The following is a 114872-nucleotide window of genomic DNA, read 5'->3' as shown; positions in this document are numbered from 1 at the left end:
GCCGCTCGGCCAGGTCGGGGCGGCGTAGTCGGCGACCTCCTGGAAGTCGACCCGGCGGCCGTCGGGTCCGGTGATGCTCGCCCAGCCGTCCTCCGGCGTGGGGGCGTCCCAGTCGAGCAGGCGGGCGTAGAAGGCGCCCAGGGCCATCGGGTCGGGGCAGTCGAGCACGATCGCGCCCAGCGTCGGGACGGTCACGGGTTCCTCCAGTCAGCGGTGGGGCGGGCAGGCGGTGGCCGGTCAGCGGGTGAGGCAGAACGGGTGGCCCGCCGGATCGGCGTAGACCCGGAAGTCGGGGACGTGCGACTCGTCCAGCACCGGCACGCCGAGGCCGAGCAGCCGCTCGTGGCCCGCGTCGAGGTCCGCGACCTGGAAGTCCAGGTGCTGCATCTGCGGGTGCGGGCCCTGCGGCCAGGTCGGGGCGACGTAGTCGGCGACCCGCTGGAAGGCGACGCGGCCGATCGGGGTCTCCATGGTCACCCACTCCCCGCCGTTCTCCTCGCGGGCCTCCACGGGCAGGTCCATCACGCGCCGGTAGAAGTCGGCGAGCGCGACCGGATCGGGGCAGTCGAGCACGGTGGTCAACCGCAGGGCGGTCGGTCCGGGCATCTCATCCTCCGTTCGTAACCACTCAACTGGATTATGGGAGTTATCATCCGTCGCGGCAACCGGTATCGGGCCTACAGTGGTGTCGTGACCACCGACCACGACGTGGAGCTGGTTCTCGATTTCCTCAACACGCTCGACCTCGACCGCGGCGCCGACGTCCTGCACGACCCGCTCGCCTGGTCCGGCTGGCTGGCCGACCGGGCGCTGAGCAGCGGGCCGCTGCCCCTGGTGCGGGCCGTGCGGGCCGGGTTGCGCGCGGCGGTCGGCGGGCCGCCCGCGCCCCCGCCGCCGCCGGTCGACGTGCGGGTCGAGCTGGTTCGGGGCATACCCAGGATGGCCGCCGCCGATGTCACCGGGGCGGTGCTCGCCGCGGCGAGCAGGCTCGCGGTGCTCGACGAGTGGGAACGGTTCAAGATCTGCCCGGCGGACGACTGCCAGTGGGTGTTCTTCGACCGCTCCCGCAACCGCAGCCGGATGTGGTGCTCCATGCGCGTGTGCGGCAACCGGGAGAAGGCGCGGGCCTGGCGGGAACGCGCGAAGGCCCTCGGCCCGGCCTAGCCGATCAGCTGGGCGACGCTGTAGATCACCAGACCGGCCAGCGCGCCGACCACGGTGCCGTTGATCCGGATGAACTGCAGGTCCCGGCCGACCTGCAGCTCGACCTTGCGCGCGGTCTCCTCGCCGTCCCAGCGCCGGACCGTGTCGGTGATCAGCGTGGTGATCTCGTCGCGGTAGTTGAGCACGACGTAGGCCGCCGCGCCCTCCACCCAGCCGTCGGCCTTGGCGCGCAGCGCCTCGTCGCCCGCCAGGCGCTCGCCCAGCGACATCAGCCCGGCCAGGACCCTGGTCCGCAGCTCGCTGTGCGGGTCGTCGGCGGCCTCCAGCAGCAGGCGCTTGGCGGTGGCCCAGATCGAGCCGATGACGGTCTGCACCTCGGGGTGGGCCAGGACCTGCTGCTTGAGCGACTCGGCCTTGCCCATCACCTTGTCGTCGTGCTGCAGGTCGTGGGCGAACTCACCGAGGAAGCGGTCCAGGGCCATCCGCATCGGGTGGTTGAGGTCGTCCTTGACGTTCGCGGTGACCGAGAGCAGCTCGTTGTAGACCTTGTCGGCGACCATCGAGTCGACGAACTTCGGCGACCAGGTCGGGGCCCGCCCCGACACCACGCCGAGGATCTGGTCGTGGTTGTCGCGCACCCAGTCGTGGGCCTGGTCGCAGAGCAGGTCGACCAGCCGGTGGTGGGAGCCGTCGGCGAAGACGCGCTCCAGCACCTTGCCCAGCGGCGGACCCCACGGCGCGTCCATCACCCGCTTGACCACGGCCTGCTCGACCACGGCCTGCACCTCGTCGTCGCGCAGCACGGTGACCAGCGCGCCCGCCGCGGTGGACAGCTCGGCGGTGACCCGCTCGGCGTTCTCCCGCTTGGCCAGCCACCCGCCCAGCTTCACCGACACCCCGACCTTGCGCAGCCGCTCGCGCACGACCTCCTCGGACAGGAAGTTCGCCCCGACGAACTCCCCCAGGCTCTGCCCGAGCTGGTCCTTCTTCGTCGGGATGATCGCGGTGTGCGGGATCGGCAGGCCCAGCGGCCTGCGGAAGAGCGCCGTCACGGCGAACCAGTCGGCGAGCGCGCCGACCATGCCGGCCTCGGCCGCGGCCTTGACGTAGCCCACCCAGCCGGGCGCACCCGCCGACTGCCACAGGGTGGTGGCGACGAAGATCAGCGCGGCGGCGCCGAGGAAGGCCAGCGCGACGCCTTTCATGCGGCGCAGCGCGCGAGCCTTCTCCTGCTCGGCGGGCGCGTCCTTGAGGGCGGTCACGGGCACGGTCGGGTGGTCCACGGCTCCATTCTGCGTGAGAAGGTGGCCCCATGTCGGAGACCCCGCTGGTGCCGCGACTGCGGCCGTTCACCTCGACCATCTTCGCCGAGATGACCGCACTCGCCGTCAAGGCCGGCGCGGTGAACCTCGGCCAGGGCTTTCCGGACACCGACGGACCCGCCGCGATGCTGGAGCGGGCCCGCCAGGCCATCGCCGACGGCGTCAACCAGTACCCGCCGGGCCCCGGGATGCCCGAGCTGCGCGCGGCCATCGCCGCCCGGCGGGCTGGCTTCGGCCAGCGGTTCGACCCCGACACCGAGGTGCTGGTGACGGTCGGGGCCACCGAGGCCATCGCGGCGTCGCTGCTCGCGCTGGTCCAGGCGGGCGACGAGGTGATCGTCTTCGAGCCCTACTACGACTCCTACGCCGCCTCGGTGGCGATGGCCGGGGCGAGGCGGGTGGTGGTGTCGCTGGCCGAGCAGGAGTCGGGCCGCTTCGGCGTCGACGTCGACGCCCTGCGCGCCGCGGTGACCCCGAGGACCAAGGCCGTGCTGGTCAACTCCCCGCACAACCCGACGGGCACCGTCTTCACCCGCGAGGAGCTGGCGGGCATCGCCGCCGTCTGCGCCGAGCACGACCTCATCGCCATCTGCGACGAGGTCTACGAGGACCTGGTCTTCGACGGCCTTGAGCACCTGCCGCTGGGCGCCTTCCCCGGCATGGCCGAGCGGACGCTGACCATCTCCAGCGCGGGCAAGAGCTACAACTGCACCGGCTGGAAGATCGGCTGGGCGTGCGGGCCCGCGCCGCTGGTGGCCGCGGTGCGCGCGGCGAAGCAGTTCATGACCTTCGTCGGCGGCGCGCCCTTCCAGCCCGCCGTCGCGCACGCGCTGTCCCATGAGGACGCCTGGGTGGGAGCGCTCCGAAGCTCCCTTTCGGACAAGCGCCTGCGGCTCTCGGCGGGCCTGGCCGACGCGGGCTTCGCGGTGCGGCGCACCGAAGGCACCTACTTCGTCTGCGCGGACGTGCGGCCGCTGGGCTTCACCGACGGCCTGCAGCTGTGCCGGGAGCTGCCGGAGAAGGCCGGTGTGGCGGGCGTTCCGGTGCAGGTCTTCACCGACAACCCCGACCGGTGGCGCCACCTCGTGCGATTTGCCTTCTGCAAGAAGGACGACGTCATTGACGAAGCGTTGGCTCGGCTGCGCGAACTCCGCTGAGATCTGTCACCCGAACAGGTGAACTCCACCGTCTGTGACCGCATTTCCCGGGGAGTGGGCCGCCGCATCCGTCTTTCCGGGTGGAACCCGCCCGGTTGGGGTGCGGTGAGCCGGCCTCGTGCTGGATAGTGGCGGGGTCGCGGCGCGACCGGCGGGACGGAATGGGGTGAGGCCGGTGGACACCACACGCGGCCGACCTTCCCCCCTGTGGCTGCGCAGGGTCGTGGTCATCGGCGGACTGGCGCTCGGCGCCTGGTTCGCAGGCACCGCGGCGGCGCAGGCCGACACCGGCGGCGAGGACGTCAGCGCCCTCGCCGAGCGGGTCATCGCGCAGGCCGACTCGGGCGAGGACATCAGCACCCTGGTCGACGCCGCCCTCAGCGGCGGGCTCCCGGCCACCACGGCGCGACCCCTCAGCGCCCCGGCCGAATCCCCCGCTGCGACGCCCCCGGCTGCCACGTCCCCGGCTACCACGTCCCCGGCTACCACGTCCCCGGCTGCGACATCCCCCGCCGGGGAGTCCTCGACCGTGGACTCCCCCGCCATCCCCGCACCCGTCCGGCAGCCCGAGGAGACCAGCGCCGCGGAGGGCTCGGCGGACTCCGAGCGCGGCGCCGCCGAGCGGGAGAACACCACCACCCACGGCGGTGTCGACTACGGACCGGGCGAGATCACCGACCCCGAGTGGACGGGCCCGAGCCGGAGCGGCTCCACGGCGAACACCACGCCGCCCGCCGAGCCCGCACCGGCCACCGAGGACGCCGAGCCCGTCGCGCCCCGCGCCCCACCCGCCCCCGCTCCCGCCGCTACCAGCGCCGTCGGCAGCGCCCCGGACACCTCCGCCCCCGTCGCCACCGACCGCACCGCCGAGGCTCCCCGGTCCGTCCGCCCCGCGAAGCCCGCGGACTCCGAGCACCGCACCGAGCCCGCCGAGCGGCCGATCGACCAGCAGCCCGCCCCGGCGCCCGCGCCGAGCGCGCCCGGCTCCGGCTCCGCGGCCGGGTCGGCGCACGACGGCGGCGGCCACGCCCGCGGCGCGCTCGGCGTGCTCGCCACCCGCGCCCACCACGGCCCGCCCTCCGGCGGGTGGCCCATCGCGTTCCCCCAGGTGCACGGCGCCGCCGTCGACGCCGCGGGCACGCCGGCCTCGCGCCCCGACTGACGACTCGTCCGATTAGGACACGTGTGCCCTGAGCCAGGGCCACCCGGCGCTCTCGCGCCGCCCCCGGGGATTCCGCCGAGGACCGCCCCGCGACCCCACCGCCATCGACATCCCGCACCGCCCGGCCGCGCCAAGGCGGGACGCGGGGACTCCGCCCCGATGCCGTGATGCCCCCACGGCATCGGGGCCACCAACCAGGCTCGCCGCCTCTGCCCGCCGGGCGGGGCGGCAGCCGCCCCGGCCCGCGATGCCCCCGCGGCGCCGAGGCAGCCTCGCACCGCCCGCCGCCCGCCGGCGCGACGTGGGGCCGCGCCGGAGGGATGACCTCGGCGGGCAGGGCGAGGACCGGGTGCGCTGGATGGCGTAGACCGCGCCATCCAGCGCACCGTCCGGACCAGCCCGGATTCCCGTCTCTCAGGCGACCGGGACCAGCCCCTCCCCGTCGGAACCGGGCGACCCGCCGACCACCGACGCCACCCGCGAGAGCCTGCGCACCGCCTCGGCCAGTGCGGGTTCGGGCAGCGTGAAGGGCACCCGCAGCCAGCGCTCCAGTCCGCCGTGCACGCTGAACCGCGCGCCGGGGGCCAGCCGCACCCCGACCGTGCGCGCCGCCGCCGCCAGCCGGGAGCTGAACGGGCCCGGCAGCTCGCACCACAGCCCCAGCCCCCCGTCGGGCACCCGGAAGCCCCAGTCCGGGCAGTGCGCGCGCAGTTCGCCGACCAGCAGGTCCCTGCGCTCGGCCAGCTCGGCGCGGCGCTCGGCGATGGCGGGCTCCGGGTCGGCGTAGAGGTGGGCGATGACCAGCTGCTCGACGACCGGCGAGCCGAGGTCGAAGGCGTGCCGGGCGGCGGCGAGCCTGCGCACGACCTCGGCGTCGGCGCGCACCCAGCCGATGCGCAGCCCGCCCCAGTGCGACTTGCCCGCCGACCCGATGGTGATCACCGTGCCCGGCCCGCGCACCGGGGCGAGCCGCGGCGGCGCGGCGCGCAGGTCCAGCTCGGCCAGCGTCTCGTCCACCACCAGCGGCACCCGGGCGCGGGCGGCCAGCGCGGTGAGGTCCGCCCGGCCACCGGCGTCGAGCAGCAGGCCGGTCGGGTTGTGGAAGTCGACCACGAGGTAGGCCAGGCGCGGGCCGGACTGGCGCAGCGCGGCGGCCACACCGTCGAGGTCCCAGCCGTCCTCCAGCAGCGGCACCGGCACCGGGATCGCGTGCGCGGCGGCGATGGCATCGATGGCGTTGGGGTAGGTCGGCTGGTCGACCAGCACGCGGTCGCCGGGGCCGGTGAACGCGCGCAGCACCAGGGCCAGGGCGTGGTGGGCGCCGTTGGTCACCAGGACCTCGTCGGCGGTGGTGGGCAGCCCGCGCGCGGTGTAGCGGGCGGCGAGCCGCTCGCGCAGCAGGTCGAGGCCGTACTCGTGGTAGCCGTGCCCGGCCAGCTCGGCGGCCAGGTCGCCGCGCACGGCGTCGACGGCGTGCGCCACGGCGGGCAGCGCGGCGGGCGCGGCGCGGGCGAGGTCCAGCGGCTGGTCCTGCGGCGGGTCCTGCGGGCGGGGGCGGCCGGGCAGCGCGGTCCAGGTGCCCGCGCCGCGCCGGGAGCGCAGCAGGCCCTCGGCGCGCAGCGCCTCCCAGGCGGTGGCGACCAGGGTGCGGCTGACCCCGAGGGCGGCGGCCAGCTCGCGCTCGGCGGGCAGCGCGGTGCCCGGCGGCAGCCTGCCGTCGAGCACGAGCAGCCGCAGCGCGCTGACCAGCGCGCTCGACGCCGGTCTGCCCGCGGCGTGCCAGGCGCCCAGCAGGCGGACGAGTCGGGGGGCCGCGATCCGGCCGGTCGGCGCGCTCACCAGGCCAATTTACGTGGATTGGCTATCGGAACCAAGGCCAATCGTGGGTGATGATGGGTCCATGGCCGCGCTCAACCTCAGTCCACAGCCCCTGCGCATCGCGCCCGTCCGCCGCATGACCCAGCTCATCGGCGGCCTGGCGCTCTACGGCGCGAGCATCGGCATGCAGATCGAGGCGGCGCTCGGCCTGGCCCCGTGGGACGTGCTGCACGAGGCGCTGCACCTGCGCACCGGCCTCAGCTACGGCACGGTGACCGCGCTGGTGAGCGTGCTGGTCCTGCTGTGCTGGGTGCCACTGCGGCAGCGGCCCGGGGTGGGCACGGTCGCCAACGTCGCCGTCGTCGCCGTGGCCGTCGACCTCAGCCTGTACCTGCTGCCGACGCCGGAGCACCTGGCCGTGCGCGCCGCGCTGCTCACCGCCGGCATCCTCCTCAATGGACTCGCCACGGCCGTCTACATCGGCGTTCGGCTCGGCCCCGGCCCGCGCGACGGGCTGATGACCGGGCTGGCGGCGCGCTCGCGGCACTCGATCAGGGTGGTCCGCACCGGCATCGAGATCGTGGTGCTCGTCACCGGCTGGCTGCTCGGCGGCACCGTCGGCGTCGGCACCGCGGCATACGCGCTGCTCATCGGGCCGCTGGCGCAGGCCTTCCTGCCCGTCGTGGCCTGGCAGCCGCGCGCCCGCGCGGCCGGGGACGATTAAGGTCGGAGGCGTGAACGCCATCGCCTTGCCCCGCTGGGCCCTCGCCGTTCCGCCGTTGGCCGTGCTGGTCCTGGCCTTCGGGTGGGGCAAGACCGACCTCGGACCGTTCCTGCTGCCGCTGGTGTGCCTGGCGCTGGGCGGCGCGGTGGTCGCCGCGGTGCACCACGCCGAGGTCGTGGCGCACCGCGTCGGCGAGCCCTTCGGCACGCTCATCCTCGCCGTCGCGGTCACCGTCATCGAGGTCGCGCTGATCGTGACCCTGATGACCTCCGGCGGCGAGAAGGCCGCCACCCTGGCCCGCGACACCGTCTTCGCCGCCATCATGATCACCTGCAACGGCATCGTCGGCATCGCGCTGCTCGTCGGCGCGCTGCGCCACCGGGTGCAGGACTTCCGCGCCCACGCCTCCGGCAGCGCTTTCGCCGTCGTGCTCGCCCTGGTGACCTTCAGCCTCGTGCTGCCCACCTTCACCACCAGCAGCCCCGGCGCCACCTTCTCCGGCGCGCAGCTCGCGTTCGCGGGCGTCGCCTCGCTGGTCATGTACGGCATCTTCGTGTTCGTGCAGACCGTCCGGCACCGCGACTACTTCCTGCCCAAAGTGGACCGCACGCCCGACGACCACGCCGACGCCCCGGCCACCCGCACCGCGCTGATCAGCCTGGGGCTGCTGCTGGTCTGCCTCGTCGCCGTCGTGGGCCTGGCCAAGACCGTCTCCCCGACCCTGGAACGCGCCGTCGAGGCCGCGGGCGCCCCGCTGTCGCTGGTCGGCGTGCTCATCGCCCTGCTCGTCCTGGCCCCGGAGACCGTCGCCGCCGTCCGCGCGGCCCTGCGCGACCGCCTCCAGGTCAGCCTCAACCTGGCCCTGGGCTCCGCGCTGGCCACCATCGGCCTGACCATCCCGGCCATCGCGGTCGCCTCGATCTGGATCGGCGGTCCGCTGGTGCTGGGCCTCGGCGGCAAGGAGATGGTGCTGCTCGCCCTCACCGGCGCGGTCGGCACGCTCACCCTGGTCTCCGGCCGCGCCACCGTCCTGCAGGGCGCGGTGCACCTGATGGTGTTCAGCTCCTTCCTGTTCCTCGCCGTGACTCCGTGAGCCGGGCGCGCACGTCGGTGTAGCTCACCCCGACCTCGGCCTCGGCTCCGAGGACGAGCAGGGCGAGCAGGATGTGCTCGTCGCCGATGTGCCTGTCGCGCAGGTCCAGCGCTTCGCGCAGGGACCGCTCCAGCACGCGCTTCGCCTCGGCCGTGAACGGGGTGTGAAATCGCCGCCTGCCCCCGGACGGCGCCATCGCGCCGGGTCCGTGCTCGCGCTCGACGGCGGCCACCACGGCGTCGATGTCGATGCCGAGGGCGGCGAGGGCGTCGGCGTCGGCGCGGCCCAGCCCGCCCCTGCGGTGGCGCTCGCGCACCGCCTCGGCGACGGCGTCGCGGTCGACGTCGAGGTCGGCCAGCACGGCCGTGCCCGCACCCGGGCACTCCAGCAGCGCCAGCAGCAGGTGCTCGGGCGCGATCACCCCGACCTCCTCCCCCTTGCCCACGGCCCCGCGCACGACGCCGCGGGCGGAATCGGTGAACCGCTCGAACATCACTGCCTCCCGTACTTCTTGTGCACGGCCTGCTTGCTGACCCCCAGCTCGGCCGCGATCTCCTGCCAGGACCAGCCGTGCGCGCGGGCGCTGCGCACCTGCACGGCCTCCAGGCGTTCCAGCAGCTTGCGCAGGGCGGCGACGGCCCGGAGCCCGGTCATCGGGTCCTTGTCCCCCGCCGCGCCCGCCAATCGGGTCGCTTCGGTCATGGCGTCAACTGTGGTTGACGAACCCCCGTTTGTCAACTCTGGTTGACGGTCGGGATGATCGGCCCATGCCGGAGGTCGGGGTGGCCGAACAGGCCGGGGTGGACGCGGCGGGACGGACGCGCCCGAGCGAGGACGTGGTGGTGGTCCTGCCCTCGGCGGTGATCCTGCTCGACGGCGCCACGTCGGCGGACTGGCCCGCGGGGCCCTACGCGATCGCGCTGGCCGCGCAGCTGGCGGGAAGGCTGACCGCCGCGCCCGAGGTGTCGCTGGTCGAGCACCTGTCCGGGGCGATCCGCGCGGTGGCCCGCCACCACGGCCACACCCCGGGGGCGAGCCCGTCGAGCACGGTGGCCATCGCCCGCTGGGACGAGTCCACAGTGGAAGTCCTGGTGCTCGCCGACAGCCCGGTGGTCGTCTTCCACCCGAACGGGGAGCACACCGTCGTCGCCGACACCCGGCTGCGCGACCTGCGGCCCATCCCGGCCGAGCGGGTGGCGGCGCTGCGCAACAGCGAGGACGGCTTCTGGGTCGCCGAGGCGCTGCCCGCCGCCGCCCGCCGCGCCGTCGTGCGCGACTGGCCCCGCGCCGAGGTCACCGACCTGCTGATGGCCAGCGACGGCGTCTCCTGCGGCGTGGACGAGTACGGGGTGCTGACCTGGCCGTCCGCATTGGACATCGCGGGCACGGCGGGCCCGTTCGCGGTGCTGGACGTCGTCCGCGCCGCCGAGGAGTCCGACCCCGACGGCGAGCGCTGGCCGCGCGGCAAGCGCCACGACGACCAGGCGCTCGCCTGGGTCGACTTCTCCCCCGATCGGACCTGATCAGGAACTGGCGGCAGGCTCGGCCAGTGGCTTGCCGAGCCCGATCCACTCGAAGCCCGCGCGCCGGGCGACGGCCGGGTCGAGCAGGTTGCGGGTGTCGACGACGATCGGCCGGGCGACGGTCTCGGCCAGGCGCTGCCAGTCCAGGGAGCGGAACTCCGGCCACTCGGTGAGGACCACGACCGCCTCGGCGTCCTTGGCCGCCAGGTACGGGTCGTCGGCGACGGTGAGGGTGGACAGGTCGGGGTGCGTCGCCGCCGAGGACAGCGACGGGTCGTAGCCCACCAGGTCGGCGCCCGCCTGGCGCAGCAGCGCGGCCACGGCCAGCGCCGGGGAGTCGCGCAGGTCGTCGGTGCCCGCCTTGAAGGTCAGGCCGAACAGGGCGATCCGCTTGTGCGACAGCGAGCCCGTGCGCTTGCCGGTGACCGCGACGCGCACCTTCTCCACCATGCGCTGGCGCTGGCGGGTGTTGGTGTCGATCGTGGCGCGCAGCAGGCGGAACTCGAAGTCGGCGGCGTCGGCCAGTTGCAGCAGCGCCGAGGTGTCCTTGGGCAGGCAGGAGCCGCCCCACCCCGGTCCGGGCATGAGGAACGCCTGGCCGATGCGCTTGTCGTAGCCCATGCCCTCGGTGACGTCGGTGATGTTGGCCCCGAGGCGGTCGCACAGCTCGGCGACGGCGTTGACGTAGGACAGCTTCATCGCCAGGAAGCAGTTGGCCGCGTACTTGACCAGCTCTGCCGACGGGGCGTCGGTCAGCACGGTCGGGGCGCCCAGGCGCGCGTACAGGGCCGCGACGCGCTCGGCGGCATCCTGCTTGGACCCGCCGACCACGATCCGGTCGGGGTTGAGGAAGTCGTAGACCGCGCTGCCCTCGCGCAGGAACTCCGGGTTGGAGACCACGGCGACGTCCTCGCGGCCCAGCAGCTCCTCGGTGCGCTCGGCGGTGCCGACCGGGACCGTCGACTTGTTGACGATCACGCAGCCTTCCGGCAGCAGCTCGCGGACCTCCTCGACCACCGACTCCACGATGCTCAGGTCGGCGACGCCGCCCACGCCCATCGGCGTCGGCACGCAGAGGAACAGCACCTCAGGGCCGCCGTCGAAGTGCGCCACCGCGCCCGCGGCGCCGAGCACGAAGCTCAGCCGCCCGGCGGCGATGCCCTCGGCGACCAGCTCGGCCAGGCCCGGCTCCAGGATGTCGACCTGCCCGGCCGCCATCCGCGCCAGCTTGTCCGCGTCGACGTCGGCGCACACCACGTCGTGCCCCAGCGAGGCCAGGCACGCCCCGGTCGTCAGCCCCACGTACCCGGTCCCGACAACGGCGATCCGTCGTACGAACACCGCCTACCCCTCTCGCAGTCGCTCGGCGACCCGCTGCGCGGCGAAGGCCCGCAGCGCGTCCTGGTCGCGCAGGTCGACCAGCTGGTTGCCCCAGCGGTCCTTCGGCGCGGCGCCCGCGCCGCCGCGCCGCTCGGCCCGCGGCCACCCGTCCGGGAAGGGACCGGCCGAGGCGAAGCCCAGCAGCTCGTCGTAGACCCCGACGTACGCCTGGGCCTGCGGGCGCCAGTCCAGCACGCGCTCGGCGCGGCGTCGACCCCCCGCGCCCAGCTCGGCGCGGCGGGCGGGGTCGTCGATGAGGTGCAGCACGGCGTCGGCCAGGCCCTCGGTGTCGCCGGGCTCGACGTAGACGGCGCAGTTGCCCGCCGAGACCTCGGTCTCGCGCAGCCGGTAGGCGACCACGGGCAGGGCGTAGGCCATGTACTCCATGGTCTTGTTCATGGTGGAGACGTCGTTGAGCGGGCTCAGCGGGTCCGGGGAGAGCCCGACGCTGGCCGAGGAGAGGTAGCGCGAGATCTGGTCGGGGCCGACCCGGCCGGTGAACTCCACGTAGTCGTCCAGGCCCAGGTCGCGGGACTGGCGCTTGAGGTCCTCCAGGCAGTCGCCGAAGCCCAGCAGCGCGAACCGCACGTCGGTGCGGCCGTGGAAGTGCACGATCCGGTCGGCGACCTCCAGCACGCCGTCGACGCCGTCCTGCGGGCCCATGATGCCCAGGTAGGCGACCAGGTGCTTGCCCCCGCGCAGCGGCGGGTCGCTGACGTAGGCCGGGCGCATCACCGAGGTGTCCGGGCCCGAGCGCACGACGGTGGTGTGCTCGCGCTTGACCCCGCCCCTGGTCACCGCGATGTCCTGATAGGACGTGTTGGTCGAGATGACCCGGTCGGCGGTGCGGAAGGTGCGCCGCTCCAGCCACTTGAGGATGGTGAGCTGCACCTTGCCCGCCACGCCCTTCGGCTCGCCGAAGCGGGAGCGGAAGACCTCGGGGTTGAGGTCGTGGTGGTCGAAGACGAACCGGACCCCGGCGGCCTTCCACGGCAGCGCCAGCGCCCAGTAGGTGTCCGGCGGGTTGCACGCCTGGATCACGTCGAAGCGGGCGCGGCGGCGGACCTTGAGCGACAGCGCCGCCGTGCGCAGCCAGCAGTAGAGGAACTCCCAGGCGTAGCCGAGCGCGCCGTCGGCCTGCTTGGGCGGCTCGTACTTGTAGAGGTGCACGCCCTCGTGGAGGGCGTAGGCCGGGTCGCCGGGGCCCTTGGGGCAGATCACCGACACCTCGTAGCCCGCCGCCGTGAGCGCGCGGCACTCCAACCACACCCGTCGGTCCAGCGGGACCGGAAGATTCTGCACGATGATCAGCACGTGCGGCGCCCGCGTGCGGCTCACGCCCTCGACCTCATCTCCGTAAACAGCAGGGGCTGACACTTCTGGGTCGGCCTCGGGCCGGTTGTTGTTACACACCGTGGTCGTGACGCGATGTGCAGGACGAGGGGTCCGTCGGGGTGGAGGTGTTCGGGGTGTACGTGGCTTCGGCCAGGGTGCCTGGTGGTGTTCCGCCATCTGCCCGCAGCAAGGTTCCGACGACTGTCGTCCTGCTCGGGACAGTGAGCCTCCTCACAGACATCTCCTCGGAGATGGTGACCGCCTTCCTGCCCGTCTACGTGATCTTCAATCTGCAGATGTCCTACCTGCAGCTCGGTCTGCTGGACGGCATCTACACCGGGGCGACGGCGGTGCTGCGCCTGGTCGGCGGGCACGTGTCCGACCGGATCGGCCGACCCAAGGCGGTCGCTACCGCCGGTTACGGCCTCTCCGCGGTGACCAAGCTCGCGTTCCCGCTGGTCGGGGCCTCGGCGGGCGGCCTGGGCGGCGTGCTCGCCGCCGACCGCGCGGGCAAGGGCCTGCGCACCGCCCCCCGCGACGCGCTGATCTCGCTGTCCACGCCCGCCGACCAGCTCGGCTCCGCCTTCGGCGTGCACCGCACGATGGACACCATCGGCGCGCTGATCGGCCCTCTGGTGACCTTCGCCCTGCTGACCTGGGTGACCACCAGCCCCGGCCCGATCTTCATGATCAGCTTCTGCTTCGCCCTGCTCGGCCTCATCGTGCTGGCCTTCTTCGTCCGCGAGCAGGCCAAGCCCGCCGAACAGCGCGTCGCGGTGAAGGTCCGCGACGCCCTCGGCCTGCTGAACAACCGCGGCCTGCGCCGCACGGCCATCGCCGCAGGCCTGCTGGGCCTGGCCACCATCTCCGACGCCTTCGTCTTCGTGGTGCTCCAGCAGGTCTCCGGCGTCAGCCCGACCTGGCTGGCCCTGATGCCCGTCGGCACCGCCCTGACCTTCCTCGCCCTGGCCACCCCCCTGGGCAGGCTCGCCGACCGCGTCGGCCGCTGGCGGATCTTCTTCGCCGGGCACGTCGCCCTGCTCGCGGTGTACGCCCTGCTGCTGGGCCCCTTCGGCGGCCTCGCCCTGGTCATCGCCACCGTGGCCCTGCACGGGGTGTTCTACGCGGCCACCGACGGCGTCCTGATGGCCCACGGCGCCACCCTGGTGCCCGAACACCTGCGCGCCAGCGGCCTGTCGATCGTGCAGACCGGCCAAGCCCTGGCCCGCTTCGCCTCGTCGGTGGGCTTCGGCCTGCTGCTCACCGCCCTGCCGTTCGGCACGGCGGTCCTGATCGCCACCGCGGCGCTCGTCGCGGTGCTGGTGGCCGTGGCTCTGGTCATCCGCCCGGAGGTGGGCTGAGTGCTCGACTGGCTGGGACGGCACCGCATCGCCGTCGGGATCGCGTCGATGGTCATCGTGGTGGCGGCGGCCGCGCTGTACGTGGTGAGCACGGTGCGCTCCGAGCGGGCGTCGGCGGCGGCCCCGGGGGCGGCGGTGGAGACGGGCCTGCGGTTCGTGGACAACGGCGGCGGGCGCAACCTGGTGTCCGAACTGGACCCGGCCGGGGCCCGGACGGCGTCGGATCTGGCCTGCCTGCGGGTGTACACGGCCGCGGGGACGACCGTGTGCCTGCGGATGAGCGTGCCGGGGGCCTACGAGGCGGCGGTGTTCACCGGGTCCGAACTGGTGCGAACGGTGCCGCTGCCGGGGACGCCGAGCCGGGCGCGGGTGTCGGCGTCGGGGCGGATCGTGTCGTGGACGGTGTTCGTGACGGGGGACTCGTACCTGGCGCCCGGGGGGTTCTCGACCCGGACGGGCGTGCTGGACCTGGCTTCGGGGAAGCTGGTGGAGTCGCTTGAGGAGTTCCCGACCGTGGTCATCGAGGGGAAGCCGGACAAGCGGGTCAACGAGAACTTCTGGGGGGTCACCGTCGCCGGGGACGACAACAGCTTCTACGCGACGCTGGCGTCCGGGGAGCAGACGTGGCTGGTCGAGGGGGATCTCAGCGCGCAGACGCTGACCACGGTGCGGGAGGACGCGGAGTGCCCGTCGCTGTCGCCGGATGAGACCCGGGTGGCGTACAAGAAGCGGGCCGGGCGGCTGGGCGGGTGGCGGCTGTTCGTGCTGGACCTGGCTTCCGGGGTGGAGACGGAGGTTCCGGGGTCCGACGGGGTGGACGACCAGGCGGCCTGGCTGGATTCGGAGACGCTGGCCTACGCCAAGGTGCCCAGCGGCGGGGTTCCCACCATCTACGAGTCGGCCGCCGACGGGTCCGGGCAACCGCGTGAGCTGGTCAGAGCGGGGTCATCGCCCTCGCCTCGGGCCTGACGCCGGAGCCGTCGCCCAGAAGCGAGCAGGCGCTTGGTCTGCTCGGCCAAACCGAGCAGCAACTCAGGCAGCTCCACGACAACCTCACCGCAGCGCGAGCACTCATTGATCAATACCTCGCCGAAGTCGCGGGCGGAGCGGCGTCACCCCTCACCGGGGTCGCCTCAACGACAGCGGGTCGTCCGACAGCCTCAGCCAGAACGAAGCTCCCCGCGAACAAGCCGACACCATTCGAGCGGGCTTGCCGCCGCAGGTCCCGACGCCCAAACCCGAAGGCAAGAGGACACATGGCGCGTGGCTGGGCGGTGCGGGCGTCGAAGCGCACATCGTCAGTGGCCGCGACGAGGACGCCGCCGGGGGTTGGTGGAGTTTCTGGACACGGGTGACCTCCGGCCCTCGGAAGGGCAATGCCGTCCAGTCGGGTGCGGACCTGCGTGTACTGGTCCGCCTCGTGCATGGAGGTGGCTCCTGCGGTCAGCTCGGCGTACACAGCCGGCGGAACACCGGGAATGGGGCGATCCCACCACCCGGGTGTCGAGCCGGCGGAGAGTTCGCCCAGCACCCGCTCCCGCTCGGCCACGGGTGGCCGCCACGCGGTGAGCAGGGTGGCCACGTCCTCGATCGACACCGTCCGCAGCCCGCGTTCCGTGCGGCTCAGCTTCGAGCCGCGCCCCCACACGGTATGCGGGCACGCGTGAGTTCCCGGGCCGCCCGGCGGTCGGGCTCGGCGGCGATCGCCACTCGGATCGAGGTGTTCGACCCGCCGGCGATCACCCCGCCCCTGCTGACCCGGCGGTACACGCGCGGACTCGCCGGGGCGGTTCGCGTTGTGCGAGGTCGTGCGGGACGACAGAGGGCGGCCGGGGGATGTGAGCGTGATCGGGTGGGGGCCTCAGGTGGGGCTCGCCGATGACTCGGTGGCGGTGGTCGGCTATCCGGACGACAGTGGCCGGGGGATGCGCGGCGAGTTCCGGTCCGCCGAAGTCGCTGTGCGGGTTCTGGGCGGTCAGGACGATGTCCACCTCGTGTGGGTGGACGCCGGAGACTCCGGGGACACAGCGGACTGATCGCTTCGGTCCGAGGAGACACGCCGACAAGACACGGTGCCCCAAGGGAGGAAAGTCCTCCCCCGGGGCCTCGTGCTTCGCCTAGGGCTGCCGGACAGGCTTGCCCTCGGCGTCGGTGTTGCCCGACCACTGGGTGATGCCGGGGCCGTCGACCAGGACTTCGCCCCAGCCGCCGGTGGTGGGGCCGAACTTGTTGCCGGTGACGATCGCGTTGCTCATCGGGATGCCCATGCGCAGGATGTAGCCGCCGCCGGAGAGGTAGTTGCCGACGATCTCCAGGTTGGCCGCCGCGTGGCCGCTGCTCGGCATGATGAAGACGGCGGCGTTCTGGTGGGTGCCGTCGTAGGCCTTGCCGCCGATGCTGATGTCGATGCGGTTGTAGCGGATCTTGAGGTTCGGGCCGCCGTAGGACTGGATGCCGTCGTTGTGGGTGTTGTTCGGGTAGGTGCCGAACACGCGCAAGTCGTGGATGTGGTTCTGCTCGATGACGCTCTCTCCGCTGCCGTTCTGGATGCCGTCGGGGGCGCCCGAGATGTCGTTGCGGATGAGGGTCATCCTGGCGTCGCCGTGGACGACGCCGTTGCCCCACTTGTCGCCGGGGATCTGGGTGTCCTTGTAGGTGATGGTGCTGTCGCGCACGTCGACGTGGCCGCTGTTGGCCATCAGCGGGGACCAGCTGTTGCGGTTGCCCTCGATGACGGAGTTGCGGATGGTCAGCGTGCCGCGGCCGCTGTACTCCACGCCGCCCTTGACGTACACGCCGTCGAGGGTGACGTCGCCGCCGCCGAAGCGCAGGGCGCCGGAGTTCCACTGGGTGCCGGGCGGGGCCGAGCCGGGGCCGTCGATGACCTTCAGCGAGCCCTTGTCACCGCGGAAGCCGACCGAACCGGGCGCGGGGACCGTGCCGGTGCCGGGCTCGCCGGGGGTGGAGGTGGGCTTGGTGGCGGGCGGTCGTGGGGTGACCGTGCCGGTCGCCGAGGTCGGGGCCGTGACCGAGGTCGGCGGGAGGATGCTGGTCGGCGCCGTTGTCGGCGTGGGAGTGCTCGTGGGAGTGCTGGTCGTCACCACCGGGTCGGGCGGGACGGGCAGATCGGGCGCGGGCTTTCCGGCGAGTGGCTTGCACGCCGCAAGCGCCGCGAGCGCGGCAATGGCGGCCAAGGCGCGAGCCGACCTGCTGGCGGATAATTCCGCGGACATGGGTTCCTTCCGGTTGGCAGTCGTTCGCCCCCGAGGCAGGACTGCTTGCCATCCTGCGGGCCCGGCCGTGGCCGAGCCGTCGGCACTCTATGCACAGCTCCACTTAGATCACAACGAGGTCACGGTGACTCCACCTGGAGTATCAGATTGTGGTCGCCCGCTGTAACCCATCTGGCCCAAACGACGCTGGGTAACAATTCACCCCGAACAGCGATCCCAGAGCGGGGGGCTTCACCGGCATCGGCGCGAGACCGCGCGAGGGGCACCACCGAGAACAGGACGGCGAGGATGCACGCTGCCACGCGCACCGAACTGCGCGACCCGGCCCCGCGCGCCAGCGTCCCCTGGTGGCGCACGGCGACGGCGCTGGCCTGCGTGCTCGGCGCGATCCGGGTCGCCGTGGTCGCCCTCGCCCCGTACCAGCAGGCCGTCGGACTCTTCGACGACGACGCCTTTTACTACTTCGGGGTAGCCAGACATATCGCCGAAGGTGCCGGCTCGACGTTCAACGGGATCGACCCGACGAACGGTTATCACCCTCTGTGGCTACTGACACTCGTTCCGGTGTTCTCGCTCGCAGACAGTCACACCGCACTGGTTGCTGTGACCTTAGTCTCATTCGCAGTGCTTATCGGTGCGGCCCGCCAGATCGACCGTATCGGCGCGCTGACCGCACGCCCGGTGCTCACCCTCGCCTGGGCGACCCCGCTGCTGGTCACCGGGACCGCGGGCCCGTCCTTCTTCTTCTCCGGCATGGAGACGGGCCTGCTCCTGCTTGGCCTGCTCTGGCTGGCCGCCACCTGGCTGGCCTCCGACGGCTTCACCGCCCCCTGGTTCGGCCTCTCGTCCGCCCTCACCACCGGCACCCTGATGGCGCTGACCGTGCTGGCCCGGCTCGACGCGGTCTTCCCGATGGCGCTGCTCGGCCTGCTCGCCCTGCTCAGCTGGCGTCGCAAGCGTTTGCCGTGGGTGCGCCGCGGACTCGCGCTCGCCGCCGTGCCCGCCGCGGCGCTGGCGGTGTACCTGCTGGTCAACCTGGCCCTCTTCGACACCGCGCTGCCCGTGTCCGGCCAGGCCAAGGCGATCGGCGGCGGGCTGAACCCCGGCGTCGTCGGCCAGTTCCTGATCTCCCCCGTCGTCTTCGGCGTGCCGACCCTGCTCGGCGTCGGCGCGCTCGTCGTCGTCACCGCGGCCCTGCTGCGCGCCCAGCCCGGCAGGCTCGGTCTGGGCGCCCAGTTCGGCGGCGTCGTGCTCGCCGGCGGCGTCGCCACGGTCGGTTACTACGCGCTCACCTCGTCGTGGCAGCTGTGGCCCTGGTACTTCTCCGCCGCGCCGCTGGCGATCGCCCTCGCCGGGCCCGCGCTGGCCGCGGGCCGCACCGAGCGGCTGCCGCTGCGCGGACTGACGACCCTCGTGCTGGCCGTGCTGACCGTCGCCGCCGCCGGGCTGACCGCGGCGCGGGCCGCGCGCGGCGGGGTGGAGCGCTCGGCGTTCATCGAGCTGGGCCCGGTCGTCGCCCGGCAGATCGACGCCCTGGCCCCGCTCGGCGCGCCGATCGCGATGGGCGACCGCGCGGGCAGCGTCGGCTACCACCTCGACCGGCCGCTGGTGCACCTGGAAGGCCTGGTCAACTCCGCCGACTACCTGCGGGCGCTGCGCACCGGCACCGCGCCGGACTTCCTCGCCGCCCGCGGCGTCGCCCTCTACGCCCGCGGCGACGCCGCCGAGGGCACACCGCTGCCGTCGCGGCCCGGATGCCGGCAGTTCACCGAGCCGCAGCAGGGGGCGGGTACGAAGTTCCCGGTGGTGGTGTGCGACCGCGACCTCGTGCTGACAACCCCCGTGGGCGACGGCACGTCCTACCGCGTGTGGCTCTACCGACCGGCGCTCCCCGGGTGATCGGGAAGCCCGCTCGTACGACCGAACGGCCCAACGGCCGCCCAGGTTGCACTACATGGAGTAACGGTCGCCCCGGTGGCCGCGATTGGTTAGTCAGGCGCCGCTCGTGGGTTGGGGCACGAAATGGACTTCTGGAAGACACTCCTGGTACTGCTGCGTCGCTGGTACGTCGCGGTGCCGGTGTTCGTCATCACCATCGGTGCGGCAGGCGCGGTCTACATGACGACGCCGATGCTGTACCAGTCGACCGGGCTGCTGGTGCTGACCTCGCCGTCGAGCGGGCCCACCAGCGTCAAGGACCGTGAGACCGGGCAGACGAACCCGCTGCTGGCCTTCGACTCCAGCCTGGCGATCTCGGCCTCCATCGTCATCCAGACGATCAACACCCCCGCGGTGATCAAGGAGCTGGGCGCGGACAAGCCCGAGCACACCTTCGAGCTCACCGGCGGCAACGAGGGCGGGCCGTTCATCAGCGTGACCACGGAGAGCGAGTCCGAGCCGGGTTCGCGCGAGCTGGCCGTGCAGGTGCTCGACCGCGTCCGCGCCGAGCTGACCAAGTACCAGGAGGAGCTGGAGGCGGCCCCGACGACCTTCATCGGCGTCAACCAGATCGTCGCCCCCACCGAGCCCGAGCCCCTGCGCGGCAGCAAGCTGCGCGCCGCGGGCGTGGCGCTGGTCCTGGGCTTCGCGGCCAGCCTGGGCACGGTGTTCGGCCTGGAGAGCTACCAGACCCGCAAGCGCAAGCGCACCGGTGACGACGACGAGGACGAGACCACCCCGGAGCCGGTCGAGCCGGTCCGCCCGGCCGCGTCCGCGCCGCCGCGCCACACCGTCGAGCGCACCCAGCGCATCCGGCCGGTGCAGCCGCCCGCCAACGGCAAGCCCGTCCCCGCCAAGTCGCCGCAGTCCACCGGGCTGAAGTCCACCGGTCCGCAGTCCTCCGGGCAGCAGTCCTCGGGTCAGCAGTCCTCGGGGCAGCAGTCCTCGGGGCCCAAGCCCCCGCCGACCGCCGACCGCAAGGCCCCGCCCCAGCACGAGCCCGCGCCGTCCCCCAAGCCCGGCGCGAACCAGGCGGGCGCCTGGCCCGCCGACGACTACCGCGAGCCGCCGACGCGGATGATGCGCCCGGCCGCGCAGCCGACCAAGACCCCGTCCGACGGCTAACCCCATGACCGCCCCCCGCCCGCCGAAGGCGCGAGCCGACGGCGCGACCCTGGCCTGCGTCTACGCGCTGGTGATGACGGTCATCCCGGCGAGCATGGTGATCAAGGGCCTGCCGATGGCGATCACGCCGGGCATGCTGGTCGGGTTCGTCATGGGCGTGGTCTGGCTGTGCGCGCAGCTGGTCACCACCGTCGGCGCGGCCAAGGGCCGCAACGCCGTCCGCACGGCGCTGTTCCTCTTCGCCCTCTCCCAGCTGGCGACCTACGGCGTGGCGACCTACGGCTACCTGCCCGCCGACGAGCTGGCCGCCGCCGACCGCACCCTGATCACGCTGATGGCGGTGTTCTCCGTCGGCCTCTGCGCCGTCGACGGCGTGCGCGGCCTGGACCGCATCGACCGCGTGCTCAAGACGATGGTGGTGGGCGCGACGTTCATGGCGCTGGTCGGCATCCTGCAGTTCTCCTTCGCCATCGACCTGACCGAGTACCTGACGCCGCCGATCCTCAAGCCCAACGGCGACGTGTCGTTCGTGCTGGAGCGCTCGAACTTCCGGCGGCCCGCGGGCACGGCGGGCCACCCCATCGAGTTCGGCGTGGTGTGCGCGATGGCGGTGCCGGTCGCCCTGCACTACGCGATGCGGGCGCGCGACTTCGGCGGCCCGGACAAGCGCTGGTGGCTGTGCCTGGGCATCCTGGCGCTGGCGTCGCTGCAGTCGCTGTCGCGCTCGGCGGTGCTGGCGCTGGCGATCGCGGCGATGTTCATCATCCCGGCGATGGCCCCGAAGCGGCGGGTGCGGGCGCTGGTGGTGATCGTGCTCTTCCTCGGCGCGACCCGCGTCGTCGTCCCCGGCCTGGTCGGGACCCTCTACAGCCTGTTCACCTCCATCGACGTCGACCCGAGCGCGGAGAGCAGGCGGCGCGCGGTGGTGCGGGCGGGCTCGGAGATCGCCGAGCACCTCATCTGGGGCCGCGGCATGGGCACGTACCTGCCGGAGAAGTACGGCTGGCTGGACAACCAGTACCTGGGCACGCTCGTGCAGAACGGCGTCGTGGGGCTGATAGTGCTGATCGTCCTCTACGGCGCGGGCTGGTACTGCTGCCTGCGCGCCCGGATGCTCACCAAGGACCCGAGGGTCAAGGACCTCGCGGTCACCATCGCCGCCTGCATCGCGGTGCCCGGCATCTCCTCGGCGACCTTCGACCTGCTCGGCTTCGCCGTGGCGACCGGGTTCACCTTCCTGCTCGTGGGTCTGGCCGGGGCGCTCTGGCGGACCGTCCAAGCCGACGCCGCCAACCAGGCGGCCCAACCCAGAACCGAGGTGGCCACGTGAGCGGGCTTGCCGGGGAACAGCCGACGCCGGGGACGGGCCCGGCCGACATCGGCGGCAAGGTCGGGCGCGGCGCGGTGTGGAGCCTGCTCAACACCGTCGTGCTGCGCCTGGGCACGCTGGTGGCGGGCATCGCGCTGGCGCGCATCCTCACCCCGGCCGACTATGGCGTGTTCGCCGTCGCCCTGGTGGCCCTGACGCTGCTGCAGGCGTTCAACGAGCTGGGCGTGTCGCTGGCGCTGGTGCGCTGGGAGCGCGACGTGCGCGAGTTCGCGCCCACCGCCATGACCATCGCGGTGGGGTGCAGCTTCGCGCTCTACGCCGTCGTCTTCTTCGCCGCGCCGGTGTACTGCGAGATGATGGGCAGCCCGGACGCCGTCGGCGTGCTGCGCGTGCTGTGCCTGGCCGTGGTGCTCGACGGCATCGCCGTGGTGCCCGCGACGATCCTCAACCGGGAGTTCCTGCAGCGCACCAGGTTCCTCTGCGACGCCTCCGCGTTCGTCGTGGTGACCTCCCTGACGATCACGCTGGCGCTCTCCGGCTTCGGCCCGATGAGCTTCGCGATCGGCCAGGTCTCGGGCAACGTCGTCTCGGTGGTCTGCTACCTGGCGCTGTGCCCGGTGAAGGTGCGCCCCGGCTGGGACCCGGCCACGGCGCGCGAACTGGTGCGGTTCGGCCTGCCGCTGGCCGCGGCCAGTCTGCTGGTGCTGTCGGTGACCAATGTGGACAAGATCGTCATCGGCGCGCACGTCGACGCGGTCGCGCTCGGGCTGTACCTGATGGCGTTCAACCAGTCCAGCCTGCCGCTGCAGGTGTTCTCCGAGGCCGCCCGGCGGGTGTCGCTGGCCGGGTTCGCCCGGCTGGTCGACGACCGGCCGCGGCTGGAGCAGGCGCTGGCCCGCGGCACCGGGCTGCTGGTGGCCGCCGCGCTGCCGGTGTGCGCGCTGCTGGCCTGCTACGCCTTCCCGATGCTGCACGTGGTCTACGGCGAGCAGTGGACGCCCGCCGCCGTCGCGCTCCAGGTCCTCGCGGCGCTGGGCCTGGTGCGCATCCTGCTGTTCATCGGCTACGACCTGCTCGTCGCGCTCGACGGCAACCGGTCGCTGGTGTGGCTGCAGGGCCTGTGGCTGGCGCTCCTGCTGCCCGCGCTGGTCATCGGCGTGCGCGTCGACGGCATTCGCGGGGCGGCGATCGCGCAGGTGGCCGTCGCCGCGCTGGTCGTGCTGCCGGTGTTCGCCTGGGTGATCACCCGGCGCGGGCTGAGCCTGCGCCCGGCGGTGCTGGCCTGCGCCCGCCCGGTGCTCGGCGGCGCGCTGATCGTGCTGTCCTCCTTCGCCGTGCACGCGGTGTTCGACTCGCCGCTGGCGACGCTGCTCGTCGGCGGGCTCGTCGCCGCGGCCCTCTACCTGCCCGTCGTGTACCCGATGCGCGCCCTGCTCCCCGGCCGGGCCAAGGAAGGAGCCCCAGCATGACCACTCCGAGCGTCGAGCGGTCGGGGGTGTCGGCGCTGGCGCGCAAGGCCCTGCGCGAGCGGTTCGGGCTGTGGCCGATGCACGAGGCCAAGTCCAAGCTGGTGCTCGGCAGGCACGCCGCCGCGCTGCGCCGCTTCGAGGACGCCGAGGTCGCCCGGCTGCGCAGGCCGCTGCCGCCTGCGCTGGTCGCGACCGTGATGCCGACCTACAAGCGGCCCCGGCTGCTGGTGGCGGCGGTGGAGTCGGCGCTGGCCCAGACCGTCACCGACCAGCGGGTGATCGTCGTGGACGACGGCGCGGGCCTGCCCGAGCTGCCCGACGACCCGCGCCTGAGCGCCGTGAGCCTCTCCCGCAACAGCGCCGTCCTCGGCCTGGTCCGCAACGTCGGCATGCGCCTGACCGACTCCCAGTACGTCGCCTTCCTGGACGACGACAACACCTGGCGCCCCGACCACCTGGAGAACGCCCTCACCGCCCTGCGCTCGGGCGCCGACCTGGTCTACTCGGCCGTGGAGCGCCGCCGCGCCGACGGCACCGTCCTCGACGTGCTCAGCGAACCCTTCGACCGCAAGACCTTCGCCGACGCCGACCCCTACGTCGACGCCAACAGCATCGTCCTGCGCCGCGACCCGACCGTGCTGTTCAGCCGCCTGCCCAGGACGAAGACCACCTTCCCCAAGGAGGACTGGGAGTTCGTCTGGCGCGCCGCCAGAACCCGCGTCGTCCACCACACCCCCGAACCGACCGTCCGCTACCTGGTCAACCCGGAGAGCTACTACACCGACTGGTCCTGACGCGGGAACGGCGGCGCGCACCAGGGCGCGGGTGGGAGGACGTCGGGGTGACACCAGATCAGGGCACCCACCCCGCCGCCGCACCCACCCGCGGAGCCGAGCCCGACCACCGGCAACCGACCACCGGCAACCGACCACCGGCAACCGGCAACCGGCAACCGAGGGCCCCCTAAACCCCCGTCCTCGCCCACCGAGCCGCACGGTAGTGCTGCCGAACCCGCCGAGCAGGCGCCGTCAACACCAACGGAGCAAGCGCCCGAGCCCGCCGCACCCCCAGCCTCTGCCGCAACCGCAACGTCTTCCACTCCGGAAGCAGCTCAGCCGCCGGATAAGTCGACCGAGCGAACTCGATCAACTCGTCAATCGGATCAGACGCCGAGTTCCCCTTGTCATACGACCGGCCCGCCCGCCGCAACGCGTCAGCGGCCAACACCCGCCGAACCCGCCGATCAAGATCGTCACGATCCGCGAGGATCCCCTCAGCCCGCTGAACAGTGGAACTGAACGCAGCCAGCCGCTGCTCCAGATCAGCGACCTGAACCGCGTAGTAGGCGCGAGACATGCTAGCCGCGTGCACCCGGTAGTAGGCCTGATCAACACCCTTCAGATAACCCACATCCGCATGCAGCGCGAACCGCATCCACATCTCGATGTCACCGGTGTGCTTCAGCGCGGGATCGTATCCGCCGAGCTTCCGCTGCAACTCGGTCCGCACAACCACCTCGGGAGAGGTGATGCACCCCTCACCGAGGGCGAACCGCCGACGCAGCCAGTCGAATCCGTTGTAGACAGTCCACCCGCGGTCAGCGGTACGCGCCGCGGGCAGCGGATCGGACCCATCCCAGTGCAGAGGCCTGCCGTAGACGAACCCCACCTCGGGATGGGCGTCCATCAGTCGAGCCGCCCGGCCGAGAGCACCCGGCGTGAGGGCGTCGTCGGCGGAGAGCAGGGCGCAGTAGTCCGCCTCGGCCCACTCCAGCAGGCCCTCGTTGTAGGTGGCGATGTGGCCGCGGTTCTCCGGGTGCTCCCACACCGTCACCCGGCTGTCCGCCTCGGCCAGCGCCCGTGCCGCGTCGGCGCTGCCGTCGCCGGACGCGTCGTCGATGACCAGGACCCGGACGTCAACCCCGGGCTGGTCGAGGACGCTGCGCACGGCGGTCGGCAGCACCGACCCGTACTTGTAGCACGGGATGACCACGTCGACGCTGGCCACGAGCACTCCCCCTCGGCGCGAACCGCTAGTTCTCGAAGATGGCGTCGACCCAGTAGTTCGATCCGTTACCGGAACCGGCCGGGAACACACCTCCGCCGCCGTACTGGTAGACGCCGTTGGGCGCCGTCCCGGTCGCGGGAGCGGTCAGCGGACCGTTGACGCGGTCCTCGGTGAAGTACCCGGTCGTGTACCCGTAGCGGCCCGCGGAGGTCCAGAACGACACCACGTAGGCCTGGCCCGCGGTCACCGCGATCGGCGAGCTGAACGTGGCCGTCTGCCAGCCCGACGCCGTCTCCCCGGTGAAGTCGACCGTGCCGAGCAGCGCGCCCGCCGCCGACCAGACGCGGCCGGTGTGGGTGCCCGGGTCGCCCGCCGCCTTGTAGAAGCGCACGCCGGTGACGGTGCCGTCGGTGGCCGGGATGAACCGCATGCCCAGCTCGACCGGGGAGTCGACCGCGAAGTTCGCGGGCGTGTCCGTCGGGCGGAACAGCTGGCACGGGCACGCCCCGACCGACGCGGTGGTGAACGAGAAGGTGTGCGCGGCGGGCATCTGGTTGCCCATCGGGTCACTGGCGCGCGCCGACGCGGTGAGCGTGGCGTTGCCGGGCAGGGCGCTGGTGGAGACGAACGTGGCGCTCTTGTTGTCCGAGGACATCTGCACCGTGCCGGGGATCGTGCTGGCGCCCTGCTTGACCGTGAACTGCAGGGTGGCCGGGTTGACCGCCTCGGAGAAGGCCACCGTCACGCCGGTCCCGGTGGGCACCCCGGTCGCGCCCGAGGCGGGCGTGGTGGAGGTGACCGTCGGCGCGGTGGTGTCCGCGCCCTCGGTGGCGACGACGACGTCGACCCAGTAGTTGTTGTGGTTGAACGTGCTCGACGGGAAACCGCCGCCGTAGACGTACACGCCCTGCCCGCCCGCCGCGGGCGAGGACGGCGCGGTGAGCACACCGCGGCCGGCGCCCTGGGTGGCGAAGTAGCCGGTGTCGACCGAGTAGCGGCCGTTCGGCGCGCGGTAGGAGGCCACGTAGGTCTGTCCCGCGCTGATCTGCACCGGCTCGGCGAAGGTCAGCGTCTGCCAGCCCGTCTCGGTCTCGTTGGTGAACGTGCCGTGCGCGATCCGCTGCCCGGCCGAGGTCCACACCGAGCCGGTGTGGGTGCCGGTGTTGGCGAAGGACTTGTAGAAGCGCACCCCGGTCACCGTGGCGTTGGCGGCGACCGTGAACTTCACGCCCAGCTCCACGTCGCCGCTGTCGTTGGCGTCCACCGTCGCCGGTGTTCGCTGGCCGAACAGGGTGCACGGGCACGGCGCGAGGTTGGTGCCGGTGGTGAACGTCCATGTCCTGGGCTGCGCGAGCGCGTTGCCGAAGCCGTCGGTGGCGTTGAGCGTCACCGAGTGCTGGGTGGTGGTGGCCAGCAGGTCGGTCGGGCTGAAGAGCACCTTCTTGCCGTCGACGCTGACCGTGCCCGCGACCGGGCTGCCGCCCGCCTGCACGGTGAACTGCACACTGCCGGGGTCGACGTCCTCGTTGAAGGTCGCCGTGATGGCGGTGTCCAGATAGGCGCCGGTCGAGTTCGCGGCGGGACTCACCGAGTCGACCACCGGGCGGGTGTTGTCCGCGGTGTCGGTGGTGATGGTGACGTCGACCCAGTAGTTGCCGCCGTTGAAGGAGCTGTCCGGGAAGCCCTGGCCGTAGCGGAACACGCCGTTGCCGCCCGCGACCGAGCTGGACTTGGGGGCCGTCAGCGGCACGATGCCCGCGCCCTTGTCGTTGAAGAAGCCCGGGTTGACCGAGTAGCGGCCGTTCGGCGCGTGGTAGGAGACCACGTACGCCGTGCCGGAGCGGATCTGCACGGGCTGGGGGAAGGTCAGCGTCTGCCAGCCGGAGGCGGTCTCGTTGGTGAAGTTCCCGGTCGCCAGCACCTGGCCGCCCGGCGACCACAGGGTGCCCTTGTGCGTGCCGGTGTTGGCGGCGGCCTTGTAGAACCGCATGCCGGTCACCGTCGCGTTGACCGACGTCGTGAACTTGGTGCCGACCTCGATCGCGGCGTTGTCGCCGCCGTCGACGGTCGACGGGGTGGCGTTGCCGAAGATGCTGCACGGGCACTGCTGCGCGCCGACGGTCAGGTTGATCGTGACCGTGTTGCCCATGGTGGCGCCGTCGTCGGAGGCGCGGACGCGGATCTGCGCCGGTCCCAGCGTCGTCGGTGTCCACGGGAAGTTCCAGGACTCCAGGCCGTTGGCGCGCCGCCAGCTCGTCCCGCCGTCGATGGAGATCTCCACGCCCGCGACCACGCCGCCGCCGACGTCGGCCGCCGTGCCGCTGATGGTGATGGGCGTGCCCGCGGGCACCGTCTGGCCGTTGGACAGGCCGTTGACCGTGACGTTCGGGCCCACCGTGTCGGTGCTCTTGGTCGCCAGGACCAGGCCCGCCATCAGCGTGCGCGGCTGCGCGCCCATGTCGGCGAGCATGTTGACCGTGGCCTGCTGCATCGCCGGGCTCGTCGGCGCGGTCGGCGGGGCGCCGTAGGGGAAGGTGTGGTCGTCGTCGAGGCCCCACGCCCACTGCACGGTGGCCGCGTTGAACACCAGCGCCTTGCTCTCCGGGTCGCGGTACAGCGTGATGTTGTGGGTGGCCGGGCCGCCGCCGTAGATGTGGCCGTGGTCGAGCAGCAGCTGGCCGTCGTCCACGGTGACGGTGGTGTCGGACAGGCGGATCGAGCCCGCGGGGCGGTAGCCGTTGTCCGGGTCGGTGTCCCACTCGTAGCCCAGCGTGCCCGCCGGGAACGTCGTGGTGGTGTTCGAGGTCGCCACCGAGGTGTTGCGCCAGAAGCGGTTGCGCTTGAACGACGCCGGGACCTGCAGCGCGTCGGCGCGGTAGCCGTTGACCATGAACAGCGCGCCGATGAGCTGGTTCTCCGGGCGACCGCCGTCCGAGGGCGGCGAGGAGCGCGGGTCGCGCCAGGTGCCGGTCCACTCCGGGTGCGGGTCGATCTTGGCCCCGCCGGGCGCCTTGGTCTCCTTGTAGCAGGCCATGGTGCGGTAGGCGGTGTTGGAGCCGTCGATGGAGTTCTCGAAGCGGGTCTTCCAGAACCAGGTGTTGCCCGAAGAGAAGAACAGGCTGGTGCCCGCGTCGCGCGCGGCCTCCACGCCGGTCCACTGCGCGGCGTTGGAGTACTCGTCGTGGCCGCTGGACAGGTACACCTTGTGGTTCTTGATCAGGTTCGGGTTCCTGGTGGCGTCGACACCGGAGATGTAGCTCACGTCGTAGCCGTTGCGCTCCAGGAAGCGCACCATCGGGTACTCGGCGTTGAGGTAGTTCGACGTGCCCGCGTTGCGGTAGGGGCGGTTGTAGCTGACCTTGAACGAGCGCCCGTCCGGCGAACCGGAGAAGCCGCCCTCGTACAGGTTGTAGTTGTTGACCCCCGGCCGGTCGCCGTAGGTGTTGTACGCCTGCCAGGTCTGGTCGGAGGTCTGCACGACGATGTCGGAGGTCGAGGAGTCGTTGCGCACGACGAACGGGTACTGGCTGGCGCCGGAGCCGTCGTTGCGGATGAAGTTGGCGACGTAGAAGCCCGAGACCGCCGTCGACGGCACGAACCAGCTCGCCGAGACCGACCAGTTGCCGCAGTCCACCAGGCCGGTGGTGCTCTGGTAGGAGCAGAAGGGCTGGCTCTGCGGCAGCGGCACCGACGGGGCCAGCGTCGCCTGCAGGCGACCGCCGTGGCCCTGGTACCAGCCGAGCCGCACGATGTCGATCTCGTAGTCGGTGCTCGGCGTCTTGATCTTGAAGTCGAGCCGCTGCCCCGGCTGGACGCTGGCCGCGGTCGCGAAGCCCTCGATGTCGCCGTAGTGCGACTCGATGAACCAGCTGTCCCTCGGGGTGCCGGCCTTCGAGTTCTCGCACACGACGGGGTTCGTCGGCGCGTCGCACGGACCCGCCGCGGCCGGTGGGGCGATGAGCACCGGGAGGCCCACCGCGACAAGCACACCCGAGAGGGCGATCCGAATCGCCCTAGCCCGACCAGTCGCCCGGTCCATACGAGCCTCCACGGCTAGTTACCGCTTGTAATCAGCTGCGGACGGCGGAGAACAGGCCGTCACCGCGCCTCGACTAGACATCGTCGGTACATCTCATCCCGTTACCCCCATTGGGGGAAGGGAACTTGGTCCCGGTCCGCGGAATGTCTGACCTGTCGCCATCTGACCGGCTGTCCCGCTGTCAGTCGATGACGTTGAGTAGCCACACTGCCGCTGAGCTGCGGATTCCCGGTGAGTCCTAACCGGACCAACCGTTGGTGAACACCATGTTGCGCGCGCGGCCGGTCACGACCGGACCGCCTCGGCCAGCGCGGTGACCACGCGCTCCTGCTGCTCGGCGGTGATCTCCGGGAACAGCGGCAGCGACAGGATCTCCCCGGCCAGCAGCTCGCTCACCGGAAACGCCCCGGCGCGGTGGCCAAGCCCGGCGAAGGCGCCGGTCAGGTGCACCGGCGTCGGGTAGTGGATGCCCGCGCCGATCCCGGCGGCGTGCAGTTTGCCGAGCACGGTGTCGCGGTCGCGCACGCGCACGACGTACAGGTGCCACACCGGCACGTTGCCCTCGGCCACGACCGGGGTGATCACACCAGGCACATCGGACAGCAGCGAGGTGTAGCGCTCGGCGGCGACGCGGCGCGCGGCGTTCCAGCCGTCGAGGCGGCGCAGCTTCGCCGAGAGCACCACGGCCTGCAGCGTGTCCAGCCTGCTGTTGAAGCCCAGCACCGGGTGTTCGTACTTGCGCGGCGAGCCGTGCGCGCCCAGCAGCCGCACCCGATCGGCGAGGTCGGCGCGCGCGGTGGTGACCGCGCCCGCGTCCCCGTAGGCGCCCAGGTTCTTGCCGGGGTAGAAGCTCGTGGCGGCCACGTCGCCCAGCGAGCCGCACACCGCACCGTGGCGGGTGGCGCCCTGGGACTGGGCGGCGTCCTCGACCACGGCGACGTTCGCGGGCAGCAGGGCGCGCAGCTTCTCGATCGGCGCGGCCTGGCCGTAGAGGTCGACCGGCAGCACCGCGCGGGTGCGGGTGGTGACCGCGGCGGCGGCGGCTTCCGGGTCGATCAGCGCGGTGTCGAGGTCGCAGTCGACCAGCACCGGGGTGGCCCCGGTGCGGGCGACGGCCTCGGCGGTGGCGATGAAGGTGTTGGCGGGCAGCACGCACTCGTCGCCCGCGCCGACGCCGAGCGCGCGCAGCGCCAGCTCCAGCGCGTCGGTGCCGTTGCCCACGCCCACGCAGTGGTCCACGCCCGCGTACGCGGCGTAGGCGGCCTCGAACTCGGCGACCTGCGGCCCGCCGACGAAGGCGGTGCGCGCGAGCACCTGCTGCCAGCCTTCGGCGACCTCGTCGGCGACGGCGGCGTGCTGGGCGGCCAGGTCGACCAGCGGGATGTGGTCGGTCATGTGCTTCTCCTCAAGCGTGCGGCGGGCACACCCGCCCAGGTTTCCCCCGCGGGCACGTCGGTGAGCACCACGGCGCCCATCCCGATGACCGCTTCTTGTCCGATGTGGACGCCCTGGCGCACCAGCGCGCCCGCGCCCAGGTAGGCCGACTCGCCGACGCGCACGCCCCCGGCGAGCGCGACGCGCCCGGCCAGGATCACGCAGTCGCCGACGGCGTCGTCGTGGGTCAGCAGCACGTGCGGCATGGCCACCACGTGCGCGCCGACGCGCTGCGGCGCGGTCACGACCACGCCCGCCAGGACGATCGACCCCTCGCCCAGCTCGACGCCCGCGGCCACCGAGGCGGCCGGGTGCACCAGGGTGGCGTAGCGCTCGCGCGCCAGCCCGAGCCGGGCCACCACCTTCGCCCGCGCGGTCGGCCGCACCGGGCTGGCCACGCACACCAGCACGCCCGCGTCGGGGTGCTCGTGCACCAGCTCCGAGCCGCCGAGCACGCGGACGCCGTCGACGACCTCGCCGTGGCGGGCCGGGTCGTCGTCCAGGAAGCCGAGCACCGGGGCGCCCGCGGCGCGCGCGGCGGCCAGCGCCTCCCGCGCCAGGCCGCCCGCGCCGACCAGGAGCAGACCGCTCACCGGGTCAGCTCCCGGTGCCAGACCTCCAGCGACAGCAGCGTCCACAGCCGGGGCTGCTCGTTGCGGTCCCCGGAGTTGTGCGCGTCGATGAGCCCGCGCACCGCGCCCGCGTCGAGCACGTCGGCGACGAACGACGACGGCCCGGTGAGCAGGTCGGCGGCCATGTCCCGCAGCCCGCCGCGGAACCAGGCGTCCAGCGGCACCTTGAACCCGGACTTGGGCCGGTCCACGATCTCGCCGGGCAGGTACTTCCTGGCGACCTCCTTGACCACCCACTTGGTCACCCCGCCGCGCACCTTCACCGCCGAGGGCAGCGAGAACGCCAGCTCCACGAGCCGGTGGTCGAGGAACGGCGGGCGCAGCTCCAGCGAGGCGGCCATCGACATCCGGTCGCCGCGCTCCAGCAGGTTGTCGGCCAGCCAGGCGTGCGAGTCGGCGTAGAGCATGCGGCGCAGCGCGTCGCCGCGCCCGCGGCGGTAGGCATCCGGCGCCTGCCTGCTCGCCGGGCCGCCGAGCAGCGCCTCGCGCTCGGCGGTGGTGAACGGCGCGAACCAGCCGCGCATGCGCTCGGCGGCCGACGGCTCGGCCAGCGCCCGCACCGCCACCCCCAGGCGCGCCTGGGACGCGGGCAGCGCCCGCTCCAGCCTCGGCAGCGCGAACCCGCGGCCCGGGGCCAGCCCGGCCCAGCGGGTCATGCCCGCGTAGCGGTATTTGGGGTAGCCGCCGAAGAGCTCGTCGCTGCCCTCGCCGGACAGCACGACCTTCACGTCGCGGCGGGCCAGCTCGGCCAGCCGGTGCACGGCGACGTCGGCGGGCTCGGACAGCGGCGCGTCGCGGTGCCAGCTCAGCCTCGCCCACGAGTCGCGGAAGTCCTCGGCGGTGACGGTGACCTCGTGGTGCTCGCTGCCCACGATCCCGGCGACCTTGCGCGCCCAGGCGACCTCGTCCACCCGCTCGTCGCCGAACCCGGCGCTGAAGGTGTGCAGGCCCTCGCCCTGGCGCGCCTTGGCGATCAGCGCGGTGATCAGGCTGGAGTCGATGCCGCCGGAGAGGTAGGCGCCCACCGGGACGTCGGCGACCAGCGCGTCGGCGATGGAGTCGTCCAGCGCCGAGGCCACCAGCCGCACGGCCTGCTCCGGGGTCACCGCGCGGGTGCCGGAGACCGGCAGCGCCCAGTACTGGCGCAGCCGCACCTGCCCGTCGCGGCCCAGCGTGAGCCGGTGGCCCTGCGGCACCTTGCGCACGCCCTCGATGAGCGTGTGCGGGGCCGGGACCGAGCGGTGCGCGAGGTAGTCGTGCAGGCTCTCCAGGTCCACCGACGGCCTGCCGATGAGCGGGAACAGCGCCTTGATCTCCGAGGCGAAGGCGAAGACCTTGTCGTCGCTGTAGTAGTAGAGCGGCAGGATGCCCAGCCGGTCGCGGACCAGGTGCAGCTCCTGGGAGCGGTCGTCGAAGACCGCGTAGGCGAACTGGCCGCGCAGCTTGCGCACCCCGTCGACGCCGTCGCGCAGGTACACCGCCAGCAGCGTCTCGGTGTCCCCCGACGTCGTGAACGGGTAGTCCAGCCCCGAGCGCAGCTCGCGGTAGTTCAGGATCTCCCCGTTGAACGCCAAGTGGACCCCGCCGCCGGACATCGGCTGCCGCGACGCGCCCAGGTCGATGATCGACAGCCGGGTGTGGGCGAAGCCCACCGGCCCGTCCGACCAGGTGCCCGCGTCGTCGGGGCCGCGGTGGTGCAGCGCCTTGGCCATCTCGGCGAGCACGCCGGGGTCGGCGGGCGCGCCGTCGAGCCGCCGGTACCCGGCGATACCGCACATGGCCTACCCCTCCGCCAGGTCCATGAGCTGCCGCGCCCGGGAGTCCCACGACGACGACAGCACCGACGCCCTGCGACCGTCCGGGGTGGACAGGCCGCCGTTGTCCAGCACGTCGCGCACCGCCTTGACGAACGCGTCGTGGCCCTGGGCGATGGTGATGCGGTCGGCATAGTGGCGGACCTCGGGGAAGTCCGTGCTCACCGTCGCCAGCCCCAGCGCCAGGTACTCCTTGAGCTTGATCGGGTTGGCGTGGGTGATCCACTCGTTGTCCAGCCACGGCATGATCGCCACGTCGAAGCCCGAGCCGTAGCCGGGGATCTGCGCGTAGGGCTTGAAGCCCAGCCAGTGGATGTTCGGGTGCTTGGCGAAGCGCTCCATCGAGATCGAGGTGTCGCCGACCAGCACCAGCGACGCCTCCGGGATGTCGGTGGCGATGCGCTCCAGCAGGTCGAAGTCGACCAGGTAGTCGTCGAGGCCGCCGAAGAAGCCGATCCGCGGGCCGGGGATGGCCGCGAGGTCGGCGGGCAGCTCCGCGCGACGCCGGAAGTGCTCCAGGTCCACGCCGTGGTCGAGGAAGAACGCCCGCTCGCCGGTGCGCTCGGCGTCCTCCTCCTGCAGCGACCGGCTGACGTAGAGCACGTGGTCGGCGCCGTCGAGCAGCTTGCCCTCCAGCGCCGCGATCGCGCCCTGGTCGGCCTCGGGGAACGCCGAGTGCCGGTCGGAGCGGTTGAACACCAGCGAGCGGCGCTTCACCGGCTCGACCACGTCCCAGGCGGTGGGGATGGTCGCCACGATCACCGGCGTGCGGATGCCCAGGGCCAGCGACACCGCGCGGACCTGCGCGCGCACCAGCACCGCGTTGAGCCTGCGCAGCGCCGGGCTGCCGTAGAAGGGCAGCGGCAGCGGGGTCATCACGTGGTAGCCGGGCACCTCCGGCAGCGGCCTGCGCACCAGCTTGGCCACGCTCGCGGCCTTGCGGGCGATCCGGCGCAGCACCTGGGTGCTCTTGCCGGGGGTGGGCATGCGCAGCCCGATGCTGTTGACCAGCAGCACCTTGCGGTGCTCGGCGATGCGGGTCATCAGCTGGAAGTCCGAGTGGGCCTGGTTGTGGTACCACCAGTCCTGCGCGGAGAAGCAGATGTAGGCGGGGCCTTCGCCGCTCGGGGAGCCGTCGAGCGGGGCGGGCCAGCGGCCCATCCCCAGCAGGGCGCGCGCGGCCTGCCGGTGCCGCGCCGACCCGCGCGCGGCGCGCAGCCCGCTGTCGGCCATCGCCGCCAGCCACATCCGCGCGGCGGCGGCGCGGCCGAAGCGCTCGCGGTGCAGCCGCACCTTGTTGGTGACCAGCAGCGACCACAGCCGCGCCGAGGTGGTCGACTCGCCGCCGGTGTGCACGGCGACCGCGGCGGGCTCGTAGCCGGTGGCGAAGCCCTTCGCGCCCGCGCGCAGCATGAAGTCGGTCTCCTCGGAGTACAGCAGGTAGCGCTCCTCCAGGCTCCCGACCGCGTCCAGGCACTCCCGCGAGACCAGCCACGCCGCGCCGGTCGCCCAGTCGTGGGTGCCCGCGCGCTCGTAGGCGCGCGGATGGGTCACCGTCTCCCCGAGCAGCCGCCAGCGGCCCGCCCGGTCGCCGCCCAGCACGGCCTCCCCGAGGGTGCGCAGGCTGGTGGGCGCGCGGCGCAGCGAGTGGTGCACGCGCCCGGACTCGTCGGTCAGCTTCGGCGCCGCGATCCCGATCCCACCGCCCAGCCGGGCCCGCAGCGCGGCGACCGAGCCGGGCGCGAGGCGGATGTCGGCGTTGAGGACCAGCACGTCGCAGCCGTGCGCGTGCGCGATGCCCGCGTTGACGCCCGCGCCGAAGCCGTCGTTGCCCGCCCGCCGCACGATCTTGGCGTCCGGGTCGGCGGCGGCGGCCAGCTCGGCGGTGCCGTCGGTGGAGGCGTTGTCGACCACGACGACCCGCGCGTCGAGCCCGTCGAGCGCGGCGGGCAGCGCGGCCAGGCAGTCGGCGATGACCCCGGCGCTGTTGTAGGTGACGACCACGACGGCCACCGGCCTGCTCACGCGCCCACCGCCCCGGCCAGCGCCTCGACCACCAGCTCCTGGTCGTCGTCGGTCAGCTCGTGGTGCAGCGGCAGGATCACCGACCGCAGCGCGACCCGCTCGGTGTGCGGCAGCGGCGGGTGCGGGTGGCCCGCGTAGGCGGGCTCCAGGTGCGCGGCCATGATGCCCCGGCGCGCGGAGACGCCCTTGGCCGACAGCGCGGCCAGCACGTCGGCCAGGCCGGGGGCGTCCTCGGGCAGCGCGACCCAGAAGGACTGGAAGTTCGTCGTGCCGTGCGCCGGGTCGGCGATCGCGCGCAGGCCCAGCGGGGCCAGCAGCCCGTGGTAGCGCGCCGCCAGCGCGCGGCGCTGCGCCACGATGCCGTCCAGGCGCTCCAGCTGCACCAGGCCCATGGCGGCCTGCACGTCGGTCATCCGGTAGTTGAACGCGGTCTCCACATAGGACTCGACCACCGCGCCGCCGGAGGCGTGCCGGTCGGCGGCGGAGACGTTCATGCCGTGCTCGCGCAGCCTGCGCAGCCGCGCGGCCCACTCGGCGTCGTCGGTGGTCACCATCCCGCCCTCGCCGGTGGTGATCAGCTTGCGCGGGTGGAACGACCAGGCGGCCAGCAGCGCGCCCGCGCCGACCGGGCGCCCGTGCAGCGTCGAGCCCGCCGCGCACGCCGCGTCCTCGACCACCGCGACCTCGCCCGCCGCGGCCCGGATCGCCGGGACGTCGGCGGGCACCCCGGCCTGGTGCACGACCATGACGGCCTTGGTGCGCTCGGTGAGCGCGGCCTTGACCGTCTCGGCGGTCAGGTTGCCGGTGAGCGGGTCCACGTCGGCGAAGACCGGGGTGGCCCCGCAGTAGCGGACCGCGTTGGCGGTGGCGATGAACGACAGCGACGGCACCACGACCTCGTCGCCGGGCCCGACGCCCAGCAGGTGCAGGCACAGGTGCAGCCCGGTCGTGCAGCTGGACACCGCGACACCGTGCCCGGCCCCGACGCGGGCGGCGAACGCCTTCTCGAAGGCGGCCACCCTCGGCCCCTGCGCCACCCACCCGGAGCGCACGGCCTCGGCGACCGCCGCCGCCTCGGCCTCGCCGAGCAGCGGCTTCATCACCGGGATGGCCATCAGCCGACCGCCCCCGGGTCGGTGCCCTTGGCCTTCTCCGCGCGCCACCACGCGACCAGGTCGCGCAGCCCGTCGCCCATCTTGATCTCCGGGCGCCAGCCCAGCTCGCGGTCGGCGGCGGAGATGTCGGCCAGGCGGCGGGTGACGCCGTTGACCTTGCGCTCGGGCCCGTGCTCCACGGCGAGGTCGGAGTCCATCGCGCCCAGCAGCGCCTGGGCCAGCCCGAGCAGGCTGGTCTCCTCGCTCGCGGCGATGTTGTAGACGGTGTCGGTCACATCGGCGCGCGCGGCCAGGATGTTGGCCCTGGCGATGTCGTGCACGTGGACGAAGTCCATCGTCTGCGCGCCGTCGCCGAAGATCAGCGGGGACTCGCCGTCGGCGATGCGCTCCATCCAGCGGATCAGCACCTCGGTGTAGAGGCCGTGCACGTCCATGCGCGGGCCGTACACGTTGAAGTAGCGCAGCGCGACGTAGTCCAGGTCCTTCATGGCCTTGAAGCTGCGCAGCATGCCCTCGTTGAACGCCTTGGCGGCGCCGTAGAAGGTGTCGTTGTTGTACGGGTGGTGCCGCTCGGTCGTCGGGAACTCCTCGGCCAGGCCGTAGACCGAGGCCGACGAGGACGCGACGAGCTTCTTCACCCCGTGCTCCGCCGCCGCCTCGATGACGGTGAAGGTGCCGTCGACCAGGCACTCCAGCGCCAGCCTCGGCTCCTCGGCGCACTGGGTGATGCGGATGGCGGCCAGGTGGAAGACCAGGTCCTTGCCCGCGGTCAGCTCGCCGACCAGCGCGCGGTCGTTGATGTCGCCCTCGACCACGCGCAGCCGGTCGCCGCCGGCGGCGAGGGCGTCGGCCAGGTTGGCCCGGCGCCCGCGCACGAAGTTGTCCAGCACGACGACCTCGGCCGCGCCCGCGGCGATGAGGCGGTCGACCACGGCCGACCCGATCGTCCCCGCGCCGCCGGTCACCAGCGCCCGCTGGCCCTCGATCGGCTGTGCGTTGCTCACGCCGACACCTCCGCCGGGTCGGTCACGTCGGCGCCCAGCACCGGCATGAACACCCCGCCCTGGGCCAGCGACGCCGAGGCCGCCTCCAGGATCGAGAGCACCGCCAGGCCGGAGCGGCCGTCGGTCAGCGGCGCGCGGCCCTCGGCGATGGCCCCGTGGAACTCGGCCATCACCGCGCGCAGCGCCTCCTTCTCCGGCAGCGCCGGGGCGACCATGTCGCCGGTGCGGTAGGAGACCAGGGTCGCGGCCTTGGCCTCGGGCCCGATGTCGGCGGCCACCTTGTCGACGCCGCGGTCGTAGAACGCCAGGCGCTGGGCCGGGTTCAGGTCGTCCCACACCACCGTGCGGGCCGAGCCGCCGATCACCATCGTGCGGATCTTGGTCGGGGACAGCCAGTTGACGTGCACGTGGGCCATCACACCGCCGGTGAGCTGCAAAGTCAGGTGCGCCACGCAGGCGCGCCCCGCCCCGATCGGGTCTGATCCGTGCGCGGCGACGGCCAGCGGGGTGATGCCCTCCGGCAGCACCGACAGGAAGATGGACAGGTCGTGCGGGGCCAGGTCCCACAGCACGTCGACGTCCGGCTGCACCAGGCCCAGATTGATGCGCACCGAGTCCAGGTACTGGATGTCGCCGAGCTGCCCGCCGCGGATGACCTCGCGCAGGTGCGCGACCGCGGGGGTGTAGCAGTAGGTGTGGTCCAGCATGAGGGTCAGCCCGCGGCTCTCCGCGGCCTCGACCAGCTCGCGGCCCTCGGCGTAGGTCGCCGCCAGCGGCTTCTCGACCAGGACGTGCTTGCCCGCCTCCAGCGCCGCCATGGCGACCGGCAGGTGCGTCTTGGCCGGGGTCGCGATGGCCACCGCCTGCACGGCCGGGTCGGCGAGCACCTCCTCGAGGGAGTCCGAGACGCGCACCGTCGAGTAGCCGCCCAGCACCCGCCGGGCCCGGTCGGCGTCGAGGTCGCACAGGTACTCAAGCCGGAAGCCGGGCGTGGCCTGGGCGTTGCGGACCAGGTTCGGTCCCCAGTACCCGGCGCCGATCACGGCGAGGCCGATGGTTCCCACGGTGAAATCCCCTTCATGTGAAGATCGGTTAGTACGCGCCCTGGCCGGAGAAGACCGCGCGGAAGGTCTTCCAGAGGATCACCGCGTCCAGCGCGAGCGACCAGTCCTCCACATAGCGCAGGTCGAGCCGGACCGCCTCCTCCCACGGCAGGTCACTGCGACCGCTGACCTGCCACAGGCCGGTCAGGCCGGGCTTGACCAGCAGCCTGCGCCGCACGTCGGGGGCGTAGCGGGCGGTCTCCTCCGGCAGCGGCGGGCGCGGGCCGACCAGCGACATCGTCCCGCCGAGGACGTTGAACAGCTGGGGCAGCTCGTCGATGGAGTACTTGCGCAGGATCGCCCCGACGCGGGTGATGCGCGGGTCGCGGCGCATCTTGAACAGCAGGCCGTGGCCCTCGTTCTGCTCGGCGAGCTGGGCGAGCATCTTGTCGGCGTCGGTCACCATCGTGCGGAACTTGACGATGGTGAACTCGCGGCCGTCCTTGCCCACCCGGCGCTGCTTGTAGAACACCGCGCCCCGGTTGTCGATCTTGATGGCGGCGGCGACGAACAGCATCACCGGCGTGAGCAGGGTCAGCAGCGCGAACGAGCCGACCTTGTCGAAGACGTCCTTCACCACGCGGCGCACCCCGGTGAACGACGGCGCCGAGACCCGCAGCAGCGGCATGCCGAGCACGGCGTCGACGTGCAGGCGCGGGCCCGCGACCTCCATCAGCACCGGCGCGACGACCATCTCCGCGCCGCTGCCCTCCAGGTTCCAGGCGAGCTGCTGCAGGCGCTTGGGCGTCCAGTAGTGGTCCGGGGTGACCGCGACGATCCGGTAGCCGCCCCGGCGGGCGTGCGTGGCCAGGTCGTGCAGCTGCCCGACCACCGGCACGCCCTCCAGCTCGACGTCGTCGCCGAGGCCGTCGCCGCGGCCGTCGGTGGTGCAGACCGCGTCGACGCGCCAGCCGAGGTAGGGGGTGCCGCGGGTGCGGCCGATCAGGTCGCGCAGCGTCTCGGTGCTCCCGGCTGCCATCACCGGCAGCAGGCAGCGCCCCTCGCGCCGGGCCTTGTGCAGCAACTGGCGAAGTGCATATCGCAATGGGAAGACGAGCAGGGCCGTCGCCGGGATGACCACGAACACCCACGGGCGGGCGCGGTCGACGTCGAACAGCAGCCCGCCGAGCGCGAGCACGACGGCCGCGGCGACGAACGCGCGACCGACCCGGCGGAACTCCTCGACCCCGTGACCGAGGACGGTGGAGCTCCACACACGGTTCACCGCGAACGCGGCGAGCATGACGAAGAAGGTGACGAAGGTCACGGGATGCACGAGCGGTTCCCCGGGCCGCGCGTACGCCGTGACGGCGCCCCCCGCGAGCAGCACACCCGCGGCGAGAGCGAGGACGTCGCCGAGCAGAACGCCCGCGCGGTAACGGGGCTCCCACCCCTCGACGGGCGGGAACGAAGGCTCTCCCGCGGGCAGACGGCCGCTGCCAGTCCGAGACCACCGTGCAGGTGGGGCGTCTGGCCAGCTTGCTGGGCGTCTGCGCGGGAACCCAACGTGGTCACGCATTGTGTTTCCCCCGGTTAGGCCGGATTGGGCGTGTGGCGTGCGGAAGGTCCCCGGTGTCTCCGCACTGGGCGAATCGGCTTCTGGGCCAGAGCCCGGCAGCGTCGCCCGATCTCTGGTCGCGCTAGCTGATTCGTTCTCCCGACCAATGCCGTTACACAGAGAGTCAGGAGTCTCACCCCCCGATCGGGGGGCGAGACTTTGCCGACTGATCGAAGTACACGCTGTGTAGCTCTGCTGTTCATCGAACCGTCACGCAGCCCACCATCATGGCTGCTTAGCGTAGTCATAGTGATCACTGTCGACAGTCCATTCCGGACTATCCAGTGGATCACCCTCCGCTACCGGCGTCACACCCAGCGAATGCGTCACACTGCCGTTGGGATAAACGGGTGTCCCGCCACTTGGCCCCATGCGCGTTGCGTCAACCGCAGTTCGCAAATTGCGCCAAATACGCACCCCGAGCAGAAGATGTGATCCACATCACGTCTTGGTATCCACCGGCCGGTTGGGCGCTCTGGGTGACAAATCGGACCCCGAACACAAAACGAGCGGCGCCGCCCGGGGGCTTCGCCGCTCATCGTGGTGGCCAGGGGCGGGGTCGAACCGCCGACCTACCGCTTTTCAGGCGGTCGCTCGTACCAACTGAGCTACCTGGCCAGAAGCTTCGATGCATCACCGAAGCCTTGCGACCCTGACGGGACTCGAACCCGCGACCTTCGCCGTGACAGGGCGACGCGCTAACCAACTGCGCCACAGGGCCTTGCTGTACTGCTGTCTAGCTCACTTCCGTGCTCCCAACGGGATTCGAACCCGCGCTGCCGCCTTGAAAGGGCGGAGTCCTAGGCCGCTAGACGATGGGAGCCGACCTGCTCGTCCGGTGTTCGTTGGGAGCACGCATAGCTTATGACATGCCACCTGCCGGAACAAAACGGGTACCCCCTAAACGTTCTGACCTGCGTGAACGGTGCACTTAGGCCTAGTTCTGACCGCTCGGCGCCGCTCGCCGCCGGGGTCGGCCGTGACCGCTCCCGGGTTCAGCGCTCCCGGGTCCAGTGACGGCCACCGGACCGGCCGCCGCCCGGCCGGGTCCGATGGTCCACGGTCCTTGCCGACAGGCAAGCACCGTCCCTCGCACGCATTACCCACCCGCGCGCCGCGCCAGAGCCGCATTTCCCGGCCGATAGCGCGACGGCGCCGGAGAACCACAAGATCGAAATAGGCCCTGCCGGGCGACCGGTTATCGGCGAACCGGCGGGAGGCCGTCTTCCCCCTCGATCAGCCCGAGCATTTCCAGCAGCTCTCGGCAGTCGTCCGGGTCCTTGGACCCGCAGGCCACGGCCACTCGGGCGCGCTTGACCTGATCGTCGGTGACCCGGGAGCCCTCACCGGAACGGGGTGCGGGCACTCCGCTCGCGAAATTCCCCGACCCGCCCATGCTGTCTTGGCGTAGCAGAAACGAACGAACTTCCAAGGACCCGCTCATCCCGACCTCCCCGGCATTTGTTTGGCGTGAGGCTATGCAAGATCTCGCCCAGGTCACAGCCCCCTGCGGAGTGAACCGGTCCGAGCCCCCGCGTAGCCGTGTGTAACCCGGTCTCCAGTTGACGCCGAGACCGGCCAGTCGTTAACCGGGAACCCCGTCACCCGTTCGGCGGCTAGGTCCGCCGAGCCGGGTCCCCTCGGTCACCCTCTACCCCCAGGGGGTATGATTGCCGTGGTCGGAGCGACCACCCCAGCCGTCGAGAGGGAAGTCCGGTGTCTCAGCAGACCGTCTACACCGTCACCGGGATGACGTGCAGCCACTGCGCCGCGTCCGTGACCGAGGAGCTGACCGAGCTGACCGGGGTCAGCGACGTCGCCGTCGACCTGGCGACCGGGGCGGTCACCGTCACCAGTGCCGCCGAGCTCGACCGCGCACTGGTCGAGGGGGCCGTCAAGGAGGCGGGCTACCAGCTCGCGAGCTGACGTCCCGCAGACCCTCAACACCTGCCGGACAAGGCGAACGACAGGTGAACATTTCTCTCGATTTTTCCCTCGCGGACCCTCCCGGTCAGCGCGTGCACGTGCAACAATCGTCGTGCTGACACACCCCCGGTCAGCGCCTGTGGAGATCCCCTCCGGCCCCCGCGTTCCTCCCCCTGGCGCGGGGGCCTCTCCATGTCCGGAGTCCGACATCACCCGGCTGTGAGCAGTGACGGGCATCACAGCGCCAGCGCTCCCGCAATCGAACCGTTATCGTGTCCCGGTGCCTTTTCCCTCATTCGGCCGTAGCCGGTCGGACCTGAAGCCGGTCGGCGAGTCGACCGGCCGCCACCGCACCCCGGTGCGCGACCAGGCCGACGAGCTGCTGCCCGACGACGAACTGGAGTCGTACCTGGCGGCGCTCGCCCCGGACAGCGACACCGAGACCACCGCGACCGGCAGGCGCTTCGGCACTGCCGAGGTGCACCAGCTGCGGCTGCCCCTGGCCGCCAACGAGAAGCTGCGCGAGCTGGCCGCCTACCGCCACACCTCCCCCATGGCCCTCGCCCAGGAGTGGATCATGCAGCGGCTCGACTGGGAGGCCCGCCAGCAGGAGCACCAGCAGTACCAGATGCAGCGCTGAGGCCGCTTCGGCCCGGACAGCGCGGAGCCCCCTCAGCCGACGGCCGAGGGGGCTCCGCGCGTTCGACGGCCTATTACAGCGGGATCACGTTGGTCGCCTGCGGGCCCTTGGTGCCCTGGCCGACCTCGAACTCCACCCGCTGGTTCTCCTCCAGCGTACGGAAGCCCTTCGACTGAATCTCCGAGTAGTGCACGAACACATCCGCGCCACCGTTGTCCTGCGCGATGAATCCGTAGCCCTTTTCGGCGTTGAACCACTTGACAGTGCCCTGTGCCATAAAACCTGCCTCCATCGCAGGAGCTTGGGATTGCACCGTGCAACCCCGGGCCGCCCTAGAACGGCGCTTCCGCCCCACTTCGACGGAAACCGCCCGCCCTCGCTGTCGTTCCGCGAGCGTGGAAACACGAACACAGAAACCACGGCCAGCAAGCCAAAGAGTATCGGCTGAACCGGTCCCGCTCTACTGCCTTGCGGGCTTTCGACTAGGCCAAGAGAGTGATGTCAATGTGCACTCTCCGAAATGAACAGATGACGAACATGAAAGCCCGCACTGTCCACGAAACGTGACCTGAATCACAGATCACCCCGGCCAACGTGCCGTCCTCCCCCGGCGTCGTACCGGGTGCGTTCGAGGGGATCGGACGGGCAGGGGGAGACCATGACCACGATCAGGCGGTGGGCGGCGGGGGTCGTCGCGGCGCTGGCACTCGGCGGGTGCTCGGCGGGCGCCACCAGCGGCACGGCGGTGCCCGCGGGGGCGGCGGCGCCCGACGCCCCCGCGGTGCTGACGCTGACCCCGGCCGACGGCGCGACCGGGGTCAGCCCGGTCGACCCGATCTCGGTGGCGGTCGCGGGCGGCAGGCTGGAGGCGGTCGCCCTGACCAGCCCGGCGGGCAAGCGCGTCACCGGCACGCCGACCGAGGACGGCGCGGCCTGGACCGTCGCCGAGCCGCTGGGCTTCGGCAAGACCTACACCTGGTCGGGCACCGCGGTCGGCGGCGACGGCGGCCGCGTCCCGGTCTCCGGCGAGTTCACCACCGTCACCCCGACGGGCACCACGCACGCCTCGCTCAACGTCACCGACGACAAGGCCTACGGCGTCGCCATGCCGATCAAGGTCACCTTCGACCCGCCGGTCACCGACCGGGCCGCGGCCGAGCGCAGGCTCGCGGTCGAGACCTCGGTGCCCACCGAGGGCTCCTGGGCCTGGCTCGACGGCGGCGCCGCCGCGCACTGGCGGCCCAAGGAGTACTGGAAGCCGCACACCGAGGTCACCGTCACCGCGGCGGTCTACGGCGTGGACCTCGGCGGCGGCGTCCACGGCGACGAGGACGTCTCGGCGTCGTTCAGCATCGGCCGCAGCCAGATCGTCAAGGCCGTGACGAAGACCCACCGGATGATCGTCATCCGGGACGGCAAGCAGGTCCACGACTTCCCGGCCAGCTACGGCCTGGAATCCGACCGGCGCAGGGTGACCCGCAGCGGGGTGCACGTGGTGATGGAGAAGTACCGGACGAAAGGGATGACGAATCCGACCTTCGGCTACTCCGACGTCCAGGTGCCCTTCGCGGTGCGCATCCACAACAACGGCGAGTTCATCCACGGCTACGCCCCCTCGGTCGCGTCCCAGGGCCGGGAGAACGTCTCGCACGGCTGCATCAACCTCTCGCCCGCCAATGCCGAGACCTACTTCAACTCGGTGCTGACCGGCGACCCGGTGGAGGTGGTCAGCGAGGTCGAGATGGGCGAGTTCGACGACGATTACGGCGACTACTACGACTGGGTCATTCCCTGGGCCGAATGGCAGAAGAAGTCGGCGCTGGTCGGCTGAACGGCGGATGCTCCCGAGTGGAGTTAGGTTCGTCGGGTGGAAACCAAGTCGGGGGACACCGGGTCAGTCGCCAACACGCCGGAGCCGAACCAGAAGGCGGTGCGCAAGGCCGTCGCGGCCTCGGCGATGGGCAACTGCATCGAGTGGTACGACTTCGGCGTCTTCGGGTTCATGCCCGCGGTGCTGGGCGCGGTGTTCTTCGCCGCGGGCTCGACCACCGAGAACGTGCTGGGCACCTTCGCGGTGCTGGCGGTGGCGTTCATCGCCCGGCCCTTCGGCGGGTTCGTCTTCGGACCGCTCGGGGACCGGATCGGTCGGCAGAAGGTCCTGGCCACCACGATCATCCTGATGTCCGGCTCGACGTTCGCGATCGGGCTGTTCCCGTCGTATGAGTCCGTCGGGGTGCTGGCCCCGATCCTGGTCATCCTCGCCCGGCTCATCCAGGGCTTCTCCGCGGGCGGGGAGTACGGCGGCGCGGCGACCTTCATCGCCGAGTACGCCCCGGACAGGCGGCGCGGGTTCCTCGGCAGCTGGCTGGAGTTCGGCACGCTGACCGGGTTCTTCCTCGGCGCGGGCGTGGTCACCACCTGCACCGTCGTGCTCGGCGACGCGGCCATGGTCGAGTGGGGGTGGCGCATCCCGTTCCTCCTCGCGGGCCCGCTCGGCCTGGTCGGGCTCTACCTGCGCACCAAGCTGGAGGACACCCCGCTCTTCCGCGAACTCAGCGCCAAGGAAGAGGTCAGCCGCTCGCCGCTGCGCCTGGTGCTGCGCACCCAGTGGAAGGCGATCCTGCACCTGATCGGCTACGTGGTCCTGCTCAACATCGCCGACTACGTGATGTTGACCTACATGGAGAGCTACCTGACCAACGCGCTCGGGCTCACCGGCCACACCCCGCTGCTGGTGATCATGGCGGTGATCCTCGGCATGATGCTGATCATCACCCCGATCGGCTCGCTGACCGACCGCTACGGCCGCAAACCGTTCCTCTACGCGGCCGCGGCGGGCTTCATCGCGCTGCCGATCCCGGCGTTCCTGCTCATGAACACCGGCGACGTGCTGCTGCTCACCCTCGGCCTGGCCATCATCGGCGTGCTGCTGACCTTCCTGCTGGCCACCATCCCGTCGGTGCTGCCCGCGATGTTCCCCACAGAGGTCCGCTACGGCGCGTTCGCCATCGGGTACAACGTGTCGACCGCCGTCTTCGCCGGGACGGCCCCGTACATCGTGACGAAGCTGGTCGACACCACCGGGGATTCCCTGGTCCCGGCCTACTACCTGATGGGCGCGGCCCTCATCGCGGCCGTCCCGATCTACCTGCTGCCCGAGACCGCGGGCCGCTCGCTGCGCGGCATCGAGTCCAGCACCCGCTCCCGCGTGCCCGCCTGAGCGTGCTTACCCTGCGGTAGTGAACAGCTGGCCCCCGGTCGAGACGACCGTGCCCGACCGCCACCCGGACGCGCCCGCGCCCGACACCGAGCTGCCCGAGCACTACGCCCACTGCTTCGGCTGCGGCGACTCCGTCGAACACGGCCTGCGCCTGCGCGCCACCGCGGGCGAGGGCATGACGGTCCGCTCCCGCTTCACGGTGACCACCGAGCACCAGGGCGCACCCGGCCTGGCCCACGGCGGCCTGCTGGCCTGCGCCTTCGACGAGGCCCTCGGCTCCGCCGTCGGCCACCTGCTGCGGCGCCCGGCCGTCACCGCCAAGCTGGAGACCGACTTCCTGCGCCCGGTCCCGGTCGGCACCACCCTGGTCATCGACGCCCACCTCGACGGCATCGCGGGCCGCAAGGTCTACGTCAGCGCCGAGGGCACCGTCGAGGGCACCACCGCCGTCCGGGCCCGGGCCCTGTTCATCACCGTCGACCTCAAGCACTTCGTCGACCACGGCCGCCCGGAGGACATCCGCCGCGTCGCCGAGAACCCGGCCCTGCTGGGCCGCAGCATCGACGTCAACCCCTGACCTTCATCCACGCTCCGTAGGCTGGGTCCCATGCTGTCCACAGCCGCCGAACCGACAAGGCCGCGGCCATGACCATTTCGATAACCTGGCGGCGGGGGGCCGGATGTTCCTGGTGATCGCCGCGGCGGTCGTCGCCCTGATGCACCTGTACCTGTGGAAGCGTCTGGTCAGCGACACCACCCGCACCGCGAGGACCCGCCGCGTCGGCGCGGTCGCCGTCATCGCCCTGGCCGTCCTCGTCGCCGCCACCCTCACCCTCCCGAGGTGGGTCGGCCCCGACGTGGCCCAGTGGTTCGCCTGGCCCGGCTACCTGTGGTTCGGCGTCCTGTTCTACCTGGTCGTCGTCCTGCTGGTCCTGGAGCTGCCCCGCTTCGCCCTGCGCAAGACGGTGGCCACCGACGAGAGCCGCCGCCTCTTCCTGGCCCGCTCGGCCGCCGTCGTCGCGGGCGCGGCGGCCACCGGCATCGCGGGCACCGGCGTCGTCTCCGCCCTGGGCCCCCCGGAACTCCGCCGCGCCGCCATCCCCCTGCGCAACCTCGACCCGGCCTTCTCCGGCTTCCGCATCGCCGTGGTCAGCGACATCCACCTGGGCCCCCTGCTCGGCCGCTCCCACACCGAGCGCCTGGTCCGCATGATCAACGAAGCCGACGTCGACCTGGTCGCCATGGTCGGCGACCTGGCCGACGGCACCGTCGCCGAACTGGGCCGCGACGCCGAACCCCTGCGCGACCTCGTCTCCCGCGACGGCACCTTCTTCGTCACCGGCAACCACGAGTACTACTCCGGCCACCAACAGTGGATCACCGAACTGGAGCGCCTGGGCCTCAACTACCTGCACAACACCCGCACCAGCCTCACCCGAGGCACGGGCACCCTGGACATCGCCGGCATAACCGACGTCACCGGCGAGTCCTTCGAGGACACCCCCGACCTCAACGCCGCCCTGGCAGGCCGCGACACCACGAACCCGGTGGTCCTCCTCGCCCACCAACCGGTCCAGGTCGAGGAAGCCGCCGAAGCCCGAGTGGACCTCCAGCTCTCCGGCCACACCCACGGCGGCCAGCTCTACCCCTTCCACCACCTGGTGTCCCTGGCCCAACCCGGCGTCTCCGGCCTGTCCAAAGTGGATGACACCTGGCTGTACGTCACCAACGGCGCGGGCTTCTGGGGCCCACCGGTACGGGTGGGCGCCCCGCCCGACATCTCCATCCTCGAACTGAAGCCCCAGCCCTAGGTCAGCGTCCGAGGACGAATGGCGTTCGCCTTGTCCACCAATGCATGCCGCTGCTCAGCCGAGGACGCCAACCGGGCCAGCGCCCGATAGCACCTCTCCAACCCGAACCTCAGCTCCTTCTCCGACAGCTCACACCCCAGAACCTTCCGACCAGGAGGCCCCCCGCCAGGCCGCCCGGCCCGAACCCACCCGTAAGCGGCCTCCAACACCTCAGCCGACAACCGAGCCCGCCGCTCGGCATCCAGCGCCAGCCTCTCCAACCGGGCAGCGGCGTCGTACAGGTCCTGCTCGACCACCCCGTCCCGCCCAGCCTTGATCTTGATAGCCGCCACCTGGGCCGCCACATGGTGGCTGGAGGTCTCCGGCACCATCTCCAACACCTCGATGGCCCCCGCCCGAGCCCCCTGTGCCAGGTACACCCGAGCCAGCCCGAACGCCGCGCTCACGTAGGAGCGATCGGTCCGCCACACCAGCTCATACGTCCGAGCCGCCGCGAACGTGTCCCCCACCAGCTCCGCGCTCACCGCCAGCGCCAGCTTCGGCGCCAACTCCCCCGGAACCGCGTCGTACACCCGGTCGAACGCCTCCCGCGCGGCCTGCGGGGCCCGGCCCGCCAGCGCGATCAGCCCGTGGAACCAGTCCGGCCGCCAGTCGGCGGGGTCGGACACCAGCCTGCGAGCCGAGGCCAGCTCGGCCGACGCCGCCCGCAGGTCGCCCTGCTCGATGCGGGCCTTGACCAGCCGCAGCCGCACCTCGACCGAATCCTGCGGCGCCGCCGTCAGCGCCGCCACGAGTTCGGCGGGCTCGGTGGCGGTGATGCTCGCCAGGGCCGCCGCCGCGTGGTCGCTGGTGTCGACCAGCGGCAGCGGCAGGATCGCGGCGATCTCCTGCGGGTCGGGGACGGGCAGGGCCATCTCGCCCTCGGCGGTGAGGGCGACGCCGAAGCTGCGCGTCTCGACGCTGAAGGCCGTCGACATCCCCGGGCGGGGCTTGCCCGTGCCCAGCGCGATGACCTCGCGCAGGACGCCGGTCAGCTGGTCGGCCATCTCCTCGCAGGAGGCGAAGCGCTTCGCGGGCTCGGTGTGGGTGGCCCGCTTGAGGACGCGGTAGTAGCTGCCGAAGAGCGCGAACAGCGGCTCGACGTCCGGGCCGGGCAGGGTGTGCTTGAAGCGGCTGGTGTAGCCGGCGAACTCGATCGACAGGACCGCCAGCGTGCGGCCGACGGTGTAGATGTCGGAGGCGAAGGACGCGCCTTCCCTCGGCAGCTCGGGGGCGGCGTAGCCCGCGGTGAAGAACAGCGGGCTCTCGTAGTCGTCGGTGCGGCGGACGGCGCCGAGGTCGATCAGCTTCAGCTGCTCGCCGGACTGGATCACGTTGTCGGGCTTGAGGTCGCAGTAGAGCATGTCGACGCTGTGCAGGTAGCCCATCGCGGGCAGGATCTCCAGGCCGTAGGCGATCACCTGCCCGATCGGCAGCGGCTCGGCGCGGCCGACGTCCTTGTGGTGCTGCAGCGCCAACTGCCGCAGCGACTGCCCGCCGACGTACTCCATGACGATGTAGCCGTTGGTGGCCCCGCTGAACGGGTCCGGGTGCTGCACGAAGTTGTAGATCTTGACGACGTTCGGGTGCTCCACCTCGGCGAGGAAGCGCCGCTCGTTGACCGCCGAGGCCATCGACGTCGCGTCCCCGGTGTCGATCATGCCCTTGAGCACGACCCACCGGTCGCTGACGTTGTGGTCCTTGGCCAGGTAGATCCAGCCCAGCCCGCCGTAGGCGATGCAGCCGAGCACCTCGTACTGCCCGGCCACCAGGTCACCCTGGTACAGCCGCGGCCGGAAGTTGAACGCCTGCCCGCACTTCGGACAGCTGCCCTCGGGATCGCCCTTCTCCCCGTCGACCCCGCGGCCGACCTTCTCCCCGCAGTTGGTGCAGTACCGCTTGTTCTCGGCGACGACGGGATCTTCCAGCACCGCACTCGCCGGATCGCGCACCGCGACAACGGGCACATCGACCAGCCCGGCCCCCAGACTCCCCCGCCCCGCCGCCCGCGAGGCGGTCCGCCTGCCGGTGCCCGGGAACGTGCCCGAGCCGGTGCCCTGGCTGTCGGAGCCGGTGTTGGGGGAGTCGTCCTCCGGCTTGGGCGGGACGATGTACTGCGTCACCGTCGTCATGTTGAGCACGCTGGTGGGCAGCGGGAGATCCTCCGCGGGCACCTGCGCCTGCGCCGGCGGGGCCTGCACGAGCGGGGCCTGGCCGAGTGAGGTCTGGCCGGGCTCTGACTGTCCCGGTGCGGATTGCCCGGGTGAGACCTGTCCGGGTGGAGACTGTGCGGGCTGGCCCGAGGACTGCGCGGGCGGGGACTGCTGGGACTGCCCGGGAAACTGCTGGGGCGCGGCGTGCGCGGCCTGGCCCGGAGCCTGCCCGCGCCGCGGGACGGGCTGCGACCCTGGACGCGGCGGCGGCCCCTGGGGACGCTGCGGCGGCCGGGGCAGCGGCTGCGACTGGGTACCGGGCCGCTGCTGCGGTCCGGTACCCGGCTGCGGCTGCGTGCCCCGCCATCCCGGCGGCGGCTGGTGGCGCTGTCCCGGCGCGTGCGTCGGCAACGGCTGCGACTGCGTGCCCCGCCCCGGCGGGTTCTGCCCATACGGGCTCTGCCCCTGCGACGGCTGATGCGCCGACTGCCCCGCCTGCTGTCCAGCCTGCCCCTGCAGCCCGTGCGAGACGTGGCCGTGCTGCCCCGCCCCCTGCCCTCCCGACACCGGCCCGGGCTGGCCCCGCCACGGCTCGCCGTGTCCCTGCGCCCCCTGCACGGCTTGACCTGGCCGACCCGACCCCGGCCCCTGCTGGTGACCTGCCTGCCCCTGCGACGACTGTCCCTGCTGGTGTGCCGACCGCGCCTGCTGCGCGGCCTGCCCTAGCGGCAACTGCCCGGCTTGCCCTTGCCCAGCCTGGCCCTGTCCAGCCTGACCGTGCTCACCCTGACCCGCCTGGTCCGAAGCGTCCTGCCCCTGGGCGTGCTGCCCCCGCGGCGGGGTGGCGGGCGGGGGCTGGCGGCGGTCGTCGGGCTGGTGCTCGGGTGGGGTCCACTGGTTCATCAGTCGCGGTACCTCAGGGTCGGGGGGGTCGCCCGGCCGCCCGCCTGGGCGAGCCACTTCTGCCAGCTCGTCGTCCAGCCGCCGCTGCTGATCGACTTCTCCAGCACGGCGTTGACGAACTTCACCATGTCCTCGTTCTGCTTGGGGATGCCGATGCCGTAGGGCTCCTGGCCGATCGGGTCGCCGACCATCTTCAGGTTCGGGTCCTGGGCGACCATGCCTGCGAGGATGGTGTCGTCGGTGGAGACGCCCTCGACCTGGCCCTGCTGCATCAGCACCAGGCAGTCGGTCCAGTTGTCGACCGCGACCAGCTCCGGCGGCGAGGGCAGCTCGCGCAGGCGGTTGAGCGAGGTCGACCCCTTCGCCGCGCACACCCGTTCGCCGCCGAGCTGGTCGATGCTGGTGATCTCCGAGGCGCGGTCGACCACGAGCCGCTGGGCGGCCACGTAGTAGATCGCCGAGAAGTTGATCTGCTCCCAGCGCTCGCAGGTGGCCGTCATGGTGCGCACGACGACGTCGACCTCCCCGCTCTCCAGCGCCGGGACGCGCTGGGCGGAGGTCAGCACCCGGAACTGGACCTTCTTCGGGTCGCCGAAGATCGCCGCGGCGATCTCGCGGGCGCGGTCGATGTCGAAGCCCTCCAGGGCGTTGGACGTCGGGTCGCGGAAGCCGAACAGGTAGGTGTTCTGGTCGACGCCCGCGATGAGGCGCCCGCGCTGCTGGATCTCGCGCATCGTCGAGCCGTCCGGCATCTGCCCGGCGGCGGGCAACCCGTCCGGGCGCAGGCTGCTGGTCGGGTCGCAGTCGGTGGGCTGGGCGGTGCCCGAGGTGGGCGGCGGGTTGACCTCGACGCCGACCGGCTGGGGGCGGTCGGCCGAGGTGACGGTGGCCAGGTTGATCGGCTCGCCCGCCGCCGAGCAGCCCGCGAGGACTGTCATGGCGGCCAGCGCGGCGGCGATGCGCCTCATCGGTACTCCCGCAGTCGTGCCCGGATGCCCGCGGTCGTGCCGACGCCGGCGATCAGGGCCAGCACGATCACCCCCGGCACCAGGCCGGTCAGGGCGTTCTCCGCGGTCGCGGTCTGGCTGGTGAACTCGGCCCGGCCCGCGTCCAGGGCGGCGATCAGGTTGCGGTCCAGCGAGGCGAAGGCCATGGCGGCGCTGTCCGGGGCGTCGCCGATGGCGAGGGTGACGGCCTCGGAGTACTGGCCGGAGTCGTCCAGCTCGCGGATCTTGCGGTGCGCGGCAACCCAGGCCTCGGCGTCGCGCACCGCGTCGTTGATCGGGCCGGCCAGCTCGGGGGACGCGGTCGCGGCGGCGCGGCTGAGCAGGTTGTCGGGGCCTGCGAGGGTCGGGGCGAGCGCGGCCCACTCCTCCTCGTAGGACTTGCCGTCGCCGCGGGCGACCAGGGTCAGCGTCTCGTCGGCGCGGCACTTGAGCGAGTTGATCCTGGCCTGCACCAGCAGGTCGACCTGCTGGGAGCCGTCGCGCTCGGCGCCGCGCACGTAGGTCGACTCGATCAGCAGCGCCGCGGTGCCCCAGATGAGCGCCAGCGCCACGGCCGCGGTCGCGGCGGCCAGACCGACGTTGATCAGGCGGTTCGTCTTGCGGGTCAGCCACAGCTGGGTGACCACCAGCGCGGCCAGCAGCGCGACGGCGAGCAGCGCGGTGATCCACGGGAAGGACCGCGCGTCCTCCTGCTCGGCGGTCAGCCGCTGGTAGTTGATCTGGTAGAGCTTCTCGGCGGCGGGCAGGATCTGCGAGCGCATCAGCCCGGAGGCCTCGCGCAGGTAGGCCGCGCCCGCCGGGAAGCCCTGGCGGTTGTTGGCCCGCGCGGTCTCGATCAGGCCGGTGTAGACGGGAAGCTGCCGCGACAGCACGTCCACCTGCTGGGCGGCCATCGAGTCCGCGCCGACGTCCGATGACGCCTTGCCGAGCGCGGCCCCGGCCTGGGCGATGTCGAACTCGTAGCGCTCGCGCAGCGCGGCGGGCTCGGCCCCGCCGGAGAGGAAGGCGCTGGCCGCGGTGGCGTCGGCGTCCGAGAGCGAGCGGAAGATCAGCTGCGCGGCGGCGGCCAGCGGCTCGCGGTGGGAGACGAGGTCGGCGAGGGTGTCCTTCTTGGCCTGCAGGGTGATGGCGGCGAAGACCCCGGTGACGACGGTGAGGGCGATCAGGGCGGCGGCGGCGACCGACAGCCTGCCCGGCGTCGTGGTCGCCGTCTGCCGCACCGAGCGCAGCGCGGCCACGCGCGGTCCCCGCGACGGGGCCTCGGTCACCACGGGCGCTCCCACGACTCCCCAGTCAACAGCACGATCACCCGCACGACGCCCGCTTCCCCCTGGCGTTATCCGGCTGTGACACCAGGACTGTGTCACCAGGGCTGTGACACCAGGAACCTTCACCGCTGAACCTAGTGCCTCCCGACCGCTGTGGCCACTGTTCTCGGACACCCTCCGTGACCTGTGGCGCTCGGCGGTCGCCTGGTCGCCCTCTGGCGCGTCATCCTCCCGGGGTGCGACGGTCGAGGGGTGTTCCCGCTGCTGGGATGGCTCGGCGCGGCGGTCTTCCTGACCGTCGGCGCCTACGGCGTCGCCCGCCTCGCCGCCGCGGCGCGCGCACCGCGCTACACCGGCCGACACCGCGCCGTCGACGTCGCCCACGTGCTGATGGGCTCCGGCATGGCGGTCATGGTCTCCCCGGTCGGCGGCCCGCTGCCGATGGCCGCGTGGCAGACGGCGTTCGTGCTGGTGGCCGCCTGGTTCCTCGGCACCTGGGCGCACGAGCGCCGCCACCCCGAACCCCCGATCGGCTGGCACGGGTCAGCCCCGCACCACGCCTTGGGCGCGCTGGCGATGCTGTACATGCTCGTCGCCGTCCCGCACGCGCCGTCGGTGTCGGCGGCGGCGTGGATGCCCGCCCACAGCGGCGAGGCCGCCCTGCCCGCGCTGGGCTGGCTGCTCATCGCCCTGCTGGCCGCGGGTGCGGTCCCGCTCGTCCGCGCGCTCGCCTGCCCCGCGAGCCCCGACCTGCTGCTGTGCCGCCGCCGCGCCGCCTGCGCGCAGCTGGCGATGACCGGGGGCATGGCCGCGATGCTCGTCGGCCTGCTCTGAAAGCCCTTACCGAACCCGTACATTCCCCTGTCCCCGGCTTCATCCCGCCCCGCGAGAGTGGTGATCACCAACCGCAGGAGGGACCCCCTATGCGCACCACCCGTCTGATCACCGTGCTGGCCGTGTCGGCCGGGCTCGTCGTCGCCGCGCCCGCCACCGCGCTCGCGCAGGAGCCGGTCACCGTCACCCTCAGCCCCGAGCAGGTGCAGCGCGTCTGCGAGCAGCGCATCCCGCGGATCGAGCGGCGGGTCGCCAAGGCACGCGAGCGGATCACCGCCGGGCCCGAGGTGCGCGGATCGGTGAAGTGGCTGGAGAAGCGGGCCGAGGCCGAGCGCGCGGCCGGGCGGGAGACCACCGCCGAGGTGCTGGCCGAGAAGGCCGAGCGGCGCGCCGCCCGCGGGCCGCGGCTGGAGGAGATCACCGCGCGGGTCGCGAAGTTCCGCGACGAGCACTGCGCGGCGAAGTGATCCGGCGGGCGGCGGTGCTGCTGGCTGCCGTGCTCGCCTGCGCGGCCTGCGGACCCGGCGACTCCGGCGCGCCCGGGACCGAGTCCGGGCCCGCCGGGGTCGAGGCCGAGCTGGACGGCATCGAGTCCACACTGGACCAGATCGAGGCCGAGCTGGAAGGTGGCTGACGGCGGTACGGTGTCGCCCGTGCCGTCGGTGACCGCTGGGGAGCGTGGGCTGGTGCTGGTCGTCGAGGACGACCGGGCCATCGCCGACCTCGTGACGCTGTACCTGCGCCGGGAGGGCTACGGCGTGCGCGTCGAGGTCGACGGCAGGCAGGCCCTGGCGGCGGTGCGCGAGGCGCGGCCGGTGGCCGTGGTGCTCGACATCGGGCTGCCGGTGCTCGACGGCATCGAGGTGTGCCGCGCGCTGCGCGCCGCCGACGACTGGACGCCGGTGCTGTTCGTGACCGCCCGCGACGACGAGGTCGACCGGGTGCTGGGCCTGGAGCTGGGCGGCGACGACTACCTCACCAAGCCGTTCAGCCCGCGCGAGCTGGTGGCCCGGCTGCGCTCGGTGCTGCGCCGCGCGGGCGGCCCCGCTCCGGCCGAGGCGCTGCGGGTCGGCGGGGTGCGCCTGGAGCCCGCGACCCGCCGCGTGTGGGCGGGCGAGCAGGAGGTCGCGCTGACGCCCACGGAGTTCGACCTGCTCGCGCACCTGATGCGCCGCCCCGGACAGGTGTTCGAGCGCGCCCAGCTGCTCAGCGCCGTCTGGGGGTACGCCGTCGCGGCGGGCACCAGGACCGTCGACGTCCACATCGGCCAGCTGCGGGCCAAGCTCGGCGCGCACCTGCCGATCCGCACGGTGCGCGGCGTCGGCTACGCGGTGGAGCGGCCGTGAGGGCGCCGCGGCCGATCGCGGTGCGGATCACCGGCCTGTGCCTGCTGGTGGCCGGGGTGGTGGCGCTGGTCGGCGGGCTGGTCTCGGCCAAGCTGGTCGCCGACACCGCGCGCGAGGTCACCCGCCAGACCCTCGCCGACCAGGCCGACGTGCTCGCCGCCCAGTGGGACGACAGCGCGCTCGGCCTGCGCAGGGCCGTGGAGATCCTGCGCCGCCAGGGCGTGGAGCCGGTGCTGCTGCGCCGCAACGGCAACGTCGTCGGCGGCGGGCCGCTGGCCAAGCGGGCGGCGCTGGAGGCCGGGCTGACCGACCCGGCGCGCGGCCCGCGGGCCACGATCGAGCTGGACGGGCGGACCCTGCTGGTGGAGGTGCGCCGATCCGGCGGCGCCGCGCTAGCCCTGGTCGGGGACGCGGGCACGGCCAAGGGGATCGGCCGGACGCTGGTCGGCAACATCGCGCTGGCACTGGGCATCGGGCTGCTGCTGGCAGGCGTCGCCGGGCTCGCGCTGGCCCGGCTGGTGGCCCGCCCCCTGATCCGCACCGCCGACGTCGCCAGGGCGATGGGCCGGGGCAGGCGCGACCTGCGCGCGCCCGAGGAGGGCCCGCGCGAGGTGGTGCGGGTGGCGGCGTCGGTCAACGAGCTGGCAGGCGCGCTGGCCGAGACCGAGGAGCGCGAGCGCCGTTTCCTGCTGTCGGTCTCCCACGAGCTGCGCACGCCGCTGACCGCGGTGCGTGGCTTCGCCGAGTCCCTGGCCGACGGCGTCGTCACCGCCCCTGAGGACGTCGTCCGCGCGGCCCGCACGATCGAGTCCGAGGCCGCCCGCCTCAACCGCCTGGTCACCGACCTGCTCGACCTGGCTCGCCTGGGCACCGCCGAGTTCCGCATCGATGCGACCCCGGTCGACCTCGCGACCACCTTCGCCGACGCCGCACAGGTGTGGTCGGCCCGCTGCGCGGAGGTCGGAGTCCCCTTCCACTACGACGCCCCCGGCGCACCCGTCCACCTGGTCACCGACGCGCGCCGGGTGCGCCAGGTGCTGGACGGCCTGCTGGAGAACGCCCTGCGCGCCACCCCGCCCGGGAAACCGATCGTGGTGTCGCTGCGCGATGGCGTCACCTTCAGCGTCCGCGACGGCGGCCCGGGCCTGGCCGATGAGGACTACGCCGTCGCCTTCGAGCCGCACGTGCTGCGCTCGCGCTACGCGGGCCTGCGACCGGGCGGGACCGGCATCGGCCTGGCCCTCGCCGGCGGCTTGGTGGCCGGACTCGGCGGCTCCATCACCGCAGGCGCCGCCCCCGAGGGCGGCGCCATGTTCCAGGTGCACCTGCCCGGTCCGCGGTGACCACCGGGTGAACCCGTTCCGCGCAGCAGGAGGGGGAAGTCCTCTCAGTACCTCGGGTAGTGCACCGGGACGGGCTTGCGGGTCCAGGCGAAGGTCGGGGGCAGCAGGGACAGGATCACCGTGGGCAGGGCCAGGACCAGGCCGATGAGGGTGATCGGGGCGAGGCTGCCGTGGGAGAGGATGAGCGACATCAGCATCAGCGCCAGCACCACAGTCGAGCCCAGCGCGGTCATCACCGGGCCCGCGACCGTGCGGGCGAAGATGAGGATGGCGCCGGTCAGCAGCAGCAGGCCCGCCAGGGGGAAGCCGATGACGCTCACCGCGTAGAACCCGGCGAAGCACGTCTCGCCGCAGCTGCCGACCAGGGGCTCGATCAGCAGGATCGACGGCCACGCCGTGTAGGCCGCCAACAGCAGGGCCAGCGTCGCCGTGGTGATCGCCGCGCCCGCGCTCGGAGGGCGCGGCGGGTGGTGCGGCTGGTGCCATTGGGCCTGCTGGTAGTAGGTCACGGCGGTCATTGTGCACGCGGTGGATGACAGGCGGGCGGGAATCGGCGAGCGGCCCGTGGTGAGGCGACGGGCGGTGTCCGAAAAGGTCTGCGGTGTCGACTATTCGGGTAGCGGGTAGGGGTGCTCGGCGGGGAGAGCCGCGCGGGCGGTGTCGAGGTCGCCCGCCGCGACGGCCGCGCCGATGGTGTGGGCCAAGGGGGTCACGTCGGTCAGGTCCACGATCCACTCGTCGACGTAGCGCGCGACCGCCTCCCCCGACAGTCCGACCTGCAACGACCGGTGCGCCAGGGCTTCGTGCCGCAGACCTCGCTCCGGGTCCCACTGCGTGCGCACGGGCGTGGTGCGCAACGTGCGCCGCCACTCCTCCTGCGGCAGCTCACCCGGGGTGCTGGCACAGGAGTTGGCCAGCGCCCAGGCGAAGCCCTCGCGGGTGATACGCACGGCCAGAACCCGCTCCTGGTCAGGCTTCCGCGCGTAGCCGCTGCGGTACATCATCCACAGGAACGACGGTTTGATCCAGGTCATCCGCTCGCGCTTGAACGGCGGGACGAAGGTGCCCGCCGCGAGGGCGGCGTCGGCGATCGCGGGCGGGTAGGCCTGGTAGACGGTGATGGTGCGCTCGTCGTGCACGGCGCGCACCCGGTACTTCTCCATTCCTCCATGGTGATCCGCCGGGCAAGCGATTACTTGCCCGCCGCCTTGGTGATGGCTGCCTCGATGGCGCCGACGCGGTCGGCCAGCAGGCCCACCGCCCCGACGGCGCGGGTGATCGGGTCGTCGTCGCCGGAGCCGAGGGCCTGGGTGCGCAGGAACGCCGCCTTGACCTGCGCCCAGCGCGCCGCCTGCTCCTGGCTCAGGCGTCCGCGCAGTTCGGCGAGCTTGAGCAGGTTGGACTCCGCGCCCGCGGCCAGCGTCTGCGCCTCGCCGAGGTAGTGGTCGTCGATGACGGCTTCGAGCTCGGCGTCGTTCATCACCGGGACGATGCGCTCGGCGAGCTTGTTCATGTTGCGGTAGGAGCCCTGTAGGCCGAACGGCGGCTCGGTGCGCGCGTCGTCGGTCTGGGCGGCCGAGGCGATGTAGGCCTTGTTGTTGGCCAGCACCACTTCCTGCACCCGCAGCATCTTGCGCAGCACCGACACGATCTGCTCGACCTCGACCCCGGAGTACGGGTGCGCGAGCTGGTCGGCGCGCGCCGACTCGTCCCCGCGCGCCATGCGCACGAACAGCCCGATGTCCGCCCTGTCCCGGGTGGACAGCGGGGCCAGCACCGCGTTCGAGGTCAGCGAGTTCTCGACGTAGGACAGCGCGAACAGCTCCTCGCGCCCGGAGAGCACGTCGCCGAGGTTCCACACGTCGGCGCGGTTGGCCAGCATGTCCGGCACCCGGAAGCGCTGCCCGGCCTCGGTGTAGGGGTTGCCCGCCATGCACACCGCGAACCGCTTGCCGCGCAGGTCGTAGGTGCGCGTGCGGCCGTCCCACACGCCCTCCATCCGGCGCTGCGCGTCGCACAGCGGGATGAACTTCTGCAGCAGTTCGGGGTTGGTGTGCTGGATGTCGTCGAGGTAGAGCAGCACGTTGCTGCCCAGCTCCAGCGCGAAGTTGATCTTCTCGACCTCTTGCCGCGCGGTGGCGTTGGGCGCCTCGGCCGGGTCGACCGAGGTCACCCCGTGGCCCAGCGCGGGCCCGTTGACCTTGACGAACACCAGCCCGAGCCGGTTGGCGACGTACTCCATCAGCGTCGTCTTGCCGTAGCCGGGCGGGGAGATGAGCAGCAGCAGGCCCATCTGGTCGGTGCGCTTGCCCGCGCCGGTGGCGCCGAGCTGCTTGGCCAGGTTGTCGCCGATCAGCGGCAGGTAGACCTCGTCCAGCAGGCGGTTGCGCACGAACGCGCTCATCACCTTCGCCTGGTACTCCTCCAGCCGCAGCCGCCGCTTCTCGCCCTCGACCAGCTCCGTGCGCGCCTTCTGGTAGGCCCGGTAGGCCGGGACCCGCTCGGACCGGAACCGGCCCGTGCGCACCAGGGTCTCGTCCAGGCGCACCGCCATCGCCCGCTCGGCGATGCGCGGGTGCGTGCCCAGCAGCCCGCTGACCTGCTCCGACAGCGCCGCCGACGAGTCGTACCGCGGCACGAGGTCGCCGCACAGTTCGAGGGCGACCGCCTCGGGCACCTCGGCCGACGGCCGCTGGGCCGCGTACGCCTCGTACCAGGCGGCGGCCAGCTGGTGGCGGGTGGCGAAGTCCGGCAGCGCGCGCAGGTCCTCGGCGAAGCGGCGCTCGGCCTCCGCGCCCAGCGAGGCGTGGAAGCGCTCGACCAGCGCACGTGCCCCCGCGCTGGTGACGAACCCCGTCGGCCCGTCCGCCAGCTCCTCGACCAGGTACTCCGCGGCCAGCGCGAAGTCCGCCCCGCCGCCGAGGAAGCCGCGCATCCGCTCGGCCAGCGCCGCGACCAGCTCGCCCAGCGCCGGGGCGCTGCCGAACGCCGTGCGCGCCCGCACCAGCGAGCCCGCGCGCACCGCCCACAGCGCCCGCTCGTCGTCCTCGGCGCCGAAGGTCCAGAACAGCTGGGCGGCGGCGCGCTCGGCGGGCGGGTAGCGCAGCAGCCCGGCCCCGGCGTGCAGGCGCAGCAGCACGTCGAGGATGAGCGCGGCGTCGTGGTCGTGGACGCCGCGCTCGTGGCCCTCGTCGTAGCGGGACTCGGCGGCGGCGCGGACCAGCGCGGGCAGGGTGTCCTCGGCGAGGGCGGCCCGCAGCTCGTCCAGGTCACGGGTGGCCAGCAGCGAGGCGGCCAGGTGCTCGGCGCGGTAGACCTCGGCCGACTCCGAGACCAGCAGCTGGTCCCAGAACTCACGGGTGGCGGCGAAGTCGGCCGAGCGCACCGGGGAGCGGTAGTCGGTGCCGGTCACCGCGAAGGCGAGGCCGTCCTCGTGCGGGACCAGGGTGAGGTCCATCGGCTGGGTGTTGACGGCGAAGGTGTGCTTGCCCAGCCGCAGCGTCTCCCCGCCCTCGCCGTAGAGGTCCTGCCGGTCGCGCAGCGACCGACCGGCCTCCTGGCGGGCGGCCTTGACCTTGCCCTCCAGCTCCTCGGCGCGCACCTGGTCTTCCAGACCGCGCAGCTCCTCGGCGACCGAGCGCAGCTTGGCGATCATCGCATCGCCTGCGAAGTAGGTGTTCACCTCGTCCAGCGAGGACAGGGTGGCGACGCGGCGGCGGACCGAGGCCAGCACCCGCTCGGCCGAGGCGGCCAGCCGGTCGGCGCGGCGGGCGCGCTCGTCCATCAGCGCCTGCTTGCGGGCGGAGAACGCCTCGTAGACGTCGGTGCGCTTGTCGGTCAGCTGGGCGAGGAAGTCGTCGAAATCGGAGAAGCGCGACTCCAGGTTCTCCACCTGGAGCATCAGCCTGCCCAGTTGCTCGTCGCAGCGCGCCGGGGTGTCGGCGACGGCGAGCGCGCCGGTGATGGCCTGCCCGAGCAGCGCGAACTCCGCGGCGAACTCGGCGCGGCCCTCCAGCGCCAGCAGCTCGCCGCGGCGCGAGCGCAGCGTGGCGCGGGCCCGGTTGACCCCGGCCAGCACCTCGCCGACGCGCTCCAGGATCGACGTGCGCACCGTGGCGTCGGCGATCTCCAGCGCGCCGACGACCTCGGTGACGATCTCCAGGCCTTCGGCCTGGGCGGCCAGCTCCCTGGTCACCGGCTCGGCCTCGGCGACGGTGCGCAGCGCGGCGGCCTTCTCGGTCAGCGCCTCGACCTGGGCGGAGTAGGAGGTGAAGGCGTCGGGGCCGCGCAGGAACTCCACGGCCCGCTTGCCCGCCGAGGCCAGCTCCTCGGTGAGGGTGCGCTCCAGCGCGTCGACGGCGGCGGTGTCGACATAGCGCAGGTCGCGCAGCGAGACGACCTTGCCCTGGGCGCGGCGCAGCTCGGCGAGCTGCCCGACCCAGGCGTCGGCGGTCTTGGGCGACTCGCCGCGCACGGTGCGCACCAGCGAGGCCACCGTGTCGCTGGTCCCGCCGAGCGCGGTCGCGGCCTGCGTGGTGAGCGCCTGCACGGTCTCGAACTCGTCGAGCACCTGCTCGGCGGTCGAGCGCATCGCCGACAGCGGCTCGCGCAGGTCGCCCAGCTCGGCGTCGCCGAGCCAGTGGTAGTGGTCGAACACCCGCGCGCACGCGGAGATCAGCGCCTCGTAGACCGGCACCGACGGCGCCATCTCGGCGACCATGCGGGCCACCGACAGCGCGTCGGAGATGCCGCGCACCAGGTCCGGGTTGCCCACGCGCTCCAGCGGGCCCGAACCGACCGGCTGGCGCGCGGCGTAGGTGTCGGACTGGTACGGCGTCTGCCAGACCTGCATCGGGTGCACCCGGGTGGGCTCCTCCGACGTGGCGCGGAAGGCGACCAGGGTGCCGTCGTCGAACAGCGACCAGCCGTGGCAGACCAGCGGCGCGGCGACCTCTTTGCGGATGACGTTGTAGGGCAGCAGCAGGCTGCGCCCGTCGGCGCGGGCGTGGAAGGCGTAGAGCACGTCCTCGCCGTTGGGCGAGCGGATGACGCGCTCGTACTCCAGGTCGGCGACGTCGGTGTCGAACGTCTTGTGCACGCCGGTGGCCAGGTAGTAGCCGCCGGGGAAGATGATCCCCTGGTCCTCGGGCAGCCGCTGGCAGGCCTGCCCGATGCCGTCGAGGCGCACCACCGACTTGGTGTGGGTGTTGAAGACCAGGTGCCGCCAGTCGGTCTCGTTGTAGGGGCGGACCCTGATCAGGATGAGTGAGCCGACCCGCGCGTAGTGCACGTCGGCGTCGGCCAGGCTCTGCAGCTTCTCGGCGACCGGCTCGGAGTAGATCCCCTCGCCGGTCTCGGTGTTGTCCTCGACCTTGACCGTGAGGTCGCCGCCCATGGTCTCGATGAAGACCTGGTCCAGGATCGAGATGTGCGGGAAGCGGCCCAGCACGTGGTCGTCGCGGGTCGTCTCGACCCACTCGAAGTCGTGCGCTGGCGGGAAGACGTGGTCGCGCTCGCCGCGGTTGTCCTCATACGCCAGCGGCTCCAGCGTCCAGCGCAGCACCTTGGCGTCCTCGGTGCGCGGGCCGGTCTGGAACACCGCGAGCACCTTGGCGTCCAGGCGGCGCAGCTGCAGCAGCCGCGTCTCCCGGTAGTAGCGGTACATCTCGCCGAAGTCGCGGGCGAACCCGGCGTCGGCGAGCAGGCCGGGCAGCTCGGCGGACTCGGCCTGCTCGAAGCGGAACGCCTCGCCGTCGCGGGCGAAGCGGTACAGGCCGAACACGTCGGCCACCGCCGTCTCCGGCTTGAGGCCGATGAAGACGTTGTAGCCGAACAGGATCAGCCCGCCGACCTGCACGATGTCGCGCGGCACGCAGTTGTGCTCGGTGCGGATGCGGTCGGTGCCGACCAGCCGCATCTCCGCGCCGCCGAAGACCTCCAGGCGCGCGGCGTTGAGCGCCTCGGCCCGGCGGGCCAGCTCGGCGGACTGCTCGCCGAGCCGGGCCCGCAGGACCTCGTAGGTCCCCGCGTCCAGGGCTGGGGCCTGGGGTGCCTGGGTCGTCTGGGACGCCGTCACCGCGACGCCAGGGCCGCCACGGGCGCGTCGGCCACGCCGAGCCGCTGGGCGTGGCCGAGCAGCTCGCGCAGCTTGCCCGCGTCGCCGCCACCGGAGTTGATCATCTGGAGCAGCAGCGCCGAGACCGACAGGTTCTTCAGGTCGTCGCTGGAGAAGCTGCCCAGAATGCCCTTGATGTCCTCGGTGAAGCTGGCCTGGCCGTTGAGCCACGGCCCGGCCAGGGTCTTGGCGGTGTCGGAGTGGTCCATGAACCCGTCGACGGCCTTGCCCATGCCGACCGCGCCGACGAGCCGGTCGAAGAACATGGTGTCGCCGCCGACGATGTCGATGTCGGCCTTCTCCAGGCCCGCGGCCAGCACCATGGCCTGCGCCTCGGCGACCTGGCGGTGCACGTCGATGCCGCGCAGGCGGACCTCCTTGTCGGCCTCCAGCCGCAGGCGGTACTCCTCGTGGCTGCGGGTGACCTCGTCCATGGCGGCCATGGCCCCGGCCTTCTCGGTGAGGCCCTCGGCCTCGCCCTTGAGCTTCTCCTTGATCGCCTCGGCCTCGACCAGCGCCTTCTCCCTGGCCACGACCGCCTCGGCGCGGCCGACCTTCTCGATGGCGGCGGCGTCGCGCTCGCGGACCTGCACCTTGGCCAGTCCCTCGGCGGCGGCGGTGGCCTGCTCGCCCTCGGCGAGGCGGATCTTGGCGCGGGCGTCCAGCTCGGCGGCCTGCTGGCGGGCCTCGGCGAGCACCAGCTCCTCCTTGGCGCGGTGCTTGGCCGCGGCCTCGGCGGCCTCGGCGGCCTTGATGTCCTTGACCAGGTTCTCCTGGGCTTCGGCCTCGGCCTGGATGATGATCGCCTGGCGCTTGCGCTCGGCCTCCTCGACCGCGCGCAGCCGCTTGATCGTCTCCTCCTGCTCGGCGACGGTCTTGTCCACGGCGATGCGCTCGCGCACGACCTCGGCCACGGCCCGCTTCTCGACCTCGACCTCTTTGTCGGCGGCGATGCGCGACAGCGACGTCTCGCGCTCGCGGGAGATGACCTCCAGCAGTCGGTCCTTCTCGATGCGCTCGCTCTCGATGGCGATGACCCGCTCGCGGTTCTTCTCCGCGACGGCGATCTCGCGCTTCTGGTTCTCGCTCTGGATGCCGAGCGCCTCTTCGGTGCGGATGTGCGCGGTGTGGGACTTGAGCCGCTCCTCGGCCTGCACCTTGGCGGTCTCGGCCTCCTCGCGGGCGCGCATCGTCTCGATCTCGCGCTTCTGCTTGGTCTCGGCGTCGGCCTGGCGGCGCTCCAGTTCGAGGATGGCCTCCCGCGCGTCGACGTTCTGGCGGGTGATCTCCTTCTCCTCGTTGCGCTGGTACTCGTTGGTGCGCACGTGCTCGATCGCCGTCAGCTCGGTGATCTTGCGGATGCCCTGGGCGTCGAGGATGTTCGCCGGGTCCAGCGAGGACATCGGCGTCTGCTCCAGGTAGTCGATCGCCGCGTCCTCCAGGCTGTAGCCGTTGAGGTCGGTGCCGATGACGCGGATGATCTGGTCGCGGAACTCGTCGCGCTTGGTGTAGAGGTCGACGAAGTCCAGGTGCTTGCCGACGGTCTTGAGCGCCTCGGAGAACTTGGCGTTGAACAGCGCCTGCAGCGTGGTCTCGTCGCTGGCCCGCTGGGTGCCGATGGCCTGGGCGACCTTGATGACGTCCTCGGTGGTCTTGTTGACCCGCACGAAGAACGTGATCCGGATGTCGGCGCGGATGTTGTCGCGGCAGATCAGGCCCTCGTGGCCGGCGCGGTGGATCTCGATGGTCTTGACCGAGATGTCCATCAGCTCGGCCTTGTGCAGCACGGGCAGCACGACCGCGCCGGTGAAGGTCACATCGACCCGGCGGATCTTGGAGACGATCAGCGCCTTGCCCTGCTCGACCTTGCGGAACAGGCGGCTCACCACGAAGAGACCGACGATGGCCAGCAGCAGGATGACGGCGACGAGGATGCCGAACCCGGTGGAGATCACTTCCATGCTCAGTCCCTTGTGGAGAGGTCGACCGGGGAGATCCAGAAGAACTCGCCCGCGGTGTCGTAGTCGTAGATGACGGCGGTGCGCCCGGCCGAGAGCGGGTCGTCGCCCGCCTGCCGGACCTGCACGATGGCCGACGACCCGTCGGCGGAGGTGACCTCGGCTTGCCCGAAGGTCGCGTCGACGCGCTGCGTGCGCACCACGCACACCAGGCCGACGAAGTCGTGGCGGGAGGCGACCGGCGCGTCCGGCATCACCTTCCGCAGCGGGATGAGGATGAGCCGCGTGAGCAGCAACCCGATCACGACGGCGATGGCGAGACCGACGATCCCGCCGACCACGACGATCGTCGGGTCCAGTCCATCGAGCATGACGGTGACCACCAGGGAGGCGAACCAGGAGAAGGCGATGGTGAGCGAACCCGCGACCGTGGCGGGCACCCCGCCGAACCCCAGCGCGTCGACCGGCTCGATCGCGTCCATGTCGGACACTCCGAACAGGACGAGCAGCCAGAACAGGACCACCACGACGAGGGCGAAGGTCAACACGACAACGGGAAAGCTCAACGCCGTGTCGACGAATTCGCCCATCCGCGTCCCTTCCCGCCCGTGTTGAGCCGGACGATACGGGACCGGAGTCCGCGCCGTGGCCGGTTTGGTGAAACTTCACTCACAGTCCGGTCACGACCACCAAACGCCCTCAGCCGAACACCTGGTGCAGCCGAAGCAGCCCCGCCACCGCGTTCGCACTGCGCACCTCGCCTCCGGCCACGAGCCCCGGCACCCGCCCCAACGCCACCCACTCCCGCCGAGTCGACTCGAACCCGTCCACGGGCTCACCGATGTGCTCGGCACCTTCGGCCCAGAAGATGTGGTGCAGGGAGTCCGACAGTCCGTTGGCGGGCTCCACGGTCATCAACTCCCGCAGCCTCCCCGCCCGCCACCCCGTCTCCTCCTCGAACTCCCGCGCGGCGGCCTCGACAGCGGACTCCCCGTCCTCCACGACTCCTGCGGGCAACTCCCAGCCCCAGGTACCGGTGATGAACCGGTGCCGCCAAAGCAGCAGGACCTCCCGCCGCTCGTTCACCGCCGCGGTCAGCGCCACCGGCCGCTGCCGGATGACATAGTGGTCGAGGCGTCGCCCGTCGGGCAGTTCCACATCAGCGAGATTCACCCGGAACCACGGATTCTCGTAGACGAACTCCTCGCCACGGTTCTTCCACTCCACCGAGCCGACCTTCTCCCCTCGCCACTCCGCACGCGTCGCCGGCACCCATCGGCATCACTCCCCCTCAGGCGAGGTGCGCTCCAGATCGTCCAGCAGCGGCGCCACCCGGAACGCGATCTGCTCGGTCATCGCCACCGCCGTCGTGCTCCGGATCACCCCCCGGCACGCCAGCACCCCGTTGATCACCTCGTGCAGGTGCCGCGTGTTCCGCGCCGCCACCCGCACCAGCAGATCCCCGTCGCCGGCGATCCCGTGCGCCTCCAGCACGTACGGAAGCGCCACCAGGTCCTCCACAGCCCCCTTCAGCCGCCCCTGCGCGACCTGGATCGTGACGAACGCCGTCACCTCCACCCCCAGCGCCGTGTAGTCCACCGACCGCCCGCGCTGCCCGACCACCCCGCGCCGCTCCAGCCTGGCCACCCGCGCGTGCGCGGTGTTGCGCGCGACCCCCAGCCGCGTCGCCAGCTCGGTGATGCCCACCCGCGGGCTCGCGACCAGCTCGCGCAGCACCCGCAGGTCGAGGCGGCTCCAGTCGGCCATCCTGCTCAACCCCTGCCCACGCGACGTGATCCTTTTGAGCGATCCGCTCAACCTCTACGCGAGAGTATTGCATTCTGCGCAGACCATCACCTTTCCTGTGCAGAAGCGCGCGACATTCGTGGAGAGGTGTGAGGCCGATGACGCAGCTCGTGGAGGGCTACCACCCCGGCGAGGTCCTGCGCCGCTCCGACGGCGTCGGCGCCATGACCGGCGTGCAGGCGCTGGGCAGGCTGCTCATCGAGCAGGCCAGGGCCGACGCCGAGCGCGGGTGGAAGACCGCCGGGCTGGTCTCTGGCTACCGCGGCTCGCCGCTGGCCGGTCTCGACCTGGTCCTGGAGCGCAACGCGACGCTGCTGGACGAGCACCGCGTGAAGTTCATCCCGGGCGTCAACGAGGAACTCGGCGCGACCGTCGTCTACGGCTCGCAGCTCGCCCCGCAGCTGCCAGATCCGCAGTTCGAGGGCGTTTTCGGCCTCTGGTACGGCAAGGCGCCCGGCGTCGACCGGTCGGTGGACGCGTTCAAGCACGGCACCTGGATGGGCACCACCCCGCGCGGTGGCGTGCTCGTCGTCGCCGGGGACGACCCGGCGTGCAAGTCATCCTCGCTGCCGTCGAACTCGACCATGGCGCTGGCCGAGTCGCTGCTGCCGGTGCTCTCCCCCGTCGACGTCGCCGACGTGATCCGCCTGGGCCGCTACGGCTTCGAGCTCTCGCGCTTCTGCGGCAGCTGGGTCGGGTTCACCGTGGTGACCAACATCGGCGACGCCTACGAGGTGGTCGACCTCGGCGACCGGCCCTCGGTCGTGGTCCCGGAGTTCCGCTGGAACGGCCGCGCCTGGCAGCCGACGCACAAGCCCGGCGTCGGCATCCCCGAGGCGATCGCCCTGGAGCACGAGGTGCTGGAGGGCCGCCTGGCCGCGGCCGAGGCGTTCGCCAGGGCCAACGGCCTCAACCAGGTCAGCGGTGCCGCCGAGGGCGCGCGCATCGGCATCGTCGCCGCGGGCCACAACTACGCCTCCCTGCGCGATGCCCTCGACCGCGTCGGCCTGACCGCGCCGGAGCTGGAGCGCCACGGCGTTCGGCTGCTGTGCCTGGGCATGGTGCACCCGATCGACCGCGAGACGCTCTTCGAGTTCGCCGACGGCCTCGAAGAGATCGTCGTGGTGGAGGACAAGCGCGCGTTCGTCGAGACGCTGATCAAGGAAGCCCTCTTCGACCGGCCCACCCGCCCCGCGGTGTACGGCAAGCGCGGCCCTGGGGGTGCCGCGCTGATCCCCGTCCACGGCGCGCTGGAGGCCGACCGCCTCATCACCACCCTGGGCAGGTTCCTGGCCACCCGCCTCGGCGACGCGGTGCGCATGCCCGAGCGGCCCCGCCCGCCCGCGCTGTCGCTGACCCCGGTCAGCCGCACGCCGTTCTTCTGCTCGGGCTGCCCGCACAACCGCTCCACCGAGCTGCCCGACGGCTCGCTGGCGGGCGCGGGCATCGGCTGCCACGCGATGACCACGTTCATGGACCGCAGCGTCGGGTTCACCCAGATGGGCGGCGAGGGCGTCAGCTTCGTCGGCGCCGCGCCGTTCACCGCCACCCCGCACTTCTTCCAGAACCTCGGCGACGGCACGTTCTTCCACTCCGGCAGCCTCGCCGTCCGCCAGGCCGTCGCGGCGGGCACCAATATCACCTTCAAGCTGCTCTACAACGCCGCCGTGGCGATGACCGGCGGCCAGCACGCCGACGGATCGATCGACCCGGCCGCCGTCACCCGGCTGCTGCACGCCGAGGGCGTCGCGCGCACCGTCGTGGTGACCGACGAGCCCGGCAAGTACCCGCGCGGCATCCGCTGGGCCCCGGGCGTGCGCGTGGAGCACCGCGACAAGCTCGATGACGTGCAGCGCGAACTGCGCGAGGTCGAGGGCGTGACGGTCGTGCTCTACGACCAGGAGTGCGCCGCGGAGAAGCGCCGCAAGCGCAAGCGCGGCAAGGCGCCGGACCCGGTCACCCGCGTCTACATCAACGAGGCGGTCTGCGAGGGCTGCGGCGACTGCGGCCGCAAGTCCAACTGCCTCAGCGTCGAGCCGGTCGACACCGAGTTCGGCCGCAAGACCCAGATCGACCAGACCTCCTGCAACAAGGACTACTCCTGCCTGCTGGGCGACTGCCCGTCGTTCATGACGGTGACCCCGGGCAAGCCGGTCCGCCGCTCGCTGGCGTCGGTCCCGCCGGTGGCCGACCCGGTGCTGCCCAGCTCGGCCGAGCTGGTGATGGTCGGCATCGGCGGCACGGGGGTGGTGACGGTCAACCAGGTGCTGGCGACCGCGGCGCTGCTCAGCGGCATGGACGCCCGCGCCCTGGACCAGACCGGCCTGTCCCAGAAGGCGGGCGCCGTCGTCTCCCACCTGCGGGTGACGGAGAAGCCCACCGGCCACCCCGGCCTCGTCCCGTCCGCGGGCGCGTCGGGCTACCTGGTCTTCGACGCCCTCGGCGCCACCGCCCCGGCCAACATCGGCCGCTGCTCGGCGACGCGCACCCGCGCGGTGGTGTCGACCTCCGAGGTCCCCACCGGCCGCATGATCGTCGACACCGCCGCGACCTACCCCGGCCGCGACCAGCTCCTGTCGACGCTGTCCTCGCGCACGGCGTCCCTGCACGCCTTCGACGCCCTCGACCTGGCCGAGCGCCTCTTCGGCTCAACGGTGGCCGCCAACTTCCTGATCGTCGGCGCGGCGTACCAGAACGGCCTGCTCCCGATGACCGCCGAAGCCATCGAGGAGGCCATCCGCCTCAACGGCACCGGCGTCGAGATGTCGATCACGGCCTTCCGCGCGGGCCGCGCCGCCGTCGCCGACCCCGGCTGGCTGGCAGGCCCGCAGGTCGAGGTGAAGGCTGTCGAGCAGCCCTTGCCCCTGGACGACTTCAGCGGCCCGCTGCTCGACCTCCTGAAGGTCAGGGTGCCGGACCTGGTCGGCTACCAGAACCTGGCCTACGCACAGCAATACCTGTCATTCGTCCGCGAAGTGGCCGCGGTGGACGTCGAGGTGGCCGCCGCGGTGGCCCGCAGCCTGCACAAGCTGATGGCCTACAAGGACGAGTACGAGGTAGCCCGCCTCCACCTCGCCCCCACCGGCGTCGAGGAAACCTTCGGCCCCGGCACCAAGGTCGCCTACGCCCTGCACCCGCCGATGCTGCGCGCCATGGGCCTCCGCCGCAAGATCACCCTCCGCCGCACCGCCGTCCCCGCCTTCCGCCTCCTGCGCGCCCTGCGCCCCCTCCGCGGCAAGTGGTACGACCCCTTCGGCCACGCCGCCCTCCGCAAGACCGAACGCGCCCTGATCACCGAGTACACCACCATGATCCGCACCGCCCTCCCCTCCCTGCCCACCCACCGCTCGACGGTCCTGACCCTGGCAGCGGCCCCTGAGGAGATCCGCGGCTACGAGCACATCAAGGAAGAGGCCATCACCCGCTACCGAGCCGCCACAGCGGCCCACCTCTCCTCCCTGGACGCCGCACCCCAGCCGACCACAGCCGCCCGATAGGATGGCGGGGCGGGCCGTTAGCTCAATTGGTAGAGCTGCGGACTTTTAATCCGTAGGTTCTGGGTTCGAGCCCCAGGCGGCCCACAAAGCCCCAGGTCATTGGCCTGGGGTTTTGCTTGCGGAGTTCCTCAGCGTTGCTACTCGGAGGGTCGGCGGACAGTGGTGCGCCAGAGGGCTCGGGCAAGGGTGGTGGGGGTGGCGAGGGTGTTGGGGTGGGCGAGCATGGTGGTGGTGCGGGCTAGGCGTTGGTTGACGGAGGGGTCGGTCAGGGAGGCCTGGAAGATCTTTCCGGACAGCCAGCGGATCATTCGGTAGGCGGGTGGGTAGGGGCCGTTGACGTGGGGGAGTTCCAGGTCGGCGAAGGTGGAGAGTTGCCAGGCGGCGTCGACGACTACTCGGGTCAGTTGGAAGTACTCGGTGGCTGGGTGGTTGTGGTCTGGGGAGGACATCAGGTAGTGGGACAGGCAGGAAGCGTGTAGTGCGGCTGATGTCATTCCTTGGCCGTAGACGGGGTTGAACGACGCCACGGCGTCGCCCACTGCCACCAGGCCGGCTGGGAATCGGGTGACGGCGTGGAAGTCGCGTCTGCGGCTGTCGGCTTGGTGGTAGGTCACCACGTCGCTGAGCATTCGTGCCTTCTCCGCGATCGCGCCGAACACGTCCGGGAAGTCGCGCTTGCACCGGGTGCGGAACTCCGACGGGTCCGAGGACGGGCGGTCGTCGGCGTAGCCGGAGACGAGCATGATCCAGCGGTTGCCCTCCACGCGAAGCACGCCGCCGATGCGGGCGCGGCCGTCGGGGGTGAAGGCGGCGCCGGATTGGGAGATCACGCTCCACTGGTCCGACACCGTCTCGTCGTAGGCGAACAAAGCCGTGGCGTAGTTCAACTTGATCGGCATGCGGCGCATCGGGGGGCGTTCCCAGCCCGCTTCCTCCAGCCAGTCGCCCAGCCTGCTCGCGCGGCCCGTCGCGTCCACGACCAGGTCCGCCTCGACCAGCTCCGTGTCGCCGTCGCGGGTGTAGCGGGCGCCGGTCACCCTGGAGCCGGAGAACTCCAGGCCCCAGGCGCGGCCGGGTACCTGGGTCACGTTCGGCAGCGCCAATGTCCTGGCCCGCACCAGGTTCTCCAGGAACGGGCGGGTGGTGACCAGTACCGGGACGTCGCGTTCGGCGGGGGCGTTGGGGCGCAGGTCGCCGTTGACCCACAGTTGGACGCGCGCGCCGTCCGGTGGCAGGGTCACCGCGCCCGCGGCGACCGCCTCGTCCACGAAGCCCGGGAACCAGCGCTCCAGCTGCACCGCGCCCGCGGGCAGCAGCGCGTGCACCTGGCTGCCTTGGGGCACACCGGGCCGGGGGCCCTCGCCCGCCGACTCGTCGCGCTCCACGACGAGCACCTCGTCGGCGTGGTCGCTGAGGACCCGTGCCGCCGTGAGGCCGGCCATGCTGCCGCCGAGCACGACGGCACGGCGCAGGGAGCGCGTCGGTGGCTTCACGGGGCTGGCCGTGCTGATCTGGGCGAAGCGCTTGGCGGCACCGGTCACCGCGCCAGCGTAGGTCGAATCCGATTCCGGTCTCTGCCTCCGAACGGGCGTGATCAGCGGTCCAGGAACGAGTCGACCATCGGGGCCAGCCACTCCCCGCGCCGGGTGATGCCGACGTGCGTGGTACCGGGGACGACGGCCAGTTCGCAGGCGGGGAGGCCGTGGATGTCGCCGAAGACGCCGCCGCCCAGCAGGCGGAACATCTCCACCGCGTGCTCGGGGCGGGCCAGGTCGGAGTCGCCGATGACGATCTGGGCGGGGGCGGCGATGGCGGCGAAGTCCGCGGCGCTCCAGCCCGTCCAGGCCAGGTTCATCGCCTTGACCTTCTCCACCAGGACCGGGAAGTCCTCGGGGCGCGGGGCCAGGTGCAGGTACTCCTCCTCGAACGGGCTGCCCGCCAGCGCCTCCGGGGTCAGCGCGTCCATGCCGCCCATCAGCTCGGGGTGGCAGCCCTCCAGGGTCGAGGTCACCGAGACCAGCACGACCTTGCGCACCGACCGCGGGTGCCGCATCGCCAGCTCGATCGCGACGCCGCCGCCGGCGCTGTAGCCGAGGACGTCGGCGCGCTCGATGCCCAGGTGCTCCAGCAGCCCCACGACGTCACCGGCGATGGCGGCGTAGGACAGCGGGCGGTCGATGTCGGCGGTGCGGGCGTGGCCCTGGTACTCCACCGCGATGACCTTGCGGTTGCGGGACAGGTGCGGCAGCAGTTCGCCGAAGGACGTCCCGATGCCGGAGAACGCGCCGTGCAGCAGGACCAGCGGGTCGCCGGCGCCGTGCACCTCGTAGTACATGCCCAGTCCGTTGACGGGGGCGTATCCGCTGGTGGCGGGCAGGGCGGTGGCAGTCATCTGGGGCTCCTGGAGGTGCGGCGGCGCGGGGTCTGGACCCAGATTGCGCGCCCCCGCTTACGGTCCCCTTCACCTCCGCTTACCGCCGCCGTATGTTGTCCGGCATGCGATTCGGCGTGCTGGGGCCGCTCGCGGTCTGGACCAGCTCGGGGGAGCCTGTCGTGATCCCCGGGCTGAAGGTGCGCGCCGTGCTGGCCGACCTGCTGGTCCACGGCGGGCGCCCCGTCTCCACCGACCGGCTGGTCGAGGACCTGTGGGGCGATGACCAGCCCGCCAACCCCGCCGGCGCCCTCCAGGTCCGCGTCTCGCAGCTGCGCAAGGCGCTGGGCGAGGACCGCGACCTGGTCGAGTCCCGCCCGCCCGGCTACCTGCTGCGCACCGACGCCGTCGACGCCATCGAGTTCGCCGCGCTCGCCGCCAGGGCCGGGCAGCAGGACGACCCTGCCGTGCGCGCGCGCCTGCTGGCCGACGCGCTGGCCCTGTGGCGCGGCCCCGCCTACGCCGACTTCGCCGACGACGAGTTCGCCCGCTCGGCGGCCGTGCGGCTGGAGGAGCAGCGCCTGGCCGTCATCGAGCTGCACGCCGAGGCCCGGCTGGAGCTGGGCGAGCACAGCATGCTGGCCGGTGAGCTGGGCGACCTCGTCGCCGCGCACCCCCTGCGCGAGCGTTTGCGCGCGGTGCACATGCGCGCGCTCTACCGCGCGGGCAGGCAGAGCGAAGCCCTGGACACCTACGCCGACCTGCGCAAGCGCCTGGACGACGAACTCGGCCTCGAACCCGGCCCCGAGCTGGTCGCCCTGCACCAGGCGGTCCTGGAACAGGACCCCGCCCTCGGCGGTCCGTCGTCGGCTCCGGCGCCGCGCAAGCGCACCAACCTGCCCGCCGCGCTCACCGAGCTGATCGGCCGCGACGAGGCGGTGGCCGAGCTGCGCGAGCTGCTGGGCACCGCGCGGCTGGTCACGCTGACCGGGCCCGGCGGCGTCGGCAAGACCCGCCTGGCGCTGGAGACCGCCTCGGGGATGTCCGACGCCGACGGCGTGTGGCTGGTCGAGCTGGCCGCCCTCGACCGGGCCGACAGCGTCGCCGACCATCTGAAGGCCGTCCTCGACATCCACGACTCCGGCGGCCCGACCGACCTGGCCGCCGCCGTCGCCGAGCGCCGCGCGCTGCTCGTGCTGGACAACTGCGAGCACCTGATCGGCCCGGTCGCCGACCTCGCCGCCGACCTGCTGCGCGCCGCGCCGGGCCTGCGCGTGCTGGCCACCAGCCGCGAGCCGCTGGGCGTGGCGGGCGAGGTGCTGTGGGAGGTGCCGCCGCTGGAGGTCCCGGCCGAGGGCGCCGACATCGAGCGGTGCTCGGCGGTGCGGCTGTTCGCGGCGCGGGCCGCGGCGGCGGCGCGTGGGTTCACCGTCGACGCGGGCAACCGCGACGCCGTGGCCCGGCTGTGCGCGCGCCTCGACGGCATCCCGCTGGCCATCGAGCTGGCCGCGACCCGGGTCCGCACGCTGGGCGTGCACGGCCTGGTCGAGCGCCTGGACGACCGGTTCACGCTGCTCACCGGCCCGCGCGGCGCCCCGGAGCGCCAGCGCACGCTGACCGCGGTGATCGACTGGAGCTGGGGCCTGCTGACCGACCCCGAGCGCATCGTGCTGCGCAGGCTCGCCGTGCACGCGGGCGGCTGCACCGCCGAGGCGGCCGAGGTCGTGTGCGCGGGCGGGGACATCGCCGAGGAGGACGTGCTCGACCTGCTGGTCCGCCTGGTGGACCGCTCCCTGGTGGTGCTCGCCGACGACCCGGACGGCCCCCGCTACCGGCTGCTGGAGTCGGTGGCGGCCTACGGGCTGGACCGGCTGGGCGAGGCGGGCGAGACCGAGCGCGTCCGGGCTCGGCACGCGGCGTACTACACCTCGCTGGCCGAGCGCGGCGACGTCGAGCTGCGGGGGAGCGGGCAGGCCCGGTGGCTGCGCCGCCTGGACGCCGAGTCGCCCAACCTGCACAGCGCGCTGAGCGGCCGCGACGCGTCCCGGCTGGCGGTGTCGATGACCTGGTACAGGCAGCTGCGCGGCCGCCTCGGCGACGCCCGGCGGGCCCTCGCGGCCGTGCCCGCCGACCCGCAGGTGCGCCTCGCGCGGGCGTGGGTGTCGCTGCGGCTCGGGGAGTCCGCGGGCTGGCTGGACGAGCGCGCGGAGGTGATCGCCTGCCTGGACCGCGTCGACCCGGCCACGCGCGGCCGGGCCCGCTGGCAGCTGGCGTCCGCCGAGTCCGCGCTGGGCGACGTCGCGCGGGTCGGCGAGCAGATCGAGATCGCCCTCGCCGAGTGCGACCGCGCGGACGACCGCTGGGGCACCGCCGCCGCCCTCTGCACCCGCGCCATGCTCGCCCACGCCCGCGGCGACCTGGAGGCCCTGCGCCGCGACGCCACCCGCTCCGCGGACCTCTTCCGCGACCTGGGCGACCGCTGGGGCGTCCTGCAGGCCACCGAGTGGCTGGCGGCGCTGGCGGAGCTGACCGATGACTTCGCCACCGCCACCCGCCAGCACCGCGAGGGCCTGCGGATGGCCGAGGACCTGGGCCTCTGGCCCGACGTCGCGGGCCGCCTGGCCTGGCTCGGCTGGACCGCCACCCGCCTGGGCGAGCACGGCGAAGCCCTGGACCTCGGCCGCGAGGCCCTGCGCCTGGCCGCCGAACAGGACGCCCGGTCCCTCACCGTCTTCGCCGAGATCGTCGTGGCCTTCGCCGCCCGCCGCGCAGGCCACCCCGACCTGGCCGAAACCCACCTCACCCACCTGCTCGCCACCGCCCCGGACACCGATCCCCCGCCCCTGCACCTGCCGATGGTCCACAGCGAACTCGGCCACCTCGCCGAGTCCCGCGGCGACTTCGACACCGCCTTCACCCACCACGCCACGGCTTTCGACATCGCCGTCGCCCACGGCTCCGGGCGCGACATCGCCTCGGCGGCCGAGGGGCTGGCCGCGACCGCGGTCCCGGCGGGCAGGCCCGAGGAGGCGGCCCGGCTGCTGGGCGCGGCCGCGGCCCACCGCGCGGCGCACTCGCTGCCTGTCGGCCAGGAGGAGCTGGACGAGGCCGAGCGGGTGGGTGGGCTGGCCAGGGCCGCGCTCGGTGATGCGGGCTTCGCCGCCGAGTACGGGCGCGGCGGTGAGATCGGGCTGGCGGGCGTGCGGGCCGCGCTGGCCTGATCGTCGCCGGCAACAAGTTGTCACGAGCCCTGTTCGGCGACCATCGGCGGCGGTGACGACCTACTCTGCCCCGATGAGTGCCGCAGCCAAGCTATTCGCCCAGATCAGCGCGACCATCCCGGCCAAGCCCGCGACGCGGACGCTGCGCCGGGCCGTCGTGCTCGGCGGCAGCATGGCGGGTCTCATGGCCGCTCGGGTGCTCAGCGACCACGCCGACGAGGTGGTCGTGGTGGAGCGCGACGAGTCCTCTGGGGACGGGCCGAGGGCGGGGGTGCCGCAGGGCAACCAGGGGCACGCCCTGCTGGCCGCGGGCGGGGTGCAGCTGGAGCGCTGGTACCCCGGGATCGTGGACGAGGCGGTCGCCGCGGGCGCGGTGACCCTGCCGAAGGACGGGTCGCGGTCGCAGCTGTGGGTCAACGGCGCCCTGCGCCCCCGCTCCACCGTCGAGGCGGACGTGCCGGTGCTGGTCTCGACCCGGCCGTTCCTGGAGAAGCTGGTGCGGGCGCGGACCGTGGCGCTGGAGAACGTGACGCAGGTGCCGGGCCGGGCCTGGGGGCTGGAGTTCGCGGGCTCGCGGGTGACCGGGGTGCGCTACACCCACGACGGCGACACGGAGGTGGTCGAGGCCGACCTGGTCGTGGACGCGACGGGCCGCGCGAGCAGGCTCAGCGACTGGCTGGAGGAGGCGGGCTGGGAGCGGCCACCCCTGCAGCGGATGCCGATCAAGGTCAACTACGCCACCACCCTGTTCGCCTACGACGAGGCGATCGCCGACAAGTGGAGCGTCATCTCCCAGGCCAACGCCGCGGGCACCGCCGACGGCCGCGCCCGCATCGGCGGCCTGCTGCGGGTCGAGCACGACCGGTGGATCATGCTGTTGTCCGGCTACGTCGACGACCGTCCGTCGGCGGACCCCGAGGAGTTCGCCGAGCGGTGCAGGCGCGACTTCCCCGACATCTTCGGCGACATCGCGACGAAGGCCACGATGGTGGGGGAGATCGGGACCTACCACCAGGCCGACAGCCGTCGGCGGGACTTCCACGCCGTGAGCCGCTTTCCGGCGGGGCTGCTCGCCATCGGGGACGCGGTGGCCTCGTTCAACCCGGTGTACGGGCAGGGGATGACGGCTTCGGCACTGCACGCGTCCTGCCTGGCCCGGTACCTGGCGTCCTCCCCCGACCACTCACAGCCCGCGAAGGAGTACTTCGACCTGGTGCGGGTGATCGTGGACGCGGCGTGGCGGACGTCCACTTTCGCCGATCTGGCGCTTCCGCATGTGGAAGGTCCCTATCCGCGCGGGTACAAGGTGATCCGGTGGTTGAGCGGGAAGATCTTCACGGCGGCGCTGACGGACCGCGGCGTCAACCAGCGCCTCTCCCGCATCACGACGATGCTGGCCCACCCGAGCACGCTGGTGACCCCGGCCACGCTGGCGAAGGCTCTGCGGCCGAACAGGAAACCTCGGAACGCGACCCGATAGGCCCGATCCGCCCGATTCGCCGCTGTCCCATGCGAACCTGCTGTGATGGAGCAGGCCGATCTTCGCGTGGGTGACGACTAGAAGAACCGCAGGCACTGGGACGAGTTCACCAGAGGTCGAGAAGACAGGGTGCGGATCCCGCCTCCTGCCCGAGGAATACGACGATGAGTTCTCACGTCACGACGATTCCGAGGAAAGGGCCGCGCTCGCTCGCGCCCACAACGAGACCGCGCGTTTCGGCTCCTTCCCTCCTCCGCGAGGCGGACATCGCGTTCGTCGCCGCGGTTCAGCGCAGCTATGAGGTCGCAGGAGCAAGCCTTTGCGCTGCCCCTGTGCCCGCCATGCCCGACTGGGTGCACGAGGACGACCGCCCCCCTACGCCGCCTCCCTCGGCCGGCTGCGGTTGAGCGTGGGAGACACCACCGGCAACCGGCTGCACGCCGCGTCCTGCCGGGTCATCCGGTCCAGGTCCGCGAACGAGGTCGACCACGTGCCGTGGTGGCTGCTGATGCTGGAACGCCCGGATCGGCTGTGCGGCGTGTGCGGTGGGAACGGCGTCCGGGACCTCGCGCCGATGGCGGGGTTCGTCGCCGCCGACGTGTGGGACGCGAGGGGGCGCGGCGGCGCACGCGCTGGAACCCGACATCACGCTCGCCTCGCGAGTGGTCAGCGAACTGGTCGCCCGCACTCCCGGCGAGCAGGGGTGGCACGCCTACTGGGCTGCCGCGTCCGGTGGGTGGTGTCTTGGAGCACGTCCCCCCCGAGGCTCCCCGGGGCCGGAGCGGACATCGAGTCCGTGCGCGCTCGGCTCCGGCACCACCGCCATCGGCGGGACGGTGATGTTCCGCAGGTGGAGCGCTTGCTGTTCGGGCTTCCCGGCGTGCGGTGACGCCACCCCGACCGGCAACCCCCAGGTGCCGGTCGAGGTGGTCGTCACGCCTCGGGGGCGGCCGGGCGGAAGAACATGATGTTGATGCCGGTGGACAGGCGCTGGGTGTCGAAGTGGTCGAGGGCGACGATGGAGCCGTCGCGGTAGAAGATGTCCTGCTTGTCGCCGTGGCCCGCCAGGATGGGGTGCAGCCAGACGCGGATCTCGTCCAGCAGGCCCGCCTGGATGAGGGTGTGGGCGACGGGGCCGTAGCCGTACATCAGGATGTCCTGGCCGTCCTGCTGCTTGAGCTTGGTGATCTCGGAGACCAGGTCCGCCCGGCGGATGATGGTGGAGGTGCCCCACTCGGCCTTCTCGATGGAGTCGGAGACGACGTAGTGCGGGAGGCTGTTCATGCGGACGCCGAAGTCGCCGGTCTGCTCCTCCATGTTGGGCCACGCCTCGGCGAAGCCGTCGTAGGTGCGGCGGCCCATGAGCAGGGCGTCGCTGGCGAAGAGCTGGTTCATGGCGAAGGTGCCCGCGTCGTCGCCGAAGTACTGGAAGTGCCACTGCTCCTGGTGGTCGATGACGCCGTCGAGGGACATGTTCACCGAGGCGATGATCTTCCGCATTGGAGTGCTCCGTCGTTGTCGTTGGTCTCGCTGACAAGGACCACTCTGCCCTCGTCCACTTACGACCGGCTTCAGGTCGGCTTACGCCCGCTAGATTCCTTGTCATGGCCGACCAGAAGAGCAAGCACGCCGCCTTCGCCGCGCTGCACGACGGGCCCGCCTTCGTCATCCCCAACCCGTGGGACGCCGGTTCGGCGAAGCTGTTGGCGAGCGTGGGGTTCGCGGCGCTGGCGACGACCAGCGCGGGGTTCGCGTTCGCGGCCGGGATTCCGGACGGAACGCCCGATCTGGACAGCACGCTGGGCAATGCCGCCGAGATCGCCGGGGCGACGGCGCTGCCGGTGACGGCCGACCTCGGCGACGGGTTCGCCGACCCGGCCGAGACCGTGCGGCGGGCCGCCGCGGTCGGTCTGGTGGGCGGGTCGGTGGAGGACGCCGTCGGCGGGGAGGTGCTCGACGTCGGGGTCGCGGTCGAGCGGGTGCGAGCCGCGGCCGGGGCGGCGCGGGGGCTGCCGTTCCTGCTCACCGCGCGGGCCGAGAACTTCCTGTTCGGGCGGCCCGACCTGGACGACACCATCGCCCGGCTGCGGGCCTACGCCGCGGCGGGCGCGCACGTGCTCTACGCCCCCGGCCTGCCCGACCTCGACGCCGTGGCCGCGGTGTGCGCCGCGGTCGGGCGACCGGTCAACGCGCTGGCCACCGGGGCCATGAGCGCCGCCGAGCTGGCCGGGGCCGGGGTGCGGCGGATCAGCACCGGGTCGGGCCTGGCCAGGGTGGCGCTGACCGCGGCGGCGGAGGCGGCGCGGGAGGCGTTGGCCGGGACGTTCACGGCCGTCGGGGCGGCGATGCCACACCGCGTGCTCAACGGGCTGATGGACGGCGGGTAGTCTCGCGGCCGGTGTCGCTTCCCGATAGTTAAGGACTGTTCTCCGGTGAAGATCGCTGTCATCGCCTTGGGAAAGATCGGTCTCCCGCTGGCCGTCCAGTTCGCCGACAAGGGCCACGACGTGGTCGGCGTCGACGTCAACGCCGACCTGGTCGACCAGGTCAACAAGGCCGTCGAGCCGTTCCCCGGTGAGGCGCACCTGCAGGAGAAGCTCAGCGCGCTGGTGCCCGCGGGCAAGCTGCGCGCGACCACCGACTACGCCGAGGCCGTGCCCGGCGCGGACGCCGTCGTGCTGGTCGTGCCGCTGTTCGTCGACGCCGAGGCCCGCCCGGACTTCGGGTGGATGGACTCCGCGACCGAGGAGCTGGCCAAGCACCTCACCCCCGGCACGCTCGTCTCCTACGAGACCACGCTGCCCGTCGGCACCACCCGGAGCCGCTGGAAGCCGATGCTGGAGAAGGTGTCCGGGCTCACCGAGGGCACCGACTTCCACCTGGTGTTCTCCCCCGAGCGGGTGCTGACCGGCCGCGTCTTCGCCGACCTGCGCAAGTACCCCAAGCTCGTCGGCGGCCTGTCGCCGGAGGGCGCGGCCCGCGCCATCGCCTTCTACGAGGCCGTCCTGGACTTCGACGAGCGTCCCGACCTGGCCCGCGGCAACGGCGTGTGGGACCTGGGCTCGGCCGAGGCCAGCGAGCTGGCCAAGCTCGCCGAGACCACCTACCGCGACGTCAACATCGGCCTGGCCAACCAGTTCGCGCGCTTCGCCGCGACCGCGGGCGTGGACGTCTACCAGGTCATCGAGGCATCGAACTCCCAGCCCTACAGCCACATCCACCAGCCCGGCATCGCCGTCGGCGGGCACTGCATCCCGGTCTACCCGCGGCTGTACCTGTGGAACGACCCCGAGGCCACCGTGGTGCGCGCCGCGCGCGAGACCAACGCGGGCATGCCCGACTACACCATCGGCCTGCTGGAGGGCGCGCACGGCGACCTGACCGGCGCCCGCGTCGCGGTCCTGGGCGCGGCCTACCGCGGCGGGGTGAAGGAGACGGCGTTCTCCGGGGTGTTCGCCGCCGTCGAGGCGCTCAAGGCCCGTGGCGCGTCGCCGCTGGTGCACGACCCGCTCTACAGCGACGACGAGCTGCGCAAGCTCGGCTTCGAGCCCTACCACCTCGGCGAGCCGGTCGACGCCGCCGTCGTGCAGGCCGACCACGCCGAGTACAAGGCGCTCACGCCTGCCGAGCTGCCCGGCGTGCGGACGTTCATCGACGGCAGGCGGGTCAGCTCGGCGGAGGTCTGGCCGGGCGTGGCGTACCGGGTCATCGGCAAGGCCTGAGATTCGCAAAGGGGCGAGGCGGCAATTCCGCCTCGCCCCTTTTCCACGTCCGATCACACGTCGTTGGTGCAGGCGCTGATCACAAACCCGGCCCACGGCGCGTCATTCACGAGGTCGGGCAGGAGAATCCAGCCGTCGGCGTTGACGTACCCGCAGCCGTCGTAGCGGCCGCCGAGGGTCAGTTCGCGGCACGGGTAGTGGCCCGCGGCGATCCAGTACCGGATCGTCGACGGCACCTCCACCTGTGGCGTGGGTGACCCGACGGTGTCGGTGATCTCGTTCCACGCCGGTGCACTGGCCCGCAGGCAGACTCGGCCCGCTGGTGCCGCCACCGCAGGCAGGCCCGCGACGACCAGGGTCCCGAATCAGGATGCCCCCATGATTTCCTCGCAGTCGATGAGAACGGATGCCGCGAAATGGGATCTGATCTCCACGAGAAGACCGGTCAACGGCGAGCGATTGCGCCATTCCAGGGTCAATTCCGCGAATCGCGGACCCCGGACGAATGGCCCAACGGCGCCCCATCCGGCGCGGCGGGTAGTCTCGCCCGGACTGGTCGACCGTTTCTTCTCCGGATTGGGAGCGTGAGGATCGTGGCGTTCATCGCCGAGGGAGCCGATGTCGCCGAGGCAGCCAAGCTCGGCGAGGGCACCAAGGTCTGGCACCTGGCCCAGGTGCGGGAGAACGCCGAGGTCGGCGCGAACTGCATCGTCGGCCGCGGCGCCTACATCGGCCCCGGCGTCGTGCTCGGCGACAACTGCAAGCTCCAGAACCACGCCCTGGTCTACGAGCCCGCCAGGCTCGCCGCCGGGGTGTTCGTCGGCCCGGCCGCCGTGCTGACCAACGACACCTACCCGCGGGCGGTCAACCCCGACGGCTCGCTGAAGTCCGCCTCGGACTGGGAGGCCGTCGGCGTCACCATCGACGAGGGCGCGTCCATCGGCGCGCGCGCGGTCTGCATCGCCCCGCTGCGCGTCGGCGCGTGGTCGACGGTGGCCGCGGGCGCCGTGGTGACCAAGGACGTTCCCGCGCACGCCCTCGTGGCGGGTGTCCCGGCCAAGCGCATCGGCTGGGTGGGCCGGGCGGGCGCGCCGCTGCGCGAGGAGGACGGCCAGTGGGTGTGTCCGCTGAGCGGACAGCGGTACACCGAAGACGGCGACGGGCTTTCCCTGATCGGCTGACTACGCTCCAGTACGCCGTTCGCCCTTAGGTGTCATCCGCCATTCGGATTAAGGTTGCCTGAGTGAAGATCCGATCCATGGTGGGCAAGGTCGCGCAGAGCCAGCCCGCGTTCCGCATGCGGCAGCGCTTGTTCCCGGGCAGCGCGGACTACTGGGAGGACCGCTACGCCAAGGGCGGCACCTCCGGTTCCGGCTCCTACGGCAAGCAGGCCGAGTGGAAGGCGTCGGTCGTCAACGGGTGGGTGGCCGAGTTGGGCGTCACCTCCGTGGTCGACCTCGGCTGCGGCGACGGCAACCAGCTCACCCTCGCCGAGTACCCCCGCTACCTGGGCCTGGACCGCTCCGCGACGGCGGTGAAGCTGTGCATCGAGCGCTTCGCCGACGACCCGACGAAGAGCTTCCTGCGCTACGACCCGGTGACCCTCTCCGACGCCGCCGGCTGGCTGCGCGGCGACCTGGCCATCTCCCTCGAAGTGATCTTCCACTTGGTGGAGGACGAGGTCTTCGAGGACTACATGTTCCGCCTCTTCGACAGCGCCGAGCGCTACGTCGTCATCTGCTGCAACGCCGAGGAGGGCGGCGAGCTCGGCCCCACCGAGAAGCACCGCGACTTCACCAGGTGGGTCGCCGAGGCCCGCCCGGACTGGGAGCTGCGGGAGCGGGTGGACCCGCCCGAGGGCATCCGGATGATCTCCTCGTTCTTCCTCTACGGCCGCGCGGTCTGACCCCGCCCGCGCAGCAGCGCGGTGACGGTGGCGCGGTTGGCCAGCAGCCAGCAGACGAGGAACACCGCCGCGAAGGCGAGGTCGAGGACGACCGGGAGGTCGGCGGCCCGCTGCAGCACAGCGATGCCCACCATGGCCGCGACCGCGACGCCCACCTTGGCGAACAGCGCCCCCCACCGGTGCCCGCCGGTGCGCCACGCCACGACGACGGGGATGGCGGCCACCACGGTCGTCCCGCACAGGTAGCCGATGGCGATGCCGGTGTTGCCCCACCGCGGCGCGGCGACCAGCCAGACCAGCACGCCGACCGCCATGCCCGCGACGCTGGCGATCATGGTCAGCCGGACACCGCGCCGCGAACGGGTGGTCAGCGAGTTCACGCTGCCGACGGCGAGGTTGGTGGCGAGCACGGCCAGCACCAGGATCGGCAGCAGGTCTCGGGCCTCGGGGTACTTCCCGCCCCACACCAGGTCGACGACCAGCCTGCTGCCGATCAGCAGCGCGCCGAAGATCGCCACCATCACCGTCGCCAGCGCGCGGGTGGCGGTGTCGGACTGGGCGTGGAAGGCGGCCTTGTCGCCGCGGCCCCACGCCTCGGCCAGCGAGGGCAGCAGCACCAGGCTCAGCGACGCCGCCAGCATCGACGCCGGGGTGGCCAGGCTGAGCGCGGAGGCGTAGACGCCCGCCTGCTCGACCCCGCCGACGAGCCCGGCGGCGATCTGGGAGAACTGCAGGAAGCCGGTGCTGGCCAGCGCGCCCGCGGCGCCGAAGAGCACGAAGGCGTCGATCTCGCGGCGCTGCTCGCGCTCGGGCCTGCCGGTGACCCGGTACGGCCAGCCCGCCAGCGCGTACAGGCCGTAGGCGGCGGCCAGGGCCAGCACCAGCGCGGGCCCGCGCACGCCCACGAGCAGCAGCACCGTGATCCCGAGCAGGCCGACCGCGACGCTGGTCAGGTCCCACACGGTCGCGCGGCGCACCTGGCCCGCGCCGAACTGCACGCCGCGGGTGAAGATGTAGCCGGAGTAGGCGATGGCGAGCGCGGCCACGCACAGCCCGCCGAGCCAGGACCCGCCGTCGTAGAACACCCAGACCGGGATCGCCGCCAGGCCGAGCACGAGGCTCGCCAGCAAGGTGCGCGTGCGCAGGTGCGCGGCGATGGCCGAGAGCCCGCCGAGATCGCCGGCACCGCGCGCCCTGGCGAAGAACTTCGAGGCCGCCGCGCCCGCGGTGGTCGGCCAGAGCAGGGACAGGATCGTGGCGGCCGCGATCGCCGAGGCGACCACGCCGAACTCGCCGCGCCCGGCGATGTGGCCCACGAGCAGCGCGGCGACGAACCGCAGCAGGCCCTGGGCGAGCAGGCCGATCGTGCTCTGCACCCCGCCCCTGGCCAGCGACCCCCCTTCCGGCGCGTCGAGCCGGACCGGGCGGAACACGCCGCCCGCGGTCACCGCCGATCCGCCAGCACGCCCTCGTAGACCTTGGCCACCACGTCGTAGGCGCCGGTGACGTCGTGCGTCGCGGCCACCCAGCTCCGCACCGCCGCCGGGTCGTGCGCGCCCGGGTCGCCCAGCACCCGCAGCACCGCGGCCACCGCGGCGTCCGGGTCGCCGCCGAGCACCGGCGGCGGGGAGTCGGCGTAGAGCGGCAGCGGCACCGGGACCACCAGCGGGGCGCCGGCGGCCATCGCCTCCAGCTCGCTGGAGGCGAGGATGCCCGCGCTCTGCCCGACCACGACCGTGGCGGTGCGCAGCAGCTCCAGGTAGCGCTCGGGGTCGGTGCGCGGCACCAGGACGACGCCGCGCGCGGCGGCGTCGGCGGCCTGCGGACCCCAGTCGACGCCGACCACCTCGCCGTCGTCGCCGACCGCGGCGACCAGGGCGGCGGCCAGGTCCAGCTGGGCCTGGCCGCCCTTGTCCGGCCCCCACCGGGAGGCGAACACGACGCGTGGCCTGCCGCCCGCGGGCGCCCAGGCCGGGATGCCGGCCATCGGGATCGGGACCGGCAGGTAGATCGCGTCCGACCGGTGGCCGAGCACGTGCTCGGCGAGGTCGGGGGTGGAGAAGAAGACGGCCTCGGCCTCGGTGAGCGCGCGGCGGATCGTCGCGGTCCAGCGCGGCTGGTACTGCGCGGTGCGCACGTCGGTGCCGTGGCAGTGCAGCACGTAGCGCGGCGCCCCGATGCGCGAGTGCGCCACGGTGCTGGCCGAGTGCACGTGCACGATGTCGTGCCTGCGCGCGGCCAGCTTCAGCCGCAGCACCCAGGACGCCCCGATCGCGGCCTTGCGCGCCTGCCCGAGCGGGCCGGACCAGTCCTGCGCGGGCGCGGCCTTGGGCAGGAAGTCCCAGTGCCGACCGCGCCGGGCGGCCTCCCCGATCAGCCGCCGCGCCGTCGAGGCCGCGTCGTTGACGTGCAGGACCGACGGGCTCACCGCGCTCCCGCCAGCAGACCGCCGACGATGCGCCGCAGCGTGGCGGCGTCCTCGTCCGAGCTGAGCGCCTTCGCCGCCCGGTGCACGTTCGCCTTGTACTCGCGGACCTGCTCGACGGTGAGCGCGGCCAGCGTCGCGCGCATGGCCTCGGCGGTGGCGTCCGGGGCGATTACGCCGAGGCTGTGCTCGCTGATCAGCCGGTCGGTCTCGGGGGCGGAGCCGAAGACCACCGCGATGCGCGCCTGCACGAAGTCGAAGATCTTGTTCGGCAGCATGAAGAGGTGGTTCGGGGTCAGCGGCGGGAGGCTGTAGATGCCCGCGTCGTACTGGTTGAGCGTGTCCGGCAGCTGCCGCGAGGGCACCGGCGGGTGCAGGGTGATCCGGGTGTCGCCGCCGATGAGGCCGGTGAGCTGGTCGAGGTAGCGCCCGCCGTCGCGGCCGGGCACCAGGTAGAGGTCGAGGGTGAAGCGCTCGTCGAGGCCGCGCACGGCGGTGATGAGCGCCTCGAGGTTGCGGCCCGGCACCGCGCCGCCGCTGTGCACGAGGCGGATGCGGTCCTCGCGCACCTCGGTCGGCGCGAGGTCGCGGAAGGGCGCGGCGTTGCGGACGATGTCCGGGCGGATGCCGAACTCGCGCTCGTAGAGCTCGGCGATGGAGCCGTTGACGGTGGTGACGGCCGTCATCTTCGGCAGGTACTTGGCGCACTGGTGGACCATGAACGGCTTCACCAGCAGCCGCCACGACCGCACGTGCGAACGCTCCTCGGGAGCCCACTCGTGCATGTCGGCCACCACCGGCGCGCCCTGGGCGACCTCGTGCGCCAGCGCCATGGCCCGCGCCTCGTTGGCCACCACCAGGTCGAAGCGCCTGCCGCGCAGCAGGTCGCGGGCGGCGCTGACGGCGGGCGCGGCGAACTCGGCGGACTCCCACCGGTGCAGCGCGAGTTTGGCCACACCGAGCGGCGTCTGCGGCAGCGACGGCAGCGCCGAGTCGACCGCGAGGTGCTCGGCAGCGGCGGGCGGCTTGTCGCCGAACCCGATGGTGGTCACCTCGCCCAGTTCGGCGAGCACGTCGAGCTGGCGCAGCACACGCGCGTCGCTGGAGATGTCGGAGAAGGAGACGCAGAGAATCCGGCCGCGGCGGGCGTCGTTCGCCATGGGCGGGGAGTCTAACGCCCGGGGTTCACCCCGACCGACCCAGCGGGCGCGGCGGACCTTAAGGTGGATCGACCCGTCCCCGACACATCGAGGCAGACGTGAGCAAGGACTTCATCCCGGCGGCCAAGCCGATCATCGGCGACGAGGAGCGGGCGGCCGTCGACGCGGTGCTGCGCTCCGGCATGCTCGCCCAGGGTGCCGAGGTGTCGGCGTTCGAGCAGGAGTTCAGCCAGGTCCTGCTGGACGGCCGCGCGGCCGTCGCGGTCAACTCCGGCACCGCGGGCCTGCACCTGGGCCTGCTCGCCGCGGGGGTCGGGCCCGGTGACGAGGTCATCGTGCCGTCCTTCACCTTCGCCGCCACGGCGAACTCCGTCGCGCTGACCGGGGCCACCCCGGTGTTCGCCGACATCGAGCTGGACCACTACTGCCTCGACGCCGACCACGTCGCCTCGCTGGTGACCGAGCGCACCAAGGGCATCATGCCGGTGCACCTCTACGGCCACCCCGCGAACATGCCCGCCCTCACCGCCATCGCCGAGAAGCACGGCATCGCCCTCTACGAGGACGCCGCGCAGGCGCACGGCGCGAGCCTGGCGGGCAAGCCGGTCGGCACCTTCGGCGCGTTCGCGATGTTCAGCCTCTACCCGACGAAGAACATGACCTCCGGCGAGGGCGGCATGGTCTCCACCGGGGACGCGACCGTGGAGCGCACCCTGCGCCTGCTGCGCAACCAGGGCATGGAACGCCAGTACGAGAACGAGATCGTCGGCTTCAACGCCCGCATGACGAACCTGCACGCCGCCATCGGCCGCGTCCAGCTCACCAAGATCAACGCGTGGACCAAGGCCCGGCAGGCCAACGCCGAGTTCTTCGACGCCAACCTCTCCGGCGTCGGGGTGCCCGCGGTGGCCGAGGGCGCGGTGCACGTCTACCACCAGTACACGATCACCGTCTCCGAGGACCGCGACGGCTTCGTCCGCGCGCTCAAGGAGGAGCACCAGATCGGCTCCGGGGTCTACTACCCCATCCCGAACCACCGGCTGCCCTCGTTCAACCGGACCGAGGACCTGCCGAACACCGAGAAGGCGGCCACCGCGGTGCTGTCGCTGCCGGTGCACCCCTCCTTGGACGACGAAGACCGCGAGCGCGTCGTCGCCGCGGTGAACACCCTGGCGAAGGCGGGCGCGTGATGACCGACCTGCGAGTGGGCCTGATCGGCCTCGGCATGATGGGCCGCCACCACGCCCGCGTGGTGCGCGAGGTCGACGGGCTGACCCTGGTCGCCGTCGCCGACGCCCACGGCGACCCGCACGGCGTGGCCCAGGGCCTGCCGGTGCTCAACGGCGTCGCCGAGCTGATCGACGCGGGCATCGACATGGCCGTGTGCGCGGTGCCGACCGGCATGCACGAGGAGGTCGGCCTGGCGCTGGCCGCCGCGGGCGTGCACACCCTCATCGAGAAGCCGATCGCGCACAGCGTCGAGGCCGGCACCAAGCTGGTCGAGGCGTTCGCCGCGGCGGGCGTCATCGGCGCGGTGGGCCACATCGAGCGCTACAACCCGGCGCTGCAGTCGCTGCGCGCGCGGATGGCCGAGGGCGAGCTGGGCGAGGTCTACCAGATCGCCACCCGCAGGCAGGGCCCCTTCCCGGCGCGCATCGCCGACGTCGGCGTGGTCAAGGACCTGGCCACCCACGACATCGACCTGACCGCGTGGCTGGCACAGTCGGAGTACACGCACGTCTCCGCGCAGGTGTCGCGCCGCTCGGGCCGCGAGCACGAGGACATGGTCGCCGCCACCGGCCGCCTGGCCAACGGCACCATCACCAACCACCTGGTGAACTGGCTGTCCCCGATGAAGGAGCGCCTGACCGTCGTCACCGGCGAGAAGGGCGCCTTCGTCGCCGACACCCTCACCGCGGACCTGACCTTCTACGCCAACGGCGTGGTGGACACCGAGTGGGACTCCGTCGCCAACTTCCGCGGCGTCTCCGAGGGCGACATGACCCGCTACGCGATCGCCAAGCGCGAGCCGCTGCGCACCGAGCACGAGAAGTTCCGCGACGCGGTGCTGGGCACGTCCCTTGAGGTCGTGACGCTCCAGGAGGGCCTGGAGACGCTGCGCACCGCGGAGAAGGTCCTGTCGACGGCGGCCGAGGCCAGCCAGAAGGCGTGAGGGAACGGGCATGAAGGTCGTCATCGCCACCCGGCTGTTCGCGCCCGAGGTGGCGGCGGCGGCCTTCCGGCTCAAGGCCCTGGCCGACGGGTTCGCCGACGCCGGCCACCAGGTCACGGTGCTCACCACGACGCCGCCGAAGTTCGCCGTGCCGCAGGCGTTCCCGCGCTTCGACGTGCGCCGCTGGCCGGTGCTGCGCGACGCGGGCGGCAACGTCCGCGGCTACGTGCAGTACCTCAGCTTCGACGGCCCGCTTGCCGCGCGGCTGCTGTTCACCTCCGCCGACGTGGTCATCTGCGAGCCGCCGCCGACCACGGGCGTGGTCGCCGCGATCGCCTGCCTGCTCAAGCGCAAGCCGTTCTACTACTACGCCGCCGACATCTGGTCGGACGCGCTGGTGGCGATCGGCGCGCACAAGGCGGTCGTCGGGGTCATGCGCGGGTTCGAGCGGTTCGCGCTGCGCCGGGCGCGCGGCGTCGTCGCCGTCTCCGACGGGGTGGCCGAGCGGGTGCGCGAGCTGGGTGTGCCCGCCGACCGGGTCCGCGTCGTGCAGAACGGCGTGGACACCAGCACCTTCCACCGCACCGAGGCCGAGCCGGTCCCCGACGGGAAGGGCTACTTCGTCTACACCGGGACGATGTCGGAGTGGCAGGGGTCGGACGTGTTCGTCCGGGCCATGCCCGCCGTGCTGGCCAAGCACCCGGACGTGACGCTGCGGTTCTTCGGCCAGGGCACGGCCGAGAAGGCGCTGCGCGCGCTGGCCGCCGACCTGGCCCCCGGCCGCGTCGAGTTCGGCGGCGTGGTGCCGCCCGCGGAGGCGGCCCGCTGGATCAGCGGCGCGGTCGGCTCGCTGGCGAGCATCGTGCCGGGCCAGGGCTACGACTTCGCCAAGCCCACCAAGATCTACGCCGCCGCCGCGTGCGGCACCCCGATGCTCTTCGCCGGGGTCGGGGCGAGCGCCGAGCTGATCAACGACAACAAGCTGGGCCTGGTCGCGGAGTACACCCCGGAGGCCGTGGCCGAGCAGATGCTCGCCCTGCTGGACGGCCACGCCGTCGACCGCGACCACCTGGTGTCCTGGGTGGGCGAGAATGCCTCCCTGGCCACCACCGGGCGCAACGCGGCCCGGTGGGTGGCCGAGGACCTGGGACAGGCCTAGCGCGGTAGCCGCGACAGCAGGGTCTCCACGACGGCCTCGGCCGCGGTGCCCGTGCCGTACGGCGCGGCGTCGGTCGCGGCGGGCCGGGGCCGCTCGACGATCCCCGGCAGGGCCGGGAAGTCGTCGGTGACCAGGACGTTCCAGCCCAGGTCGACCGTCTCCACCCACTCGGTCTCCGGGCGCAGCGTCGTGCACGGCACGCGCAGCAGGAAGGCCTCCTTCTGCAGCCCGCCGGAGTCGGTGATCACGCCGGCGGCGTGGGCGACGGCGTTGACCAGCTGCGGGTAGCCGACCGGGTCGGAGACCACGACGGACCCGGCGGCCAGCTCGATGCCGTGCTTGTCGGCGAGGGCGCGCAGCCGCGGGTGGGCGAGCAGCACGACCGGCTTGGCGACCTTGGCCAGGCCGTCGAGGATGGCGCGCAGCCGGTCCGGGTCGTCGGTGTTGTCGGGGCGGTGGATGGTGGCGACGTAGTAGCCGCCGGGCTCGACCGCCGCCGCCAGGGCGAGCGGGGTGCCCGCGACCTCGTCGCGGGTCTTGAACAGCACGTCGGTCATCACGTCGCCGACCAGGACGCTGCGCTCGGCCAGGCCCTCGGTGGCCAGGTGGTCCATGGCCACCTGGGTGGGGGCCAGCAGCAGGTCGGCGGCGTGGTCGGTGAGCACGCGGTTGTGCTCCTCGGGCATGCGCCGGTTGAACGAGCGCAGCCCGGCCTCCAGGTGCGCGACGCGCACGTGCAGCTTCACCGCGGCGACCGCGGCGGCGAGGGTGGAGTTGGTGTCGCCGTAGACCAGCACCCAGTCGGGCCGGGTGTCCTCGATGATCTCCTCCAGCCCGGTCAGCATCGCCCCGGTCTGGGCGCCGTGCTTGCCCGAACCGACGCCGAGGTTGAAGTCCGGGTGCGGGATTCCGAGGTCGGCGAAGAACGCGTCGCTCATGTTGTGGTCGTAGTGCTGGCCGGTGTGCGCGATGAGGTGGTCGGCCCGGCCCGCCATCGCCCTGGCGATCGGGGCGAGCTTGACGAACTGCGGGCGCGCGCCGACGACGCTCAGGATTCGCATGGCCGGGAGTCTAACGCCGGGCGGTGGGCCGTCCGGCTCAGCCCGGGTCGCCGCACCCGGTGATGCGGTAGAGCACGGCGTCGCCCTCGCGGTCGACCTCGACCGCCCTCGGGTTCGACGCGATCGCCTCCAGACCGCGGAAGCGGCGCTCGCGGTCCCAGAGCACCGGGCCGGGGAAGTGCAGCGCGTAGCGGGCATCCAGGCGCTGGACGAGCTCGCAGACGGCCGGGTCGGTGTCGATGCGGTCCAGGTCGCGCATCAGCTGGTCGACGTCGGCCGGGACGCTGCTCTCGGCCAGGTGCGGGGTGAGGGTGCGCCTGCCGCCGAGGGCGTAGGAGAAGGCGGAGCCGTTCCAGGCGTAGCCCATGATCTTCTCCCCCGCCGGGACGTGCTGGTCCAGGCGCTCCAGGAGGGCGCGCTCGTCGGTGGACAGCAGCGGGGCCGACCCGTCGGGGCCGGGCTGGTAGGCGTGCACACCCTCGCCGACGGCGAACCCGACCGAGCCGAACTGGCCCGCGACGGCGAGCACGGCGGCGGCCCCGAAGGCGGCCGCGGCGACGCCGGGCGTGGCCTCGCGGTGCGAGGAGCCGCGCTCGCGGAGTTCGCGGACCCGGTTGAACAGCCAGACCGCGGCGAGCGTGCAGGCCACGACCGCGATCGCGGGCACCAGGGCGGCGAGCCGGACCGGGTCGTTGTACCAGACGCCGGTGAAGATGGTCCGGAACCACCAGGGGTCCACCGAGGAGACCACCACGAACAGGACCGCCACGATCAGGTACGCCCCGGTCACCCACTGGCTGAGCTTGCGGCGCAGCGCCAGCCCGATGGCGACCAGGGTCAGCCCGAACGCGAGCCAGGTCGGCGGCTGGGTGAGCAGCCCGGCGGTGAGCAGCTCCCACACCGCCTCCGGCGGGGTCTGCACGATCAGCCAGCCGGAGGCCTCGGCGCTGGGCCGCATCCGCAGCCACACGACCACCCCGGCGAGAAGGTAGGCGCCCAGCAGCGACACCAGCAGCCAGTAGCGGCCCGCGCCCGCGCGCCCGGCCAGGACGCGGCGGAAGCGCACCACCGCGACCACGAAGACCGGCACCGCGAGCAGCGAGAGCCCCAGCACGCTGCTCGGGTGCGCCAGCGCGACGGCCGGGACCACCGCCAGCAGCGCGAGCGCGGCCACCCAGCGCGGTGTGCCGCCGCGGTCGCCGACCCCGGTGGCCATGGTGATGAGGCCCAGGCCGACCGGCAGCAGCGACAGCGACAGGAAGTACGGGTAGAGCATGCCGAACTCGGCGGACTGCATCGGGTAGGTGCCGAAGATCGTCGACACCGCGCCCGCGAGCAGCACCGGGACCGGCCGGACGCCGGTGACCCTGGTGACCAGGAAGATCATCGACAGCGGCCAGACCAGCGCGGCGACGACGAGCGTCACCGCGTTGGCCGCCGTCGGGATGCTCGATCCGGACACCTCGACCACGAGGGCGACGACGTCGTGCCAGGCCGCCGGGTAGGGCGAGGGGCGCGCGCCCTCGGTGTACATGCCGCCGAGGGTGAGCGCGGAGCCCGAGCCGGTGTCGAGGATGTAGCGGACGGCGTTGAAGTGGAAGGACGCGTCGTAGGTCTGGGACACGTTGTCCGGCGAGCCGATCATGCGGATCACCCCGGACCCGATCACCGCGGCCGGGATGAGCAGGGCGCCGAGGTGCGCCAGCAGCGGCCACCGCGAGCGCGCCGGGCGGCGCACCCGGTCGTGGGCGCCCAGCGCCTTCGGCCACCGGGACCGCACGAGCAGGCCCACCGCGGCGGCGGCGACGGCCGGGCCGAGCAGGAGCAGCGGCCCGAAGCCGACACCGAGGGCAGGGGCCGCGAGCGCCGCGGTGCCCAGCAGGCCGATCGAGACCGGGGCCGCGGCGGCGACCGCGACGAGGCCGGTCACCGCCCAGGAGCGCAGCACCAGGTAGCCGGGCAGGAACACCAGGGCGAGCGCGGTCGCCAGGGCGCCGGTGGCGAAGGAGATCGCGGTGCCCACCGCTCAGCGCCCCGGGGTGCTGGGCTCTCCACCGCAGCCGGTGAGCCGGTAGAGCACCGCCGCGCCCTGGCGGTCGACCTCGACGGCCCTGGGGTTGGCGGCGATGGTGGCCAGGCCGGGGTAGAACGTGTCGTTCTCCCAGAGCACGCGGCCGGGGAAGTCGAGCACGTAGTGCGCGTCGAGCCGGTCGACCAGCGCGCACACCTGGGGGTCGCGGTCGATCATGTCGAGGTTGTTCATCAGCTCGGTGACCTCGGGGGGCACGCTCTCCTCGGCCAGGTGCGGGGTCAGCGTGCGGCGGCCGCCGAGGGCGTAGGCGAAGGCGGTGCCCGTCCACGCGTAGCCGATGATCTTCTCCCCCGCCGGGACGTGCTGGTCGAGCCGCTCCAGCAGGGCACGCTCGTCGGGAGCGAGCAGCGGCGCGTTCGACGCGGGGTTCGGCTGGTAGTCCGGCCTGCCCTGGGCGACCGCGTAGTTGACCGAGCTGTACTGGCCGACCAGCGCCATGAGCAGGGCGACGACGAAGGCCACGCCCGCCGCGGCCGGGGTCGCCTCGCGGGTGAACTTCAGCTCGGCCAGGCGCGGGTAGCGCTGGGTCAGGGCGTCGCGGGTGCGCAGGAACAGCCAGTTCGCCGAGATGGCGCACACCACGACGGCGATCACCGGCACCAGCGCGGCGAGGCGGTTGGGGTCGTTGTACCAAACGCCGGTCACGAAGTGCCGCACGCCGGGGTAGTTCAGGGCGGAGACGACGATGAACAGGCCCGCCGCGATGACGTAGACGCCGAGCACCCACTGGCTGAACTGCCTGCGGATCGCCAGGGCCGCCGCGACCACCGTGAGCACGAGCACCACCCAGGACGGGCCCTGGCCCAGTAGCCCGCCCGCGAGCACCTCGCCGATGGCCTGCGGGATCGACTGCACCGTCGACCAGCCCGAGGCCTCCACGCTCGGCCGCACCCTGATCCACACGGCCACGCCGATGACGAGGTACACCACCAGCGTGCAGATCAGCAGCCAGTAGCGCCCCGCGCCCCGGCGGCCGGCGAGGATGCGCCGGTAGCGCACCACGGAGACGACGAAGATCGGCACCGCGAACAGCAGCAGCGCCAGGAAGGTGCTCGGGTGCGACAGCGCGATGGCGGGGGTGACGGCGATGAGCGCGAGCCCGGCCAGCCAGCGCGGCGTGCCGTTGCGCTCGCCCACGCCGGTGATCATCGCGATCAGTCCGATGCCGACCGGGAGCACGGCCAGCGACAGGTAGTACGGGTAAAGGATGCCGAACTCGGCCATCAGGTAGGGGAACGCGCCGAACACCGAGGACAGCGCGCCCGCGAACAGCACCGGGACCGGCCGGGTGCCGGTGACCCGGGTGACCAGGAAGATCGCCGACACCGGCCAGATCAGCGCGCCGATGGCGACGGTGACGACGTTGACGGCGACCGGGATGCTCAGCCCGGAGAGCTGTGCGACGAGCGCCACCAGGTCGTGCCAGGCCGCCGGGTACGTGGAGACCCTGGCGCCGTCGCTGTACATCCCGCCGAGGGTGAGCGTGGAGCCCGAGCCGGTGTCGAGGATGTAGCGGATGGCGTTGAGGTGGAAGACGTTGTCGTAGGTCTGGGAGATGTTCTCCGGCGACCCGATCATCCGCACCAGGTTGACGGTGATCAGCGAGAACGGGATGACCAGCGCGCCGAGGTGGGCCAGCAGCGTCCAGCGCGAGCGGGGCGAGCGGCGCACCCGGCCCTCGATGCCCATGACCTTCGGCCGCGCCTTGCGGACCAGCAGCCCGGCGGCGGCCAGCACCAGCGCGGGGACCACGAGGACCAGCGGCCCGAACCCGACGCCGACCCAGGGCGCGACGATCGCCGCGGCCGCCAGGACGCCGATGGAGACCGGCGCGGCGACCCCGACCGCGACGAGGCCGGTCACCGCCCAGCAGCGCAGGACGAGATAGCCGGGCAGGAACACGATGGCCGCCGTCAGCGCGAAAGCGGGGACTGTCTGCCACCACGTCATCGTCGTCAAAGCTCCTAGCGGAAGGCGCACGGCCGGCGGCCGACCGCAGAGTAGCAAGAGCAAATGCCGCGCCATCCGGCCGGGACGTGCGCGAGGATGGCCGGATGCCGGAGACAGCGTCATCCAGCACCGGGTCACCCAGCACCGGGTCACCCGGATCACCCAGCACCGGGTGGACGAGCGCCGGGTGGCGGGCCGAAGCCGTCGCCTGGCTGGACGCCGCGCTCGCGGCGCGGGGCGCGCGGCGCACCGGCGAGGTCGAGCAGCCGAGGGTCCGCCCGTGGGCGACGGTGCTGACCGCGCCGACCACCGCGGGCCGGGTCTGGCTGAAGGCCTCGGGCCAGGACACCGCGTTCGAGGCCGGGCTGTACCTGGTGCTGCGCGAGGTCGCCGCCGAGTGGGTGCTGGACCCGATCGGCGTGGACGCCGAGCGGGGCTGGGTCCTGCTGCCCGACGGCGGCCCGTCCCTGGGCGCCGTCGACGGGCTCGCCGACGCCCTGGTGCGGTACGCCCGCCTCCAGCGGCGGCTGTTCCCGCACGTCGACCGGCTCCTGGCGGCCGGGGTGAGCGACATGCGGCCGGCCGCGATGCCTCAGCGGCTGGAGCAGGCCGTCTCCGCCGTGCGCGGCGAGCTGCCCGGCGCGTTCACCGACGGGACGGCCGCCGCGCTGGTGGCGGACTGGTCGGCCGAACTGGCCGCGTCGTCGCTGCCGCCGTCGCTGGACCACAACGACCTGCACCCGGAGAACGTCCTGCTGTCGGGGCGCTTCTACGACTGGGGCGACAGCGTCGTGGCCCACCCCTTCGCCGCCGCGCTGCACCCGCTGGGCGTCATCCGCGCCGAACTGGGCGACACCGCCGCCGACACCGCCCGCGACCGCTACCTGGCCGAGTTCGCCGACCACGCGACCCCGGCCGCGCTGCGGGCCGAGCTGGCCCTGGCGTGCCGCCTCGGCATCGTCGCCCGCACCCTGACGTGGGCCAGGGCCGCGGGCACCGGCCCCAGCGACTTCGCCGACGCGCCGCGCCTCACCCTCCTCGCGCTGCTCGAAAGGCGCTGAGCAGCGGATCGGCGAGGGCGGGACGGCAGATGAGCAGGTCCGGCAGGTACGGGGTTGGCTGGTTGTAGCGCAGCGGGGAGCCGTCGGCGCGGGAAGCGTGCAGGCCGCCCGCGAGCGCGACGCCCACGGGGGCGGCGGAGTCCCACTCCCACTGGCCGCCAGCGTGCAGGTAGGCGTCGACCTCGCCGCGCAGGACAGCGACCGCCTTCACGCCCGCCGAGCCCATCGGGACCAGTCGGGCGCCCAGCCGCTCGGCCACCGCGCTCGCGCAGGCCGGCGGGCGGCCCGCGCTCACCGCGATCCGCAGGCCGGCGTGCGCCGGTGCGGTAGCGGGCGTGCCCGCCACAACGACCCCGGCGACCCCGGCGACCCCGGCGACCCCGGCAAGCTCAGCCAGTGCGGGCAGGGCCACCGCCGCCGCGGTGATGCCCTCGCCGCGCCGCCACAGGGCCACGTGCACCGCCCACTGCGGGCTGCCCGCGGCGAACTCGCGGGTGCCGTCGAGCGGGTCGACGATCCACACCCGGTCGGCGCCCAGGCGCGCCGGGCTGTCGGCGGACTCCTCGGAGAGCACCGCGTCACCCGGACGTAGCGCGGCGAGCACGGACAGGACGGCGGTGTTCGCCTCCGCGTCGGCGCGCGGGCCGTCGGGGTGCGCGGACAGGGCCACGAGCACGTCGGCGGCTCGGGCGGCGGCCTCGGCGGCGACCTGGGCATCCTGCACGAACCCGACCGTAGCAGCGGAATCGGTGCATTACGCTCACGCCAAGGAACCTGGGGTGCCTGCCCCGCGTCTACCTGTCGGAGCACGACGGAGGGGACACCAACAATGGCGGACATCCAGTACCACTTCGGCACTGGCGAAGGCGACCCGACGGTCCACCACGGACAGACCAACGTGGACGTCGACGGCGACGGCAAGACCGACGCGATCGCCGTCGACTTCGACGGCGACGGCCGCTACGACGACGCCATGTGGGACTCCGACGGCGACGGCGTCGCCGACACCGCGCTGCTCGACCTCAACGACGACGGCGTCGCCGAGTCCGCCTACCACGACCCGAGCGGCGAGGGCACCTGGAACGCCCAGGGCCAAGGCGGTTCCGACGCCGACCCGGCCGAGGACAAGACCGCCCAGCAGGCCGACAACTCCGACAGCGGCTTCGAGAACCAGCCCCCCGCCGAGGAGCCCGGAACCGAGCCCGCGGGCGAGACCGACCAGCCCGAGGCCGAGCCGACGGGCGAGGCCGACCAGCCGGAAACCGGTCAGCCCGAGGCCGAGCCCACCGGCGAGGCCGACGCACCCGCCGAGGAGCAGGGCGAGGGCACCCAGCCCGCCGAGGTCGACTCCGGCGCGCTGACCGAGTGGTTCGAGGACCTGCGGCCCGCCGAGGAGCCCGAGCCCGCCACCGACGACACCACCGGCGACCCCTCGCTGCAGGACTGGTACGACGACCTCAAGCCCGCCGACGGCACGGGCGACGTGGACGGCACCGACACCACCGCTGACGACACCACCGCTGACGACACCACCGACGACCCGACCGACGACCCGACCGACGAGCCCGCCGACGACCAGGTCGCCGACAGCGGCGCCCTGTCGGACTGGTACGACGACCTCAAGCCGATGGACGAGGGCACCGACACCACAGACGTCGGCGCCGACGACCCCGGCTCCTGCCACGACGACCCGTCCAGCCTCACCGGCTACTGACCGCGCCGCGCCGGTTCCCCGGCCCCGGAACGACACGAACGGCCCGGCCCCTCAGGGAACCGGGCCGTTCGGCTGTCGACACCGGCCCTAGGGCTCCAGGTCGTCGGAGGTGCCGGGCATGCGGCCCGTCACCACGAACACCACCCGCTTGGCCACCGACACCGCGTGGTCGGCGTAGCGCTCGTAGAAGCGGCCCAGCAGCGTGACGTCGACCGCGGCGGCCACGCCGTGCGGCCAGTCCTTGTCCATGATCACGCCGAAGAGGTTGCGGTGCAGGTCGTCCATCTCGTCGTCGGCGTCGTCCAGCGCGCGCGCCGCGGCGACGTCCTGGGTGCGGATGACACCCTCGGCGCCGCGGGCCAGGCTGACGGCGATGCGGCCCATCTCGGCGAAGCTGCCGCGCACCGCGTCGGGCAGCACCGGGTTGGGGTGCCTGCGGCGGGCGGCCTTGGCCACGTGCAGCGCCAGGTCGCCCATGCGCTCCAGGCTCTCCGCGGCGTGGATCGCGGCCAGCACGGTGCGCAGGTCGGTGGCGACGGGGGCCTGCAGCGCCAGCAGCGAGTACGCGTGCTCCTCGCACGCCGAGCGCGCGTCATCGATCTTCTCGTCGCCGCTGATCACCCGCTCGGCCAAGGCCAGGTCGGTCTCCAGCAAGGCGCGCGTGGCGAGATCCATGGCCTCGCCGACCATCGCGCACATCTCCGCGAGCCGGTCGGCCAGCTGTCCTAGTTCGTTGTGGTAAGCCTCGCGCATGCGCAAAGCCTAGACGCAAGCAGCGCGAACACACCTATCGCGGAGTGAATGACCGGTGAACCGGAGAAGTCCATTCCCGCCGCGTCAGGTGAGTCCGCGCAGTTCACGCGCAGCGCACGTCGCCGCCGTTGATGGCCGAGAGGTCCCCGGGCAGCTTCTCCGGCTCCGGCTCGCGCACCTCGGCCGTGCCGGGCGCGACGACCTCGCCGTCGAATTCCGGGCCGAGCACCAGCACCAGCGCCTTGCCCATCGACGCGTCGGCCTTGAGCTGCACGCCCGGGACCGACGAGGCCAGCGTCCGCGCGGCGGCCTCGTTGCCGGTGCCGTAGTAGATGACCGTCTTGGCCACCTTCGGCGCGGAGTTCACCAGCACGATCTGGTAGCCGTGGCCCGCGAGCGCCTCGCCGGTGCGCTTGGCGATGCCACCGGTCGGGTTGCCGCCGTTGAGGACCTGGACCTTGAGCGTCTTCGGGTCGGCCTGCTGCTGGCGCAGGCGCAGCGGCGAGGACTGCGGCAGCGCGCGCTGCTCCTCGTCGGTCTCGGCGGGCTTCTCCCCCGGCAGCGGCTGGTTGTTGACGATCGCGCGGAACAGCGCCGCGTTGTCCTCCACCCGCAGGTCCTCGTTGCCGCGGTCGTTGGCGATGCCGACCGTCGGCACGGTCAGGAACGTGACCCGCCCGGCCTCCAGGCCCTGCAGCGACTGCCCGAGGGAGAACAGCGACTCCACGGTGATGTTGTCGCCGAAGGTGGAGTTGGTGAACGCCTGGGTGAACCCGGTCAGCTTGGCCGGGTCGAGCAGCACCTGCCCGGACATCGCCTTGCGCAGCAACGACGACAGGAACCGCTGCTGGCGCTTGATCCGCCCGTAGTCCGACGTCGGGTCGCCGCGCACCTGCCGCGACCGCACGAAGTCCAGCGCCTGGTCGCCGCGCAGCTCGACGGCGGTGCCCGCCTCCTGCACGATCCACTTGTTCATGAACGTGTCGTACATCGGCTCCTCGACGCAGACGCTCACGCCGTCGACCGCGTCGACCATGCCCTTGAACCCGTGGAAGTCGATCCCGATGAACCGCGTGACCCGCAGCCCGGAAAGCTCCTGCACGACCTTGGTCGCGCACAGCGGCCCGCCCACCTGGTAGGCGGTGTTCAGCTTGACCGCCGACTGCCCGGGGACGTTCTCGCCGGTGTACTCGTTCGTCTTGGGATCGAAGCGCTCGCAGTCCGGGCGCTCGATCTCCAGGTCGCGCGGGAACGACACGATCACCACGCGGCTGCGGTCGGCGGGCACGTGGGCGATCATCATCGTGTCCGCCCGCGCGCCGGGCACCTCGCTGGCGCTGCCGACGCCCTCCTCGGCCTCGGCCCCCTCGCGGGTGTCGGACCCGGCGAGCAGGAAGTTCTCGTCCCCGCTCTGCGCCTCGGCGTTCTGGATGGCCGCCGAGTCCGGGTCCAGCGCCCGGACCTTGTCGATGTTGTCGCCGGTGTGCTTGAGGAACCCCCAGCCCGCCCCGGTGCCCAGGAAAACCAGGATCGCGGTCGTCCCGGTGAACACCTTGGCGAAGAGGCCCTTCTTCTTGGGCTTGGGCTTCTCCTCGTCGTCAGCGGAGGAGCCCGGCTGCTTGGACAGCTCCTCCAGCTGCTCCTCAAGCTCGTCGTCCTCGGCGTTCCACGGCATCCGCCGCTTGCGCTTGGCCTTCTCCTCGGCCTTGAGCTCGTCGTGCACCTTCGAGAACCGCGCGAGCGTCTCGTCCACCCGCCTGCGCTTCTGCGTGGCCTCGCCGATCGGCTCCATCTCGGTCGTCATCCCGACGGCCTCGGCGGCGGACACACCCGGCGGCGGGGTCAGGCCGACCTTCTGGGTCGCCTCCGGCTCGCCCGCGGGCATCTCGCCGGGCGGCATGGAGGACTGCCCGGGGGGCTGCTGGCGCGGGATGCGCGGCTTGTCGCCACCGAGGCGGGCGGAGATGTCGGCGGACGCCTCGTCCACCGGGAAGCGGTCCTGGGTGGGTTCCGGGAACGGGTGGCGGACGTCGGGGAAGACCTCGGAGTGCGGGACGGGCAGCGCGCCGGTGGGCTGCGGACCGTTCTGGTGCGGGCCGGACTGGTGCGGGCCGTTCTGGTGCGGGCCGCGCGGCATCCGCCCGGACGGCTGCGGCCCCGCGGCGAACGGGCCGTCGGGCAGCGGCGCGTCGGAGTGCGAGGCCTCCGCGGGGAACCGGCCGGATGGCTGCGGCCCATCGGCGGTGAACGGCAGATCGGCCACCGGGAAGCGGCCCGAGGGCTGCGGTCCGTCGGCGAACGGCGCGTCGGCCACGGGGAAGCGCTCGGGGTTGTCCGGGTGCGGCGTCGGCGGCTGGCGCCTGCGGCTGGGCAGCGGGTGCTGCCCAGTCGGCTGCCGGCGCGCACGCGGCTCGGCGGCCTGCGGTAGGTGGTCCTGGCCTCCCGGCCCCGACTGGGCGTCGACGCCCCGGTGGTCGCCGGGAACGGCGTGCGGCCCGGCGCGGTCAGGACCGGACGGCCCATCGGCCACCCGCCGGGCATCCGGCATCGGGTACTGACCCGTGCGATGCGGACCGGCGTGATCCGGCCCAGGCTGACGAGCATCAGGGCCAGGCATCGGGTGCTGCCCCGTGGGCGGCATGCGGTGCGGGTCCGCGTGGTCCGGGCCGGGCAGGGGGTGCTGGCCCGTGGGGTGTGTCCGGTGGGGGCCGGAGTGGTCCGGGCCGGGCTGGCCGCCGAGGGCCTGGCGGGGGTCCGCAGGCGGGGTGCGGTGCGGGCCTGCGCCGGCGGGGAGGGGGTGCTGTCCGGTCGGCTGGCGGCGGCCGGGCCTGCCTTGGCCGGGCGGGCCGCCGGGGGGCTGGGGCGTGCGGTGCGGGCCGGAGTTCTGGGCGTGCGGGCCCGGCTGGCCGGGGAGGGGATGCTGCCCGCTCGGCCTGCGGTGCGGGCCGGAGTCGGGGCCGGGCTGGGCGAACTGCTCCTCGCCCGGCATGGGGTTGGCGGCCGGCCGGGGCCTGCGGCGGGGACGGGGCTGGTCGATCGCCTCCGGGTCGCCCGCGGGCAGCGCGCGGCGGGGACCGGAACCCTCCTGGCCGGGAAGCTGGTGCTGGCCGGTGGGCTGGGCGCGGCGCGCCGGGCCGGACGTCGGACCGGGCGCAGCGTCGGTATCGGGGCCGGACTGGGCGTGGTGCGGGCCTGCGGCGTCGGGGCGGCGGTCGGGGTTCGCCGGGGGGGCGGGGTAGTGCTTGCTGGGGAGGTCGTGCTCGGGGAGGTCGCCCGGGTGGGTGGGCTCGTGCGCCGGACGGGTGGGGGCCGGGCGCGGCGCTGGGCCGGTGCGGGGGAGGTCGGCGGGGACGAACTGGTCGAAGTCCAGGCCGGGCTCGCCCGGTATTCGGTGGGCGCCGGTGGCCTCGCGGACCACGTCGGCCGGGATGGACGCCCGCTGGGGCCCGCCAGGCTCGGCGGGGGGCATCGGCGGGCCGCCTGCCTGGCCGGGCGCGGGTCTGCGGGGAGCGCGGCGCTGGCGGGCCTCGGGGGCCTGCCGGTGCGCGGACCGCGGCTCCCGCGCCTGCCCGGGGTGCGGCTGGTCCTGCGCGTCGCGGGGCTGCCTCGACGCGGGCCGGTCCTGGGGCTCGTGGGCTTGCCTCGGTGCGGGGCGCTGCGGGGCGGCGGGGGGGAAGGGGTCGCCGACGGGGGGTTGCTCCGCGGTCTGCCAGTCGCCGTTGTCCGAGGGGCGGGGCGGGGAGGGGGGGCGCTGGTCGGGACCGGGGCCGTCAGCGCGGGGCGTGCGGTCGGCGGGCCGGGGGGCGCCTCGGCGGGGGAGTTCGCCGCCGCGGCCGTCCCTCGTCCTGCGGGGCAGCTCAGGGCCGCGACCGGCGGGGCGGGGAGGCTCGGCGGGCTGCCGCTCGGGGCGGGAGAGATCGGCGGGCGGCTGGTGGGCGTCACCTGATCGTGGGGTGCCGCCCGGGGGCTGTTCGGGGGCGTGCCTGCGGCCGTGGCGGGACGGCGGGGTGTCGGCCTGTCCGGCGGCGGCGCGGCGGCCCTGCATGGCGGCGCCGAGGTCCTCGATGCCGCCGCGCTTGGGCTTGGGGGCCTCGGGGGCGGCGTGGCGAGACTCCTCCGGGGCTCGGCGACGGCCGGCGACCGGGAGGTCGGTGCGCGAGGCGGAGTGGCGTTCCACCAGGTCGGAGACGCTGACGCCGTCGCCGTCGTCCAGCGAGCGCCTGCGTCGGCGGGGCTGGTCCGGGTCGGGGGCGCGGCGCTTCCCACCTGGGTCGGAGGGCGGGGCGCCGTCGCCGTCGTACTCGTCGGGCACCCAGGCTCCTTCCGTTCATCGCGTCGAGCGTTGCACGTTGGTTATCAACACGTTGTGTTGCCGCGCTCGGTTGCTTACCCGATCGTGTCTGTGTCGCGGGAGCGATAGTACGGATGCCGGACCGCGATGACGACCACCGGCCGCCGGTTTGGCACAGACGGTACGCAGAATCGGCTACGAGGTTAAGCCGATCGGGCGACACGGCGGTATTGATCGACGCTCAGCGTGCCGCCGCGCGGGGTGGGATGACGGCGCGCCTGCCCGCCGCCGGTCCGGCCAGGTGGGCTTTGCCGCCGCTGAGGTAGGCGACGGCGTTGCGACCGGACTGCTTGGCCGTGTACAGCAGGCTGTCCGCCTCGCGGAGCTGGCGCTCGGCCGCCATCGATGTGTCCTCCGCCACGTCGGCGGGGGCGTGGGCGAGGCCGACGCTCACCGTGACGCGCAGGCCGAGCACAAGGCTCGACCACGGGTGCTCCTCGACCCTGGCGCGCGCGGCCTCGGCGACACCGACCGCCGTCTGCCCGTCGACCCCGGGCAGCACGAGGACGAACTCCTCACCGCCGTAGCGGGCGCAGAAAGCGCCCTTGGGCAGCTCCCGCTGCAGCAGTTCGACCACCTGCTGCAGCACCCGGTCACCCACCAGGTGCCCGAAGGTGTCGTTGACCTGCTTGAACCAGTCCAGGTCGACCAGCGCGACCGCCAGACCGCCTGCCCCGCCGCGCTCGGCCAGCACCTCGATGAGCCTGCGGTCGAGGTAGCGGCGGTTGTAGCTGGCGGTGAGGCTGTCACGGATGCTCTGCTCCTGGGCCTCGGCGTGCTCGCGGCGCAGCCTGTCCACCTCGCGGCGCAGCTGCTCGGGGATCGGCGGCGGCTGGGTCAGCTCCGACATGAGGTCCAGCGCGGAGCGCAGGTGCTGGTAGGCCTGCCGGTACTGCCCGCGCGAGGCGAGCAGGGTGGCGATCGACTCGTGCAGGCTGACGAGGTTCGCGGTGTCGACCGGCTGGTCGCGGTCGGGCCGTTCGGACCAGTCGGCATCATGCTGGGTGCGGCGCAGCGGCACCGTGGGCTCGGCGACCCGGCGCTCCCGCCATGCGGCCGCGTGCTGGGGCTCCGGCTCGGCCACTCCTTGTCCCAGTACGGACACCGCGGTCACCTCCCTACGTACGAGTGTGTCGACCTGAACGACCGTCCCCTTGAGCCGACGGGACGCATGAGGCCGTTAATTCCCCCTACCGGTGGATAAGCGGGCGCCGGGGATTCCACGGCGTCGCGACCGGGACGGGTCGCATTGCGACAAACGGGTGTCACCCGGAGCACTCAGGAGGCGGGGCACGGCGTGAAGCCGTAGGCCTCCCCGTCGAGCAGGACGACCCGCTGCGAGCCGATCTGCTCGCCGATGGTGGTGGTGCCCTGGCGGATGGTGACGGTGACCGCGATGACGAAGGTCTCCCCGCGCGGGACGTCGGCGGACTTCTCCGGCTTCCACTGCGGGTCCGGGCGCAGCGTGTCGGCGACGGGGGCCATGCTCAGCACCAGGCCGTCGAGGTCGCAGACGCGGTCGTCGAAGTCCGGGTGCTGGGTGCGGCGCAGGAACTCCGCCTGTTTGTCGGCGCCCTGCTCGCCCGCGTCGTTGAGCGCGGTGAAGTAGGACAGCACGACCTCGGAGCCGTCGGCGCGCTTCACGGCGACGGGGGTGCCGGGTACGGCGGTGGTGCAGCCCGCGGCGCAGAAGGCGGCCAGGACGGCCCAGAGCGGTCGTCGCACGCTCAGCCCCCGGAGTGCATCAGGTCGGCGCCGAGGGGCACGGCGGTGTCCTCCGGGTCCTCCAGCCAGCCCTCGGGCAGCACGACGCGGCCCGGCGAGCCCTGGCGGCCGCGCGGGCCGTCGGCGTCGGGCGGGTACGGCAGGGCCGGGTCCAGCTCGCCGACGAGGTCGGCCAGCTCGGCCAGCCCCGACACCATCGCGAACCGCTGGCGCAGGGTGGCCCCGATCGGGAAGCCGCGCAGGTACCAGGCCATGTGCTTGCGCAGGTCGCGCACGCCCTTCTCCTCGCCGATGTGGTCGGCGAGCAGCTCGGCGTGGCGGGTCAGGATGCGCCCGACCTCGCCGAGATCGGGGCCCTCGGGGATCGGCCTGCCGGTGAAGGCGGCGTCCAGCTCGCGGAACAGCCACGGCCTGCCCAGGCACCCTCGGCCGACGACGACGCCGTCGCAGCCGGTCTGGTCGACCATCTTGAGCGCGTCCTCGGCGCTGAAGATGTCGCCGTTGCCGAGCACGGGGATGCTCGTCACGGCCTCCTTGAGCCGGGCGATCCTGGTCCAGTCGGCCTCGCCGGAGTAGCGCTGTGCGGCGGTGCGCGCGTGCAGGGCGACGGCCTGGGCGCCCTCGCCCTCGGCGATGCGGCCCGCGTCGAGGTAGGTGTGGTGCTCGGCGTCGATGCCGATGCGGAACTTGACCGTCACCGGCACGTCCCCGGCCGCGCCGACGGCGGCGGCGACGATGTTGCGGAAGAGGCCGCGCTTGTAGGGCAGCGCCGCGCCGCCGCCCTTGCGGGTCACCTTGGGCACCGGGCAGCCGAAGTTCATGTCGATGTGGTCGGCCCGGTCCTCGGCGACGATCATCCGCACCGCCTCGGCCGTGGTGGCCGGGTCGACGGTGTAGAGCTGCATCGACCTCGGGTTCTCGCCGGGGCCGAAAGTGATCATCTCCATGGTCTTGGCGTCGCGCTCGACGATGGCGCGGGCCGTGATCATCTCGCAGACGTAGAGCGAGGTCGGGCTGCCGAACTCCCGGCACAGCGTGCGGAACGCGACGTTGGTGATGCCCGCCATCGGGGCGAGCACGACGGCCGGATCGACGGCGTAGGGGCCGATCCGCAGCGCGGGCGTTGCCTGGGACACCCGACCAGGTTAACCGTTGCGCCCGCGGGCCCCGCCGCCACCGGAGAAGTCGCTGACCAGCGGATAACGCCGATCGCTTCCCTTCCGATGTAGGCAGTGCCCCATCTCGCCGCCGCCCATCCCGCCCCTGGAGTGTTCGCCGATGCGAAGCGTGCGCGCAGCAGCACTGGCTGTCGTGGTCCTGGTCTCCGGCGCCGCTCCGCAGGTGACGGCCGCCCAGGCCGCGCCCGCGCGGGTCGAACCGGTGGAGATCGCCGAGGTCGGGCTCCTCGGCACACCCCAGGTGCCCGCGGACCGCGTCCGGGTCGGCCGGGCACTGGCCGCGCAGAACGGCCCCGCCGCGCGGGAGGAGGTCTCCGGGTACTCCAGGCTCGACAGCGAGGTCTTCGCGCCCGCGGTGGGGCAGCGGCCGTACGAGTCGGCCGCGGTGACGCCGGTCGAGGGCTACGGGGTGGTGGACGCCGCCGGGGTCCGGATGTTCGCGGTCTCCGGGACGAACTTCAACCACCCCGTCGGCCAGGCGCAGTACGCGCTGGCCAACCTCAACTCCCACCGGCTGACCGGGAACCCGGCGTACCTGCGCATCGCGGTGACGAACGCCGAGCGGCTGCTGGAGCGCCGCGTGGAGTCCGCGGACGCCTGGTACTTCCCGTACGAGTTCGACTTCGCCCTCTACGGCAACCGGAACATGATGATGCGGGCGCCGTGGTACTCGGCCATGGCGCAGGGGCAGGTGCTCTCCACCTTCGTCCGGCTGCACGAGGTGACCGGCGACGAGCGCTGGCGGAGCGCGGCCGAGGCCACCTTCCGCAGCCTGACCTACCTCCCCGCCGGCGACCTGCCCTACGTCACGTTCGTGGACGGCACGCGGCTGTGGCTGGAGGAGTACCCGCGCGGCTTGGCCGACCTCGGCGAGCAGGTGTTCAACGGGCACAACTTCGCCGTCTACGGACTCATCGACTACTGGGCGCTCACCGCCGACCCCACCGCCGCGGACCTCATCCGGGGAGCCGCGGCGACGATCAAGGACACCGGCTTGACCGGCTTCCGCAAGCCGCGCGCGCTGAGCCTCTACGCCCTGACGAGCACCACGCAGAACGCCAAGTACCACCAGATCCACGTCGAACAGGCGCTGCACCTGTGGGGCTTCACCCGCGACCCGGTGTTCCTCGCCGTGGCGTCGGCGTTCCGCGACGACTACCCGCTGCCGACGGTCGGCGGGACGATGCGGGCCACCCGCCGGACGTCGACGATCTACCAGGTGGACTCCGCGATGCGCGTCGTCCGGTCGAAGGAGGTGTCCTTCTCGCGCGACACGCAGGCGCCCGCTGACCGCCGCCAGCGCGTCACCGGCGGACCGGTCGCGTTCCGGGTGACCGCGGGCTCCTACAAGAACTGGTGGTTCCCCGAGGGAGTCGGGACCACGTGGCTGCTCGGCGCGAAGGACGTCCACGAGTACCGCCCGCAGGCCCGGGTCCAGATTGCCGCGGGCGGCTACTCGGCCTACCGGCTGGACGCCGCGGGCGGTGTCGCGGGCGCCAAGACCGTGTCGTTCACCCGGGCCACCAGCGCGCCCGCGGTGCGCAGCGGGATCGTGCAGGGGCGGCAGGCGTACTACTTCGCCGTCGGCGCGTTCGCGGGCCACTGGCTGCCCGCCGGGCCCCGGCTGGCGCTCAGCGGGCCATGAGGTCGGCCAGCTGCCGGGCGAGGCGGGGGCCGTCGGCCGGGGAGTAGGTGATCTCGTCGGTGTCCGGGCGGGCCAGGCCGAGGTAGCGGCCCGCGTCGGTGTCCAGCCAGGTCAGGGTCGCGGTGTCGGTGGCGAGGTGGGTGACGGTGAAGGCGCCGAAGCCCGTCCGGGGGCGGGTGAGCACCTCCTCGGCGACGCGCAGCTGGGTCTGTGCGGCGGTGCGGGGGGCGCGCACGGCCTCGGTGATGCCCGCGGGCCGCTCGGGCGGGCTCCCGCCGACGCGGACGGACTGGCCGGGGCCCGCGGGGACGCGCGGCAGCAGGGCCACGAGGGCGCGGGGCAGGGTGTCGGGGCCGACGGGGGTGAAGCGGAGGAACTGGCCCTCCTGGACCGCGATCACGGCGTACCCGGCGCGCACGGCCGCCCTGGCCCGGACCAGGTCCCCGGAGTCCGGGGAGCCCGCGACGGCGACGGCCACCTCGGCCTCGGCGAGGGCGCGCAGGGCCCGCTCGACGCGCGGGTCGACGCCGTCCTCGCCGACGAGGCCGCGGGCGCCGAGGTCGGCGAGCACGGCGCGGGCGATGCGCACGCGGTCCTCGGCCCGGTCGCCGACGCTGGGGATCTCCAGGGGGTAGCGGCGCGGGTCGACGCCGAGCAGCTGGGCCAGGACGTCGACGGCGGCGAGGGACAGCGTCAGGGACATCGGGTCAGACCGCCTGGGTGGGGTTGCGGGTTCGGGTTCGGTTCGCGGGGCCGCGGTTCAGGGCAGGCGTGCGGCCACAGGCGCGAACCGGTGGCGGGTGGACATCAGGCGGTGGGCCGGACGGGGGTGCCCTCGGCGCGGGGCGAGGGGAGCTGGTCGGTGCGCAGGCGGGGGGTGTCGTCGGCGGCCGACGGGGGTGGGGGGAAGGCGGGGAGGTCGGCGGCGGTGGCCAGGCGGCGGTCGTACTCGGTGAGGACGCGGGCGGCTTCCTCGTGGGCGGCGCGGCTCTGGCGGTACTCCTCGGCGTAGCCCGCCGCCTTGGTGGCGAAGGCGATGGGGTCGGTGGTGGCGCGCAGGTCGGACATGGCGGCGTCGTAGTCGAAGGGGCGTTCGGCCGGCATGGCGGCGCGGGCGGTGGCCAGGGCGTCGGCGTGTTCGGCGAAGCGGGCGCCCGCCTGCTGGGCGCCGTGGCCCGCGCCCGCGGCCCAGTCGCCGGTGTCGGCCAGGAAGCGGCGGGCGGCGTCGCCCGCCGCGCCCTGCCAGTCGGCGTCGCTGTCGGCGATGGCGGCGTGCACGGCGTCGCGGAAGCCCGCGAGGGCGGCGCCGGTCTCGGTGTAGAGGTCGGCGCGCCTGCCGACCTCGTCGGGGTCGGCGCCGGAGGTGAGCATGGCGGCGAGGGCGGAGTGCGGGTGGGCGAGGTAGTTCTCCACCGGCATCGGGGGCGTGGGGCGCGTCTCCACGTCGGTGGAGGTGGCCGCCGGGCCCCGGCCGGTGTGGCCGCCGTTCGCGGCGAAGTCGCGGAGCAGTCCTGACATCCAGCCGGGGTCCGTCATCACCAGCTCCCTCACCGCAGTCCGGCGGCGTTCAGGTTGTCCACCGACTGGTAGTTCGACATGGCCTTCCTGATGCCCAGCTCGACCTGGGCGAGCGTCTCGCGCAGGCGGCCGAGCTGGGTGAGCAGGCCCTGGTCGTCGGTGGCGACGCGGGCCAGGTGCGGGCGGAGCGCGCCCGCGCCGACCGAGACGCCGAGCGGGGGTTCCTGGCCGAGTTCGGCGAGGCCGCCGAGCCTGCCGTCCACCCAGTCGGCCATCTCGCGCACGACCCGCAGCAGCGCTTCCCCGCCGTGCTCGTTGACCGCGAAGCCGCCCTCGTTCGCGGTGGCGGCGAAGCCCGCCAGCGCGTTGCCGATGGTCGTGCCGATCCGGTCGCCGCCCGCCTCGTCGACGTACATCGCTGCCCTCCGGTGTGGCCTCAGAGGGCACCGTACCAACTACCGAGGGTGGTCGTCTCGGGTCGAGTGCGATCTGGTTGTCACAAGATCCCGAACAGTGCGAACAGGCCCCCGACCGGAGTAGTCGAGGGCCTGTCGCGCACGCAGCGTCACATGATCAGCCGAAGCGGCCGGAGATGTAGTCCTCGGTCGCCTTCTGGGCGGGGTTGGAGAAGATCCGCTCGGTGTCATCGATCTCGACCAGCTTGCCGGGCTGCCCGACGCCGGCCAGGTTGAAGAACGCGGTCTGGTCGCTCACCCGGGCGGCCTGCTGCATGTTGTGGGTGACGATCACGATCGTGTAGTCCTTCTTCAGCTCCTGGATCAGGTCCTCGATCGCCAGGGTGGAGATCGGGTCCAGGGCCGAGCAGGGCTCGTCCATGAGCAGCACGTCGGGCTGCACGGCGATGGCGCGGGCGATGCACAGCCGCTGCTGCTGCCCGCCGGAGAGGCCGCCGCCGGGCCGGGGGAGGCGGTCCTTGACCTCGGTCCACAGGTTGGCCCCGCGCAGCGCGCGCTCGGCGACCTCGTCGAGCTTGCGCTTGTCCTTCTCCCCCGCCAGCTTCAGCCCGGCCACCACGTTGTCGCGGATCGACATGGTGGGGAACGGGTTGGGCCGCTGGAACACCATGCCGATGGTGCGGCGCACCGACACCGGGTCGACGGTGGCGGCGTAGATGTCCTCGCCGTCGAGCATGACGTTGCCCTCGGCGCGGGCGCCGGGGATGACCTCGTGCATGCGGTTGAGCGAGCGCAGGACGGTCGACTTGCCGCAGCCGGACGGGCCGATGAACGCGGTGACGCTGCGCGGGGGCACGGTCAGCGAGACCCCGTCGACGGCGTGGAACTTGCCGTAGTACAGGTTCAGGTCCTTGACTTCGATCCGCTTGGCCATCGTTACCCGATCACTTGGTCTTCAGGGACGTCATCCGCGAGATCAGCGATCCCAGCAGGTTGAACACGGTGATGATGAGGATGAGGGTGACCGCGGCGCCCCACACCCGCGCCTCGCCGACCTCGTTGATCGTCAGCCGCTCCGAGGCCATCAGCAGCGGCAGCGAGGCCATGTTGCCGCTGAACGGGTCGAAGTTGATGAACGAGGTGTAGCCGACCAGGATCAGCACGGGCGCGGTCTCGCCCATGACGCGGGCGATGGCCAGCGTGATGCCGGTGATGATGCCCGACATCGCCGTCGGGATGACGATCTTGACGATGGTCTTCCACTTGGGGATGCCCAGGGCGTAGGCGGCCTCGCGCAGCTCGTCCGGGACGATCTTGAGCAGTTCCTCGGTGGTGCGCACCACGACCGGGATCATCAGCAGCACCAAGGCGAGCGCGACGGCGAACGCGCTGCGCGGCAGGCCGAAGGTGGTGATCCACAGGGCGTAGACGAACAGCGCGGCGACGATCGACGGCACGCCGGAGAGGATGTCCACGGTGAAGGTCACCGCGCGGGTGAGCCTGCTGCCGCGCCCGTACTCCACGAGGTAGACCGCGACCAGGATCGCGATGGGCACGGCGATGACCGCGCAGACGAGTCCTTGCACCAGGGTGCCGTAGATGGCGTGGTAGACACCGCCGCCGAACTGGCGCGAGGTCAGGCCCGCCAGCGAGTTCGTCCACCAGTCCGGGTGCAGGACGTGCTTGAAGCCCTTGGAGATGACGGTGAACAGCACCCACACCAGCGGCGCGAGCGCGAGGACGAACGTGCCGGTGATCAGCACGCCCGCGAGGCGGTTCTTCATCCGCCGCGCGGGGCTGATCTCCTGGAAGGCGGGCGGCGTCGCGGGCCGGTCCAGATCCGTTGCCATGGCCATTTACTCGTACTCCTTGCGCCCGGCGACGATGGACCTGGCGATCGCGTTGACGATGAACGTCAGGACGAACAGCACGAGGCCCGCGGCGATGTAGGCGCCCGCCCCGCGCGGGTCGTTGAACTCCGGCGCGGCGCGGGCGATCTTGGAGGCGATGGTGTCGCCGCCGTCGAAGAGCGACCAGCCGAAGACCGCGGCGCTGGGCGCCAGGATGATCATGACCGCGATGGTCTCGCCGAGTGCGCGGCCGAGGCCGAGCATGGAGGCGCTGACGTAGCCCGCGCGGCCGAAGGGCAGCACCGTGGTGCGCACGACCTCCCACTTGGTGGCGCCGAGGGCGAGCGCGCCCTCGATCTGCATGGTGGGCGTGCGGTCGAAGACCTCGCGGCTGATGGCGGTGATGATCGGCAGCAGCATGACCGCGAGCACGATGCCCGCGGTGAAGATCGTCTGGCCGATGGCCAGGTTGGTGTTGCCGGTGGCGAAGATCGGGATCCAGCCGAGCACGTCGTTGAGCCACTGGCTCACCGGCGCGATCGCGGGCGCGAGCACGAAGGCGCCCCACAGGCCGTAGATGATCGAGGGCACCGCGGCCAGCAGGTCGACCAGGTAGGCGAAGGGCTTGGCCAGGTTCCTCGGCGCGTACTGGGTGAGGAACAGCGCGATGCCCAGCGAGATCGGCATGGCGATGATCAGCGCGAAGACCGAGCTGAACACCGTGACCAGCAGCAGGTCGAGCACGCCGAAGGCGAGGTTCTCCGGGTCGCCCGCGTTCCAGTCGCGGCTGAACAGGAAGCTGGAGTTGTTCTGCGCCAGCGACGGGATCGCCTGGATCAGCAGGAAGACCCCGATCAGGACGATCATGACGACGACGAACCCGCCGGAGCCGACGGTCAGCGTCTTGAAGATGCGGTCACCTGGTCTGGTGACTGTCTTGGGTTGCTCGGTGGTGGTAATCGTCGCCTCCGTCGAGAGGTGGTGGACACCGAGCCGCCCCGGCACCCGGGGTGGGTGCGCGGGGCGTCTCGGCGTTCCGTCAGGCCGAGTCTGCCACTAGGCCGATCAGGCGATCGCCTTGATGGCGGTCAGCAGCTTGGTCTGGAACTCCTGCGGCAGCGGCACGTAGCCCGCCTCGACCAGGCCCGACTGGCCCGCGGTGGCCGCGGTGGTCAGGAACGCCTTGACCGCGGTCGCCGTCTCGGCGTCGTAGCCCTTCGAGCAGACGATCTCGTAGGTGGCCAGGACCAGCGGGTAGGCGCCCGCGGTGTTGGAGGCGTAGAGGGCCTCCAGGTCCAGGACCAGGTCGTTGCCCTCGCCCTTGATGGTCGCCGAGTCGATCGCCTTGCCCGCGGAGTCGGCGGTCAGCTCGACCGCGCCGGAGCCGCTGTCGATCTTGGCGACGGGCAGGCCCTTGTCCTGGGCGTAGGACCACTCGACGTAGCCGATGGTGCCCTCGGCCGCGCCGACGGCGTCGGCGACGCCCGCCGAGCCCTGCGCGCCCTGGCCGACGCCACCGTTGAAGGTCTTGCCCGCGTCCTTGGTCCAGGCACCCTTGGAGGCGGCGGTCAGGTACTTCTGGAAGTTGTCGGTGGTGCCGGACTCGTCGGCGCGGTAGACGACGGTGATCGCGGTGTCCGGCAGGGTGACGCCGTTGTTGGCGGCGGCGATGGCCGGGTCGTTCCACTTGGTGATGCCGCCGGAGAAGATCTTGGCGAGCAGCTCGCCGGTCAGCGTCAGGTCGGTCACGCCGCTGACCTTGTGCACGACGGCGACCGGGCCGAAGACCAGCGGAAGGTTCCAGGCCGGGTTGCCCTGGCAGCGCTCGGCCGCCTTCTCCACCTCGCCCTTGTCGGCGTTGAGCGCCGAGTCCGAGCCGCCGATGTCGACGATGCCGCCGATGAACTGCTTGACACCCGCGCCGGAGCCGGTCGGGGTGTAGGCGAGCTGCTGGCCCGCGCACTGCTGGCCGTACGCGGCGATGAAGGCCTCCATGGCGCCCTTCTGCGCCGAGGACCCCTCCGCGGTCAGCTCCTTCTTGCCGCCGCACTCCACCGACGCGGTGCCGGTCGGCGCGGGGGCGCCCGAACCCTGCGCACCCGCCTGGGGGGTGTTCGTGTCGCTGCCGCAGGCGGACAGCGCCAGCGCGCCAGCCGCCACCAAGCCGAGCACGTTGGCGTACCGCTTGATCTTCACAGGTATTCCTCCGGAAGGAGCCTGGCGTCACGCTCTGTGCGCCTCGTCGGGGACGCTAAGCAGCAGGGGTGGACGTCTGACCCTGACGAGGTGAACTGCGGATGAACAAGCACGACCGGTTGGCGGGATGTATGCCACAGATCGTCTACCGTGTCCGGCCCGTGACCTGGAGTTTCACTGTCCGTGATGCGCTATCGGCCATTCGGCGGGATCGCCGAGTACTGCACGTCCGCATCCGAACGGGTGAACCCGAGGCGCTGGTAGACCGCGACGGCGGGGAGGTTGTCGGACTCCACGTACAGGATCACCGCGGGCCTGCCCGCCGCCCTGAGGTGGGCGAGCCCGGCGAGGGTGAGCGCGCGACCGAGGCCGCCGCCCTGGGCGTCCGGGTCCACGCCGACGACGTAGACCTCGCCGGTGCCGTCCGGGTGCGTCTTGGTCCAGTGGAAGCCCACGACCCGGTCGTCGGCGTCGACGGCGAGGAAGAAGCCCGCCGGGTCGAACCAGGCCTGCGCCTCGGTGGCCACGATGTCGGCCGCGGTGAGCGCGCCCTGCTCAGGGTGCCAGTCGAAGGCCCGCTTGTTGACCGCCACGACGGCGTCCTCGTCGCGGCCGGGCTCGAAGGCCCGCACCGACACCCCGTCGGGCCACACCGGCTCGGGGAGGGCGTCGGCGAACTCCAGGCGCATCCGCCACATCTCGCGCACCACCGACAGGCTCAGCTTCTCGGCCACCCGCGCGGCGGCCGGGTGCGCGCCGTGCGCCCAGATCCGGGCGGCGGGGTGGCGGGTCAGCAGCTCGGCGACCAGCGCGGTGCCCAGGCCGCGGCCGCGCGCGTCCGGGCGGACCAGCAGCTCGGCGGCGGGGCGGCCGAAGGCGTCGGTGGTCACCGTCGCGTAGCCGCTGAGCCGGTCGCCGTCGGCGTGGACCAGGTGCTGCTCGCCCGCGAACTCCCTCGGCAGCGGGTCGTCCGGCCCGACCTCGGGCCTGCCGTCGGCGGCGCGCACGGCAAGCAGGAACTCGCGCACCAGCGCGGGGTCGATCTCGGAGTGCCAGGTGAGGTCCACCCGGCCGAACCTACCGGCGGGCGTGCGCCTCGGGCCTGATCTCGGCCCTGGTGTCGGAGCGGCCGTCGTCGTCGCGGCGCTGGGCCTTGGGCGGCTGGACGAACTTGTAGCCGACGTTGCGCACGGTGCCGATCATCTGCTCGTGCTCGGTGCCGAGCTTGGCGCGCAGGCGCCGCACGTGCACGTCCACGGTGCGGGTGCCGCCGAAGAAGTCGTAGCCCCAGACCTCCTGCAGCAGCTGCGCGCGGGTGAACACCCGGCCGGCGTGCTGGGCGAGGTACTTGAGCAGCTCGAACTCCTTGTAGGTGAGGTCGAGCGGGCGCCCGCGCAGGCGCGCGGAGTAGGTCGCCTCATCGATCACCAGCTCGCCGAGGCGCAGCGCGCCGTCGACCGCGCCGCCCGCCGGGCCGCGGGAGCCGAGCAGCCGCAGCCGGGCGTCGACCTCGGCCGGGCCCGCGGTGGGCAGCAGGATCTCGTCGATGCGCCAGTCGGCGGTGATGGCGACCAGGCCGCCCTCGTTCACCACGGCGATCACCGGGGCGTTGTCGCCGCCGCTGGTGAGCAGGCGGCACAGGCTCTTGGCGGCGGCCAGGTCGGTGCGGGCGTCCACCACGACCGCGTCGCGCGAGCCCGCGTCGAGCAGAGCGGTGACCTCGGGGGCCTGCGTGCGCACGGTGTGCGGCAGCAGCATCAGCGAGGGCAGGACGGAGCCGGGCTCGGGGTCCGCGGTGAGCAGCAGCAGATCCAGGCTCATCGACGCCTCCTGACGTGATCGCCCGCTCCGCGTCATTGAGGTGCGGTCCCGTGTGGGATCGGTTCTTTGCGGACTGAGAATAAACCGCCGAGCTGGCAATTGTCGCCGTCGTGAAGTCCCTGTCACATCTGAAGTGCCCGGGAAGCACGCTCGCCACCTGCGCGAACGCACCGTGTTACAGCCAGGTAAATCC

Annotated in this window: 94 protein-coding genes and 4 tRNA genes (1 of these 98 running past the window's edge); 39 read left to right on the top strand and 59 right to left on the bottom strand. The window is 72.7% G+C overall.

What is annotated here, in order from left to right; translation table 11 throughout:
* Both ACFPM7_RS02325 and ACFPM7_RS02320 read right to left on the bottom strand, forming a co-directional pair.
* Nucleotides 1-195 carry the 5' portion of a VOC family protein gene (locus ACFPM7_RS02325; protein WP_378243212.1) on the bottom strand. It extends 162 nt beyond the left edge of the window, so the window shows 195 of its 357 coding nt (coding positions 1-195); it begins with the start codon at nt 193-195; its stop codon lies beyond the left edge, outside the window.
* Nucleotides 196-237: 42 nt separating this feature from the next.
* Nucleotides 238-606: a VOC family protein gene (locus ACFPM7_RS02320; protein WP_378243210.1), complete on the bottom strand. Its 369-nt coding sequence runs from the start codon at nt 604-606 to the stop codon at nt 238-240.
* 84 nt (nt 607-690) lie between these two features.
* Here ACFPM7_RS02320 and ACFPM7_RS02315 point away from each other — a divergent pair, with 84 nt between their 5' ends.
* Nucleotides 691-1164, top strand: coding sequence for a CGNR zinc finger domain-containing protein (locus ACFPM7_RS02315; RefSeq protein ID WP_378243208.1), 474 nt, complete (start codon nt 691-693; stop codon nt 1162-1164).
* Here the strand turns inward: ACFPM7_RS02315 and ACFPM7_RS02310 are convergent.
* Nucleotides 1161-2369, bottom strand: a complete 1209-nt coding sequence (locus tag ACFPM7_RS02310) for a DUF445 domain-containing protein (protein WP_378243821.1) — start codon at nt 2367-2369, stop codon at nt 1161-1163. The genes ACFPM7_RS02315 and ACFPM7_RS02310 overlap by 4 nt on opposite strands.
* Before the next feature lie 107 nt (nt 2370-2476).
* Between ACFPM7_RS02310 and ACFPM7_RS02305 the strand changes: the two genes are divergently transcribed.
* Both ACFPM7_RS02305 and ACFPM7_RS02300 read left to right on the top strand, forming a co-directional pair.
* Nucleotides 2477-3643: a pyridoxal phosphate-dependent aminotransferase gene (locus tag ACFPM7_RS02305; RefSeq protein WP_378243206.1), complete on the top strand. Its 1167-nt coding sequence runs from the start codon at nt 2477-2479 to the stop codon at nt 3641-3643.
* 175 nt (nt 3644-3818) lie between these two features.
* Entirely contained in the window at nt 3819-4805 is a 987-nt protein-coding gene (locus tag ACFPM7_RS02300; protein ID WP_378243204.1) for a hypothetical protein, read from the top strand.
* 414 nt (nt 4806-5219) lie between these two features.
* On the opposite strand, the gene yczR is transcribed toward ACFPM7_RS02300, so the two are convergent.
* Complete coding sequence (yczR, locus tag ACFPM7_RS02295; RefSeq protein ID WP_465251820.1) at nt 5220-6644, bottom strand: MocR-like transcription factor YczR; 1425 nt, start codon at nt 6642-6644, stop codon at nt 5220-5222.
* Between the two features lie 61 nt (nt 6645-6705).
* Here yczR and yczE point away from each other — a divergent pair, with 61 nt between their 5' ends.
* Together yczE and ACFPM7_RS02285 are read left to right on the top strand one after the other, a co-directional pair.
* The gene (gene yczE, locus ACFPM7_RS02290) at nt 6706-7347 is read left to right on the top strand and encodes a membrane protein YczE (RefSeq protein ID WP_378243202.1); all 642 of its coding nucleotides are present in this window, start codon (nt 6706-6708) and stop codon (nt 7345-7347) included.
* Between the two features lie 10 nt (nt 7348-7357).
* Nucleotides 7358-8440: a calcium:cation antiporter gene (locus ACFPM7_RS02285; protein ID WP_378243199.1), complete on the top strand. Its 1083-nt coding sequence runs from the start codon at nt 7358-7360 to the stop codon at nt 8438-8440.
* On the opposite strand, the gene ACFPM7_RS02280 is transcribed toward ACFPM7_RS02285, so the two are convergent.
* Together ACFPM7_RS02280 and ACFPM7_RS02275 are read right to left on the bottom strand one after the other, a co-directional pair.
* Nucleotides 8406-8933: a Clp protease N-terminal domain-containing protein gene (locus ACFPM7_RS02280; RefSeq protein WP_378243197.1), complete on the bottom strand. Its 528-nt coding sequence runs from the start codon at nt 8931-8933 to the stop codon at nt 8406-8408. The two genes, ACFPM7_RS02285 and ACFPM7_RS02280, sit on opposite strands and share 35 nt — an antisense overlap.
* Nucleotides 8933-9142 (bottom strand): helix-turn-helix domain-containing protein, encoded by a 210-nt coding sequence (locus tag ACFPM7_RS02275; protein WP_378243195.1) that lies wholly within the window; start codon nt 9140-9142, stop codon nt 8933-8935. The genes ACFPM7_RS02280 and ACFPM7_RS02275 overlap by 1 nt, the downstream gene beginning before the upstream one ends.
* 65 nt (nt 9143-9207) lie before the next feature.
* Between ACFPM7_RS02275 and ACFPM7_RS02270 the strand changes: the two genes are divergently transcribed.
* Nucleotides 9208-9963: a hypothetical protein gene (locus ACFPM7_RS02270; protein WP_378243193.1), complete on the top strand. Its 756-nt coding sequence runs from the start codon at nt 9208-9210 to the stop codon at nt 9961-9963.
* On the opposite strand, the gene ACFPM7_RS02265 is transcribed toward ACFPM7_RS02270, so the two are convergent.
* Nucleotides 9964-11304, bottom strand: a complete 1341-nt coding sequence (locus ACFPM7_RS02265) for a UDP-glucose dehydrogenase family protein (RefSeq protein WP_378243191.1) — start codon at nt 11302-11304, stop codon at nt 9964-9966.
* Between the two features lie 3 nt (nt 11305-11307).
* Complete coding sequence (locus tag ACFPM7_RS02260; protein WP_378243189.1) at nt 11308-12681, bottom strand: glycosyltransferase family 4 protein; 1374 nt, start codon at nt 12679-12681, stop codon at nt 11308-11310.
* Between the two features lie 131 nt (nt 12682-12812).
* On the opposite strand from ACFPM7_RS02260, the gene ACFPM7_RS02255 reads away from it, so the two are divergent.
* Together ACFPM7_RS02255 and ACFPM7_RS02250 are read left to right on the top strand one after the other, a co-directional pair.
* Complete coding sequence (locus tag ACFPM7_RS02255) at nt 12813-14039, top strand: MFS transporter (RefSeq protein WP_378243187.1); 1227 nt, start codon at nt 12813-12815, stop codon at nt 14037-14039.
* Nucleotides 14040-15008 (top strand): TolB family protein, encoded by a 969-nt coding sequence (locus tag ACFPM7_RS02250; protein ID WP_378243185.1) that lies wholly within the window; start codon nt 14040-14042, stop codon nt 15006-15008.
* 1148 nt (nt 15009-16156) lie between these two features.
* On the opposite strand, the gene ACFPM7_RS02245 is transcribed toward ACFPM7_RS02250, so the two are convergent.
* A complete protein-coding gene (locus ACFPM7_RS02245) occupies nt 16157-17233 on the bottom strand; it encodes a right-handed parallel beta-helix repeat-containing protein (RefSeq protein WP_378243183.1) in 1077 nt (358 codons plus the stop codon).
* A gap of 663 nt (nt 17234-17896) precedes the next feature.
* On the opposite strand from ACFPM7_RS02245, the gene ACFPM7_RS02240 reads away from it, so the two are divergent.
* The 5 genes from ACFPM7_RS02240 to ACFPM7_RS02220 all read left to right on the top strand — a co-directional run bounded on the left by ACFPM7_RS02240 (nt 17897) and on the right by ACFPM7_RS02220 (nt 23928).
* Nucleotides 17897-19171 (top strand): hypothetical protein, encoded by a 1275-nt coding sequence (locus ACFPM7_RS02240; RefSeq protein ID WP_378243181.1) that lies wholly within the window; start codon nt 17897-17899, stop codon nt 19169-19171.
* A 123-nt stretch (nt 19172-19294) separates the two neighbouring features.
* Nucleotides 19295-20335, top strand: coding sequence for a YveK family protein (locus ACFPM7_RS02235; RefSeq protein WP_378243179.1), 1041 nt, complete (start codon nt 19295-19297; stop codon nt 20333-20335).
* 4 nt (nt 20336-20339) lie between these two features.
* Complete coding sequence (locus tag ACFPM7_RS02230; RefSeq protein ID WP_378243177.1) at nt 20340-21665, top strand: O-antigen ligase family protein; 1326 nt, start codon at nt 20340-20342, stop codon at nt 21663-21665.
* Entirely contained in the window at nt 21662-23134 is a 1473-nt protein-coding gene (locus tag ACFPM7_RS02225) for an oligosaccharide flippase family protein (protein WP_378243175.1), read from the top strand. The genes ACFPM7_RS02230 and ACFPM7_RS02225 overlap by 4 nt, the downstream gene beginning before the upstream one ends.
* On the top strand, nt 23131-23928 hold the full coding sequence (locus ACFPM7_RS02220) for a glycosyltransferase family 2 protein (RefSeq protein ID WP_378243173.1): 798 nt from the start codon (nt 23131-23133) through the stop codon (nt 23926-23928). The genes ACFPM7_RS02225 and ACFPM7_RS02220 overlap by 4 nt, the downstream gene beginning before the upstream one ends.
* A gap of 169 nt (nt 23929-24097) precedes the next feature.
* Here the strand turns inward: ACFPM7_RS02220 and ACFPM7_RS02215 are convergent, their stop codons facing one another.
* The 14 genes from ACFPM7_RS02215 to ACFPM7_RS02150 form a co-directional block, all read right to left on the bottom strand.
* Nucleotides 24098-25141 (bottom strand): glycosyltransferase family 2 protein, encoded by a 1044-nt coding sequence (locus ACFPM7_RS02215; RefSeq protein ID WP_378243171.1) that lies wholly within the window; start codon nt 25139-25141, stop codon nt 24098-24100.
* Between the two features lie 25 nt (nt 25142-25166).
* Nucleotides 25167-29129 carry a DUF4082 domain-containing protein gene (locus tag ACFPM7_RS02210; protein ID WP_378243169.1) on the bottom strand — a complete coding sequence of 1321 codons (3963 nt, stop codon included), beginning with the start codon at nt 29127-29129 and terminating at the stop codon, nt 25167-25169.
* Between the two features lie 336 nt (nt 29130-29465).
* Complete coding sequence (locus ACFPM7_RS02205) at nt 29466-30575, bottom strand: DegT/DnrJ/EryC1/StrS family aminotransferase (protein ID WP_378243167.1); 1110 nt, start codon at nt 30573-30575, stop codon at nt 29466-29468.
* Nucleotides 30572-31207: a NeuD/PglB/VioB family sugar acetyltransferase gene (locus tag ACFPM7_RS02200; protein WP_378243165.1), complete on the bottom strand. Its 636-nt coding sequence runs from the start codon at nt 31205-31207 to the stop codon at nt 30572-30574. Before ACFPM7_RS02200 ends, ACFPM7_RS02205 begins: the two co-directional genes overlap by 4 nt.
* The gene (gene asnB / locus ACFPM7_RS02195) at nt 31204-33024 is read right to left on the bottom strand and encodes an asparagine synthase (glutamine-hydrolyzing) (RefSeq protein WP_378243163.1); all 1821 of its coding nucleotides are present in this window, start codon (nt 33022-33024) and stop codon (nt 31204-31206) included. Before asnB ends, ACFPM7_RS02200 begins: the two co-directional genes overlap by 4 nt.
* A gap of 3 nt (nt 33025-33027) precedes the next feature.
* The gene (locus tag ACFPM7_RS02190) at nt 33028-35085 is read right to left on the bottom strand and encodes a glycosyltransferase (RefSeq protein ID WP_378243161.1); all 2058 of its coding nucleotides are present in this window, start codon (nt 35083-35085) and stop codon (nt 33028-33030) included.
* Nucleotides 35082-36200 (bottom strand): DegT/DnrJ/EryC1/StrS family aminotransferase, encoded by a 1119-nt coding sequence (locus tag ACFPM7_RS02185; protein ID WP_378243159.1) that lies wholly within the window; start codon nt 36198-36200, stop codon nt 35082-35084. Before ACFPM7_RS02185 ends, ACFPM7_RS02190 begins: the two co-directional genes overlap by 4 nt.
* Complete coding sequence (locus ACFPM7_RS02180; protein ID WP_378243157.1) at nt 36200-37204, bottom strand: NAD-dependent epimerase/dehydratase family protein; 1005 nt, start codon at nt 37202-37204, stop codon at nt 36200-36202. Before ACFPM7_RS02180 ends, ACFPM7_RS02185 begins: the two co-directional genes overlap by 1 nt.
* Complete coding sequence (locus ACFPM7_RS02175) at nt 37201-38268, bottom strand: Gfo/Idh/MocA family protein (RefSeq protein WP_378243155.1); 1068 nt, start codon at nt 38266-38268, stop codon at nt 37201-37203. The genes ACFPM7_RS02180 and ACFPM7_RS02175 overlap by 4 nt, the downstream gene beginning before the upstream one ends.
* A gap of 28 nt (nt 38269-38296) precedes the next feature.
* Nucleotides 38297-39826 carry a sugar transferase gene (locus ACFPM7_RS02170; RefSeq protein WP_378243153.1) on the bottom strand — a complete coding sequence of 510 codons (1530 nt, stop codon included), beginning with the start codon at nt 39824-39826 and terminating at the stop codon, nt 38297-38299.
* 580 nt (nt 39827-40406) lie between these two features.
* Nucleotides 40407-40483 (bottom strand) — tRNA-Phe (locus ACFPM7_RS02165).
* A gap of 29 nt (nt 40484-40512) precedes the next feature.
* A tRNA-Asp gene (locus ACFPM7_RS02160) sits at nt 40513-40586 on the bottom strand.
* Between the two features lie 29 nt (nt 40587-40615).
* A tRNA-Glu gene (locus tag ACFPM7_RS02155) sits at nt 40616-40688 on the bottom strand.
* 375 nt (nt 40689-41063) lie between these two features.
* Nucleotides 41064-41309, bottom strand: coding sequence for a hypothetical protein (locus ACFPM7_RS02150; protein ID WP_378243151.1), 246 nt, complete (start codon nt 41307-41309; stop codon nt 41064-41066).
* Between the two features lie 272 nt (nt 41310-41581).
* Here ACFPM7_RS02150 and ACFPM7_RS02145 point away from each other — a divergent pair, with 272 nt between their 5' ends.
* A complete protein-coding gene (locus tag ACFPM7_RS02145; RefSeq protein WP_378243149.1) occupies nt 41582-41791 on the top strand; it encodes a heavy-metal-associated domain-containing protein in 210 nt (69 codons plus the stop codon).
* A 280-nt stretch (nt 41792-42071) separates the two neighbouring features.
* Nucleotides 42072-42431: a hypothetical protein gene (locus ACFPM7_RS02140; RefSeq protein WP_378243147.1), complete on the top strand. Its 360-nt coding sequence runs from the start codon at nt 42072-42074 to the stop codon at nt 42429-42431.
* A gap of 73 nt (nt 42432-42504) precedes the next feature.
* On the opposite strand, the gene ACFPM7_RS02135 is transcribed toward ACFPM7_RS02140, so the two are convergent.
* Complete coding sequence (locus ACFPM7_RS02135; protein WP_189209291.1) at nt 42505-42708, bottom strand: cold-shock protein; 204 nt, start codon at nt 42706-42708, stop codon at nt 42505-42507.
* Between the two features lie 381 nt (nt 42709-43089).
* Here ACFPM7_RS02135 and ACFPM7_RS02130 point away from each other — a divergent pair, with 381 nt between their 5' ends.
* The 4 genes from ACFPM7_RS02130 (at nt 43090) to ACFPM7_RS02115 (ending at nt 47462) form a co-directional block, all read left to right on the top strand.
* The gene (locus ACFPM7_RS02130) at nt 43090-44262 is read left to right on the top strand and encodes a L,D-transpeptidase (RefSeq protein ID WP_378243145.1); all 1173 of its coding nucleotides are present in this window, start codon (nt 43090-43092) and stop codon (nt 44260-44262) included.
* A 126-nt stretch (nt 44263-44388) separates the two neighbouring features.
* Nucleotides 44389-45651 (top strand): MFS transporter, encoded by a 1263-nt coding sequence (locus ACFPM7_RS02125; RefSeq protein ID WP_378243817.1) that lies wholly within the window; start codon nt 44389-44391, stop codon nt 45649-45651.
* A gap of 19 nt (nt 45652-45670) precedes the next feature.
* Nucleotides 45671-46228, top strand: a complete 558-nt coding sequence (locus ACFPM7_RS02120; RefSeq protein WP_378243143.1) for a PaaI family thioesterase — start codon at nt 45671-45673, stop codon at nt 46226-46228.
* A 103-nt stretch (nt 46229-46331) separates the two neighbouring features.
* Complete coding sequence (locus tag ACFPM7_RS02115; protein ID WP_378243140.1) at nt 46332-47462, top strand: metallophosphoesterase; 1131 nt, start codon at nt 46332-46334, stop codon at nt 47460-47462.
* On the opposite strand, the gene ACFPM7_RS02110 is transcribed toward ACFPM7_RS02115, so the two are convergent.
* A complete protein-coding gene (locus tag ACFPM7_RS02110) occupies nt 47459-49633 on the bottom strand; it encodes a serine/threonine-protein kinase (RefSeq protein ID WP_465251822.1) in 2175 nt (724 codons plus the stop codon). The two genes, ACFPM7_RS02115 and ACFPM7_RS02110, sit on opposite strands and share 4 nt — an antisense overlap.
* 498 nt (nt 49634-50131) lie before the next feature.
* Between ACFPM7_RS02110 and ACFPM7_RS02105 the strand changes: the two genes are divergently transcribed.
* Entirely contained in the window at nt 50132-50380 is a 249-nt protein-coding gene (locus ACFPM7_RS02105; RefSeq protein ID WP_378243136.1) for a hypothetical protein, read from the top strand.
* A gap of 176 nt (nt 50381-50556) precedes the next feature.
* On the opposite strand, the gene ACFPM7_RS02100 is transcribed toward ACFPM7_RS02105, so the two are convergent.
* Together ACFPM7_RS02100 and ACFPM7_RS02095 are read right to left on the bottom strand one after the other, a co-directional pair.
* Nucleotides 50557-51525, bottom strand: coding sequence for a glutamate ABC transporter substrate-binding protein (locus tag ACFPM7_RS02100; protein WP_378243134.1), 969 nt, complete (start codon nt 51523-51525; stop codon nt 50557-50559).
* Nucleotides 51522-52835, bottom strand: coding sequence for a hypothetical protein (locus ACFPM7_RS02095; RefSeq protein WP_378243132.1), 1314 nt, complete (start codon nt 52833-52835; stop codon nt 51522-51524). Before ACFPM7_RS02095 ends, ACFPM7_RS02100 begins: the two co-directional genes overlap by 4 nt.
* Nucleotides 52836-53084: 249 nt before the next feature.
* Between ACFPM7_RS02095 and ACFPM7_RS02090 the strand changes: the two genes are divergently transcribed.
* The 5 genes from ACFPM7_RS02090 to ACFPM7_RS02070 all read left to right on the top strand — a co-directional run bounded on the left by ACFPM7_RS02090 (nt 53085) and on the right by ACFPM7_RS02070 (nt 56355).
* Nucleotides 53085-53666, top strand: coding sequence for a DUF5134 domain-containing protein (locus ACFPM7_RS02090; RefSeq protein WP_378243130.1), 582 nt, complete (start codon nt 53085-53087; stop codon nt 53664-53666).
* Nucleotides 53667-53755: 89 nt separating this feature from the next.
* Nucleotides 53756-54133, top strand: coding sequence for a hypothetical protein (locus tag ACFPM7_RS02085; RefSeq protein ID WP_378243128.1), 378 nt, complete (start codon nt 53756-53758; stop codon nt 54131-54133).
* Nucleotides 54130-54300 carry a hypothetical protein gene (locus tag ACFPM7_RS02080; protein ID WP_378243126.1) on the top strand — a complete coding sequence of 57 codons (171 nt, stop codon included), beginning with the start codon at nt 54130-54132 and terminating at the stop codon, nt 54298-54300. Before ACFPM7_RS02085 ends, ACFPM7_RS02080 begins: the two co-directional genes overlap by 4 nt.
* A gap of 28 nt (nt 54301-54328) precedes the next feature.
* The gene (locus tag ACFPM7_RS02075; RefSeq protein ID WP_378243815.1) at nt 54329-55012 is read left to right on the top strand and encodes a response regulator transcription factor; all 684 of its coding nucleotides are present in this window, start codon (nt 54329-54331) and stop codon (nt 55010-55012) included.
* Nucleotides 55009-56355, top strand: a complete 1347-nt coding sequence (locus tag ACFPM7_RS02070) for a sensor histidine kinase (protein WP_378243124.1) — start codon at nt 55009-55011, stop codon at nt 56353-56355. Before ACFPM7_RS02075 ends, ACFPM7_RS02070 begins: the two co-directional genes overlap by 4 nt.
* Before the next feature lie 44 nt (nt 56356-56399).
* On the opposite strand, the gene ACFPM7_RS02065 is transcribed toward ACFPM7_RS02070, so the two are convergent.
* The 7 genes from ACFPM7_RS02065 to ACFPM7_RS02035 form a co-directional block, all read right to left on the bottom strand.
* Nucleotides 56400-56864 (bottom strand): hypothetical protein, encoded by a 465-nt coding sequence (locus ACFPM7_RS02065; RefSeq protein ID WP_378243122.1) that lies wholly within the window; start codon nt 56862-56864, stop codon nt 56400-56402.
* A gap of 99 nt (nt 56865-56963) precedes the next feature.
* Complete coding sequence (locus tag ACFPM7_RS02060) at nt 56964-57518, bottom strand: DUF4291 domain-containing protein (RefSeq protein WP_378243119.1); 555 nt, start codon at nt 57516-57518, stop codon at nt 56964-56966.
* Between the two features lie 29 nt (nt 57519-57547).
* Nucleotides 57548-62431: a DNA repair ATPase gene (locus ACFPM7_RS02055; RefSeq protein ID WP_378243117.1), complete on the bottom strand. Its 4884-nt coding sequence runs from the start codon at nt 62429-62431 to the stop codon at nt 57548-57550.
* Nucleotides 62428-64431: an SPFH domain-containing protein gene (locus ACFPM7_RS02050; RefSeq protein ID WP_378243115.1), complete on the bottom strand. Its 2004-nt coding sequence runs from the start codon at nt 64429-64431 to the stop codon at nt 62428-62430. Before ACFPM7_RS02050 ends, ACFPM7_RS02055 begins: the two co-directional genes overlap by 4 nt.
* Before the next feature lie 2 nt (nt 64432-64433).
* Nucleotides 64434-65018, bottom strand: coding sequence for a hypothetical protein (locus ACFPM7_RS02045; RefSeq protein WP_378243113.1), 585 nt, complete (start codon nt 65016-65018; stop codon nt 64434-64436).
* A gap of 109 nt (nt 65019-65127) precedes the next feature.
* Nucleotides 65128-65655, bottom strand: coding sequence for an NUDIX hydrolase (locus ACFPM7_RS02040; protein WP_378243111.1), 528 nt, complete (start codon nt 65653-65655; stop codon nt 65128-65130).
* 54 nt (nt 65656-65709) lie between these two features.
* Nucleotides 65710-66195, bottom strand: a complete 486-nt coding sequence (locus ACFPM7_RS02035) for an Lrp/AsnC family transcriptional regulator (RefSeq protein WP_378243109.1) — start codon at nt 66193-66195, stop codon at nt 65710-65712.
* Nucleotides 66196-66332: 137 nt separating this feature from the next.
* On the opposite strand from ACFPM7_RS02035, the gene ACFPM7_RS02030 reads away from it, so the two are divergent.
* On the top strand, nt 66333-69731 hold the full coding sequence (locus ACFPM7_RS02030) for an indolepyruvate ferredoxin oxidoreductase family protein (protein ID WP_378243107.1): 3399 nt from the start codon (nt 66333-66335) through the stop codon (nt 69729-69731).
* A gap of 11 nt (nt 69732-69742) precedes the next feature.
* A tRNA-Lys gene (locus ACFPM7_RS02025) sits at nt 69743-69815 on the top strand.
* A 53-nt stretch (nt 69816-69868) separates the two neighbouring features.
* Here ACFPM7_RS02025 and ACFPM7_RS02020 read toward each other — a convergent pair.
* Both ACFPM7_RS02020 and ACFPM7_RS02015 read right to left on the bottom strand, forming a co-directional pair.
* Nucleotides 69869-71272: an FAD-dependent oxidoreductase gene (locus ACFPM7_RS02020; RefSeq protein ID WP_378243105.1), complete on the bottom strand. Its 1404-nt coding sequence runs from the start codon at nt 71270-71272 to the stop codon at nt 69869-69871.
* Between the two features lie 53 nt (nt 71273-71325).
* Complete coding sequence (locus tag ACFPM7_RS02015; protein WP_378243103.1) at nt 71326-72123, bottom strand: alpha/beta fold hydrolase; 798 nt, start codon at nt 72121-72123, stop codon at nt 71326-71328.
* Nucleotides 72124-72227: 104 nt separating this feature from the next.
* On the opposite strand from ACFPM7_RS02015, the gene ACFPM7_RS02010 reads away from it, so the two are divergent.
* Complete coding sequence (locus ACFPM7_RS02010) at nt 72228-75323, top strand: AfsR/SARP family transcriptional regulator (protein WP_378243101.1); 3096 nt, start codon at nt 72228-72230, stop codon at nt 75321-75323.
* Between the two features lie 73 nt (nt 75324-75396).
* On the top strand, nt 75397-76803 hold the full coding sequence (locus tag ACFPM7_RS02005; protein WP_378243099.1) for an FAD-dependent oxidoreductase: 1407 nt from the start codon (nt 75397-75399) through the stop codon (nt 76801-76803).
* Nucleotides 76804-77736: 933 nt separating this feature from the next.
* Here ACFPM7_RS02005 and ACFPM7_RS02000 read toward each other — a convergent pair.
* Nucleotides 77737-78303: a dihydrofolate reductase family protein gene (locus ACFPM7_RS02000; RefSeq protein WP_378243097.1), complete on the bottom strand. Its 567-nt coding sequence runs from the start codon at nt 78301-78303 to the stop codon at nt 77737-77739.
* A 104-nt stretch (nt 78304-78407) separates the two neighbouring features.
* Between ACFPM7_RS02000 and ACFPM7_RS01995 the strand changes: the two genes are divergently transcribed.
* Nucleotides 78408-79190, top strand: a complete 783-nt coding sequence (locus tag ACFPM7_RS01995) for an isocitrate lyase/PEP mutase family protein (RefSeq protein ID WP_378243095.1) — start codon at nt 78408-78410, stop codon at nt 79188-79190.
* Between the two features lie 45 nt (nt 79191-79235).
* Nucleotides 79236-80525, top strand: coding sequence for a nucleotide sugar dehydrogenase (locus tag ACFPM7_RS01990; protein ID WP_378243093.1), 1290 nt, complete (start codon nt 79236-79238; stop codon nt 80523-80525).
* A gap of 53 nt (nt 80526-80578) precedes the next feature.
* Here ACFPM7_RS01990 and ACFPM7_RS01985 read toward each other — a convergent pair whose 3' ends face one another.
* Nucleotides 80579-80857, bottom strand: a complete 279-nt coding sequence (locus tag ACFPM7_RS01985; RefSeq protein ID WP_378243091.1) for a hypothetical protein — start codon at nt 80855-80857, stop codon at nt 80579-80581.
* A gap of 252 nt (nt 80858-81109) precedes the next feature.
* Between ACFPM7_RS01985 and ACFPM7_RS01980 the strand changes: the two genes are divergently transcribed.
* Together ACFPM7_RS01980 and ACFPM7_RS01975 are read left to right on the top strand one after the other, a co-directional pair.
* Nucleotides 81110-81706 carry an acyltransferase gene (locus ACFPM7_RS01980; protein WP_378243089.1) on the top strand — a complete coding sequence of 199 codons (597 nt, stop codon included), beginning with the start codon at nt 81110-81112 and terminating at the stop codon, nt 81704-81706.
* Nucleotides 81707-81768: 62 nt separating this feature from the next.
* Nucleotides 81769-82431, top strand: coding sequence for a class I SAM-dependent methyltransferase (locus ACFPM7_RS01975; protein WP_378243087.1), 663 nt, complete (start codon nt 81769-81771; stop codon nt 82429-82431).
* On the opposite strand, the gene ACFPM7_RS01970 is transcribed toward ACFPM7_RS01975, so the two are convergent.
* Genes ACFPM7_RS01970 through ACFPM7_RS01960 form a run of 3 tightly spaced genes read right to left on the bottom strand, consistent with a single transcriptional unit; the run spans nt 82413 to nt 86016 of the window.
* A complete protein-coding gene (locus ACFPM7_RS01970; RefSeq protein ID WP_378243086.1) occupies nt 82413-83879 on the bottom strand; it encodes a lipopolysaccharide biosynthesis protein in 1467 nt (488 codons plus the stop codon). The genes ACFPM7_RS01975 and ACFPM7_RS01970 overlap by 19 nt on opposite strands.
* Complete coding sequence (locus ACFPM7_RS01965) at nt 83876-84859, bottom strand: glycosyltransferase family protein (RefSeq protein ID WP_378243084.1); 984 nt, start codon at nt 84857-84859, stop codon at nt 83876-83878. The genes ACFPM7_RS01970 and ACFPM7_RS01965 overlap by 4 nt, the downstream gene beginning before the upstream one ends.
* Entirely contained in the window at nt 84856-86016 is a 1161-nt protein-coding gene (locus tag ACFPM7_RS01960) for a glycosyltransferase (RefSeq protein ID WP_378243082.1), read from the bottom strand. The genes ACFPM7_RS01965 and ACFPM7_RS01960 overlap by 4 nt, the downstream gene beginning before the upstream one ends.
* 98 nt (nt 86017-86114) lie before the next feature.
* Here ACFPM7_RS01960 and ACFPM7_RS01955 point away from each other — a divergent pair, with 98 nt between their 5' ends.
* From ACFPM7_RS01955 to ACFPM7_RS01945, 3 genes are read left to right on the top strand one after another with little or no spacing between them, the layout of a single operon-like run.
* Nucleotides 86115-87206 carry a DegT/DnrJ/EryC1/StrS family aminotransferase gene (locus tag ACFPM7_RS01955; RefSeq protein ID WP_378243080.1) on the top strand — a complete coding sequence of 364 codons (1092 nt, stop codon included), beginning with the start codon at nt 86115-86117 and terminating at the stop codon, nt 87204-87206.
* Nucleotides 87206-88189 (top strand): Gfo/Idh/MocA family protein, encoded by a 984-nt coding sequence (locus tag ACFPM7_RS01950; RefSeq protein WP_378243078.1) that lies wholly within the window; start codon nt 87206-87208, stop codon nt 88187-88189. The genes ACFPM7_RS01955 and ACFPM7_RS01950 overlap by 1 nt, the downstream gene beginning before the upstream one ends.
* 10 nt (nt 88190-88199) lie before the next feature.
* Complete coding sequence (locus tag ACFPM7_RS01945) at nt 88200-89348, top strand: glycosyltransferase family 4 protein (protein ID WP_378243076.1); 1149 nt, start codon at nt 88200-88202, stop codon at nt 89346-89348.
* On the opposite strand, the gene wecB is transcribed toward ACFPM7_RS01945, so the two are convergent.
* Genes wecB through ACFPM7_RS01930 form a run of 3 tightly spaced genes read right to left on the bottom strand, consistent with a single transcriptional unit; the run spans nt 89345 to nt 94451 of the window.
* Nucleotides 89345-90409, bottom strand: a complete 1065-nt coding sequence (gene wecB, locus ACFPM7_RS01940) for a non-hydrolyzing UDP-N-acetylglucosamine 2-epimerase (RefSeq protein WP_378243074.1) — start codon at nt 90407-90409, stop codon at nt 89345-89347. The genes ACFPM7_RS01945 and wecB overlap by 4 nt on opposite strands.
* 37 nt (nt 90410-90446) lie before the next feature.
* Nucleotides 90447-92432, bottom strand: a complete 1986-nt coding sequence (locus tag ACFPM7_RS01935; protein ID WP_378243072.1) for a DUF6541 family protein — start codon at nt 92430-92432, stop codon at nt 90447-90449.
* A 3-nt stretch (nt 92433-92435) separates the two neighbouring features.
* Complete coding sequence (locus tag ACFPM7_RS01930; protein ID WP_378243070.1) at nt 92436-94451, bottom strand: DUF6541 family protein; 2016 nt, start codon at nt 94449-94451, stop codon at nt 92436-92438.
* Between the two features lie 104 nt (nt 94452-94555).
* On the opposite strand from ACFPM7_RS01930, the gene ACFPM7_RS01925 reads away from it, so the two are divergent.
* On the top strand, nt 94556-95512 hold the full coding sequence (locus tag ACFPM7_RS01925) for a phosphotransferase (RefSeq protein WP_378243068.1): 957 nt from the start codon (nt 94556-94558) through the stop codon (nt 95510-95512).
* On the opposite strand, the gene ACFPM7_RS01920 is transcribed toward ACFPM7_RS01925, so the two are convergent.
* Nucleotides 95481-96236 carry a 3'(2'),5'-bisphosphate nucleotidase CysQ gene (locus ACFPM7_RS01920; RefSeq protein ID WP_378243066.1) on the bottom strand — a complete coding sequence of 252 codons (756 nt, stop codon included), beginning with the start codon at nt 96234-96236 and terminating at the stop codon, nt 95481-95483. The two genes, ACFPM7_RS01925 and ACFPM7_RS01920, sit on opposite strands and share 32 nt — an antisense overlap.
* 105 nt (nt 96237-96341) lie before the next feature.
* On the opposite strand from ACFPM7_RS01920, the gene ACFPM7_RS01915 reads away from it, so the two are divergent.
* Complete coding sequence (locus ACFPM7_RS01915; RefSeq protein WP_378243064.1) at nt 96342-97226, top strand: ICP22 family protein; 885 nt, start codon at nt 96342-96344, stop codon at nt 97224-97226.
* 87 nt (nt 97227-97313) lie between these two features.
* On the opposite strand, the gene phoU is transcribed toward ACFPM7_RS01915, so the two are convergent.
* The 5 genes from phoU to dusB form a co-directional block, all read right to left on the bottom strand.
* Nucleotides 97314-97979 carry a phosphate signaling complex protein PhoU gene (gene phoU / locus ACFPM7_RS01910; RefSeq protein WP_378243062.1) on the bottom strand — a complete coding sequence of 222 codons (666 nt, stop codon included), beginning with the start codon at nt 97977-97979 and terminating at the stop codon, nt 97314-97316.
* Between the two features lie 103 nt (nt 97980-98082).
* Nucleotides 98083-102291, bottom strand: a complete 4209-nt coding sequence (locus ACFPM7_RS01905; protein ID WP_378243060.1) for an LCP family protein — start codon at nt 102289-102291, stop codon at nt 98083-98085.
* 220 nt (nt 102292-102511) lie between these two features.
* Nucleotides 102512-103444 (bottom strand): GGDEF domain-containing protein, encoded by a 933-nt coding sequence (locus ACFPM7_RS01900; RefSeq protein ID WP_378243058.1) that lies wholly within the window; start codon nt 103442-103444, stop codon nt 102512-102514.
* A 164-nt stretch (nt 103445-103608) separates the two neighbouring features.
* A complete protein-coding gene (locus ACFPM7_RS01895; RefSeq protein WP_378243056.1) occupies nt 103609-104055 on the bottom strand; it encodes a hypothetical protein in 447 nt (148 codons plus the stop codon).
* A 2-nt stretch (nt 104056-104057) separates the two neighbouring features.
* A complete protein-coding gene (dusB, locus tag ACFPM7_RS01890; RefSeq protein WP_378243054.1) occupies nt 104058-105191 on the bottom strand; it encodes a tRNA dihydrouridine synthase DusB in 1134 nt (377 codons plus the stop codon).
* 151 nt (nt 105192-105342) lie between these two features.
* On the opposite strand from dusB, the gene ACFPM7_RS01885 reads away from it, so the two are divergent.
* Nucleotides 105343-106878: a D-glucuronyl C5-epimerase family protein gene (locus ACFPM7_RS01885; protein ID WP_378243051.1), complete on the top strand. Its 1536-nt coding sequence runs from the start codon at nt 105343-105345 to the stop codon at nt 106876-106878.
* Here ACFPM7_RS01885 and ACFPM7_RS01880 read toward each other — a convergent pair.
* The 9 genes from ACFPM7_RS01880 to ACFPM7_RS01840 all read right to left on the bottom strand — a co-directional run bounded on the left by ACFPM7_RS01880 (nt 106865) and on the right by ACFPM7_RS01840 (nt 114679).
* Nucleotides 106865-107581, bottom strand: a complete 717-nt coding sequence (locus ACFPM7_RS01880; protein WP_378243049.1) for an ESX secretion-associated protein EspG — start codon at nt 107579-107581, stop codon at nt 106865-106867. The genes ACFPM7_RS01885 and ACFPM7_RS01880 overlap by 14 nt on opposite strands.
* A 104-nt stretch (nt 107582-107685) precedes the next feature.
* The gene (locus ACFPM7_RS01875; protein WP_378243047.1) at nt 107686-108414 is read right to left on the bottom strand and encodes a hypothetical protein; all 729 of its coding nucleotides are present in this window, start codon (nt 108412-108414) and stop codon (nt 107686-107688) included.
* An 11-nt stretch (nt 108415-108425) separates the two neighbouring features.
* Entirely contained in the window at nt 108426-108812 is a 387-nt protein-coding gene (locus tag ACFPM7_RS01870; protein ID WP_378243045.1) for a hypothetical protein, read from the bottom strand.
* 157 nt (nt 108813-108969) lie between these two features.
* Nucleotides 108970-109746: a phosphate ABC transporter ATP-binding protein PstB gene (gene pstB / locus ACFPM7_RS01865; protein ID WP_378243043.1), complete on the bottom strand. Its 777-nt coding sequence runs from the start codon at nt 109744-109746 to the stop codon at nt 108970-108972.
* Between the two features lie 10 nt (nt 109747-109756).
* Complete coding sequence (pstA, locus tag ACFPM7_RS01860) at nt 109757-110668, bottom strand: phosphate ABC transporter permease PstA (protein ID WP_378243041.1); 912 nt, start codon at nt 110666-110668, stop codon at nt 109757-109759.
* Entirely contained in the window at nt 110669-111622 is a 954-nt protein-coding gene (pstC, locus tag ACFPM7_RS01855; protein ID WP_378243813.1) for a phosphate ABC transporter permease subunit PstC, read from the bottom strand.
* A 105-nt stretch (nt 111623-111727) separates the two neighbouring features.
* Nucleotides 111728-112858 (bottom strand): phosphate ABC transporter substrate-binding protein PstS, encoded by a 1131-nt coding sequence (gene pstS, locus ACFPM7_RS01850; RefSeq protein WP_378243039.1) that lies wholly within the window; start codon nt 112856-112858, stop codon nt 111728-111730.
* Nucleotides 112859-113049: 191 nt separating this feature from the next.
* Nucleotides 113050-113925 carry a mycothiol synthase gene (gene mshD, locus ACFPM7_RS01845; RefSeq protein ID WP_378243037.1) on the bottom strand — a complete coding sequence of 292 codons (876 nt, stop codon included), beginning with the start codon at nt 113923-113925 and terminating at the stop codon, nt 113050-113052.
* Nucleotides 113926-113935: 10 nt separating this feature from the next.
* A complete protein-coding gene (locus ACFPM7_RS01840) occupies nt 113936-114679 on the bottom strand; it encodes a winged helix-turn-helix transcriptional regulator (RefSeq protein WP_378243035.1) in 744 nt (247 codons plus the stop codon).
* Nucleotides 114680-114872 lie beyond the last annotated feature (193 nt).

This window comes from Actinokineospora guangxiensis, assembly GCF_042657845.1.
Classification (GTDB): Bacteria; Actinomycetota; Actinomycetes; order Mycobacteriales; family Pseudonocardiaceae; genus Actinokineospora; species Actinokineospora guangxiensis.
This window is presented reverse-complemented; position numbering and strand designations above follow the sequence as displayed.

Bases quoted from the DNA above. Each gene is read 5' to 3' on its own strand.
- ACFPM7_RS02015 (WP_378243103.1), bottom strand. From the start codon at position 72,123: ATGACTGCCACCGCCCTGCCCGCCACCAGCGGATACGCCCCCGTCAAC.
- ACFPM7_RS02000 (WP_378243097.1), bottom strand. From the start codon at position 78,303: ATGCGGAAGATCATCGCCTCGGTGAACATGTCCCTCGACGGCGTCATC.
- ACFPM7_RS01870 (WP_378243045.1), bottom strand. From the start codon at position 108,812: ATGTACGTCGACGAGGCGGGCGGCGACCGGATCGGCACGACCATCGGC.
- ACFPM7_RS02030 (WP_378243107.1), top strand. From the start codon at position 66,333: ATGACGCAGCTCGTGGAGGGCTACCACCCCGGCGAGGTCCTGCGCCGC.
- phoU (WP_378243062.1), bottom strand. From the start codon at position 97,979: ATGCGCGAGGCTTACCACAACGAACTAGGACAGCTGGCCGACCGGCTC.
- ACFPM7_RS02220 (WP_378243173.1), top strand. From the start codon at position 23,131: ATGACCACTCCGAGCGTCGAGCGGTCGGGGGTGTCGGCGCTGGCGCGC.
- ACFPM7_RS01925 (WP_378243068.1), top strand. From the start codon at position 94,556: ATGCCGGAGACAGCGTCATCCAGCACCGGGTCACCCAGCACCGGGTCA.
- ACFPM7_RS01880 (WP_378243049.1), bottom strand. From the start codon at position 107,581: ATGTCCCTGACGCTGTCCCTCGCCGCCGTCGACGTCCTGGCCCAGCTG.
- ACFPM7_RS02010 (WP_378243101.1), top strand. From the start codon at position 72,228: ATGCGATTCGGCGTGCTGGGGCCGCTCGCGGTCTGGACCAGCTCGGGG.
- ACFPM7_RS02305 (WP_378243206.1), top strand. From the start codon at position 2,477: ATGTCGGAGACCCCGCTGGTGCCGCGACTGCGGCCGTTCACCTCGACC.
- pstA (WP_378243041.1), bottom strand. From the start codon at position 110,668: ATGGCCATGGCAACGGATCTGGACCGGCCCGCGACGCCGCCCGCCTTC.
- ACFPM7_RS02275 (WP_378243195.1), bottom strand. From the start codon at position 9,142: ATGACCGAAGCGACCCGATTGGCGGGCGCGGCGGGGGACAAGGACCCG.
- wecB (WP_378243074.1), bottom strand. From the start codon at position 90,409: ATGCGAATCCTGAGCGTCGTCGGCGCGCGCCCGCAGTTCGTCAAGCTC.
- ACFPM7_RS02105 (WP_378243136.1), top strand. From the start codon at position 50,132: ATGCGCCGACTGCCCCGCCTGCTGTCCAGCCTGCCCCTGCAGCCCGTG.
- ACFPM7_RS02280 (WP_378243197.1), bottom strand. From the start codon at position 8,933: ATGTTCGAGCGGTTCACCGATTCCGCCCGCGGCGTCGTGCGCGGGGCC.
- ACFPM7_RS01840 (WP_378243035.1), bottom strand. From the start codon at position 114,679: ATGAGCCTGGATCTGCTGCTGCTCACCGCGGACCCCGAGCCCGGCTCC.
- ACFPM7_RS02135 (WP_189209291.1), bottom strand. From the start codon at position 42,708: ATGGCACAGGGCACTGTCAAGTGGTTCAACGCCGAAAAGGGCTACGGA.
- ACFPM7_RS01950 (WP_378243078.1), top strand. From the start codon at position 87,206: ATGACCGACCTGCGAGTGGGCCTGATCGGCCTCGGCATGATGGGCCGC.
- ACFPM7_RS02185 (WP_378243159.1), bottom strand. From the start codon at position 36,200: ATGGCCATCCCGGTGATGAAGCCGCTGCTCGGCGAGGCCGAGGCGGCG.
- ACFPM7_RS01875 (WP_378243047.1), bottom strand. From the start codon at position 108,414: ATGACGGACCCCGGCTGGATGTCAGGACTGCTCCGCGACTTCGCCGCG.
- ACFPM7_RS02060 (WP_378243119.1), bottom strand. From the start codon at position 57,518: ATGGAGAAGTACCGGGTGCGCGCCGTGCACGACGAGCGCACCATCACC.
- asnB (WP_378243163.1), bottom strand. From the start codon at position 33,024: ATGTGCGGTATCGCCGGGTACCGGCGGCTCGACGGCGCGCCCGCCGAC.
- ACFPM7_RS01995 (WP_378243095.1), top strand. From the start codon at position 78,408: ATGGCCGACCAGAAGAGCAAGCACGCCGCCTTCGCCGCGCTGCACGAC.
- yczE (WP_378243202.1), top strand. From the start codon at position 6,706: ATGGCCGCGCTCAACCTCAGTCCACAGCCCCTGCGCATCGCGCCCGTC.
- ACFPM7_RS02230 (WP_378243177.1), top strand. From the start codon at position 20,340: ATGACCGCCCCCCGCCCGCCGAAGGCGCGAGCCGACGGCGCGACCCTG.
- ACFPM7_RS02100 (WP_378243134.1), bottom strand. From the start codon at position 51,525: ATGAGGCGCATCGCCGCCGCGCTGGCCGCCATGACAGTCCTCGCGGGC.
- ACFPM7_RS02270 (WP_378243193.1), top strand. From the start codon at position 9,208: ATGCCGGAGGTCGGGGTGGCCGAACAGGCCGGGGTGGACGCGGCGGGA.
- ACFPM7_RS02170 (WP_378243153.1), bottom strand. From the start codon at position 39,826: ATGCGTGACCACGTTGGGTTCCCGCGCAGACGCCCAGCAAGCTGGCCA.
- ACFPM7_RS02320 (WP_378243210.1), bottom strand. From the start codon at position 606: ATGCCCGGACCGACCGCCCTGCGGTTGACCACCGTGCTCGACTGCCCC.
- ACFPM7_RS01945 (WP_378243076.1), top strand. From the start codon at position 88,200: ATGAAGGTCGTCATCGCCACCCGGCTGTTCGCGCCCGAGGTGGCGGCG.
- ACFPM7_RS01960 (WP_378243082.1), bottom strand. From the start codon at position 86,016: ATGGCGAACGACGCCCGCCGCGGCCGGATTCTCTGCGTCTCCTTCTCC.
- ACFPM7_RS02050 (WP_378243115.1), bottom strand. From the start codon at position 64,431: ATGGAAGTGATCTCCACCGGGTTCGGCATCCTCGTCGCCGTCATCCTG.
- ACFPM7_RS01915 (WP_378243064.1), top strand. From the start codon at position 96,342: ATGGCGGACATCCAGTACCACTTCGGCACTGGCGAAGGCGACCCGACG.
- ACFPM7_RS02235 (WP_378243179.1), top strand. From the start codon at position 19,295: ATGGACTTCTGGAAGACACTCCTGGTACTGCTGCGTCGCTGGTACGTC.
- ACFPM7_RS02085 (WP_378243128.1), top strand. From the start codon at position 53,756: ATGCGCACCACCCGTCTGATCACCGTGCTGGCCGTGTCGGCCGGGCTC.
- ACFPM7_RS02115 (WP_378243140.1), top strand. From the start codon at position 46,332: ATGTTCCTGGTGATCGCCGCGGCGGTCGTCGCCCTGATGCACCTGTAC.
- pstB (WP_378243043.1), bottom strand. From the start codon at position 109,746: ATGGCCAAGCGGATCGAAGTCAAGGACCTGAACCTGTACTACGGCAAG.
- ACFPM7_RS02150 (WP_378243151.1), bottom strand. From the start codon at position 41,309: ATGAGCGGGTCCTTGGAAGTTCGTTCGTTTCTGCTACGCCAAGACAGC.
- ACFPM7_RS02005 (WP_378243099.1), top strand. From the start codon at position 75,397: ATGAGTGCCGCAGCCAAGCTATTCGCCCAGATCAGCGCGACCATCCCG.
- ACFPM7_RS02130 (WP_378243145.1), top strand. From the start codon at position 43,090: ATGACCACGATCAGGCGGTGGGCGGCGGGGGTCGTCGCGGCGCTGGCA.
- ACFPM7_RS02125 (WP_378243817.1), top strand. From the start codon at position 44,389: ATGGGCAACTGCATCGAGTGGTACGACTTCGGCGTCTTCGGGTTCATG.
- ACFPM7_RS01930 (WP_378243070.1), bottom strand. From the start codon at position 94,451: ATGACGTGGTGGCAGACAGTCCCCGCTTTCGCGCTGACGGCGGCCATC.
- ACFPM7_RS02205 (WP_378243167.1), bottom strand. From the start codon at position 30,575: ATGACCGACCACATCCCGCTGGTCGACCTGGCCGCCCAGCACGCCGCC.
- ACFPM7_RS02110 (WP_465251822.1), bottom strand. From the start codon at position 49,633: ATGACGACGGTGACGCAGTACATCGTCCCGCCCAAGCCGGAGGACGAC.
- ACFPM7_RS02045 (WP_378243113.1), bottom strand. From the start codon at position 65,018: ATGGGCGAATTCGTCGACACGGCGTTGAGCTTTCCCGTTGTCGTGTTG.
- ACFPM7_RS02310 (WP_378243821.1), bottom strand. From the start codon at position 2,369: ATGAAAGGCGTCGCGCTGGCCTTCCTCGGCGCCGCCGCGCTGATCTTC.
- ACFPM7_RS02035 (WP_378243109.1), bottom strand. From the start codon at position 66,195: ATGGCCGACTGGAGCCGCCTCGACCTGCGGGTGCTGCGCGAGCTGGTC.